Annotated in this window: 102 protein-coding genes and 2 pseudogenes (1 of these 104 cut by a window edge); 44 read left to right on the top strand and 60 right to left on the bottom strand. The window is 70.1% G+C overall.

Features of this window, described 5'->3' with window-relative positions; translation table 11 throughout:
• On the top strand, nucleotides 1-3058 hold the 3' portion of the coding sequence (eccCa, locus tag ACGFNP_RS20075; protein ID WP_393320490.1) for a type VII secretion protein EccCa. 941 nt of this gene lie to the left of the window's left edge; only the last 3058 of its 3999 coding nucleotides appear in the window; the start codon falls outside the window, past its left edge; the stop codon is at nucleotides 3056-3058.
• Here the strand turns inward: eccCa and ACGFNP_RS20070 are convergent.
• From ACGFNP_RS20070 to mycP, 8 genes are all read right to left on the bottom strand, one after another.
• Nucleotides 3055-3486, bottom strand: coding sequence for a hypothetical protein (locus tag ACGFNP_RS20070; protein ID WP_393320488.1), 432 nt, complete (start codon nucleotides 3484-3486; stop codon nucleotides 3055-3057). The genes eccCa and ACGFNP_RS20070 overlap by 4 nt on opposite strands.
• On the bottom strand, nucleotides 3486-4190 hold the full coding sequence (locus ACGFNP_RS20065) for a hypothetical protein (RefSeq protein ID WP_393320486.1): 705 nt from the start codon (nucleotides 4188-4190) through the stop codon (nucleotides 3486-3488). The genes ACGFNP_RS20070 and ACGFNP_RS20065 overlap by 1 nt, the downstream gene beginning before the upstream one ends.
• Before the next feature lie 12 nt (nucleotides 4191-4202).
• Entirely contained in the window at nucleotides 4203-4529 is a 327-nt protein-coding gene (locus ACGFNP_RS20060; protein ID WP_393320484.1) for a hypothetical protein, read from the bottom strand.
• A gap of 2 nt (nucleotides 4530-4531) precedes the next feature.
• Entirely contained in the window at nucleotides 4532-5851 is a 1320-nt protein-coding gene (locus ACGFNP_RS20055; protein ID WP_393320482.1) for a hypothetical protein, read from the bottom strand.
• Between the two features lie 8 nt (nucleotides 5852-5859).
• Nucleotides 5860-6225, bottom strand: a complete 366-nt coding sequence (locus ACGFNP_RS20050; protein WP_358316504.1) for a hypothetical protein — start codon at nucleotides 6223-6225, stop codon at nucleotides 5860-5862.
• An 8-nt stretch (nucleotides 6226-6233) separates the two neighbouring features.
• Nucleotides 6234-6533 carry a WXG100 family type VII secretion target gene (locus ACGFNP_RS20045; protein ID WP_219527046.1) on the bottom strand — a complete coding sequence of 100 codons (300 nt, stop codon included), beginning with the start codon at nucleotides 6531-6533 and terminating at the stop codon, nucleotides 6234-6236.
• Nucleotides 6534-6549: 16 nt separating this feature from the next.
• The gene (locus tag ACGFNP_RS20040; RefSeq protein ID WP_358316507.1) at nucleotides 6550-6873 is read right to left on the bottom strand and encodes a WXG100 family type VII secretion target; all 324 of its coding nucleotides are present in this window, start codon (nucleotides 6871-6873) and stop codon (nucleotides 6550-6552) included.
• 97 nt (nucleotides 6874-6970) lie between these two features.
• Complete coding sequence (mycP, locus tag ACGFNP_RS20035; protein ID WP_393320477.1) at nucleotides 6971-8107, bottom strand: type VII secretion-associated serine protease mycosin; 1137 nt, start codon at nucleotides 8105-8107, stop codon at nucleotides 6971-6973.
• A 128-nt stretch (nucleotides 8108-8235) separates the two neighbouring features.
• On the opposite strand from mycP, the gene ACGFNP_RS20030 reads away from it, so the two are divergent.
• Genes ACGFNP_RS20030 through ACGFNP_RS20020 form a run of 3 tightly spaced genes read left to right on the top strand, consistent with a single transcriptional unit; the run spans nucleotide 8236 to nucleotide 12025 of the window.
• A complete protein-coding gene (locus tag ACGFNP_RS20030; protein ID WP_393320474.1) occupies nucleotides 8236-8859 on the top strand; it encodes a hypothetical protein in 624 nt (207 codons plus the stop codon).
• Complete coding sequence (locus ACGFNP_RS20025; protein WP_393320471.1) at nucleotides 8856-10100, top strand: hypothetical protein; 1245 nt, start codon at nucleotides 8856-8858, stop codon at nucleotides 10098-10100. Before ACGFNP_RS20030 ends, ACGFNP_RS20025 begins: the two co-directional genes overlap by 4 nt.
• A complete protein-coding gene (locus ACGFNP_RS20020) occupies nucleotides 10097-12025 on the top strand; it encodes a serine/threonine protein kinase (protein ID WP_393320468.1) in 1929 nt (642 codons plus the stop codon). Before ACGFNP_RS20025 ends, ACGFNP_RS20020 begins: the two co-directional genes overlap by 4 nt.
• Nucleotides 12026-12104: 79 nt before the next feature.
• Here the strand turns inward: ACGFNP_RS20020 and ACGFNP_RS20015 are convergent, their stop codons facing one another.
• The 3 genes from ACGFNP_RS20015 to ACGFNP_RS20005 all read right to left on the bottom strand — a co-directional run bounded on the left by ACGFNP_RS20015 (nucleotide 12105) and on the right by ACGFNP_RS20005 (nucleotide 14397).
• A complete protein-coding gene (locus tag ACGFNP_RS20015; RefSeq protein WP_393320465.1) occupies nucleotides 12105-13145 on the bottom strand; it encodes a hypothetical protein in 1041 nt (346 codons plus the stop codon).
• Nucleotides 13146-13150: 5 nt separating this feature from the next.
• On the bottom strand, nucleotides 13151-13564 hold the full coding sequence (locus ACGFNP_RS20010; protein WP_393320462.1) for a hypothetical protein: 414 nt from the start codon (nucleotides 13562-13564) through the stop codon (nucleotides 13151-13153).
• Between the two features lie 101 nt (nucleotides 13565-13665).
• Nucleotides 13666-14397, bottom strand: coding sequence for a FadR/GntR family transcriptional regulator (locus ACGFNP_RS20005; RefSeq protein WP_393320459.1), 732 nt, complete (start codon nucleotides 14395-14397; stop codon nucleotides 13666-13668).
• A gap of 87 nt (nucleotides 14398-14484) precedes the next feature.
• Between ACGFNP_RS20005 and ACGFNP_RS20000 the strand changes: the two genes are divergently transcribed.
• Nucleotides 14485-15375 carry a carbon-nitrogen hydrolase family protein gene (locus ACGFNP_RS20000; protein ID WP_393320456.1) on the top strand — a complete coding sequence of 297 codons (891 nt, stop codon included), beginning with the start codon at nucleotides 14485-14487 and terminating at the stop codon, nucleotides 15373-15375.
• Nucleotides 15376-15380: 5 nt separating this feature from the next.
• On the top strand, nucleotides 15381-16736 hold the full coding sequence (locus ACGFNP_RS19995; RefSeq protein ID WP_393320453.1) for an APC family permease: 1356 nt from the start codon (nucleotides 15381-15383) through the stop codon (nucleotides 16734-16736).
• 56 nt (nucleotides 16737-16792) lie between these two features.
• On the opposite strand, the gene ACGFNP_RS19990 is transcribed toward ACGFNP_RS19995, so the two are convergent.
• Together ACGFNP_RS19990 and ACGFNP_RS19985 are read right to left on the bottom strand one after the other, a co-directional pair.
• A complete protein-coding gene (locus ACGFNP_RS19990) occupies nucleotides 16793-17734 on the bottom strand; it encodes a DUF5996 family protein (RefSeq protein ID WP_393320450.1) in 942 nt (313 codons plus the stop codon).
• Nucleotides 17735-18457: 723 nt separating this feature from the next.
• Entirely contained in the window at nucleotides 18458-19075 is a 618-nt protein-coding gene (locus ACGFNP_RS19985) for a GNAT family N-acetyltransferase (RefSeq protein WP_393320447.1), read from the bottom strand.
• A gap of 273 nt (nucleotides 19076-19348) precedes the next feature.
• On the opposite strand from ACGFNP_RS19985, the gene ACGFNP_RS19980 reads away from it, so the two are divergent.
• A complete protein-coding gene (locus ACGFNP_RS19980; RefSeq protein ID WP_358316537.1) occupies nucleotides 19349-20011 on the top strand; it encodes a DUF2306 domain-containing protein in 663 nt (220 codons plus the stop codon).
• Nucleotides 20012-20140: 129 nt separating this feature from the next.
• On the opposite strand, the gene ilvA is transcribed toward ACGFNP_RS19980, so the two are convergent.
• The 3 genes from ilvA to ACGFNP_RS19965 all read right to left on the bottom strand — a co-directional run bounded on the left by ilvA (nucleotide 20141) and on the right by ACGFNP_RS19965 (nucleotide 23101).
• Nucleotides 20141-21394 (bottom strand): threonine ammonia-lyase IlvA, encoded by a 1254-nt coding sequence (gene ilvA, locus ACGFNP_RS19975; RefSeq protein ID WP_393320444.1) that lies wholly within the window; start codon nucleotides 21392-21394, stop codon nucleotides 20141-20143.
• Nucleotides 21395-21684: 290 nt separating this feature from the next.
• Nucleotides 21685-22191, bottom strand: coding sequence for a hypothetical protein (locus tag ACGFNP_RS19970; protein ID WP_358316543.1), 507 nt, complete (start codon nucleotides 22189-22191; stop codon nucleotides 21685-21687).
• A 418-nt stretch (nucleotides 22192-22609) separates the two neighbouring features.
• Nucleotides 22610-23101, bottom strand: a complete 492-nt coding sequence (locus ACGFNP_RS19965; RefSeq protein ID WP_393320441.1) for a hypothetical protein — start codon at nucleotides 23099-23101, stop codon at nucleotides 22610-22612.
• A gap of 106 nt (nucleotides 23102-23207) precedes the next feature.
• On the opposite strand from ACGFNP_RS19965, the gene ACGFNP_RS19960 reads away from it, so the two are divergent.
• Both ACGFNP_RS19960 and ACGFNP_RS19955 read left to right on the top strand, forming a co-directional pair.
• Nucleotides 23208-23456, top strand: coding sequence for a hypothetical protein (locus ACGFNP_RS19960; RefSeq protein ID WP_393320438.1), 249 nt, complete (start codon nucleotides 23208-23210; stop codon nucleotides 23454-23456).
• Between the two features lie 84 nt (nucleotides 23457-23540).
• Complete coding sequence (locus ACGFNP_RS19955; RefSeq protein WP_393320435.1) at nucleotides 23541-23813, top strand: hypothetical protein; 273 nt, start codon at nucleotides 23541-23543, stop codon at nucleotides 23811-23813.
• Here the strand turns inward: ACGFNP_RS19955 and ACGFNP_RS19950 are convergent.
• On the bottom strand, nucleotides 23777-24028 hold the full coding sequence (locus tag ACGFNP_RS19950) for a hypothetical protein (RefSeq protein WP_358316552.1): 252 nt from the start codon (nucleotides 24026-24028) through the stop codon (nucleotides 23777-23779). The genes ACGFNP_RS19955 and ACGFNP_RS19950 overlap by 37 nt on opposite strands.
• A 686-nt stretch (nucleotides 24029-24714) precedes the next feature.
• Here ACGFNP_RS19950 and ACGFNP_RS19945 point away from each other — a divergent pair.
• Nucleotides 24715-25206, top strand: a complete 492-nt coding sequence (locus tag ACGFNP_RS19945; protein WP_393320432.1) for a hypothetical protein — start codon at nucleotides 24715-24717, stop codon at nucleotides 25204-25206.
• A 129-nt stretch (nucleotides 25207-25335) separates the two neighbouring features.
• Here ACGFNP_RS19945 and ACGFNP_RS19940 read toward each other — a convergent pair whose 3' ends face one another.
• The 4 genes from ACGFNP_RS19940 to ACGFNP_RS19925 all read right to left on the bottom strand — a co-directional run bounded on the left by ACGFNP_RS19940 (nucleotide 25336) and on the right by ACGFNP_RS19925 (nucleotide 31671).
• A complete protein-coding gene (locus ACGFNP_RS19940) occupies nucleotides 25336-27858 on the bottom strand; it encodes a transglutaminaseTgpA domain-containing protein (RefSeq protein WP_393320429.1) in 2523 nt (840 codons plus the stop codon).
• The gene (locus ACGFNP_RS19935) at nucleotides 27846-28970 is read right to left on the bottom strand and encodes a DUF58 domain-containing protein (protein ID WP_393320426.1); all 1125 of its coding nucleotides are present in this window, start codon (nucleotides 28968-28970) and stop codon (nucleotides 27846-27848) included. The genes ACGFNP_RS19940 and ACGFNP_RS19935 overlap by 13 nt, the downstream gene beginning before the upstream one ends.
• Nucleotides 28967-31111 carry a hypothetical protein gene (locus tag ACGFNP_RS19930; protein WP_393320423.1) on the bottom strand — a complete coding sequence of 715 codons (2145 nt, stop codon included), beginning with the start codon at nucleotides 31109-31111 and terminating at the stop codon, nucleotides 28967-28969. The genes ACGFNP_RS19935 and ACGFNP_RS19930 overlap by 4 nt, the downstream gene beginning before the upstream one ends.
• Before the next feature lie 137 nt (nucleotides 31112-31248).
• Nucleotides 31249-31671, bottom strand: a complete 423-nt coding sequence (locus ACGFNP_RS19925; protein ID WP_358316567.1) for a YbaB/EbfC family nucleoid-associated protein — start codon at nucleotides 31669-31671, stop codon at nucleotides 31249-31251.
• Nucleotides 31672-31805: 134 nt separating this feature from the next.
• Between ACGFNP_RS19925 and ACGFNP_RS19920 the strand changes: the two genes are divergently transcribed.
• Nucleotides 31806-32087, top strand: a complete 282-nt coding sequence (locus tag ACGFNP_RS19920) for a hypothetical protein (protein ID WP_358316570.1) — start codon at nucleotides 31806-31808, stop codon at nucleotides 32085-32087.
• Nucleotides 32088-33239, top strand: coding sequence for a hypothetical protein (locus tag ACGFNP_RS19915; protein ID WP_393320419.1), 1152 nt, complete (start codon nucleotides 32088-32090; stop codon nucleotides 33237-33239). It abuts the gene before it with no gap.
• Between the two features lie 8 nt (nucleotides 33240-33247).
• Here the strand turns inward: ACGFNP_RS19915 and ACGFNP_RS19910 are convergent, their stop codons facing one another.
• The 4 genes from ACGFNP_RS19910 to ACGFNP_RS19895 are packed head-to-tail and all read right to left on the bottom strand — an operon-like array spanning nucleotide 33248 to nucleotide 36474.
• Nucleotides 33248-34057, bottom strand: a complete 810-nt coding sequence (locus ACGFNP_RS19910) for an alpha/beta fold hydrolase (protein ID WP_393320416.1) — start codon at nucleotides 34055-34057, stop codon at nucleotides 33248-33250.
• Nucleotides 34058-34089: 32 nt separating this feature from the next.
• A complete protein-coding gene (locus ACGFNP_RS19905; protein WP_393320413.1) occupies nucleotides 34090-34887 on the bottom strand; it encodes an aminotransferase class IV in 798 nt (265 codons plus the stop codon).
• Between the two features lie 13 nt (nucleotides 34888-34900).
• On the bottom strand, nucleotides 34901-35344 hold the full coding sequence (locus tag ACGFNP_RS19900) for a MarR family transcriptional regulator (protein ID WP_393320410.1): 444 nt from the start codon (nucleotides 35342-35344) through the stop codon (nucleotides 34901-34903).
• A 26-nt stretch (nucleotides 35345-35370) separates the two neighbouring features.
• Nucleotides 35371-36474, bottom strand: a complete 1104-nt coding sequence (locus tag ACGFNP_RS19895) for an alpha/beta hydrolase family protein (protein ID WP_393320407.1) — start codon at nucleotides 36472-36474, stop codon at nucleotides 35371-35373.
• A 133-nt stretch (nucleotides 36475-36607) separates the two neighbouring features.
• Between ACGFNP_RS19895 and ACGFNP_RS19890 the strand changes: the two genes are divergently transcribed.
• The 8 genes from ACGFNP_RS19890 (at nucleotide 36608) to ACGFNP_RS19855 (ending at nucleotide 43781) form a co-directional block, all read left to right on the top strand.
• Nucleotides 36608-37756, top strand: coding sequence for a histidine kinase (locus ACGFNP_RS19890; protein WP_358316588.1), 1149 nt, complete (start codon nucleotides 36608-36610; stop codon nucleotides 37754-37756).
• Entirely contained in the window at nucleotides 37753-38397 is a 645-nt protein-coding gene (locus ACGFNP_RS19885) for a response regulator transcription factor (protein WP_358316591.1), read from the top strand. The genes ACGFNP_RS19890 and ACGFNP_RS19885 overlap by 4 nt, the downstream gene beginning before the upstream one ends.
• 38 nt (nucleotides 38398-38435) lie before the next feature.
• Nucleotides 38436-38792 carry a nucleotide pyrophosphohydrolase gene (locus ACGFNP_RS19880; RefSeq protein ID WP_358316594.1) on the top strand — a complete coding sequence of 119 codons (357 nt, stop codon included), beginning with the start codon at nucleotides 38436-38438 and terminating at the stop codon, nucleotides 38790-38792.
• 75 nt (nucleotides 38793-38867) lie between these two features.
• Nucleotides 38868-39260: a GntR family transcriptional regulator gene (locus ACGFNP_RS19875; protein WP_219527009.1), complete on the top strand. Its 393-nt coding sequence runs from the start codon at nucleotides 38868-38870 to the stop codon at nucleotides 39258-39260.
• The gene (locus ACGFNP_RS19870) at nucleotides 39257-40144 is read left to right on the top strand and encodes an ABC transporter ATP-binding protein (RefSeq protein ID WP_393320402.1); all 888 of its coding nucleotides are present in this window, start codon (nucleotides 39257-39259) and stop codon (nucleotides 40142-40144) included. Before ACGFNP_RS19875 ends, ACGFNP_RS19870 begins: the two co-directional genes overlap by 4 nt.
• Nucleotides 40144-41196 (top strand): ABC transporter permease, encoded by a 1053-nt coding sequence (locus tag ACGFNP_RS19865; RefSeq protein WP_393320399.1) that lies wholly within the window; start codon nucleotides 40144-40146, stop codon nucleotides 41194-41196. The genes ACGFNP_RS19870 and ACGFNP_RS19865 overlap by 1 nt, the downstream gene beginning before the upstream one ends.
• Nucleotides 41193-42611 (top strand): S41 family peptidase, encoded by a 1419-nt coding sequence (locus ACGFNP_RS19860; protein ID WP_393320396.1) that lies wholly within the window; start codon nucleotides 41193-41195, stop codon nucleotides 42609-42611. The genes ACGFNP_RS19865 and ACGFNP_RS19860 overlap by 4 nt, the downstream gene beginning before the upstream one ends.
• Before the next feature lie 12 nt (nucleotides 42612-42623).
• On the top strand, nucleotides 42624-43781 hold the full coding sequence (locus ACGFNP_RS19855) for an alpha/beta hydrolase family protein (protein WP_393320393.1): 1158 nt from the start codon (nucleotides 42624-42626) through the stop codon (nucleotides 43779-43781).
• On the opposite strand, the gene ACGFNP_RS19850 is transcribed toward ACGFNP_RS19855, so the two are convergent.
• Nucleotides 43772-45280: an MFS transporter gene (locus ACGFNP_RS19850; protein WP_393320390.1), complete on the bottom strand. Its 1509-nt coding sequence runs from the start codon at nucleotides 45278-45280 to the stop codon at nucleotides 43772-43774. The two genes, ACGFNP_RS19855 and ACGFNP_RS19850, sit on opposite strands and share 10 nt — an antisense overlap.
• Before the next feature lie 277 nt (nucleotides 45281-45557).
• On the opposite strand from ACGFNP_RS19850, the gene ACGFNP_RS19845 reads away from it, so the two are divergent.
• Nucleotides 45558-46325 (top strand): BTAD domain-containing putative transcriptional regulator, encoded by a 768-nt coding sequence (locus ACGFNP_RS19845; RefSeq protein ID WP_393321560.1) that lies wholly within the window; start codon nucleotides 45558-45560, stop codon nucleotides 46323-46325.
• Nucleotides 46325-46591 (top strand): annotated as a pseudogene (locus tag ACGFNP_RS19840) (S24/S26 family peptidase); the annotation flags it as partial. The gene ACGFNP_RS19845 and the pseudogene ACGFNP_RS19840, both read left to right, overlap by 1 nt.
• A 50-nt stretch (nucleotides 46592-46641) precedes the next feature.
• Here the strand turns inward: ACGFNP_RS19840 and ACGFNP_RS19835 are convergent.
• The 4 genes from ACGFNP_RS19835 to ACGFNP_RS19820 form a co-directional block, all read right to left on the bottom strand.
• Entirely contained in the window at nucleotides 46642-48558 is a 1917-nt protein-coding gene (locus ACGFNP_RS19835; RefSeq protein ID WP_393320387.1) for an ABC transporter ATP-binding protein, read from the bottom strand.
• Complete coding sequence (locus tag ACGFNP_RS19830; protein ID WP_393320384.1) at nucleotides 48555-49115, bottom strand: TlpA family protein disulfide reductase; 561 nt, start codon at nucleotides 49113-49115, stop codon at nucleotides 48555-48557. The genes ACGFNP_RS19835 and ACGFNP_RS19830 overlap by 4 nt, the downstream gene beginning before the upstream one ends.
• Nucleotides 49116-49131: 16 nt before the next feature.
• Nucleotides 49132-49659, bottom strand: a complete 528-nt coding sequence (locus ACGFNP_RS19825) for a MauE/DoxX family redox-associated membrane protein (protein WP_393320381.1) — start codon at nucleotides 49657-49659, stop codon at nucleotides 49132-49134.
• An 88-nt stretch (nucleotides 49660-49747) separates the two neighbouring features.
• On the bottom strand, nucleotides 49748-49978 hold the full coding sequence (locus ACGFNP_RS19820; RefSeq protein ID WP_358316620.1) for a hypothetical protein: 231 nt from the start codon (nucleotides 49976-49978) through the stop codon (nucleotides 49748-49750).
• A gap of 143 nt (nucleotides 49979-50121) precedes the next feature.
• Between ACGFNP_RS19820 and ACGFNP_RS19815 the strand changes: the two genes are divergently transcribed.
• A complete protein-coding gene (locus ACGFNP_RS19815; protein WP_393320377.1) occupies nucleotides 50122-53418 on the top strand; it encodes a BTAD domain-containing putative transcriptional regulator in 3297 nt (1098 codons plus the stop codon).
• A gap of 322 nt (nucleotides 53419-53740) precedes the next feature.
• Here the strand turns inward: ACGFNP_RS19815 and ACGFNP_RS19810 are convergent, their stop codons facing one another.
• A complete protein-coding gene (locus tag ACGFNP_RS19810) occupies nucleotides 53741-54775 on the bottom strand; it encodes an alpha/beta hydrolase-fold protein (protein ID WP_393320374.1) in 1035 nt (344 codons plus the stop codon).
• A gap of 107 nt (nucleotides 54776-54882) precedes the next feature.
• Between ACGFNP_RS19810 and ACGFNP_RS19805 the strand changes: the two genes are divergently transcribed.
• Nucleotides 54883-55575 carry a helix-turn-helix domain-containing protein gene (locus tag ACGFNP_RS19805; RefSeq protein WP_358316632.1) on the top strand — a complete coding sequence of 231 codons (693 nt, stop codon included), beginning with the start codon at nucleotides 54883-54885 and terminating at the stop codon, nucleotides 55573-55575.
• Between the two features lie 39 nt (nucleotides 55576-55614).
• Here the strand turns inward: ACGFNP_RS19805 and ACGFNP_RS19800 are convergent, their stop codons facing one another.
• From ACGFNP_RS19800 to ACGFNP_RS19780, 5 genes are all read right to left on the bottom strand, one after another.
• A complete protein-coding gene (locus tag ACGFNP_RS19800) occupies nucleotides 55615-56382 on the bottom strand; it encodes a hypothetical protein (RefSeq protein ID WP_393320371.1) in 768 nt (255 codons plus the stop codon).
• 98 nt (nucleotides 56383-56480) lie between these two features.
• Complete coding sequence (locus ACGFNP_RS19795; RefSeq protein WP_358316638.1) at nucleotides 56481-56822, bottom strand: Lsr2 family protein; 342 nt, start codon at nucleotides 56820-56822, stop codon at nucleotides 56481-56483.
• 971 nt (nucleotides 56823-57793) lie between these two features.
• On the bottom strand, nucleotides 57794-61000 hold the full coding sequence (locus ACGFNP_RS19790; protein WP_393321557.1) for a BTAD domain-containing putative transcriptional regulator: 3207 nt from the start codon (nucleotides 60998-61000) through the stop codon (nucleotides 57794-57796).
• 598 nt (nucleotides 61001-61598) lie between these two features.
• Complete coding sequence (locus ACGFNP_RS19785) at nucleotides 61599-62612, bottom strand: LacI family DNA-binding transcriptional regulator (RefSeq protein ID WP_393320368.1); 1014 nt, start codon at nucleotides 62610-62612, stop codon at nucleotides 61599-61601.
• 320 nt (nucleotides 62613-62932) lie between these two features.
• Nucleotides 62933-64411 carry an MFS transporter gene (locus tag ACGFNP_RS19780; protein WP_393320366.1) on the bottom strand — a complete coding sequence of 493 codons (1479 nt, stop codon included), beginning with the start codon at nucleotides 64409-64411 and terminating at the stop codon, nucleotides 62933-62935.
• A 65-nt stretch (nucleotides 64412-64476) separates the two neighbouring features.
• Here ACGFNP_RS19780 and ACGFNP_RS19775 point away from each other — a divergent pair, with 65 nt between their 5' ends.
• Nucleotides 64477-65457 carry a helix-turn-helix transcriptional regulator gene (locus tag ACGFNP_RS19775; protein WP_393320363.1) on the top strand — a complete coding sequence of 327 codons (981 nt, stop codon included), beginning with the start codon at nucleotides 64477-64479 and terminating at the stop codon, nucleotides 65455-65457.
• A gap of 138 nt (nucleotides 65458-65595) precedes the next feature.
• On the opposite strand, the gene ACGFNP_RS19770 is transcribed toward ACGFNP_RS19775, so the two are convergent.
• The 6 genes from ACGFNP_RS19770 to ACGFNP_RS19745 are packed head-to-tail and all read right to left on the bottom strand — an operon-like array spanning nucleotide 65596 to nucleotide 70069.
• Nucleotides 65596-66219, bottom strand: a complete 624-nt coding sequence (locus ACGFNP_RS19770) for an alpha-ketoglutarate-dependent dioxygenase AlkB family protein (RefSeq protein ID WP_393320360.1) — start codon at nucleotides 66217-66219, stop codon at nucleotides 65596-65598.
• A gap of 11 nt (nucleotides 66220-66230) precedes the next feature.
• The gene (locus tag ACGFNP_RS19765) at nucleotides 66231-67052 is read right to left on the bottom strand and encodes an Ada metal-binding domain-containing protein (RefSeq protein ID WP_393320357.1); all 822 of its coding nucleotides are present in this window, start codon (nucleotides 67050-67052) and stop codon (nucleotides 66231-66233) included.
• Nucleotides 67052-67750: a 2OG-Fe(II) oxygenase gene (locus ACGFNP_RS19760; protein WP_393320354.1), complete on the bottom strand. Its 699-nt coding sequence runs from the start codon at nucleotides 67748-67750 to the stop codon at nucleotides 67052-67054. The genes ACGFNP_RS19765 and ACGFNP_RS19760 overlap by 1 nt, the downstream gene beginning before the upstream one ends.
• Before the next feature lie 3 nt (nucleotides 67751-67753).
• The gene (locus ACGFNP_RS19755) at nucleotides 67754-68230 is read right to left on the bottom strand and encodes a methylated-DNA--[protein]-cysteine S-methyltransferase (RefSeq protein ID WP_393320351.1); all 477 of its coding nucleotides are present in this window, start codon (nucleotides 68228-68230) and stop codon (nucleotides 67754-67756) included.
• A gap of 31 nt (nucleotides 68231-68261) precedes the next feature.
• The gene (locus tag ACGFNP_RS19750) at nucleotides 68262-68939 is read right to left on the bottom strand and encodes a response regulator transcription factor (RefSeq protein WP_358316665.1); all 678 of its coding nucleotides are present in this window, start codon (nucleotides 68937-68939) and stop codon (nucleotides 68262-68264) included.
• Nucleotides 68936-70069 carry a sensor histidine kinase gene (locus ACGFNP_RS19745; protein WP_393320348.1) on the bottom strand — a complete coding sequence of 378 codons (1134 nt, stop codon included), beginning with the start codon at nucleotides 70067-70069 and terminating at the stop codon, nucleotides 68936-68938. The genes ACGFNP_RS19750 and ACGFNP_RS19745 overlap by 4 nt, the downstream gene beginning before the upstream one ends.
• A gap of 155 nt (nucleotides 70070-70224) precedes the next feature.
• On the opposite strand from ACGFNP_RS19745, the gene ACGFNP_RS19740 reads away from it, so the two are divergent.
• From ACGFNP_RS19740 to ACGFNP_RS19710, 7 genes are all read left to right on the top strand, one after another.
• Nucleotides 70225-71136 (top strand): ABC transporter ATP-binding protein, encoded by a 912-nt coding sequence (locus ACGFNP_RS19740; protein ID WP_393320345.1) that lies wholly within the window; start codon nucleotides 70225-70227, stop codon nucleotides 71134-71136.
• The gene (locus ACGFNP_RS19735) at nucleotides 71133-71912 is read left to right on the top strand and encodes a hypothetical protein (RefSeq protein WP_393320342.1); all 780 of its coding nucleotides are present in this window, start codon (nucleotides 71133-71135) and stop codon (nucleotides 71910-71912) included. The genes ACGFNP_RS19740 and ACGFNP_RS19735 overlap by 4 nt, the downstream gene beginning before the upstream one ends.
• Nucleotides 71913-71932: 20 nt before the next feature.
• On the top strand, nucleotides 71933-73105 hold the full coding sequence (locus ACGFNP_RS19730; RefSeq protein WP_393320339.1) for an alpha/beta hydrolase family protein: 1173 nt from the start codon (nucleotides 71933-71935) through the stop codon (nucleotides 73103-73105).
• A gap of 22 nt (nucleotides 73106-73127) precedes the next feature.
• On the top strand, nucleotides 73128-73487 hold the full coding sequence (locus ACGFNP_RS19725) for a hypothetical protein (RefSeq protein ID WP_358316679.1): 360 nt from the start codon (nucleotides 73128-73130) through the stop codon (nucleotides 73485-73487).
• A gap of 64 nt (nucleotides 73488-73551) precedes the next feature.
• Complete coding sequence (locus ACGFNP_RS19720; RefSeq protein ID WP_393320335.1) at nucleotides 73552-74430, top strand: thiamine pyrophosphate-dependent dehydrogenase E1 component subunit alpha; 879 nt, start codon at nucleotides 73552-73554, stop codon at nucleotides 74428-74430.
• Nucleotides 74427-75413: an alpha-ketoacid dehydrogenase subunit beta gene (locus ACGFNP_RS19715; protein WP_393320332.1), complete on the top strand. Its 987-nt coding sequence runs from the start codon at nucleotides 74427-74429 to the stop codon at nucleotides 75411-75413. Before ACGFNP_RS19720 ends, ACGFNP_RS19715 begins: the two co-directional genes overlap by 4 nt.
• Entirely contained in the window at nucleotides 75406-76539 is a 1134-nt protein-coding gene (locus ACGFNP_RS19710) for a 2-oxo acid dehydrogenase subunit E2 (protein ID WP_393320329.1), read from the top strand. Before ACGFNP_RS19715 ends, ACGFNP_RS19710 begins: the two co-directional genes overlap by 8 nt.
• Here ACGFNP_RS19710 and ACGFNP_RS19705 read toward each other — a convergent pair.
• The 4 genes and pseudogenes from ACGFNP_RS19705 to ACGFNP_RS19690 form a co-directional block, all read right to left on the bottom strand.
• The gene (locus ACGFNP_RS19705; protein ID WP_393320326.1) at nucleotides 76513-76755 is read right to left on the bottom strand and encodes a hypothetical protein; all 243 of its coding nucleotides are present in this window, start codon (nucleotides 76753-76755) and stop codon (nucleotides 76513-76515) included. The two genes, ACGFNP_RS19710 and ACGFNP_RS19705, sit on opposite strands and share 27 nt — an antisense overlap.
• 180 nt (nucleotides 76756-76935) lie before the next feature.
• Nucleotides 76936-77229 carry a hypothetical protein gene (locus ACGFNP_RS19700; protein ID WP_358316693.1) on the bottom strand — a complete coding sequence of 98 codons (294 nt, stop codon included), beginning with the start codon at nucleotides 77227-77229 and terminating at the stop codon, nucleotides 76936-76938.
• Nucleotides 77214-77558: a cytochrome d ubiquinol oxidase subunit II gene (locus tag ACGFNP_RS19695; RefSeq protein WP_393320323.1), complete on the bottom strand. Its 345-nt coding sequence runs from the start codon at nucleotides 77556-77558 to the stop codon at nucleotides 77214-77216. The genes ACGFNP_RS19700 and ACGFNP_RS19695 overlap by 16 nt, the downstream gene beginning before the upstream one ends.
• Nucleotides 77559-77569: 11 nt before the next feature.
• Nucleotides 77570-77887, bottom strand: a pseudogene (locus ACGFNP_RS19690) (cytochrome ubiquinol oxidase subunit I); the annotation flags it as partial.
• A gap of 194 nt (nucleotides 77888-78081) precedes the next feature.
• Between ACGFNP_RS19690 and ACGFNP_RS19685 the strand changes: the two are divergent.
• The 3 genes from ACGFNP_RS19685 to ACGFNP_RS19675 all read left to right on the top strand — a co-directional run bounded on the left by ACGFNP_RS19685 (nucleotide 78082) and on the right by ACGFNP_RS19675 (nucleotide 80549).
• Nucleotides 78082-78522, top strand: a complete 441-nt coding sequence (locus ACGFNP_RS19685; RefSeq protein ID WP_393320320.1) for a YybH family protein — start codon at nucleotides 78082-78084, stop codon at nucleotides 78520-78522.
• Between the two features lie 61 nt (nucleotides 78523-78583).
• Entirely contained in the window at nucleotides 78584-79147 is a 564-nt protein-coding gene (locus ACGFNP_RS19680; protein ID WP_358316700.1) for a YceI family protein, read from the top strand.
• A gap of 130 nt (nucleotides 79148-79277) precedes the next feature.
• A complete protein-coding gene (locus tag ACGFNP_RS19675) occupies nucleotides 79278-80549 on the top strand; it encodes an NAD(P)/FAD-dependent oxidoreductase (RefSeq protein ID WP_393320317.1) in 1272 nt (423 codons plus the stop codon).
• 39 nt (nucleotides 80550-80588) lie between these two features.
• On the opposite strand, the gene ACGFNP_RS19670 is transcribed toward ACGFNP_RS19675, so the two are convergent.
• The 5 genes from ACGFNP_RS19670 to ACGFNP_RS19650 all read right to left on the bottom strand — a co-directional run bounded on the left by ACGFNP_RS19670 (nucleotide 80589) and on the right by ACGFNP_RS19650 (nucleotide 96002).
• Nucleotides 80589-81485, bottom strand: coding sequence for a LysR substrate-binding domain-containing protein (locus ACGFNP_RS19670; RefSeq protein WP_358316706.1), 897 nt, complete (start codon nucleotides 81483-81485; stop codon nucleotides 80589-80591).
• Between the two features lie 177 nt (nucleotides 81486-81662).
• Complete coding sequence (locus tag ACGFNP_RS19665; protein ID WP_393320314.1) at nucleotides 81663-86999, bottom strand: amino acid adenylation domain-containing protein; 5337 nt, start codon at nucleotides 86997-86999, stop codon at nucleotides 81663-81665.
• Entirely contained in the window at nucleotides 86996-93109 is a 6114-nt protein-coding gene (locus ACGFNP_RS19660; protein WP_393320311.1) for an amino acid adenylation domain-containing protein, read from the bottom strand. The genes ACGFNP_RS19665 and ACGFNP_RS19660 overlap by 4 nt, the downstream gene beginning before the upstream one ends.
• Nucleotides 93106-94590 (bottom strand): condensation domain-containing protein, encoded by a 1485-nt coding sequence (locus ACGFNP_RS19655; protein ID WP_393320308.1) that lies wholly within the window; start codon nucleotides 94588-94590, stop codon nucleotides 93106-93108. The genes ACGFNP_RS19660 and ACGFNP_RS19655 overlap by 4 nt, the downstream gene beginning before the upstream one ends.
• A 2-nt stretch (nucleotides 94591-94592) precedes the next feature.
• Nucleotides 94593-96002 (bottom strand): class I adenylate-forming enzyme family protein, encoded by a 1410-nt coding sequence (locus ACGFNP_RS19650; RefSeq protein ID WP_393320305.1) that lies wholly within the window; start codon nucleotides 96000-96002, stop codon nucleotides 94593-94595.
• A gap of 145 nt (nucleotides 96003-96147) precedes the next feature.
• Here ACGFNP_RS19650 and ACGFNP_RS19645 point away from each other — a divergent pair, with 145 nt between their 5' ends.
• The 3 genes from ACGFNP_RS19645 to ACGFNP_RS19635 are packed head-to-tail and all read left to right on the top strand — an operon-like array spanning nucleotide 96148 to nucleotide 99516.
• A complete protein-coding gene (locus tag ACGFNP_RS19645; protein ID WP_393320302.1) occupies nucleotides 96148-96387 on the top strand; it encodes an acyl carrier protein in 240 nt (79 codons plus the stop codon).
• Nucleotides 96380-97624: a condensation domain-containing protein gene (locus ACGFNP_RS19640; RefSeq protein WP_393320299.1), complete on the top strand. Its 1245-nt coding sequence runs from the start codon at nucleotides 96380-96382 to the stop codon at nucleotides 97622-97624. The genes ACGFNP_RS19645 and ACGFNP_RS19640 overlap by 8 nt, the downstream gene beginning before the upstream one ends.
• On the top strand, nucleotides 97621-99516 hold the full coding sequence (locus ACGFNP_RS19635; RefSeq protein ID WP_393320296.1) for a N,N-dimethylformamidase beta subunit family domain-containing protein: 1896 nt from the start codon (nucleotides 97621-97623) through the stop codon (nucleotides 99514-99516). The genes ACGFNP_RS19640 and ACGFNP_RS19635 overlap by 4 nt, the downstream gene beginning before the upstream one ends.
• Here ACGFNP_RS19635 and ACGFNP_RS19630 read toward each other — a convergent pair.
• The 4 genes from ACGFNP_RS19630 to ACGFNP_RS19615 are packed head-to-tail and all read right to left on the bottom strand — an operon-like array spanning nucleotide 99495 to nucleotide 103726.
• Entirely contained in the window at nucleotides 99495-101123 is a 1629-nt protein-coding gene (locus ACGFNP_RS19630) for a hypothetical protein (protein ID WP_393320293.1), read from the bottom strand. The two genes, ACGFNP_RS19635 and ACGFNP_RS19630, sit on opposite strands and share 22 nt — an antisense overlap.
• On the bottom strand, nucleotides 101108-102049 hold the full coding sequence (locus ACGFNP_RS19625; RefSeq protein WP_393320290.1) for a methionyl-tRNA formyltransferase: 942 nt from the start codon (nucleotides 102047-102049) through the stop codon (nucleotides 101108-101110). Before ACGFNP_RS19625 ends, ACGFNP_RS19630 begins: the two co-directional genes overlap by 16 nt.
• Nucleotides 102046-102711, bottom strand: coding sequence for a PIG-L deacetylase family protein (locus ACGFNP_RS19620; protein ID WP_393320287.1), 666 nt, complete (start codon nucleotides 102709-102711; stop codon nucleotides 102046-102048). Before ACGFNP_RS19620 ends, ACGFNP_RS19625 begins: the two co-directional genes overlap by 4 nt.
• 10 nt (nucleotides 102712-102721) lie before the next feature.
• Complete coding sequence (locus tag ACGFNP_RS19615) at nucleotides 102722-103726, bottom strand: NAD-dependent epimerase/dehydratase family protein (RefSeq protein WP_393320284.1); 1005 nt, start codon at nucleotides 103724-103726, stop codon at nucleotides 102722-102724.
• A gap of 205 nt (nucleotides 103727-103931) precedes the next feature.
• Between ACGFNP_RS19615 and ACGFNP_RS19610 the strand changes: the two genes are divergently transcribed.
• Both ACGFNP_RS19610 and ACGFNP_RS19605 read left to right on the top strand, forming a co-directional pair.
• On the top strand, nucleotides 103932-104741 hold the full coding sequence (locus ACGFNP_RS19610; protein WP_393320281.1) for an alpha/beta hydrolase: 810 nt from the start codon (nucleotides 103932-103934) through the stop codon (nucleotides 104739-104741).
• 162 nt (nucleotides 104742-104903) lie between these two features.
• Nucleotides 104904-106133 carry an RNA-guided endonuclease InsQ/TnpB family protein gene (locus ACGFNP_RS19605; RefSeq protein ID WP_393320278.1) on the top strand — a complete coding sequence of 410 codons (1230 nt, stop codon included), beginning with the start codon at nucleotides 104904-104906 and terminating at the stop codon, nucleotides 106131-106133.
• Here the strand turns inward: ACGFNP_RS19605 and ACGFNP_RS19600 are convergent.
• The 3 genes from ACGFNP_RS19600 to ACGFNP_RS19590 form a co-directional block, all read right to left on the bottom strand.
• Nucleotides 106126-106716, bottom strand: a complete 591-nt coding sequence (locus ACGFNP_RS19600; protein ID WP_393320275.1) for a hypothetical protein — start codon at nucleotides 106714-106716, stop codon at nucleotides 106126-106128. The genes ACGFNP_RS19605 and ACGFNP_RS19600 overlap by 8 nt on opposite strands.
• A 69-nt stretch (nucleotides 106717-106785) precedes the next feature.
• Nucleotides 106786-107154 (bottom strand): hypothetical protein, encoded by a 369-nt coding sequence (locus ACGFNP_RS19595; RefSeq protein WP_358316748.1) that lies wholly within the window; start codon nucleotides 107152-107154, stop codon nucleotides 106786-106788.
• Between the two features lie 8 nt (nucleotides 107155-107162).
• Nucleotides 107163-107885, bottom strand: coding sequence for an SDR family oxidoreductase (locus ACGFNP_RS19590; RefSeq protein ID WP_358316751.1), 723 nt, complete (start codon nucleotides 107883-107885; stop codon nucleotides 107163-107165).
• A 102-nt stretch (nucleotides 107886-107987) separates the two neighbouring features.
• Here ACGFNP_RS19590 and ACGFNP_RS19585 point away from each other — a divergent pair, with 102 nt between their 5' ends.
• Entirely contained in the window at nucleotides 107988-108824 is an 837-nt protein-coding gene (locus ACGFNP_RS19585; protein WP_393320271.1) for a helix-turn-helix domain-containing protein, read from the top strand.
• Between the two features lie 56 nt (nucleotides 108825-108880).
• Here the strand turns inward: ACGFNP_RS19585 and ACGFNP_RS19580 are convergent, their stop codons facing one another.
• The gene (locus ACGFNP_RS19580; protein ID WP_358040335.1) at nucleotides 108881-109027 is read right to left on the bottom strand and encodes a hypothetical protein; all 147 of its coding nucleotides are present in this window, start codon (nucleotides 109025-109027) and stop codon (nucleotides 108881-108883) included.
• A 71-nt stretch (nucleotides 109028-109098) separates the two neighbouring features.
• Nucleotides 109099-110727 carry a CocE/NonD family hydrolase gene (locus ACGFNP_RS19575; protein WP_393320268.1) on the bottom strand — a complete coding sequence of 543 codons (1629 nt, stop codon included), beginning with the start codon at nucleotides 110725-110727 and terminating at the stop codon, nucleotides 109099-109101.
• Between the two features lie 117 nt (nucleotides 110728-110844).
• Between ACGFNP_RS19575 and ACGFNP_RS19570 the strand changes: the two genes are divergently transcribed.
• Genes ACGFNP_RS19570 through ACGFNP_RS19560 form a run of 3 tightly spaced genes read left to right on the top strand, consistent with a single transcriptional unit; the run spans nucleotide 110845 to nucleotide 113190 of the window.
• Nucleotides 110845-111237, top strand: a complete 393-nt coding sequence (locus ACGFNP_RS19570) for a GntR family transcriptional regulator (protein ID WP_358316759.1) — start codon at nucleotides 110845-110847, stop codon at nucleotides 111235-111237.
• Between the two features lie 46 nt (nucleotides 111238-111283).
• Nucleotides 111284-112180, top strand: coding sequence for an ABC transporter ATP-binding protein (locus ACGFNP_RS19565; protein WP_358316762.1), 897 nt, complete (start codon nucleotides 111284-111286; stop codon nucleotides 112178-112180).
• Complete coding sequence (locus ACGFNP_RS19560; protein WP_393320264.1) at nucleotides 112177-113190, top strand: ABC transporter permease; 1014 nt, start codon at nucleotides 112177-112179, stop codon at nucleotides 113188-113190. Before ACGFNP_RS19565 ends, ACGFNP_RS19560 begins: the two co-directional genes overlap by 4 nt.
• Nucleotides 113191-113302: the final 112 nt, after the last annotated feature.

The raw sequence follows: 113302 nt of genomic DNA, 5'->3' as shown, positions 1-113302 counted from the left end.
CGCGCTGCCGTACCACGTGGTGATCCTGGACGGCGGCCGGGTTCCGCCGGGCAGCCAGCTCGGGACCGACGCCATCGAGGGCGTGACCGTGGTCGACCTCAGCGGGTCGGCGGGACAGGCGCCCGCGCAGCTCTCGCTGTACCTCGACGTCACCGCCGACGAGGTGGTCCGGGTCGCCGAGGACGACATGGGCAAGCAGGTCAGGACCGCGCTCGGCCGGCCCGACGTACTCGGCCTGCCCGCGTTCGCCGCGCTGGCCAGGCAGCTCGCGCCGCTGCGGGCAGGTGTCGCGGGCGGGGCGGAGGAGGAGCGCGACGCGCTGTCCACCAACACCACGCTCACCGACCTGCTCCGCATCGGTGACGCCCGCCGGATCTCGGCCGCCGTGACCTGGCAGCCGCGGCCGGTCAGGAACCGGCTGCGGGTGCCGCTCGGCCTGGGCGCCGACGGCCGGCCGGTGGAGCTCGACATCAAGGAGGCGGCGCAGGGTGGCATGGGCCCGCACGGGCTCGTGGTCGGCGCCACCGGCTCCGGCAAGAGCGAGCTGCTGCGCACGCTCGTCCTCGCGCTGGCGATCACCCACTCCTCCGAGGTGCTGAACTTCGTCCTGGTCGACTTCAAGGGCGGCGCGACGTTCCTGGGGCTCGACACGCTCCCGCACGTGTCGGCGGTCATCACCAACCTGGAGGACGAGCTGCCGCTGGTCGACCGCATGCACGACGCCCTGCACGGCGAGATGGTCCGCCGCCAGGAACTGCTGCGCTCGGCCGGCAACTACGGCTCGCTGCGCGACTACGAGCAGGCCCGCGAGCAGGGCGCCGCGCTGGCGCCGATGCCGACGCTGTTCATCGTGCTGGACGAGTTCAGCGAGCTGCTGTCGGCCAAGCCGGAGTTCATCGAGCTGTTCGTGATGATCGGGCGGCTCGGCCGATCGCTCGGCGTGCACCTGCTGCTCGCGTCCCAGCGGCTGGAGTCGGGACGGCTGCGCGGGCTGGACACGCACCTTTCGTACCGAATCGGGCTGCGGACGTTCTCGGCGGCCGAGAGCCGGGCGGTGCTGGGCGTCGCCGACGCCTACTCGCTGCCGCCCGAACCCGGCAACGCCTACCTGATGTTCGAGACGACCGGGATGACCAGGTTCAAGGCGGCCTATGTGTCCGGCCCCTACCAGGCGGCGCAGCGGGAGAACCGGGCGGTCGCCGCGCGCCCCGGCCACCAGGGCAAGATCGTCTGGTACGGCACCGAGCGGGTGCCGCTGCCGCCGCCGCCCGAGGTCGAGCCCGAGCCCGTCGCCGAGGATCGGGAGCAGCAGGACAGCCTGCTCAACATCGTGGTGGACCGCCTGAACGGGCAGGGACCCGCCGCGCACCGGATCTGGCTGCCCCCGCTCAAGGAGCCGGCCTCGCTCGACGGGCTGCTGCCGCCCGTCCTGGCGACCCCGTCGCACGGGCTCACCGCCGCCGGCACCGACCAGGACCGCCCCGGCCGGCTGCACGCCGTCGTGGGCATCGTGGACAGCCCCTTCGACCAGCGGCGCGATCCGTACTGGCTGGATCTGTCGGGCGCGGCGGGCAACGCCGCGATCATCGGGTCGCCGCAGACGGGCAAGAGCACGCTGCTGCGCACGCTGATCGCCTCGCTCGCGGTCACCCACACGCCCAAGGAGGTGCAGTTCTACTGCCTGGACTTCGGCGGCGGCACGCTGTCGGCGCTGGCCGGGCTGCCGCACGTCGGCGGCGTGGCGACCAGGCTGGACGCCAACCGGGTGCGGCGGACGGTGGCGGAGGTGACGGCCCTGCTGGCGCGCAGGGAGCGGCTGTTCGTGGAGCGGGGCATCGACTCGGTCGCCACCTACCGCCGTCTGGTGGCCTCCGGCGCGTACGAGGGCGACGGCTGGGGTGACGTCTTCGTCGTCGTGGACGGCTGGGCCACGATGCGCCAGGAGTTCGAGTCGCTGGAGGCGCCGCTGAGCGAGCTGGTCTCCCGGGGGCTCGGCTTCGGCATCCACGTCGTCGGGACGGCCAACAAGTGGTCGGAGTTCCGGTCCAACGTGCGCGACATGTTCTCCACCCGGCTGGAGCTCAGGCTGGGCGACTCCTTCGAGTCGGAGATCGACAGGAAGGCCGCCGCCAACGTCCCCGAGGGCGCCCCCGGCCGCGGCCTCACCCGCGAGGCGCTGCACTTCCTGGCCGCGCTGCCCCGCGTGGACGGCAAGGCCACGGTGGACGACCTGACCGAAGGGGTCGCCGCGCTGGTGGCGGACGCGGCGAGCGCCTGGCGGCAGCCGCCGGCGCCGCCCGTGCGGCTGCTGCCGGACCTGTTCCCCGTGCACACGCTGCCCGGACCGGACCAGAGCGGGCCGCGCATCCCGATCGGCATCGACGAGGCCGCCCTGGCGCCCGTGTCCCTCGACTTCGACGCCGACGCGCACTTCGTCGTCTTCGGCGACACCGAGAGCGGCAAGACGAACCTGCTGCGCGTCGTCGCCGAGGGCATCGTCGACAGGTTCACGCCGCTGGAGGCGCGGATCGTCATCATCGACTACCGGCGCTCGCTGCTCGACACGGCCGACAACGAGCACCGCATCGGCTACGCCGCCTCCAGCACCGCCGCGGCCACCGTGCTCAAGGGCATCTACGAGGTCATGCAGACCCGGCTGCCGCCGCCCGACCTCACCTCCGAGCAGTTGCGTACCAGGAGCTGGTGGACCGGCCAGGACCTGTACGTGATCGTGGACGACTACGACCTGGTGGCCACGTCCGCCAATCCGCTGGCCGTACTCGGGGACCTGCTGCCGCAGGCCCGCGACATCGGCCTGCACCTGATCCTGGGGCGGGCGATGGGCGGCGCGGGGCGCGGCCTGCTCGACCCGGTCGTACGGCGGCTGAAGGAGATGAACACCCCGGCCGTGCTGCTGTCGGGGCCGCGGGACGAGGGGGCGCTGTTCGGCAACGTGCGGCCGCAGCAGTTGCCGCCCGGGCGGGGGGTCTATGTGGACCGGCGCTCGGGCGCGCGGCTCATCCAGACGGCCTACCTGGCCCCGCCGGAAGCGGGCTAGGCGTCGTCGAGGCGGCGCTGGATGCGGGCGAGCTCGGCCATCGCGTTCTCCATGGCCCTGTCGTACGTCTCCTGCGCGTTCCGCAGGCGCAGCTCGGCCGGGTTGTCCTGCTTGGTGAGGTCGAGCGGGGCCTCGCCCCACTTCTCGGCCATGATCGCGTTCGACTTCTCCTGCAGGTCGGCCAGCGACGTGGCGATCAGGTCCAGGATCGTGGTGGCGAGCTTGTCCGAGCCCCAGCGGAGCGCGCGCGGGTTGATGTCCAGCCCGGTGACGCCCTGCGCGGAGCACTCGACCGTCACCAGCTTCTCCGCGTCCTGGGCGAACCCCTGCACGGCCAGGACCTGCTGGTAGAGCTCCTCGAACCCGTCCAGAGGGCGCTGGGTGCCGGCGATCATGCGGTCGATGGATGCTTCGTCGAAAGCCCGCATCATGCCTCCTTCGTCTGCTGGTTGCCCTGCGGGAGGGCCGATCCGCTGAGGTCACCGGCCACGGCCGAGTTGGCGACCATCCCGCCACCGATGGCGGTCGCCCCGCCGAAGAGCAGCTTCTTGGCGGGCGACACCTTGGCGAACCGGCCGGCGATCTTGCCGACCACGCCCTCCGTACCCCTGAGGAACGTCTGCAGCTTGATGGCGCCCTGCCCAGCCTGCTGATCGGCCCGGCGGCCGAACATCGTCGCCGCCACCTCCGCCGCCGGCCGGAAGTAGGGATTGACCCGCCCGAGCTGGTAGATCGTCCCTGCCAGGAGGATGGCGGCGCCCACGTCGAGCATCAGGTCGCCGGCGAAGTCGAGAACATCGGCGGACGTCCGCATGGAGTCGGCCGTGGACTGCGGCAGACCGGCCTTGTCGGCCACCTCGTTGGCGTGCGTGTCGACCGTCTGGTGGAACAGCTCGGCGCTCGTCTCCGTCCAGCGAACGTCCTTGACGGACTCCTGAACCTGCTGGGGATGCTCGCGTAGCCCCGCCGACAGTTCCTCCCACTGCTGCGCGGCCCGCCGCAGCTCCGGGGTGTCGGCGACGGTGAGCGCGATGATCAGTCCGGCGTACTTCGCGCGGCCGCCGCCCAGGAGCGCCGCACCCAGCTGGGCCATGCCCGCGCCCGCGATCACGGATTCCGGTTGTGTCGGCATGTGTCCTCGCTCTCAGCCGGCCATGACGCCGGAGGCCGCACCGTCGCCCTGAACGGCGGTGTTGGCCGTGTCGAACGCCTTCGACTCCATCTCGGCCAGCTCGTGCCTGGTCGCCGACACGTACTGGTGCGCGGCCAGCTTCACCTGGTCGAGCGCGTCCTCCAGCGAGGAGCCGAAGAAGCCGAACAGGCCGTAGTGGCGGGCGTGCACGTTGAGTCCGGCGACCACGCGGGTCAGGTCGTTGAGGTGCTCCATGGGCTTCTTGCCGAGGTTGCGGCCCACCTCGCGGACGGAGTCGGCGTCCAGCTGCATGCGCTTGAGGTCGTTCTCGGAGGTCATGGTCAGTCCACCACCGGCTGGCCGGGGTCGTACGCGGGACGGAACAGGCCCGAGTCGTCGGGGGGCGGCGCGACCGTCCGGTGCGCGGCGGACGCACCCTCGTATCCGGTCGGGCCGCCGCCCATCGGCATGAACGGCATGCCACCGGTGCCGGCGGCCGCCCCTGTGGGGCCGCCGGACGATGCCGTCCTGGTCGCAGGCCAGGTCCCGTCGACGACCGGCACGACACCGGGCCGTACGGACGGACCCGTCTCGTGAGGCACGCTGCCGAGCGGGGTACGGGCCTGGTCGGAGGTGGGCTTGGTGCCCGGTGGACCCTCGTCCAGGACGGAGCGCGTGGAGTCGGACGACATGTGGTCGGATGGTGTTCGGTCGGACCGCATCGGGTCGGACGGCGTGCGGACGGACTGGCGGGTGCCGGTGCCGGTGGGGGACCGTCTCGGCTCGGCCGTGACCGGCTGGAGCCCGGTCGGCGTGGGGCCGGTCGTCGGCGGGTAGCCGGTGGGCTGGGCCACGGACGGCGTCCCGGCGGTGGACGTGATCAGCCCGGGGACCTGGCCCGGCGTCGTCCCCAAGGTCGGGAGAGCGGCGGTGCCGGGGACCGACGAGGCGAGAGGTACCGCCGGGGTGGACGCGTTAGCGGGCGGCGTCACCGAGATCGGTGACGCCGCCCGGTCCACACTGGCCAGCCGGGCGACCGGGCGCGTGGACTCCTGATCGGGGAACTCGATCCCGTCACCCACCGGCGTGCTGTCCCGCACGACCGGCGCCGGCGTATACGGCGCGCCGGCGGCCAGGTCGGGGTCCCACGGCAGCCGCGCGGGAAGCGTCCCGTGCGCGTCCGCCAATCGGCCGTTCAGCTCCGCGAGGAAGCGCTGGGCGTCGGCGTCTGGATCGTTCCCCAGTTCCCTGGAGATGTACGACCCGGTGTCCACCGTGTAGTACTGCTCCTGAGTGGCCTGCTCGAACTTCTCCTTCGCCGTGGCCAGTTCGCGACCGGCCTGCTGAACGGATGGCGGGATGTCGCCGATCTGGCTCCGCAGCGTGCCGAGATACGACTGCACCCGCGCCATCCGTCCGAGCATGGCCCGCGCCGACTCGCCGCCCCAGTTTCCATCGGCGACGAGACGTGAGGCATAGGTGGTCAATTCCTTGATCGTCTGGTCCAGCAGCGTGCCCGTGGACTGGTAGGCGTCGGCGACGCCGCCGAACTCCTCCGGCCTGGTGCTCATGACCAGCCGCCGGATCGAGTCGCGCCCGCCGTAGCTCTCGGGCGCGCCCGCCGGCAGCGCGCCCTCCTTGATCGGCTTCGGTTCTCCCACGCGCCCCTCTATCCGGAAGATCTGGTACGGCGAGCAGCCTCGCCCGCCCGCTGGTCGCCGTCCCTGGCGGTGTTGGCGGTGGCGACCAGATCGTCGACGACCCTTCTGACCAGTTCGGTGACGAACTCCATCGTGTCCACCGTGGCCATGCGCGCCCGTTGCATGGTCTCGGCGTACCCCCGTGCCACATCCCAGTCGCCCACGGCGTTGAACGACAGGTCGGGCACCGTGTGCCCGGCCGATTCGAGCCGGGGCAGCAGGTCTCTCGACATGGCCCCCGCGATGTCGAGCAGCGCGTCCGGCCGGCACATCGCCTGGTCACCGGCCGCCGCCGGGTCGATGAGCAGCTCTGGGGGTGTTCCGTTCTCCGCCATCGTTCCGCTCAGGTGCCCCAGCGCCGGACGTTGGCCTGCTCGGCGTCGCGCATGATCTCGGTCGCGTCGTGCAGAGCGGGCCCGAAGCGCTGCATGGTGTCACCCATGGACACGACGGCGTCGTTCCATTCGCGCTTGGCCTCCAGGTAGACGCCCTTCGCGGAGCCGTCCCAGGTCTCCAGGATCTTCAGGTCGTTCTCCAGGTCGGTCAGCTCGCCGACGAGGTTGGCGTACGCGCGGCCGAGCTCGGCCGCGATCTCCTCCATCTCGTCGAAATTGGCGAGGATGATGTCGCCGCCACCTGTCATGGAGACCCTCCTAAGGTCAGAGCTTGCCGCCGTTGAGCGCGGCCATGAGGTTCTGGGTGACGGCCTGCGCGGACGTGCTGGCCTCGTCGTACTCGATCCCGGAGCCCTTGAGGTTCTCGGCGATCAGGTGGAGGGCGTCGATGACCTTCTTGAACTGCGGGTTCCACTCGTTGAGCACCTGCGCGTAGACGGTCGCCGACTCGCCCTTCCACGCGCTGCCGAGCTGGTCGGGGATCTGGAGCAGCCTGTTGTGGATCTGCGTGATGTGCTCGTGCGCGATCAGCGCGCGCGCGGCCGCGTCGTGCTGACTGCCCTGCTGATAGGTGGTCGGCTGCGCCACGGTTCACCTCCCGGAATCGAATATGGGGCAACGCGAGCACCATAAGCGGGCGCACCGGATGAACGGCTGTGACTTCAACATTCCTCGAAATGTTGGATCACCCGGCACGCCAGCCCCGGCGCCTCGCCCGGGGCAGCATGATCGCCGCGAACACCACCAGCCCGGTCACCGCCACCGTGCCTCCCGCGATGCCGACGGCCAGCCCGCGCGTGCGCGGGTCGGGGACGGCGGCCTTGGCCACGACGACCGGCGCGGCGCCGCCCGCCTTCTCCTCGGTGCCGGGCAGTACGGCGGTCACCGCGAGCAGCGGGTTGACCATGCCCGCGCCGGTTCCGCTGGCGCCGCCGCCCTCGGCCGTCGCCTCCACGCGGCGCTTGACCTGCCAGAGATCGAGCTCCGGATGCCTGGCTCTGACCAGGGCCACCACCCCCGAGACGTACGGGGCGGCGAAGCTGGTGCCGTCGAGATCGGTCCGGTAGCCGCCGCCCGTCCATGTGCTGGTGATCGCCGATCCGGGCGCGGTGACGGAGACCCTGGTGGTGCCGTTGGAGAACGCCGATTTCGTGCCGTCGGGGGAGGCCGCGCCGACCGCGATGACGCCGGGGTAGTTCGCCGGGTAGGAGGGCGTCACCTCGCCGTCCTCCCGCTTCACGTTGCCCGCCGCCGCGACGATCACCGCGTCCCTGCTCTGCGCGTAGGCGACGGCCGACTTGAGCTCCGGCTGGTCGTGCGCCTCCACGGATACGTTGATGACCTTCGCGCCCAGCTCGGCGGCCCGTCTGATGCCTCGGGCCAGCAGCGATACCGCGCCGTCGTTCGTCGCGGTCTGCTTGATCGACAGGATCCGCGCGCCCGGTGCGACGCCGAGGAACGGTACGCCACGCGAGGTGAGGTCGCGGCCGGCGATGATGCCCGCCACGGCCGTACCGTGGCCCACGCAGTCCCGCTGGTCCGTGCCGGTCAGGTCCTCGGAGACGGTGACCACTCCGGCGAGCTGCGGGTGCCGCGTGTCCACGCCGCTGTCGACGACCGCGACGGTGACGCCCTCGCCCCGGGTCAGCCGCCACACCCGCTGGAAGCGCAGCCGATCCTGTGGCCAGGGCTTGCCGCTGACGTCCTGGACCCCGGCCTCGGGATTACACGGCGGGGCGGCGGTGCCGGCCGTCGCGGCGCCGGCGGGCGTGACGGCGAGCACCAGGGCGAAGGCGGTGGTACCGGCCCAGGAAATGGCCATGTAATGGGATTTTGCCTGCCTTGGGCGGTAAGCCGGATTCCGTTTCAAATTCTTTGAAGTGAAGCCCCGGTACGGTCGGCGCGGGATACAGAAGGGATGGGCGCGGACCGATATCCGGGGAGAGATTCATGCCGACACCTGACGACGGCAGCGAGCGGGATGACACCAGGGATGGCCTCGGCCTCCCGAGAGACCAGCGCATTGGCGTCGAGTCGGGCGAGGACGGGAGGGTCTACGAGACACAGCTGGACCCCATCAACACCGAGGAAGAGTACACCGACTACCTGCAGGATTACGGGACCGGAACATACCCGCCGACCGCCCGGCCACGGGTCTCCGAGACGACGCGCGATGAGTTGCTGACCCGATACCGCGTCGACCCGGGCACCGCGAAGAAGGAGATGTTCATCAAGATCGGCGACTTCGTGGACCCGGAGACCGGCAAACCGCGTCCTGACTCGCCCGTCGAGAAGCTCCGCGCCGACCTGGACCGGCTCAGGGGACTGGGCGGCACACCGAGCCTGGAGGTGCTCGTCACCCGCTCCACACTGACCGAGCGCGACCTGGGCACCTGGCAGGCCGCCACCGACCTGAAGCTGACCACCGACAAGGCGCAGCACAGCCTCAGCGGCGCCGTCACCCAGCTCTGCTCGGTTTACGAGGCCATCCTGGAAACGCTCGACCAGACCGTGAAGGCGGCCATGGACGCCGACCGGGCCGTGGCCGACGGCCTGCGCAGGACGGCGACATGACCGGCAGCTACACCCTTTACCAGCTCAGGGACGGCACCCGTCCCTTGCCTGACGACATCGCCACGACCAAGGGTGACAGCGAGAACAGCCAGGGCATCGTCGACCTCATCCGCAACAACACCAACCCGCGGAAGATCGAGGACGCCGGCCACAACTACGACACCCTGGCCGCGAGCTGCGAGGAAGCGATGAAGAACCTGCAGACAGAGGCGGGGCGCATCGCCGCATCCCTGGGCGGGGAACCTCTGGAGGGCGTCTTCAAGAAGATCGGCGAGCTCCAGAAGGACCTGGCCGCGGTGAACTACAGCGCGCAGACCATCGCCAAGCCCCTCATCTGGTACGGGCGTGATGTGCTGCCCTTCTTCCGCGACAACGTTCCCCAGGTCGGGAGCGCGGGCTGGGACGACGATCTCCGTGACAGCGTGTTCGGCACCGACGGCAACGCGCACGCCCTTGCCCGCCACCATCTGCGGCAGCTCAACAGGTTCATGGGCGTGGTCTACGACCGGATCGCCCCCGAGCTGGAGCAGCGCGCGGCTCCGCCACCCGGTGCGGGTGTCACTCCCGCGCACCTGCCCGGCCTCGACGGCCTGGGCGGCAACGGCCGGCTCGGCGGCGTCTCCGACCCGTACTCGGGCCTCGGCAGCCCGTACTCCAGCCTGCCCGGCATGAACGATCCCAGCCTGTCCGGCGTCGGTGACCAACCAGGGCTGACCGACCCGAACCTTCCTGACCCCAACGGCGCCCAGAACCCGAGCCTTTCCGATCCCAGCGGCGCCCAGAATCCGGACCTGAAGAATCCGGGCGACCTCAAGACCCCCGACCTCAAGACCCCCGACCTCAAGACCCCCGACCTCCAGACACCCCAGACCCCGGACCTCAAGAACCCCGGCGACCTCAAGACCCCGGCCCTGCCCGACACCAAGGCGAACCTGGCCGGCTTTCCGGACACCATGACGCCCGACCTGGCCAACCGGGTGAACACCGGCGTACCCACGACCGGCCCGCTGAGCCCGTCAGGGATCGGCACCGCCACGACGGCGGCACAGGGCGCGGGCGGGCTGACGGGCGGCGGCGCGGGCGTGCGGGCCGGGACCGGCGGCATGGGGATGGGCATGTATCCGCCGGGCATGGGCGGCGCCAACGGCCAGGAGCAGGATCGCGAGCGGACCCGGTTCCCGATGATCGAGGACGAGGCGTTCGAGACCGATGACCTGGGCGGTCCCGCAGTGATCGCATGACGGTGACGGAGAAGGTCCGCGGCTACCGGCTCCAGGAGCGGGCCGGGCAAGACGGGCCGTGGAGCGCGTACCTCGCGACGGCCGACCGCGACGGCGCCTCGGTGCTGCTGCGGACGCTGGCCTGCCGCCGGGTGGACAAGCGCAGGCTCAAGCCCCTGCTGCGCGGCTTCCGCTTCCCCGAGGCGCTCGCCGTCCACCCGAACGTGATCCCCGTACTCGACCTGGGCACCACCGCCGACGGCCGCCCGTACCTGGTGACCCACCTGCCCGGAGGCTGCACACTGGCCGAACGGCCCGGCCGGAGCCTGCCCGCGCCCCCCGCCGAGGCACTGCGCATCGCCCGCGCCGTGGCGAGCGCGCTCGCCGCCACCCATGCGGCGGGCGGCGTCCACGGCGACATACGGCCGGAGAACGTGGTCCTGCCCGAGCACGGCGAGCCCGCCCTGACCGGGTACGGCATGAGCGGGCTGATGTCGCTGGCCGAACTCCCCGACGGTACGTCCGTCTCCGTCCACACCCCGCCCGAACTGCTCGAAGGCCGCTCGGCCAGTCCCGCGTCGGACGTGTACTCGTTCGGGTCGATGCTGTACGAACTGCTGGCCGGGCGGCCCGCGTTCGCCCTGGACGGTCCGGACACCTCGGCCCGGTTCGTCTTCGGCGTCCTGAGCGAGGAACCGCCGCCCCTGGCGCACCGCAACCTGCCACCCGACCTCGTGACCGCCGTCCACCAGGCGATGTCCAAAACCCCCGACACCCGCCCCACGGCCGCCGACCTCGCCGACCGATTCGCCCAGACGGCCCTACCGGCCGCCCCGCAGTCCCTCCTGCCACCACCGCACCCCGAACCGGGTCTGCCACCCTCGCAGCCCGGATCGGGCCTTTCGTATGTTGGACCGCTGCTCGCGCCGGACGTGCCGCCATCGCAGGACGGACCGGGCTTGCCACCCCCGCGGGCCGTGCCTGGCCCGCCGCCTTCGCTGACCGGATCGGGCCCTTCGTATGTCGGACCGCCGCTCGTGGCCGGCCTGTCACATACCGGGCCCGGGTCCTTGCCGGGCGCCGCTCAAAGCGGGGCGAGCGCCCTGCCGGCCGGACCGGGACCTCTACCGGGCGCTTCGCAGGCTGGGTCGTCGATGCCGGTGGCCGCTGAGGCGTCGGTGCCGCGTGCTCTCGTGTGGACCGTCGACCCCGACCGCTCGGCGTCGCTTCCGGCCCCGCCCCGGCCGCTCTACCCGTCCTCCTACCAGTCCCGGCAGGGTACGGCGGAGCCGCAGGCACCGGCGGAGCCACGGCGCAGGAGCAGGAAGGTCCCCCTGTTCATCGCCGGCACCTCCGGCCTGGCCGTACTGATCGGCGCGGCCAGCGTCGCCGCCGCTATGAACGACCGCCCACAGACCCCACCGCGCATCACCCTGGAGCCCCAGTCCGCCACCACCGGAGGCGCCGCCCCCGCCACGACCGGAGGCACCGCCCCCACGACGACCGCCAACCCACCCGACTCGACCGCCCCGACCCCGCCACCCACCGCCCGGCCCTCCATCGCCCGCCCCACCAAGACCCTGGACGCGGCCGCGATGAGTGCGCAGCGCCCCAAGGACCTCACGCTGGTGACCGACAACGGCTCGTCCGTGGTGCTGTCGTGGAAGCAGCAGCGCAAGAGCGACTTCCCCATGGTCATCCAGCAGTCTCCCGGCGAACGCCTGATGTCGATGCGGAGCGGCAGCAACACGTTCACCGTCGGCGGCCTGGAGGCGGCCACGGGCTACTGCTTCAAGGTCGGCACGGTGGTCAGACTCGGCCAGCCGTCGTCCGTCGCCTGGTCACCGTCCCTGTGCATCCGCGGCGCGGTGGAAACCGACCCAGGCGGCCAGGACGAACAGGTCCAACCGCCCATCGTCCTCCCACTGGCCACCCCACCCACCTGAACGATCGGCTTCAGCTATGTCGTAGAGCTGGTCAGGGCCGCCGCGAACGCGAACTCGACGGGCCGGGAACTGCAGCTGATCACGGAGTGACGGTCGCCTCGCCGCCGACTCGCGCACGCGTGAGGAGTCCGCCGAGGGCGGCGGCGAGGACGGGCAGCCCGACGACCACGGCCGCGATCGTCAGCCACGGAGTTTCGAAGGGAACCCGTGGTGGTGACTCCCATGAGTTCGACGCCGTCAAAGGCCAGATCAGCAGCATCCCGATGGGGCACCCGGCGACCGCGCCCAACACCGTTCCGCAGGCCGCGCTCAGCCCCGCACGGCAGGCGCCGAACCACCGGAAAGTCGCGGCCGTTCCATCACCGGCCCGCCTCAGCACCCGACCCGATCGCGAACTCGTGGCCTTGCCGTCTCCGGCGGTCAATGCACCGTACAGGGCGATGAGAAGCGTCGCCACGGCGACGACCTGCCAACTGGTCGAAGCCTGGAACCCCCGCTCGACATAGGTCTGCGCGCCGTCGCCCAGCCGGCTGTCGAGCCGTTCCTGTTCACTCGCCGAGATTCGATGGAGGGAGGGATCGACGATCAGCTCGTCCGGCTCCAGTTGATAGCCGAGGTCCCGGACTACCTTCGCCGGGACGAAGATCGTCTGCATATTGGGGTCGATGGTTCTGGCGCCGATCGCCGGAATGCTCTTGCTCGCCAGCGGGCCGTTGTTCCCGGTCACGTCGTAGCGGATCGTGACCGAGTCGACCTTCACGTCGGCGGTCGTGACCACCACGGCCCTGCCCTCGTCGTACGGCGTCGACTGGTCGCCGGTGATATACCGCAGTAGTGCCTCGTCGCCGATGACTTCGTGCGGGTAGACGGACTCTTCCAGCAGGCCGACGCTCTCGGCGGACGCGCTGAAGTGTCGGTATTCACGCGGACCCTCCCTCTGGGCGATGGGCACTCCGGGTAACTCCTGCTGAATCGCCGCACGTACGGCACCGGCCTGCTCTCCCGAGAAAAACCTCACCACGAGGGTGCCGGGCCGGGCGCTGGAGGAGTAGTCGGCCCTGTCCTGCGCCGTCATGCCGACCGCGATGATCGCCAGCGCGATGCCGAAGCTCGTCGCCATCGCGGTCATCGTGATCGCGGGAGCCGTAGCCGCGCGACGTCCGGCCAGGTCGCGGGCCGCCAGGCGAACGGGCAGCGGTAGCTGTTCCGCGTACCGACCGAGGATTCCAGCAGTCGCGAGGCGAACGGGCCGAAACCGAGAAGGAGCAGACCTCCGCCTATGAGGGTCACCAGCACCAGCCCAATCAAGATGAGGCCGTCGTAGCGCGAATCTTCACGCGCCGACCACGCGCCGAATGCCATCATGCAGACGCCGATGAACGACAGGAACAATCCCCCGATCACATATCGCCGGCGTATGCGCACGTGGCGGTTCTGTGGGGCAGACAGCGCCGCGACTGTCACAGATGCGCAGGCGAACACCGCGGGAATGGCCATGGCCAGGCCGATTCTCAGGAGTATCGAAAGGTCGAAGATCATGGCCGAATAGTAGTGAGCTCCAGCCGACTCCGTACGGGCGAAAAAGTTGAATCAGGGTGACAGAAAAACGTCCCCGGAGCCTGGCGATTAGAGCCGTTCAATTACCCGTCCGATGTCGCCAGCAGGCCGACGAACATCGTCCGATGCAGGACGTCGACATGCGCGTGAGCGATCCTGACGGCCTCGACAGGGTCCTGCCGTTCGAGGGCTGCCACCAGGGCGGCGTGCTCCCGGTTCGACTCGCGCAGGTAGTCGAGCGGGTAGGGCAGGTAGTAGCGGTAGAGCTGGTGCAGGACGGGAGCGTAGTGGTCGGCCGCGGAGTCCACGCCGGTGGATGAGGCCAGCGCCAGGTGGAAGCGTTCGTCGTTGGCGTGGAAATCGGCCCAGCTGGTGGCCTGATCCATTGTCTCGACCAGCGTCTTCAGCTCGGCGAGCCGTTCGGCCGTGACAGCGGTGGCGGCCAGGTGGGCGATGCCGCACTCCAGCATCACCCGGTGGTCGATGAGGCGGTGGACCTCGGCGGTGGCCGCCCGGTAGGCCTCGATCTCGGCCACCTGTCCGACGGTGGGTGCGTCGGCGACCATGGTGCCGCCGGTCCTGCCGCGGCGCCGTACCAGGACACCCTCCTCGCACAGCGCGATGAGCGCGCGGCGCACGGTGATCTCCCCGACGTCCAGAGCACGCGCGACCTCGGCCGTCGGCGGCAGGCGCTCGCCCGGTTTGAGCAGGCGCAGGTCGACGGCCAGCGCGATGCGCGCACGGACGGTGTCGAGCGCGGTGAGCCGGCGAAGCCCCTCCAGGGCCTGGGAGTTGAGCGCGGTCAGGGCCTCCATGGCACTACCGTACGTTGCTTTAAAAGCTCAATATGAGCTATTTTGTCGGCACAGCATGAAAGTGCTGGTCAGAAGGCAGGTTGAACCATGCGACAGCCACTACCCCTCGCGCTCGCGCAGGCCACTCCGGTGCCCGCCGGGGCGCCGGTGTCCCAGTTCGCCGAGCAGGTGGAGGACCTGCTGGCCACCTTCCCCGGCACCCGTCTCGTGGTCTACCCGGAGCTGCACCTGGTCGGCAGCCGGGTACGCCCCGCCGAGCGGGACGCCGAACTGGCCGACGCCGCCGAACCGCTGGACGGACCGCGAGTCGCGGAACTCGCCGCGCTCGCCGGAGACCTGGGTGTCTGGCTGGTGCCCGGCAGCGTCTGCGAGCGCGGCGAGGACGGCGCGCTCTACAACACCGCGCTGGTCCTCTCTCCTGAGGGAAAGCTGGCCGCCTCCTACCGCAAGATCTTTCCGTGGCGGCCGCGCGAGCCGTACCGGCCGGGCGACCGATTCGTCGTGGTCGACCTGCCCGAGCACGGCAGGATCGGCCTGTCCATCTGCTACGACGCGTGGTTCCCCGAGGTGGCCAGACACCTGGCATGGCTGGGCGCCGAGGTGATCGTCAACCCCGTGCTGACCACCACCTCCGACCGAGCCCAGGAGTTGGTGCTCGCCAGGGCGAACGCGATCGTCAACCAGGTCTTCGTGGCCTCCGTCAACGTCGCCGCGCCCACCGGCACGGGACGCAGTCTCGTGGTCGACCCCGAAGGGCGGGTCAGGACGGAGGCCGGCGAGGCAGACACCGTCCTCACCGACGTGCTCGACCTCAGCGAGGTCAGCAGGGTCAGGCGGTACGGCACCGCCGGGCTCAACCGCATGTGGTCGCAGTTCACCGACAGCGACGTCTCACTGGAGCTCCCCCTCTACCAGGGGCGCCTCGACCCTGCCCGATGGACTCCGGACGGCAGCTTCCCACCCCCTGATATGGAGTGATCGACATGGAACCCACTCTGAAGCGCACGCTGGGCCTGCGCTCCGTCGTCCTGTTCGGGCTGGCGTACCTGACGCCGCTGATCGTCCTGGGCATCTTCGGCGTGGTCGCCGAGACCACGAGGGGCGCCTCGCCGTCCGCCTACCTGATCGCGCTGGTCGCCATGCTGTTCACGGCGTTCAGCTACGGCAAGATGGCCGCCGCCTTCCCCGTCGCGGGCTCGGCCTACACCTACGTGCGGCGCACGGTCGACTCGCGGGTGGGTTTCCTGGTCGGCTGGGCGGTCCTGCTCGACTACTTCTTCCTGCCGATGGTCATCTGGCTCATCGGCGGCTCCTACCTGTCGGCGCAGTTCCCCGGCGTGCCCTCATGGCTGTGGATCGTCGCGTTCGTCGTGCTGACCAGCGGGCTCAACCTGGCGGGGATCAAGGTGGCCGACCGGGCCAACTCGGTGCTCATGCTCTTCCAGGTCCTGGTGCTGGCGTTCTTCGTGCTGCTGTCCGTCGGCCACCTGGTCGGCGGCGCCGGCGTCGGCTCGCTGTTCGACCTGACGCCCTTCACCGGCACCGGCGCCACGCTGTCGACGGTCGCCGCGGGCGCCGCCATCGCCGCCTACTCCTTCCTCGGCTTCGACGCCGTCACCACGCTGACCGAGGAGACGATCGAGCCGCGGCGGACCATCCCACGGGCGATCCTGCTCGTCGCGCTGATCGGCGGCGGCATCTTCGTGCTGGTCTCCTACGTGACCCAGCTCGTCCACCCCGGCGGCGCGTTCGCCGACTCCTCCTCGGCGGCCGCGGAGATCGCCGAGACCATCGGGGGCAGCTTCTTCGGCGCGGTCTTCCTGGCGGGTCTGGTGGTCGCGCAGTTCACCTCCGGCCTGGCAGCCCAGGCGAGCACCACCCGCCTGCTGTACGCCATGGGCCGCGACTCGGTGCTCCCCCATCGCATCTTCGGCTACCTCCACCCGCGCTTCCGCACCCCGGTCTTCTCCATCCTGCTCACCGGCCTGGTCGGGCTGATCGCCGTGCGCATGGACGTGGCCACCTCGACCTCGTTCATCAACTTCGGCGCCTTCACCGCCTTCACCTTCGTGAACCTGGCCGTCATCGCCCTCTACCTGCGCGAGCGCCGTGAGGGCCGCAGGCTCGGGCCGGTGGCGTACGTGGTGGCCCCCGCGATCGGGGCCGTCATCGACCTGTGGCTGCTCACCCAGCTGGACGGGCACGCCATCACGCTCGGCTTGGTCTGGCTCGCCGTCGGCGTCGTCTACCTCGCCTACCTGACCCGGCTGTTCCGCGTCCCGCCGCCCGAGATCGACTTCAGCGAGCAGCAGGGCAGCGAGTCCGCCTCCCACGCCTGACCTCTCCCGGCGTCGGACGGGACTTCACACCCGCTGCCCGCCCAGTACGCGGTCCATCACGTTCCAGCGCGCAGCTCCGGATCGGTGACCCCGCCGGGACAGGCGAGCCGGGCGACGTCCCAGCCGGCGCGCCGGGCTCCGGCCTGGTAGGCGCTGTCGTAGAAGGCGAGCACGGCGGCACGCGGATCAGCCTCGGACCGGGCGTCGGCGTGGCGCAGTACGGCCAGATGGCCGCCTCGCTGCTCGATCCACCGCGCGGTCGCCGGCTCCAGGGGTTCGTTGTCCAGCCCTTCGGGCTCGGGAGCGGTGTAGGAGTAGAAGGCCGGGTCCGAGAAGGCGTCGTCGCCGAACCAGAAGCCGGAGCTGATCACCTCCCGCGAGTACGCTTCCCGCGTCACCGGATCAGCCCCGGCCGGCTGGTCGATCACGCGGTCGGAGAAGCGGCTGCAGGCGATGTCGAAGGTGTGCCAGAAGTGGTGCACCGGGCTGATCTTGCCCGAGAAGCCCGCGGCGAACTCCTCCAGCAGGAGGTTCACCTGACTGAGGACCTGCCAGTAGCGGGTGACCTCGGCCGGATCGTAGTGCGCGTGCTCGGTGTCGTCGGCGAACGGCCGGTCGGAGTCAGGCAGATCGAACGGCCGCGGCACGGGGATGTCCACCCGCACGTCCAGGGCCGCCAGCGCCCGCATGGTGTGCTGGTAGAAGGAAGCCACCGACTGGCCAGGGAGCGCGAACGACACCGCCCGGCCGTCCACCGTGGTGATGAGCAGCTGGTGGCCGACGAAGTCGAAGTCGATCGTGAAGATCTGGTTGCCGTCGGCCTGCCCCATCGGACGGGTGGTGATCCCTCGCCCGGTGACATGGAACGGCGCGTTCCACCAGTGGTTGCGCCGGAACGCCGAAGCGAGCCGGATCTTGCCCACTACCTGGCAGAACCGGTGCAGCGTCGCCTTGGTATCCCGCCACTCGGCCGACGGCACGGCGGTGAACAACTCCATGACGCCATCGTTCCCACACATTCGCGGCGCCACCCATGCGATGGCGGGAGCCCGGCAAGCTTCCATTAGCGGGCGACGACGCTGATAGGCGACCGTCCCGTTGATCATCCGTGCGGGGGATCCCTGGCCGAGGTGGCTCGGAGACGCTGGGGACATGGTGAGTGAGCGAACTGAAGTACCTGCCCCGCGTTGGGCCATCCGGGCGGCCTACGCGTCTGCGCTTTCGGCGACAATCGGGTTCATACCGCTGCACGTGGTGTGGGCTCTGGGAGTTCCCCTCTGGGCTGACGAAGGCATGTTCCGGAGCTGGTACGCGCAAGGCGGCAGTCCCTATCTCTTCGTCCTCTGCGCCATGGCGATGCTGGCCGGAAGCCTGGCGCTGAGCCTGGTGCGACCATGGGGCCTGGTCCTACCGCGCCCGTGCCGCAGTGAGCGTCAGCGGATGAGGCGTCGCCAGCAGATGATCGCGGCGGCGAGGGTCATGAACGCCTCGTGGATGTCGTCCCAGATCTCCCAGCGGATGCGCAGGCGGCGGAACCCGAGCAGCAGTGCGGTCGTCTGCTCGATTACCCACCGGTGTACGCCCAGGCCGGAGCCGTGTGGAGTGCCCCGGCGGCGCGCCGATCCACGTCATCATGGACGACCTTTCAGCCAACAAGACCCCGGCACTTTGCTCTCAGGAGGTCGCGGCGGTTGCGACTTCCGGTGAATTGGCGCGATCGCTTAGGGCTGGGCTCCGCCGTACTGGAAGGAAGTCAGGGGTGAGGCCACGCGCCAGCCGAGCCGCTCATAGAGCGCCCGCCCCTGGCTGGTCCCGCCCAGGACGCCGACGCTGACCCCCTGGTCGATGGCCAGATTCTGCAGGGTGCGCATCACCACCGTGCCCAGCCCCCGCCGCTGGTGCGGCTCCTCGGTCAGCACCTTGTCGACGACCACGGTCTCACCCGTGCAACCCATCTGGCCGCGCGCGGCCTGCTCGCCACCGGCGGTCAGGATCCGGACGAAGGTGGCCGCTCCGGAGGTGGCCACCTCGATCTCGTATCCGGCCGGGCAGCGGGGTTCGCTGCGGTCCAGGTCCACGGTCATCATGAAGCCGGGGTCTGTGCGTTCCCAACCTTGGGTGAGGTACGGCGCAGCTTCCTCGGGGGAGACGAAGAGCTTGAGCCAGGCGCCCTGTTCGGTGACGGTGGGCAGCAGCTTCTCCAGCCACTGGAGGTCGGTGACGACGTATCGCCCGATCCCCTCGACCTCGATGCGCCAGCCCCACGGCTCGGCCACCGGCTTTCCAGCCCCCCGTGAGATCGCCCAGCCCTTGGTCCACTCGGATGCAACGTTGATCATGCCTCGGCAGCGTAACGAGTGGCAGAAAACAGAAAAGGTCGGAAGCGAAGGAGAACTACGCCCATGGGAGTAGCCGGGACGCCGCCCCAGGACGGATGTGAGCCGGTCGGCCGCCACCGCATGATGATCGCTGTCGGATCACCAACCGGAAAGGGTCGGCCTCCCCGCATCACCACCCTTCCGGGATCAACTGACGACCTGGAGCAAGTCGTGACCCACAACCGAAGCAGGCCGGCTGGCGCTGCTCCGGCCACAGCTCGCCGAATCTGGCTGATGCTGGTCGTTGCGGCTGTGTTCGGCGCCGTGCTCGTCGGCCCTTATCTCGGGTTCGACGTCGAGGACAGCCGGCTCGACGTGGGCGGAGGGGCGCACTACTACCTGCTCGTCGCGCACGTCCTCACGGCGCTGGTCGCGCTCGTTCTCGGCCCTCTCCAGTTCGTTCCGGCGATCCGGGCACGCAGACGGGTTCACCGGACGATCGGCCGCTGTTATCTCCTTGCGGGGGTGATGCCCTCCGGGTTGACCGCCATACCGGTGGCGCTGCTCTCGGGCCGTCTCATCACTCAGATCGGCCTGGTGATCCCAGCCGCCCTGTGGCTCCTTACCGGCTGGCTGGCCTTCCAGGCTGCCCGTCGCCGTGACTTCGTACGGCATCGGAACTGGATGATGCGCAATTACGCGCTCACCTTCCTCGCCGTCACCTCCCGAGTCCTGGTGCCGCTGTTGCTGCTGGCTCAGGTGCCGTTCAGCGACACGGTGAACGCGGGTTCGATCAGTGCCAACGCTCAGTCCATGATCCCCATCGGGCAGGCTCTCGGGTGGATCGTCAATCTCGTCGTGGTGGAGATCCTGATCAGGAGGCGTGGATCGCGCCAGGCGGCCAGTACTTCTTCCGGCGCGTCGAGGCCCACAGAGTCGACGAGAGCACGAGATTGAGATGCCGGGATGCTGAGGAACTGTGGACGGCACTGCTGGCGGGGCGGAGCTACTGACTGTCGAGCAGCCTTCACGGTCGGCCTCGAACTGCTGACCACCCGCCTGACCGCCAACACGCGTGGCGGGAGGTCAGAGAAGGAAGGTGAACAGCGGCGAGCCAGGTGGGACGCGCTCCACCGTGAGCGGGCTGGCCTTCATGCGGAACAGGAGGCTGTCGAGATCACTGGCCCGTTCGAGTTCGATGCCGACGAGCGCCGGGCCGGTGTCGCGGTTGTTCTTCTTGACGTACTCGAAGGCGATGATGTCCTCGCCCTCACCCAATACCTCGTCCAGGAAGTGCCGCAGGGCGCCGGGGCGCTGCGGGAAGGTCACCAGGAAGTAGTGCCGCAGCCCGATGTGCACGAGAGAGCGCTCCAGCACCTCGCCGTACCGGCTGACGTCGTTGTTGCCGCCCGACACCACGCACACCAGCGGCCCTGCGGAGGAGGAGTACGGCACCAGCTCACGGGCTGCCGCTCCCGCGAGAGCCCCGGCGGGCTCGGCGATGATGCCATCGGTCTGGTAGAGATCCAGCATCTCGGTGCACACCGCACCCTCGTCGACCGCGACGACCTCATCGACCAAGTCCTTGACCAGGGGGAACGTGGCGTTTCCCACTCTCCCGACGGCGGCGCCGTCCACGAAGCTGTCCAACTCGGGCAGGGCGAGGGGCCCGCCGTGGTCGAGGGCGGCGCGCATGCTGGCCGCTCCGGCGGGTTCGGCGCCGACGATGCGGGTGCTGGGTGAGTGCTCGCGGAGCCAGACGGCGATTCCGCTGATCAGCCCGCCTCCACCGACCGGTACGACCACCGTGTGCGGCGCCTCATCGGACTGCGCCATGATCTCCAGGCCGACCGTGCCCTGCCCGGCCATCGTCCTGACGTCGTCGAACGGATGTACGTAGATCGCGCCGGTGTGCTCGCTGTCGGCGTGCGCGGCGGTGCTCGCCTCGTCGTAGGTGCCGCCGACGACCACGACTTCCACCCGGTCGCCGCCGAGCGCCGCGATGCGCTCGCGCTTCTGCCGTGGCGTGGTGGACGGGACGTACACGCGCCCGCTGATCCCGAGACGCGCGCAGGCGAACGCGACTCCCTGCCCGTGGTTGCCCGCGCTCGCGCAGACCACACCGCGCCGCCGCTGCTCCTCCGTGAGCGAGGCGATCAGGTTGAACGCTCCGCGCACCTTGTAGGAGCGACAGACCTGCGCGTCCTCGCGCTTGAGCAGCACCTGACCGCCGAGCAGGTCGGACAGCCGTTGGTTCGGCTCCAGCGCGGTGCGACGCACCACCGGCCGCAACCGTGCGGCCGCCTGGCTGATCATCGCGGTGGTGAGACGGTCGGTCATGCGTACTCCAGGCACAGCGGTTGATCAAGGGATGTTAGCGAGGCATCGTCGCATTGTAGTGACGACGGCAGCCCAACAGAGGATCACTGGGAACGGTGCCCGTCGCCAAGGCGAGCACATAGGTCACAACGATCCCACTATGGCGGACGATTCCCGCAGCGCCCGTCTTCCCCCAGCCGGACGGCGATCGACCAGGGACTCCATGTCCCGCGAACGATCAAACCCCCACTGACCTCAACAAAACCGGCCGACGGCGCAGGAGCGTCAGTCTCGGGAGTCACAGTTCATCATCAGGGGCGCGATAAACGACGCTTCCGGACTGCGAGATCGCGGGCCAGGTGGGCACGGCGCAAGCCGCGTGAGCGCAGGTGGCGGAGATCCTCAGCGGTGTCGTACATGAGCTGGACGTGGAAGTAATTCACATGCTCCAGCACGGCAAACAGCCCGAACCCCAGGCCTGGCCAGCTTCCAGCCCCCGGGTCGACCACCACCACCCAGACGATGAACAGCAATCCAGCCACCAGCACGGCAACGTTACCCCTGCGGGCGACCACGAAGACTCCGGCTCCTGGGAGAGACCTGTTTCGCGTAGCGATCTGGCGGAGCTTGGCTGACCAATACCCGGCCCCCTCCAGCAAGAGAAGCGCGAACAACGCGAAGCCCACGCTGTTTCCCGCTGTCACCGGAAACCCCACCACGCCAAACCAGACCACCGCCTGCAGCGGGACGTTGAGCAACTCCAGCCAACCCAGCGACCGTAACCGCCGCTGAGCCCAGGCGCGGGAACGATGATCCATCTGACGACTATGACAGCCCCGCCCCCGGCCAGGGGAACCAGAGTGCACGGGGGGCGGTCAGAGCGGCAATGCATCAGGCCAGAGGTAAAAGGCAAGATCAGCTTGTTCTTTATCGTCAAAATCGTTGCCCTGAGTGGCAGGTTGGTCGTTTCGCGGACGGCAAGACGGCCTTGAGTGATCATGTGCGGTGTCGAGTCGCCACTGATCACTACAAGGCCGTAAGGGTGAGTCTGCTGAACGATGCCGCATGCCCCGGAATTGCCCAATGCGCCTTTCTACCGGCCCGCGTCCTGGAGTTGTCCTCCCGATCGTGTTGCCAGTCCCGGCCTGCGTTGATCAGACCGCGCTCGCTGCGGCGGCTGGTGCGCGGCGCGTGGCGCCAAGAAAGGGACCCAACTGCACACCGAGCTTTCGAGGCTCATAAATAGCTGAACTCGAATTCCCAGGTGGGCACCCTGGAACCGCCGGACACAGGGGCGCCGTCCGACATCACCTCAACGACCGCATCGACGGTGCCGTGCGAGAACTTCTTCGTCAGCTCCGGAATCTGGCCGAACGGATCGAGTTCCTCGAAGGGCTCACCAAATCGCCAGCCTTCCCGGTGCATCACCGCCAGCGCATCCCGCACGTGCTGGACACCCGCCACTGTTACGACCACGCTGGCGCTCGGTGAGGGAGTCAGGTCAGGGTCCGGTTCGAACTGGCAGTTATCCTCATGATCGATGGCTGTGACCGAGTCCGCGGGGAACAACCGGGTCAGCAACGGGGTCACGTCCCGCTCCAGCACAGGACGCTGTTGCGCCACGCGTATCTTGCACATTGTCAGATCCACCGCCGCGTACCCGTAGGCCAGGGTGAAGCACAGCGCCGCGACCGCCAAGAACGCGACCGCTATTTTGATCATGCTCACCGGTTTCAGCATGCCACCCCCGCCCCGGCGTCGCCATCCAGTCAGGTCGAGTGGTGCGACTGCATGCCCAACTATCCGCCCGGGTCCGGCGCGGGTTTCGGAACCTGTGTCCCGCGCTCGCCCAGCCGGCCAGCGCACCCAAACCCTCTCGGCCCGGCCCAGGACGTCCACCCGGCATCCCCAACCGCCGGCCCGCCACCTGCGACGACGTCGGCAAGAGCGTCAAACGCGGTCGCTGGCCCTGACCGGCCAGATCGAGCAGACCCAGGCGGAGATTGACGCCATGGCCGTGCACCTCGGCGAACTGCACGAAGCGATCGAGCACCTGCGGATCACCCGTAAAACCCTGCTGTGAGAGCTATTCCAAATGTCCCTTCCGGTGGGATGGCATGGCCCGCTCCGTTCTCTAGCCTCCCTGCTGGTCGCGATGATCCGCATCGTGGAGGAACATACCGGCACCGTGATCGCCCTGGTCGTGTCCGCCCCGCTGTTCGGCGCGACGCATCTCGTCAACGTCAACGCCACGCTGTCCGGCCCGGCCGCGCTGACCGGCGGTACGTTCGGCCCCGAGGCCAGCCTGCTCGCGCTGCTGGTCTGCCTGGGGCCCACGACCTTCTGGCTACGGCGGGCCGCCCGCACCGGCCAGATCCGGCACCGCCCGCGCCGGGCCGTGGCTCACGCCGGCTCGGATTCGTCCTCGAAGACGAAGTAGATGCTCAGGACGAACGGTTCCGCTTCACCGGTCTGGTGATCCCACGAGACGTCCACCAGGAATACGTTGTGAGCCCCCACCCACTCCTGGGCCTTGCCGAACGCCTCCGCGGCGGTCCGCGCGGGGAACAGCAACCTGGCCATCGGATGGACTTGCGCGTCGGCATCGGAGTCGTCGAAGTCCGCCGGAACGTCGAGGCGCAAATCGGGCTTCATACCCCGCAGTCTCCCACATTGATCGCAGCGCACGCCGATGAACGGCCCGAACCCCCGGATCGGCGGGCGGCGGCAACCGAGCCCGGACCGTCACGGTGCTCTCGCCGGCAGTCGTGAGCGGTGTCCTGTTGCCGGCGGCGGTCGCCACGTCGGCCGTCCTGTCGGCGAACGCCTGCGCGGCATCTCCGAGCAGGCGCGGGCATGGCTGACGGAGCTCTGTTCGAGGTCCGGCCGGCCGCCCCACTGGGCCGCGCACGCGCTCGTACAGGAACCCGCGCTGGCCGCCTGGGCTGCCGGCGCTCATAACGGTCGCGCGCTGACCTGCGTGCCGTCGGCCTTCTGCGGACGGTGGGTCGCCACACAGGCTCAAGTCGCCGACCAGGACGGCACCGGCGAGGTGATGGTGGTGCTCCAGGCCCCGGCCCCAGCGCGAGGAACTGACCGCAGCCCTCATGGGCTGAGCCATGCACACCGGGACCCGCGCTGTCAATCCCTGACATCAGCAATACCGCGGACCCGCCGCCCAGGGCCACAGTCGGAGCAGACCACGAAGGCACCCACGAACCCCACCACTCCCAGGGATGCCCGGTCGAAACCGAGGGAGAGCCCATTTCCCTCACAACCAAAGGAGAACCTCAATGAACGGCACAAAGCAACTTCTCACAGCGTCGGCGATCGTCGGGCTGATGTTCGCCGGTCTGCCCGCCGTGACCGCGCAAGCGTCCACCACACGGTTCGTCGACGGCTTCGAGGTCGATCCCTCGGTGCGCTGGGAACCGCTGACGAGCGGGGACGGCAGGGCCGACTTCGACATCGCCCAAGGCTTTGCGAGGTCCGGTGCCAACGATGGCTGGCTGTACACCGGCCAGGGGTGGGCAGCCGAACGCATCGCAGTGCCGATCGGTACATGGCCGGACCGGTCGAACTGCAGGGCGGAAATCTACGCACAGCCAGTGGGCGGAGGTGCTCAGGTCGCCCTTGAGATCTGGGACCCCAACGGCTGGCACAAGCTGACCAGCACGGCGCCTTTCCTCCCGGGTTCGGGCTATCAGCCCATCAGGACCAGCGGGATCAACCTGACCCGGATCGACAAGGTCTACGTCCAGGCGATCTTCGGAAAGGACAACGGGGTCAAGCAGTTCGTCCGATTGGACGACATGACCCTGCAGTGCTCCTGACGGATCTCTTCTCTCGACAGACTCGCCGCAGCCGCCTTGATCCCTGAGGAAATCGGCATTCTCGGCAGCAGCAATTGGCCGGGGCGCGCCCCCCGGCCAATTGCCCTCCTGGGTGCTCTACGACGCCGCTCAGCGGAGCAGCGAGCCGGGTGCCAGACGATGGGCCAGTCGGCGCGGTACCGCGACCTTCTTTCTGACCAGCACGTCGACGTCCGCGTAGTGCCGCCACGCCGTGTCCGCCGCCGCCTGATCCACGGGGACGTCGCCGAATCGGGTGAGGTTCGCCAGGTCGGCCAGTCCCGTCAGCGGCTCGTACGCATGGGCGCCCAATGCCGTCACCCCCAGCGTGGCCACCTCCTGAGCCGTCAGGACGCCCGACGAAGCCGGAACCCCGGCGGCGCGCAGCCGTACCACCGTCTGCCGCCACGCGCCCGCCACCCGTGCCCGCGGATCGCCCGCCCGGCGGCGTCGGCGGCGCAGGGGCGGCAGCACGGTCACCGCCAGCAGGTAGCCGCCCAGCAGGCCCCCAAGCACCGCGCCCGCGATCGGCAGCCAGGCAACCCCCGTCTCGTTCCTGTCCCTGAGAGGGGACGGCTTTTGTGTGGGTTTGTGGGGCGTCGGTGTCGGGCCGGGCTTCGTGTTCTCGCTGCTGATCTCCTGTTCGACCTCCTGCCGCTGCTTGGACACGCCCTCGGCGACGTCGCCGCTCTCGCCCGCGTGGCTGCGCGCCGGGGTCGGGTAGAACGGCACCCAGCCGATCCCCTTGAACTCCACCTCCGCCCAGGCGAGCACGTCGCCCGCCAGCACCTGCCGTACGCCGCCGCCCTGCGACTTGCCCGGCCCGAAACCGACGACCACCCGGCTGGGCAGGCCGAGCGAGCGGGCGAGCAGCGCGTACGACGCGGCGAACTGCTCAGTCGTGCCTGTCTTCGCCTCGGTGAGGAAGAACTCGATGCTGCGATAGCTGTGCCCCGGCGGGGAGTTGACGTCGTAGCCGGCGTGCTTGCGCAGGTAGGCGGCCAGTCGTACGGCCTGCTGCATGGGGCTCGTGGCACCGGCCGTGGCCTTGCGCGCGATGGTGGCGAGGCGGGCCCGCTGCGGTGCCGTACGGCCGTCGGGGCCGTTGGGCAGCGCCAGGGCGGCCTGGTCGGCGGCGGGGACCGCCTCGCGCAACTCCGCGGCGGAGTAGCGGCGAATGCCCGATGTCACCCGATACGTGGCGCCCTCGCGGGCGGTGGCGGTTGCTGTGCGCGCCAGCATTCCGGTCGCGGGGTCGGCCATCAGGCCGGTCGTGGGGGCGGCTGTCGGCTCGGTGCCGGTCGCGGAGTTGGTCGTCGGCTCGGTGCTGCTCACGGGGTCGGTTGTGGGTGCGGTGCCTTCTGTGGGTGCGGTGTCGTTTGTGCGGTCGGCTGCCGGGCCGGTGAAGCTCACCTGCTGTGGACGGTCCGCCGCAGGCAACCAGGGCCCGGCCAGCTTCTGCAGCGTGAACTGCTGCTCGACGACGTCGCGGGCGCCCGTGTTGCCGTCGCCGGGAACCCGGCCGCCGGTCGGTAGGTAGCCGGCGCTGGAGGTCCACGTGACGCCGTCGAAGCGGTCCAGTACGGCCAGCCGCCAGTTCGCCTCGGCTGTGGATCTGACGGTGAAGAGCTGGCGGTAGGGGTTCTGGAGCCAGGCGGACACCTGGTCGAGCGGGCTCACCCCTCCGAGCGGGCGCGGCGGTGGCTGGGCCACCAACTGCCGCACGTCGTACGGCTTGGCGGCGAACGGCAGCACGGACCCGGCCGCGACGGCGACCAGCACGAGGCAGGCCAGCAGCGGCACCCCCGCCGCGATCGTCCTGACGGACCGGGCCGCCCGGACCAGTGCCAGCACCAGCGCCAGCCCGACGACGATCGCCGCCGACGGCAGTCGCGAGCCGGGACCGGCCACGCCCAGGACGACGGCGGCGGCCAGCACCGGTACGGCCGGTGCGACCGGCAGCACCACCGCCCTGGTCCGCAGGGCCAACTCGGCCCCGGCCACCGCCGCCGCCCACACCAGGAAGTGCGCCAGCACGATCGTCCTGCCGTCCCCCTCGGCCGGCAGGATGGTCGTGAGCAGCGCCTTCCACGAGTCGCGCACACCGAGCAGCGCGGCCCGCGCACTGGCCGGGCTCGGCAGGAACCCGGCCATGGCCTGCGCCCTGAACAGGGTCGCCGACACCGCCGTCAGCCAGGCCAGCAGGTTCACGGCCAGGGACGCCCACAACGGCAGGACCCTGACCAGCGCGTACGCCACCACGCCCGGCACCGCCGCCGCCACGGCCACCACGGGGATCAACGCGCCCAGGGCGAACACCCCGTCGAACCCCAGCCCGGCCGTACCCGCCAGCAGGACCACGACGACGACCGACACCACCCGCCGCCACTCAGGCACCTGCGGCAGCGGCGCGGGCTCGCCCGCCGCAGTCCGGACCTTCGGTGAACGGGACCGCAGCCCCAATGCGGATCGCACGCCTGACGACTCGGGCCGCCGCCGGCCCGACGCCGACTGCACGTACGGCGCGGGTTGTGTGGGCGGCATGCCCGGCGGGGCCGGTTGTGCGCTTGGCGGGGTGGGGTGCGTGCCGGAATAAGTGGGTGGCATGCCCGGTGGGGTGGTCAGCGCGGCCATGCCGCCGCCAGTTCGGTCAGGTCGCCGATTTCGATGACCGTCACGCCGGGCACCACCAAAGGCCCGTCGTCGGCGGACGGGGCGCCGACCCACACGCAGACCACCTGGTCGAAGCGGCGGCGCACCGACGCGACCCCCGTCAGCGCCGTTCGCGCGCCGGTGACCAGGACCAGCGCCCCGCCGGAGCCCGCGCGGCGCACCGCGTCCGCCGGCGCGTCCGCGTCGGCGGCGCGCTCGACGAGGGCCAGCCGGTCGAGCACGGTCTCGGCCTCCTCGGCGCCGCCCTTGGCGGACAGGAGCTCGCCGGCGCCGGTCAGCAGGCGTACGGGGAAGCGGCGGCGGGTCGCCGACCAGGCGACCGAGGCGGCCGCGTCCACCGCCAGCTCGAACTCGTCGTCACCCCCGTACGCCCCGGCGCGCGTGTCGAGGATCGTGGTCGTGTACGGCAGGCTGACGTCCTCCAGTTCCTTGACCATGAGGGTTCCGGTGCGCGCCGTGGAGCGCCAGTGGATGTGCCGCAGGTCGTCGCCGATCACATAGTCGCGGACCCCGTTGAAGGTGATCGTGCCGCTCGGCGACCGGGAGGCGGAGCCGTCGAGGTGGCGCTGCCGGCCGGAGTTCAGCGGCTCCAGCGGCACCGTACGCGGCCTGACCAGCAGCAGGTCGGCCTGGCCGTACGAGGTCGTGCGCCGGGCCAGGCCGAACGGGTCGGCCCGGTCGAGCCGCAGCGGGCCCACGGACGTCTCGCCGCGTCTGCGGGTGGGCAGCCGGTACGACACGGTGCCGGTCGAGTTCCTGGCCAGCGGCGGTACGTCGACCACGATCGCGGTGTCCCGGCAGGTGTCGTGGGCCTCGAGGCCGTTGCGCCGCCAGCGGCCCCGGTTCGTGACGCGCAGCATGGCGATGGCGGCGTCGCCCCTGGCGACCTTGACGGGCGTGACCTCGCGGCGTACCTCCAGCCGGGGCCGACGCAGCGTCCACAGCAGGCCGGCGCCGACGGCGGCGATCCCGCCGGCCGACAGCGCGCCCGCCTGCTGGTAGCCGAGCGGTGCCGCCACGGCGTACAGCAGCACGGAGGCGGCCAGGGTGCCCCAGCCCGCTCTGGTGATCATTCGCACTCCCAGAGGGGGGCGGCGGGGAATCCCCCCTTCGGGGTGTCCATCAGCACGTCATTGAGCCAGCCGCTGCCTCGGCTGGACTCCACCTTGTTCCAGACGTCGCTGCTCATGCCCGTGTCGGTGTCGGTGTAGCCCGCGCCCTTGGTCTGGCAGATCACGGTCATGGTGATGTATTCGCCCTTAGGGATCCGGCCGGACTCCGCCCCCGCGGAGGGCCCGGACCGGATCAGGGTGTCCCGGTTGTCGTTGTGCGCGTTGCGGAACTGCGCGGACGGCGGCTGCAGCCCGGCCTTGGCCTCGGCGCGCTCCTGGCCTTCGCCCGCGTCGTTCTTGGCGCGCAGTGTCCAGGTGTAGTCCTGGCCGTTCTTCAGCCCGGTCACCTCGGCGCTGGTCCCGTCGAGCGTGCCGGGGTGCTGGCCGGGGCCTTCGAGTACGTAGCTGACGCCGCCCTCCTTGGCGTTGTCGGGGGCCGACCAGGTGAGGTCGGCGCCGTGGTTCTTGCCCTTGGCCTCGAAGCTCGCCGGTCTGCCGGGTGCGACGCAGGGCCGTACCGGGATGGTGGGTTCGGAGACGGACTCGCCGCCGTCGTACTGGGCCGCGACCCGGAAGGTGTACTCCTGGTCGCACCGGCCCCCGGTCACCCGGAACTGGAAGGGGCCGTCGGACCTGACCCGGTCCGGGGTCACGTTCGCGCCGGACGGGGCCCCCTTGAGCGTGTAGCCCGTGGCCTTGCCCTGGCTCGACGGGGTGAAGACGATCTCCATCCAGCCGGGCCCCGAGTTCGCCGTGACCGTGCCCGGCGGGCCGGGGGTCTGCGTCGGTGTTGGGGTCGGGGTGGGAGTCGGCGTCGGGGTCGGGGTCGGGGTGGGCGTGGTGGTGGGAGGCGGGCTGGGGGTCTGCGAGCGCTTGGTCTCGGTGGGCTTCGGCGTACGGGTGACCGTCACCGTGGGCTTCGACGTGGGCTGATTGCTCTGCCTGGTCGGAACGGTCGCCGTCGGCGGCACCACCGTAGGCATGCCGGTGGGTACGGGCAGCGGAGTTGGGGTGTCCTTCTGACCGAGGGCCTCGTCGTACTTGCCGACCCGGTGCGCCCTGCCGTCCTGTTCGATGACCAGCGCCGTCTCGCTGAACTGGTCGTTGACCCAGAGCAGCCCGTCCTTGACGAACACCTCCAGCGGCCCCGCCTTACCCGTGACCACCTTCTCGGGGTCGAACCTCTTGGCCACCGTGTCGTACACGATGAGCCGTCCGGTGCTCTCGTCGGCGATGTAGACGCGGCGGCCGAGGGCCTGCGGCGGCCCGAGCTTGCCGCCCTTCACCGAGACGGTGCTGAGCGCGCCGCTCGCGGTGTCCACGAGCACCAGCGCGCCTTGCTTGGGCGCGAGCATCGGGACGATCGTGGCCTCGGCGACGGCGGGCATCAGCATGCCGCCGCGTCCGGCCTCGGTCACCGTGCTGGGCAGGCTCACCGTGAGCCGGGTGCCTGTCGAGCCGATGACCATCGCCGAGGCGGCAGCGGAGTTGGTGACCAGCGGCACCCCGTCGGCCATGGTCAGCGTGAGCGGGTCGCCGGGTTCGCCCACGGTCACGGCCTTGCCCTGCTGCGCGCCGTTGATCTGGGCGAGCGTGCCTTCTTCCGGGACGGGCACCCAGAGGGTTCCGTTCTTGTCGATGCCGGCCTGGCCGAGCGGGGCCTTGAGCGTGATCGCGGCGCCGATCGTGTCCACGGTCAGCGGGTTCACCTGCTGGACGGTGCCCGCGCGCGGGTCGATCGCGTACGCCTTGCCCGCGCCCATCACGAGCTGCATGCCCCCGGCGCCCAGGCTCTTGCTCTGGGCGACGTCGAGCTGGGTCGGGTCGATGCGGCTGACCTGGCCGGTCGACTCGTCGACGACGAGCACGCTGTTGCCGTCCTGGACCACCTTGAGCTTGTCGCCCTTCGCGGCGGCCAGGTCCACCCGGCCGTCGACCTGGCCGGACAGGCCGTTGGCGTGGACGACCTCACCGTTGAGCGCGCTCGCGAGCCAGGCGCCGATGTCGGCGAGCTTGGGCCGGGCGCTGGACACCCCCGTACCCAGGAAGAATCCGATGCCCGTGAGCACGGCGACGAGCGCGAGCGCGACGAGGCCCGCCACCCGCCGTCGTGCTGCCTTTTGCCACCGAATGGCCACCAAATTCACATCCCGCGACATTCGTGCACATGCATACCAGCGGACACCCTAGAACGGCCGGGTCCGCCGGGGGCATTCTTCAAACAACCTCGAAGTGTCGCTCAGGTCGTGCCCCGGCGCAGTTCGTCGATGGCCTGGAACTGCTCGTCCATCGACGACTCGAAGGACTCCAGGACCTGGCTGAACCGGTCGTCGAGCGCGTCCTGCGACGGCATCGACTCGCCGAGCGTGCCGGCCATGACCTCCCTGACCATCCGGTCGGCCTCGTCCTGCGCCTGCTGGACGGCCCGCAGCAGCTCCCCGGCGAGCCGATGGCTGTCCAGGCGCATCGCGCGGGGGGCTATGACCAGCTCGGTGAGCCGTCCGGTGGCGCCGGCCGCCACCTGGACCTGCCCGTCCGCACCGGTGCCCCGGCCGACGACCGCGTCGATCTCCTTACGGCTCTCTTCGACGCGGAGCAGCATCTCCTCCGCCTGAGCGGTGACCCGTTCGAGGTCTTCGGGGCGGAATTCCGCAGCATCCATGCCAGGGATAATCGCCGACAGTTCACCCAACACGGCGATATTTCGGGAAAAGTCGAAGTGTAAAAGGATTCGTTGATTCGGGTGGTTTGTTGCGGCAAGGTGGCCAGCAGGTTAAAAAGAAGGGACGTTTCCCGATGGGCAAGGGGATCAGGATCGAGCCCGCCGTGCTGATCGCCGGCGGCCAGGCGTGCGACGAGGCCGCGGCTCTCCTGCGACCGGCGGTCGACACGTTCCGCACCTCGGCGGCGCCGACCCCTGACTGCTTCGGCCTGATCGAGCGGGGCTCGGAAGAGCTGGCCGCGTCCTACCAGGCGTTCTACGACGAACTGTGCGGCTTCGCCGACGACCTCACCGCCAAGCTGGGGGAGACCGCCGTCGGCCTGCGCGAGAGCGCCACCCGACTGGGAAGTGGCTGAATGGCAGGACCGTTCGACCCGATCACCGACCTCGTCCGGACCCTGCGGAACGCGATCGCCTCCCTGGGCGGAGAGGAGCAGGAACAACGCCTGCTGCTCATGGCCGACGCCTGCCTGGGATTCCAGACGGCGCTCAAGGAGATCGACCCGAAACTCGGCCCCATCCCCAAGTCGCTCGACGGCTGGGTGGGCGACGACGCCGCCACCTTCCACGACAAATGGGCCCATCACCTGGACCAGCGGTTCAGGACGGCGGCCATCGACCATCTCGGCACCGCGGCCGAGGTGCTGAAACAGTCGGTCGAGGCGACCCGCAAGACCCGGAAGGCGCTCAACGACCTCATCGAGTCCCTGGTGATCTCGATGGCCGCGGGCGCGGCCGTCTCGGTCGCCGCCGCGGCCCTCAGCGGCTACGCCGCGTGGGCGGCCTCCGCCGGGATCGCGGCCCGCGGCGCCACCGTGGCGACGGGCATCTTGAGCAGGTTCTTCTCGCTGCGCAACGCCGCCACCGCGATCATGCGCACGCTTGAGGCCGTCGGGAAGTCGGGGCTGGTACGCGGTCTCAGCATGTACAGCGGCGGCGGCTTCAAGGCGGTCGCGCTGAAGACACTCGGGAAGTATGGGCAGATCTACGGCTGGTCCTTCGGCGGCAACCTGCTGGCCGGCGGCGTGGCCAGAGGCGTCTTCGGCCAGAACCCGCTGGACATCTCCATCCTCTCGCTCGCCCAGACCGCCAACGCCTCGACGATCGCCGGCCTCACCGGCCCCCTCGGCGCCACGAACTACTTCACCGGCCTGGCCGCCAGGCGGCCGTTGCTCAACAACGTGACGATGGGCGCGATCGCGGGCGGCGTGCCCGCCTTCTGGAACGCCAGGATCGAGGGCAAGTCCTGGGGGCAGACGTTCAGTGACGTGGCGCTGTTCTCCGGCATCGCGGGCGGCTTCAACGGGGCCGTGGGGCGGGCGTTCAACCCGGCGGCGGGGCAGCGGGGCGTGCCGTCACCCCAGTGGTTCAGGAACCTGCCGCCGATGGCGCAGAGCTCGCTACTGGGCTTCGCGCCCAGCGTGGGCCTCAGGCTCGCGGTCCCCTTCGCCCCCTCGGCCCCGCCCCTGCGCGTTCCCGACCCACCGGATCTACCCGGCGGGAAGTAGCCGGGGATTCACTGAGCGAGGACCTCGCGGAGCCGGGCCGCGTACGCCCTGGGGTGCGAGGTGTTGCCGTTGTGCCCGCCCGGAAAGTGCACGAGGTCGGTGCCGAGCAGCCGCGCCAGCTCCTCCGCGCACCGGTAGTCGAAGACCGTGTGCGGGGTGGTGCGACCGGCGACGGGCACGATCGGGGCGCCCTTCAACGTGGCCGGGTCCAGCCGGTCGGCGATGGCCGCCGTCCAGTCGTGCTCCACGAAATAGTGGAAGTTGGCGGCCCGCTGCTCGGTCATCGGCTGCGGGGTCAGGTCCGGCTCGACGTCCCGGGCGGCGAGGTCGATGCCGAGCGCCCTGCCGATCTCCTTGAGCAGGGCGGGCAGGCCGTCGCGCCGGTAGATCTCCTGACCGTCGGCGAGCTCCCGCTGGTGGCCGAGGCACTCGTCGGCGGGCAGCAACCACGGAGCGACGGGCTCATGCGCGATCAGCCTGCTCAACCGGCCGCTCGCGACCAGGTGGAGCCCGATGGTGGCGCCGAAGCTCAGGCCCAGCATCGTCACCGGCTCGCCGGTCAAGTGATCGAGTAGGCGGCGGACGTCGTCGACGTGCTGCTCGACGGTCGCGCCCCCGGCCGGGTCGTCCGGGATGCTGCGCGAGAGCCCGCGCCGGTCGTACGTGATCACCGTGTGGTCGGCGACGAGCTGGTCCACGAGGTCCACGCTGCGTCCGGCGTCACCCTCGCCGCTCTGGGAGATCAGCAGGACAGGACCGGTGCCCCGCACTTCGAAGTAGAGGTTCGCGCCGTCCACCCGCAACATGCCTGAGTTCATGACCACCACCATAACGCATCAAATTTGATGCATCAAGAATGATGTATCTCCTCCCAGGGCATTCCCTCGAAGTAGCCGATCAGGCGGCCCACCGCCCTCTCGTCCACCTTCAGCGTCACGTCGTCGACCCGCCCCACGGGCACGACGCCGCGCGAGTTCGTCAGGAACACCGCAGGGAAGTCCCGCAGGTCCTCCACCCGCAGCACCCGGCTCTCGTACGGCACGCCCGCCCGCGTCAGCCCCGCCTCCATGAGCTGCATCGTGATGCCGTGCAGCATGGGCGCGTCCGGCCAGATCACCCGGTTGCCGTCGTAACACCCCAGATTGGTGATCGAACCCTCGGAGATCACCCCGTCGTCCGTGGTGAGCAGCGCCTCGTCGAAGCCCTCGGCCTCCACCCGCCGCCCGAGGTAGCCCTGCGGGAAGCCGCCCGTGTGCTTGATGTGCGGCAGGAAACGCTGGTAGCGGACCGATCTGAGGCTCTGCGGAGTGGTGGCGATCTCGACGGGAGCCGTGGCGGTCACCAGCACGTGCAACTGGGCCACCTCGCACACGTACACCCGCACGGACGCGTCAGGCCCGGCCCCGAGCCCGCTGTCCAGGCCCAGGGCCGATCTGATGGAGTCGACGACGAGCGCGCGGTCGAGCGGACGGCCGAACAACTCCTCGGTGGCCCGGTCGAGCCGGTCGAGGTGGCGGTCGAGGCCGCGTACCCGGCCCTGCCTGACCTGCATCGCGGTGAAGTGCCCGTATCTCGCCGAGACGGCCAGCGTCACTTCCGGCGCCTCGGCGAGCTTGCCGTCGATCACGGTGCGTTCGATGTCGATCAACTCCCTGTTCCGGCTAGCGGTTGAGCGTCCTGGGGATGAGGCGCCGGGCGAGCTCCTCGAGCAGGGCGACGGTCTCGGCGATGTCCTGCCGGTCGTCGGTGTCGAGGGCCGCGGCCACGGCGTCGTCCACAGGCGCGGCACGTACCTCCGAGACCCGGTCCGAAACCTGCGGCGACTCCCTGATCAGAGAGCGCCGCCGGTCCCGGGGATCGGTCATGGTCTCCAGGGCGCCCACGGTCTTCAGCCGGGCGACGGCGGCGGAGACGGCGCTCTGCGGCAGACCGGTACGGGCCGCGACCTCGCCCACGGAGGTGTCGGGATGCTGCCGGATGTCGCTCACCACGATGAGGACCGTCCGGATGCTGGTGGAATGCTCGCCGATGCCCTCGGTGGGCATGGCCTCCTCGCCGATCTTCATCAGCGTCCGCCCGAGCAGGAACAACTCGACCCCGTTCACCTCAGGCACGATACCGCCGAACCGATCTAGGGCCAGAACTTCACTTCGGGCAAGTCCTTCGACGGCTTGTCCAGCAGCGGCTCCCGCTCCTGGCGCAGGTGCCGGTCGAGGAAGGCGCCGACGTACGCCCGGGTGATCGACACCGAGCGCTCACCGTCGAGCGCCGGGGCGGGCAGCCCCACCTGCGGCCTGATCACCGCGTAGTCGGTGAACGAGCCGTGATCCGTGCCCGCGACCGACAGCCAGCGCTTCCAGCCCTGCACCTTCGGCCACCAGCCGGCCCACGACTGGTCACCGGTCGGCGTGTGGTTCTGCTCGGTGCCCATCATGAGGAGCGGCCCGCGTATCGCCGTCGTCGGCTGCTTCGGGTTGTAGCTCCCGTCGAGGTTCACCCCGGCCCGCACCCGCTTGTCCGCCGCCATGAGCTGCGGGGCCGCGTTGCCGCCCGCCGAGAAGCCGACGATGCCGATCCGCGACCTGTCGACCAGCCGTCCCCACCCGGACTTCGCGGTGAGCCGGTCGAGCACGAACGACAGATCCTTCACCCGGCTCTTGGCGACCGCGATCCCCTTCTCCTCGTTGTTCTCTCCCACGCATGCCGCGCAGGTGGTGGTCCGCCCGTCGGGGAACGTGGTGGCCGCCGACTCGTAGGTGTGCTCGACGGCCGCGACCAGGTACCCCTTGCTGGCCAGGTCCTCCGCCAGCGAGGTCATCGTCGCGCGGGGGAAGGAGAAGCCGGGCGACACGAGCACGAGCGGCAGGCCCTGGCGGCGGGTGAGCGGCTTCGCGTCCAGCGTGGCGTACGTCCGGGTCCTGGCCAGCGCGTCGGCCGGGACGTTCGGATAGTCCTTGACGATCAGCGCCGACTCCTGCGGCGTCACGTAGGGGGCCGCCTGTGTGCCCGCCTTGGCGGCCGGATACCACAGGGAGACCATGAGCTGCCGCGACCCGTCCTGCGGCACCCACGGATCGGGACGATCGGCGTCGACCAGATGCAGGGAGGCCAGCCCTACGGGATACTTCCCGGTGGGCGCGGGCAACGCGGTGCCGGTCGCGGCCCGCGCCTGTACGGACGGCGTCGCCAGCAGGGCGCCGGCCACGCCGAGGGCGACGAAGAGGTGTCGTTTCATGTGGGCCAGCCTGGGCCCGGACCCACCGGCCCGGCTTGACCTGGAAGTCGACCCGCACCCCCTCCTTTCGTAGCGGTCCGGATCGACGATCGGCTCGGGTGGCGGCCCGGCGCCGGGCCCTACGCTGAAGAACATGCAGGTGAGCAGACGGATCGAGGGCGGCTTGCCCGTGGTGCTCGGGGTGGGCGTGTTCGTGTCGTCCGCGGTGCCGTTCGACCAGACGGGCGGGATGACGTCCCCGGTGTTCGTCGTGACGGCGGCCGCGGCGGGCGTGGCGGCGTGGTTCGCGCGGCGGGCATGGTGGCCGCTCGCCCTGCTCGGTGCCGTCTTCTACGTGTGGCTGGTGATGTGGCCGCCGCTGATGGTCGCCTCCTATTACGCGGGTACGACGCTGCGCGGCACCCGTGGCGTCACGATCTACCTGGGCGGGACCGCCGTGGCGTTCGCCTCGGCCGTCATCGTCGGCGACCTGATCGGCGGGCGCCGGGAGATGGTCACCGCGACCGGCGCCAACGTGGCGCTGATGGCCATGGCCCTGGTAGGGCTGCCGTTCATGTACGGGCTCTGGACCCGGGCGAAGCGCGACGTGCTGGCCGCCGCCAGAGAGCGGGCCGACCGGCTCGAACGCGAGCAGGTGATGCGGGCCGAGCAGGCCAGGGCCCAGGAGCGGGCGCGCATCGCCAGGGAGATGCACGACGTCGTCGCGCACCGGGTCTCGCTGATGGTGCTGCACGCCGGGGCGCTGGAGGTACGGACCGCCGACGAGCCGACGGCCCGTACGGCGTCCATGATCGGCGGCATCGGCCGGGAGGCGCTGGCCAACCTGCGTGAGCTGCTCGGCGTCCTGCGCTCGAACCAGCAGCCCGCCGAGCTGAGCCCGCAGCCCACGCTGGCCGACCTCGACCGGCTCCTCGACCAGTCGCGCGAGCTGGGCATCTCGGTGCGCAGGCACGACCACGGCGAACCGCGCGCGCTGGGCCTGACGGTCGAACGTACCGCCTACCGCGTGGTGCAGGAGGCGCTCACCAACGTGCACAAACACGCCCGCGACGCGCACACCGACGTCCATGTCCGCTTCCTGAACGGCACTCTCCAGGTCGAGGTGCTGAACCGCGGAACCGCCGATGCGCCGGGCGCGGAGCAGGCCCTGCCCGGAGCGGGCTGGGGGTTGGCGGGGCTGCGTGAGCGGGTCGAGCTCCTCGGCGGGTCGCTCCAGGCGGGCCCCCGGCAGGAGGGCGGTTACGGCGTCACGGCCGCCATCCCCGTACGGGCCACGGCATGATCCGGGTGCTGGTCGTGGACGACGAGGCCCTGGTCAGGTCCGGGCTGCGGATGATCCTGGAGACGGCCGACGACATCGTGGTGGTGGGCGAGGCCAGGGACGGCGAGGAGGCCGTCGGAGCGGCGGCCCGGCTGAGGCCGCACGTGGTGCTCATGGACGTGCGCATGCCCGGCACCGACGGCCTGACCGCCGCCGCCCGCGTGCTGGCCACCCCGGACCCGCCCAAGCTGGTCATGCTGACCACGTTCGACCTGGACGAGTACGTCCACGAGGCGTTGCGGCTCGGCGCGGTCGGCTTCCTGCTCAAGGACACCCCGCCCAGAGACCTGACCGCCGCCGTCCGTACGGTGGCCGCCGGCCAGGCCATGCTCTCCCCGTCGGTCACCAGGCGGCTGATCGACGCGTTCGTCGACAAGGCGCCCTCGCGCTCGGAGTCGGCCCGCAGGCGGCTCGCCTCGCTCACCGGCCGGGAGGAGGACGTGATCAGAGCCCTGGCCCGCGGCCTGTCGAACGCCGAGATCGGCCGCGACCTCCGCCTCTCGGAGGCGACGGTCAAGGCGCACGTCAGCCGGGTGCTGGCCAAGCTCGGCCTGACCAACCGCGTCCAGGCCGCCATCCTCGTCCACGACGCCGATCTCTGACCCGCCCCGATGGGGCCGCCCCGATAAGGTCGTCAGGCGTGACGAACGAGTTGGGACCACTTGCCGAACGGCTGCGGGAGTTCGCGCGGGCGCGCGACTGGGAGCAGTTCCACACGCCGAAGAACCTCGCCATGGCGCTGGCCGGAGAGGCGGGGGAGTTGCTGGCCGAGTTCCAGTGGCTCACCCCCGCCGAATCCGCCGACCTCGACCCCGAGACCCTGGCCAGGGTGCGTTCGGAGCTCGCCGACGTGACGCAATACCTGGTGCGGCTCGCGGACGTGCTCGGCGTCGACCTGGTGGCGGCCGCCTACGCCAAGCTCGACGAGGGCGAGAAGCGCTACGACGCCGACCTCTATCGCGGCTCCGCCAGAAAGGCCCCGCCCCTCGACCTGTAACGCGCCCCGGCTCTTTACCGACTCCATACATACAGGTGTCTAAAGTACTAGAGAACTAGATAAATGGAGTAGCCGGTGATCGAGTTCCATCTGGATACGAAGTCAGGAGTCTCGCCGTACCTGCAGCTCGTCCAGCAGGTACGGCACGCGCTACGGCTCGGCCTGCTGCGCGAAGGCGATCAGCTGCCGACCGTCAAGGAGGCCGTGGCGCAACTGGCGATCAACCCCAACACCGTCCTGAAGGCCTACCGGGAGCTCGAACACGAGGGCCTGGCCGCAGCCAGGCCAGGGGTGGGGACGTTCGTGACGGCGACGCTCACCGACACCTCCCTGGCCGCGCACGGTCCGCTGCGGCTCGAACTACGGCGCTGGCTGGCCAAGGCCCGCCGAGCCGGTCTCGACGACGAGAGCATCGAGGCCCTCTTCATGACCACCTTTCGGACCACCGCTCAGGAGGACATAGCGTGAAGACCGTCCTGGAAGCCCAGGGCCTGGGCAAGAGATACGGCAGGCGCTGGGCGCTGCGCGACTGCACCATCGACATCCCCGCCGGGCACGTCGTCGGGCTGGTGGGTCCCAACGGAGCCGGCAAGACCACGCTGCTGAAGCTGGCCAGCGGCCAGCTGGAGCCCACGACGGGCGGCATCACCGTGCTGGGCGGCCGGCCCGCCGGCGGTCCCGCGCAGTTGGCCAAGGTCGGATTCGTCGCCCAGGACACCCCCGTCTACGCCGGGCTGAGCGTCGCCGACCATCTGCAATTGGGGGCCCGGCTCAATCTCCGTTGGGACGCCGTGCTGGCACGGGAGCGGATCAGACTGCTCGGTCTCGATCCCAACCAGCGGGCGGGAAAGCTGTCCGGCGGCCAGCGCGCCCAGCTCGCCCTCACCCTGGGCCTGGCCAAACGGCCCGAACTGCTGATCCTGGACGAGCCCGTCGCCTCGCTCGACCCGCTGGCCCGCCGCGAGTTCCTGCAGAGCCTGATGGAGGCGGTCGTCGAGCACGAGTTCAGTGTGGTCCTCTCCTCTCACCTGGTCGCCGACCTGGAACGGGTCTGCGACTTCCTGGTCGTGCTCGTCGACTCGCGCGTCGAGGTGGCGGGAGAGGTCGACAAGCTCCTGGCCACCCATCACCGGCTCACCGGCCCGCGCCGCGATCCCGACCGGCTCCCCGATGACCAGCAGGTTGTCTCCGCGCGCCACACCGACCGGCAGAGCACGCTCGTGATCCGTACCGACGCCCCGATTCACGACCCCGCCTGGACGGTCAGCCAGCTCAGCCTGGAAGACCTCGTCCTGGCCTACATGGAGAAGCACACCGCCGACGACCGGCGAATCGCCCTGGAGGTGCGGTGATGATCTGGCTGACCTGGCGCCAGTTCCGTGGTGCGGCCGTGATGATGGCCGGCCTGCTCGTCATCCTCGCCGTCGTCCTGGCCCTGACCGGCCCGAAACTGGCGGCCGACTATTCCACCGGGATCGCCGGCTGTGTCCAGGACGACTCCTGCGGCCGCTTCTACGACCGCTTCTTCGGCGAGTACGACACGCCCTTCATGGCCCTGTCCCTGGTCGTGCTGCTCCTGCCCGCCCTCGCCGGGCTCTTCTGGGGAGCACCGTTGATCACCCGTGAGCTGGAGGCGGGCACGCACCTGCTGGTGTGGAACCAGGGCATCACCCGCGGCCGCTGGCTGGCGGTCAAGCTCGGGCTCACCGGCCTGGTCGCCGCGGCCGCCGCCGGACTGTGCGGCCTCGTGGTGACCTGGTGGTCCGGTCCCCTGGACAAGTCGGCCCCGGGCGACCTGGCCTTGATGGCTCCCCTGGTGTTCGGCGCGCGCGGCATCGCCCCGCTGGGGTACGCGGCCTTCGCCTTCGTCCTGGGCGTGACCGTGGGCATGATGGTGCGCCGCACGGTGCCCGCCATGGCCATCACCCTGGCAGTCTTCGTCGCGATCCAGCTCGCCATGCCGATGCTGGTCCGGCCCCATCTGATGGCCCCGGTCACCTCGACCTTCGAGCTCAGCGAGGTGAACGTGGACGGCCTCGGTATAAACCGGGAGCGAGGCGGATATGTGGAGGTTCGCCTGAATAATTCTGTTCCCGGCGACGCGGGCGCCTGGGTCCTGTCCAGCGGTATCCTCGATCCGTCCGGACGTCCGGTCGCCGGCCCCGAACCCGGAGTCGGGCTCGTCCAGATCTCGACGACGTCGGGACCCTGCTCACCGGCGGGACAGCAGGGCATGGGCGCGTGCCCGGCGGAGATCAACCGGCTCGGCTACCGGCAGCAGGCGACGTACCAGCCCCTTAACCGCTTCTGGCCCTTCCAGTGGATCGAGACCGGGATCTACGCCCTGCTCACCCTCGGCCTCACCTGGTTGTGCTTCTGGTGGATCCGGAAGCGCCTGTCATGACCGTCATCAGGACCGTGGCCGCCGGGCTCGCCCTCCTCTTGGCGGCGGCCTGCACGGCACCGGCGCCACCGCGCGGCGAGGCGAGCACGGCGGGCAGTACGGTCTGCGCGCGGCCACAGCGAGCGCCCGGGGCGGAGACTCCCACCACGATCGACGTGATCGAGCAGGCGTACTTCTGCATCCTCGGCAACTACTACAGCGGCGCCACCCTGGACGCCCGCTCACTGCTGACCGCCGGATTCGTCGCCCTGACCCAGGAGGTCAACCGCGACGGGCGCGATGTACCCGAGGCCGGCATGCCCGCGCTGACCGGCGACCGCAAAGCCGACTGGGCCGCCTTCGAGGGGGTCTATCGGAAGGTCACCGATCAGGTGCCGGACCTGCGTGACAAGCTGGCCGTCGTCACCCTTGAGGCGATGGTGGCCGGCCTCGGCGACAACCACGCCCGCTGGTCGCACGACGCCAAGCGGCCGCCCGACTACTACGACGGTGACGGCTACGGCCTGGGTCTGCAGGCGAACATCAACGGCCCGCAGGTGAACGGCAACCCCGGCGTCGCGGTCCCCCCACTGTTCGTCACCGCCGTGCAGGGCGGCGCGGCGCAGGCCGCCGGACTGCGCGCGGGCGACATCATCGAATCGATCAACGGATCGGCGCCCTTCATCGACGCGAAGGCCACCCCCGCGATCGCCGCCCTCTACCCGCAATATCCGGAAGCGCGTCCGGTCCGGCTGCGGCTTCTGCGGCAGAGCACCGGCCGCCGCTGGAGCGTGACGCTCAAGCCCGGCCTCTTTCAGCGGGATCTGGCCGCCCTGCAAGTGGTGCAGTCGAAGCTGCTGGATGACGGCATCGCCTATGTGCGGTTGCGTGGGTTCGCTCCCGACTCCGCGACCAGGGTGTTCAAGGCGATCTCCAGGCTGCGCACCGGCCGGACGCTCACCGGCGTCGTGCTGGACCTGCGCGGCAACGGCGGCGGCAGCCCCACGGAGGCGATCCGGCTGCTGAGCGCGTTCGGCCACGGCAAGGTCACCGCCTACCAGTGCACCGTGGACGGCAAATGCGAGACTTCGTGGACCGACGACACCGTCGAGCTGCTCGGCCTGCCCCTGATGGTGCTCACCGACCGCAGCTGCGCCTCGGCCTGCGAGCACTTCAGCTCCGCGGTCAAGGACCTGCGCCTGGGCCAGCTGGTCGGCACCAGAACCGCCGGCGTGATCTCCGGGCCGGCGCAGTCGTACCTGCTGCGTAACAACACCGCGCTGGGCTTCCCGGCCAGGCATCACCTGGGGCCCAACCGCGAGGTGATCGACCGGATCGGTGTGCCGCCCGACCACTACGTACCCCTGACCCCGAAGGACGCGGCCGCCGGGCGCGACCCCGCCCTGGCCAAGGCCCTGACCTTGTTGCACAAGTGAACGGACCTCTCCATGAGACTGCTCCTGGCCGTCGCCGCGGGACTGGCCGTCCTCGCCGCGTCCGCCTGCTCCGCACCCGCGCCGCCCCGGGCCGCCGCCAACCCGTCGCCCATCCCGACCGGCCCCGTCACCCTGCCCGCCCCGACCGGCGCCCACCCGGTCGGCACCACCGCCCTGTACCTGAAGGACACCTCCCGCCCCGATCCCTGGAACCTCGACGTGGATGCCAGGGAGCTCAAGGTCACCCTCTGGTATCCGACCGAGCAGCACGACGGGCAGCGGGCGCCGTACATGACGCCCAAGGAATCAGAGCTCACCCTGAAGGGCTTGAGGATCGCGGGCGTGCCGTCCGACACGCTGAGCAAGACACGGACGAACGCCATCAAAGACGCCAAACCCGCAGGAAAGACGCTGCCGCTGGTGGTGCTCTCCCCCGGCTTCACCAAGCCGATGAGCACCCTCACCTCCCTGGCCGAGGACCTGGCCAGCCGAGGGTACGTCGTGGCCGGCATCGACCACACCTACGAGAGCTACGCCACGACCTTCCCCGGCGGTCGGGTCGCGGAGTGCCTCGCGTGCGACAGTGACACGGACCCGGGTTTCGGCACGGGGGTGGCCCAGGGCCGGGCGGCCGACGTCTCCTTCGTGCTCGACCAGTTGCCGAAGAAATGGGATGGTTCTCAGCTGATCGACCGCTCCAGAATCGCGATGGTGGGCCAGTCGATCGGCGGGGCCGCCGCCATGGCGGCCATGGTGAAGGACTCCCGAGTGCGCGCCGGAATCGACATGGACGGCACCACTTACGCCCGGATCCCCAAGAGCGGGTTCACCCGGCCGTTCATGTTCCTGGGTTCGGCGCCGCACGTCTCCGGAGGCTCCGACAATTCGTGGGACCGCGACTGGAAGCTGCTGACCGGGTGGAAGCGCTGGCTCGTGCTGACAGGCGCGGAACACCAGTCCTTCACCGACGGCCCGCTGCTGTCCGGCATCCTCGGCATCAAACCCCTCCCCGACGTCCTGGGCGCGGCGCGCGGCGCCGAGCTCACCCGCACCTACGTGGCGGCCTTCCTCGACCAGCACCTGAAGTCGCAGCGGCAGCCCCTTCTGGACAAGCCGTCTTCGCGCTACCCCGAGGTCAAGTTCTGCCCCGCGACCTGCGCTCAGTCGTGAGGCCCCGTCACTAGTGCCGATGCCTCCCGCGCGGGGCTGTCGTGCCGGCGGAGCACCGCGATCGTGACGGCGGCGAGGACGAGGAAGACGACCGCGCCGACCGCGGCGACCGTGTTCAGCCCGGTGGTGAAGGCGGCCCTGGCGATCTCCAGTACGCCGGGCAGATCCTTCGCGACGGTCACGGCGGCGGTGATGCTCTCGCGGGCACCCTCCACCGGCAGCGTGTCCGGCAACTGGCCGCGGTAGACGGCGGTCCCGAGGCTGCCCAGCACGGCCACGCCCACGGCCACCCCGAACTCGCCCGAGGTCTCGGAGAGCGCCGCCGCCGAACCGGCCCTCTCCACCGGGGTGGCGGCCATGATCACGCTGTTGCCCGCGCCCATCGGCAGCGCGATCCCGCCGGAGGCCAGGATCAGCCCGGCCACGACCAGCCAGGTTCCGCCGACGCTGGGCACCTGGGTGTGCAGGAACTGCCCCGCCGCGCTGACCACGAGCCCGGCCGCCATCACGTACGCCGTCCCGAACCGGTTGGCGACGGCCGGGGCGAGGGTCAGCGCGGCGATCATCACGAGGTTCTGCGGCACCAGCCAGAGCCCGGCGGCCAGGGGCGACAGCCCGGCGACCGTCTGCAGGTACGTCGTGGACATCAGCGTGGTGCCCGACATCACCACGCCACCGAGCGACAGGATCGCCAGCGTGGCGGCGAACGCGCGGTTGCCGAACAGACGCAGGTCGAGCAGCGGGCTGACCAGGCGGCGCTGGCGGCGGACGAACACCACGCCCGCGGCCACACCGAACACGACGGCGGCGAGGGCAGTGGGGTTGACACCGTTCCTGGCGACGTCCTTGAGCCCGTAGATGACCGGCAGGATGGCGGACAGCGACAGCGCGACGCTGGACAGGTCGAGCCGCCCGGCGGACGGGTCGCGATACTCCGGCAGCAGCGTCCGCCCGGTGGCCAGCACCAGCACCATGAACGGCGCGCCGAGCAGGAACGCCGACCCCCATCGGAAGTGCTCCAGCAGCAGGCCGCCCACCAGGGGGCCGAGAGCCATGCCGACCATGAAGCAGCTGAACCAGATCCCGATCGCGGTCCCCATCTGCTTCGGCTCCCGGAACATGTTGCGCAGCAACGCCATCGACGACGGCATCAGCGTGGCCCCCGCGATGCCCAGCAGGGCACGGGTGGCGATGAGCATCTCGGCGCTGACCGAGAAGGCGGCCAGGACCGACGCGACGCCGAAGCAGGCGGCGCCGATCAGCAGGAGCCTGCGGCGGCCGATCCTGTCGCCCAGCGTTCCCATGGTGACCAGGAACCCGGCCAGCATGAACGAGTAGATGTCCAGGATCCACAGCTGCTGCGGCGCGGTCGCGCCCAGGTCGGCGCTCAGGTGCGGCAGCGCCAAATACAGGACGCTCACGTCGAGCGAGAGAAGCAGCGCGACCGAGGCCAGGACGCCCAGCCCGATCCATTCCCGGCGTCCAGCGAGGGTGTTCATGATGGTCCCCTTTCCGTTGCGTCCACCGTGCTGGAGCGGCCTTCAGATCCACTTCTCGTGCGCTTAAGGTGGCTCCCTTGCGCTTTGGGGTGCTGGGGCCGCCGGTCAACATGGAGCGGGTGACCGCGGGCGACCCGGCCGCGGGCCTGCCGCTTCTGATCTCACGTCTCATGCGGCGGCTGTTTGCCAGAGATCTGCCAGAAAGGATCGCCACGATGCCACCGTTGCTCGCGTCGGCAAGACCACCTCGGGAACAAAGGAGGCTTCAGTGCGTTTCATGGTGCTCGGCCCGCTGGAAATCGTCGATCAGAAAGAGCCGATAAGAATAACCGCTTCCATGCAGCGACTAGTGCTCGCCGTCCTTCTGATCAATGCCGGTCGGCCGGTGAGCGTGACGCGAATGATGGAGGAGTTCTGGGGCGATCGGCCGCCGCCGAGCGCGCGCAAGACCGTCCACGGGTACGTCTGGCGCCTGCGTGGCCTGCTCGATCGCTCTCACCACCGGCACATCGAGACCGTGGACCACGGGTACCGCCTGCAGGCGGGTGATGTCGACCTCTCGCAGTTCGAACAACTGATCTGCGCAGGAAGGAAGGCCTCGGCCGCCGGTGACCTGCCGTCGGCGGGGCGGTTGCTGGGTGAGGCACTGGCGCTGTGGCGCGGGCAGGCGTTGACGAACGTACCGGCGACCCCGCAGATCGTCGTTTCGCGCACCAGGCTCGAGGAGTTGCGGCTCAGCGCGTTGGCGGCGCGGTTCGACATAGATTTGGAAATGGGCCGGCATCGGGCGATCACGCCCGAGCTCAGCGTCATGGTGAGCGAATATCCGTTCAATGAGGAATTCCACGCGCAGCTCATGCTCTCGCTTTATCGGAGCCATCGGCAGGCGGAGGCGCTCGAGGTGTTCTACAAACTGCGATCGTATTTGGTGGCGGAGCTCGGCGTGGAACCGAGTCCGTGGCTGCAGCGGCTCCTTCTTCGTATTCTCGACAATGACTGCGAACTGACCGAGGCAAAGCCCATGCGGCCGGAGGTGGTGCTGTGATGTGGGCTGTCTTGTTCGGCGTCGTGATCTCGGCCGGAGTCGCGATCGTCGTGGCACGGGCGGCGCTCGTGGTCGTCACCGTCCGCGGCGGCAGCATGGAGCCGACGCTGCGCGACGGGGACCGAGTGATCGTCGCCCGGTGGCGCCGCCGGCGAATCCAGCGGGACGCCGTCGTGGTGTGCCGGGCGCCCGACGGCCTGGTCCTCCCCGGGATGCCGCCCACCACTGCCGCCAACCCCGCGCTTCTCGTCAAACGTGTCTCCGCTGTCGCCGGTGACCTCCAACCGGATGGGAGAATCGTGCCTGCCGGCCACATTTACCTGCTTGGTGATGCGGGTGCCGACCTGGACTCCAGGGAGTTCGGCCCCGTCCCGATCGTCTCGGTCGTCGGCTCGATGGTCGGGAAGGCTCCCGGTCTCCCGTCCTCGTCTCGATAGCCGGCCGCCTGCATACGGAAGAGCTCGGCGTAGCGGCCGCCGGTGCGAAGCAGGTCAGCGTGCGAGCCCGTCTGCGAGACTCTGCCGTCCTCCACCACGACAATGTGATCTGCCATGCGTACGGCGCTGAGCCGATGCGACACCAGCAAGCGGGTCACGCCGGCGCCGTGTTCGTGCACCACCTGATGGACCTGATGCTCGGCCTCGGGATCCAGCCCCGAGCTCGGCTCGTCGAGGATCAGAAGGTCGCGGTCGCTCCTGAGCAGCATCCGTGCCAGCGCCATCCGCTGCCACTGGCCGCCGGACAGTTGAACTCCCGGGCTGTCGTCCTCTTCCCCCATGCTGAAGTGCACGAGGCTGAGCATGGTGTCGTATCCGCGAGGGAGCCGCTCGACGGCGCCGTCGACTCCTGCCAGCCGGGCCGCATCCCTGATCCGTGCCAGATCGAAGCGCGTCTCCAGGTCGCCTACGCCGATGTTCTCCAGCGCGCTCAGGTCGTACGTCATGTAGTCCTGGAACACCATGCCGATCCGCCGGCGCAGCGACGCCGGGTCGAGCCGGCTCACCTCGACGCCGTCCCACAGGATGCGGCCCTTCGTCGGCTGGTACAGCCCGGCCAGGAGCTTGACGATGGTGCTCTTCCCCGCCCCGTTCACGCCGACGAGAGCCACCGACTGGTGCAGGGGGATGCGGAAGCTCACGCCGTTGAGCACCCAGGGTAGATCGTCGCCGTAGCGGAACCACACGTCGTCGAAGACGATCTCCTTTCGGAGCTCGGGTGCGGCGACCCCACCAGCGGTCGGCCGGTGGTTGTCCGTGGCCATGATGTCGAGGTAATGGCCGATGGACAGCAGGGCCTCCGACCCGACGGACAACTGGTGTACCACTGCCGTGGCGGCGCTGGCCGTTACCGGCAGGGCGGTGAGGATGATCGCGATGTCGCCCGGCGTTGCGCGTGCGGCGGACACATCCGCGACGACGATCCAGACCGCGAGCGCCATGGCCGCCACCGTCGCGGCGTCCAGAATCACCTGTACACGCAGGATCCGCAGGTCGAGCCCGCGCTGGGAAACGTGGATGGCCGCGAGCTCGGCCCGCATGCGCTCCTGGAAGAACCCGCCCAGCCCGAACACGCGCAACTCCTTGGCCGCCCGCGGCTCGTACTGCAAGCGGCTGTAGAAGTATTGGCGCCGCTGCACCGGGCTCAGAGCCGCCAGCAGACCGACGCGGTCCTTCGCCAGCCGCCGCTCGGCCGCCAGCCGCGGAATCGCGGCCGCGGCCAGGAGCAGCGCCGCGGTCCTGCTGACTGCCAGCAGGACGCCTACGAACCCGATCAGCTGGATCGTGCCCTGCAGCAGAGAGCGGGCCGAGCAGACCAACTGGTGCGGAGCGCCCTGACCGGCGCGCAGCGCCAGCTGAATCCGGTCATGGAAATTGGGCCGCTCGAACAGTTCCAGCCCGTGCAGGCTGTTGAGCTTGCCGAACAGCCGGTCCTGCACGATCATCTCAAGCCGTCGCGCGTGCTGGTCCTCGAGGTAGCTGACGGCGGCGTTGCCGACATAGCTCACCAGCAACGCGCCACCCAGTCCCACGGCGAGGAGGATCAGGGTGGTCGGAGGGCCCGTGACGCCAGAGCTCAGTTGGTCGATCAGCAGCTTGCCGCAGAGCGCCGCCCCCACCGGGCTCGCACCGAGCGCGAGCGTCGCGCCGAGCACCACGATCGTCGTCACTGGGGCGGCCCGCCAGGCGAGGCCCGCCGCGGTGGCGAACCGTCTGGGGGCTCCGTCGTCGATCATGAACGGAGCTCTGCGGTTCTCCGCAGTTCCACGGTCGGCAGCGCGTCCGCGGCCCCGGGCGTGGCCATGACCGTCCTGTCCGGTCCGACGAGGAAGAAGCTCGGGTACCGCTTGACGCCGAACGCCGTCTGCATCGACCCGCCGAGCGGTTCCTCGACCACGGTGCCGGGACCTTCCACGGCAGCGATGAGCTGGTCGGCCTCCTCGCGCTCGGCCCGTACGTTCACCACGACGATCATCGACCGCGCGCCGCCCGCCACCGCGTCGTCGGCCTTGGAGCGGATCGTTGGCAGTTGCTCCTCGCAGCTGTGGCAACCGGTGGCCACGAAGGACACGACGGTGACCGAGTCGTGCAGGTCGGCGGCGGAGACGGCGGAACCCTCCGCCGCGACGGCGTGAAAGTCCGCCACGGTTTCGCCGACGCCGAGGCCGCCCTCCAACGGGTTCTCCAACGCTGCGAATCGCGTGGTGTGGTCGCGAAGCCGACGGACGACGCCGAAGGTCAGGAACAGATTGGCCACCAGAATCACGGCCAGAACGGCCTCAGGAAGGGTCACGAGAACCCCTTTCTCATCAGGTCCGGGTCGGATCGGAGAACAGTGCGTGTACGTCGTCGGAGAATGCGGCCAGACACACTCCGAGCGCGGCCGCGATCAGCGTCACCACGACCTCTCCGGGCTGGAGCGCGGTCGCGGGCGCGTACGCCAGGGCCGCCGCGCCCGCGGCCGCGACCGCCCCCAGCGCGACGTTACGCACGACGTGCACCGGTCCCAGCGGGGTCCGCGACGGTCCGAAACAAGGGCACGGGATCCGTCGGCGCTGACGTACGATCACCGCCACGAAAGCGGCGAAGCCCCACATGAGGACGGTGGCTGCGGCAAGTCCGGCCGGTGCCGTACCCGGCGCGATCACGAGGGCCGCCACACCCAGTTCGGCGGCAATGAGGAGCCGGACCAGCCGGCGGCCGACCGGTTGCCGTGCGACCTTCAGCAGCTCGCTGACGGCGGACTCGACGTCCGTCGGCCCGCGCAGCTTCGATACCACGGCCAGCACCAGGACGCCGGCGATCAAGCAGCGGGACAGCAGTGCGAGACAGTGCATGATCCCTCCTGGTCCGCGGGTCACTGACGTGACCGGGCCGATGGACGAGCATCGCGCCGCCGGCCCGGTCCGTCTGGAAGTGAGCGGATCAGCAGTAGTCGTAGATCTCTACTTGGCAGGTGCAGTGAAGACTGCTGTTCATGCAGCAGCTGTACAGGTGGATGCGCGAGGCGGTGGTACCACAGCAGAAGTAGTTGCACCGGTTCGCGACCGACGGGCAGTTGACACAGGCTGCCGCGTTGGCGGTCGCCTTCGGCAGCAGGGCGTTCACCGTGGTGTCGGCGAGTCGTCCGGCGAGCCGCTGGAGTGTTTGGACCATGGTTTCTCCCGAGACAGAGAGCGATCTTCTCCCTGTCCGACTCTGGCACTGCCGGGTGTGCCGCCGGTGTGGTCGCGGTATTGAAGCCCGGGCGCCGACTCGGATCTTGGAAGCACCTTTCTCGCGCGCTTAAGGTGGCCTTTATGCGCTTTGGGGTGCTCGGGCCGCTGGCCGTATGGACCGACCAGGGGGAGCCCGTCACGATCCCCGGGTTGAAGGTCCGCGCGCTGCTCGCCGACCTGCTGGTGGACGAGGGACGGCCGGTGTCGTCCGACAGACTCGTGGACGACCTGTGGGCCGGTGAGCCGCCGGTCAACTCCGCGGGCGCGCTCCAGGTGCGGGTCTCACAGTTGCGGCGCGCGCTGGAGGACGCCGAGCCGGGCGGCAAGAACCTGGTGGTCTCGCGCGCGCCCGGCTACCTGCTGCGAGCCGCTGACGGTACGGTCGACGCCGCGCGGTTCGCCGAGCTGCTGGCCCGGGCCGAGACGGCCGAGAGCCCGCGGACCAGGGCGGAGCTCCTGTCCGACGCGCTCGCGCTGTGGCGCGGCCCGGCGTTCGCCGACTTCGCCGACGAGGAGTACACCAGGTCCGCGATCCTCCGGCTGGAGGAGCAGCGGCTCTCCGCCCTCGAACAGCACGCCGAGGCGCGCCTGGAGCTGGGCGAGCACGGCCTGCTCGTGGGCGAGCTCGGCGACCTGGTGGACCGGCACCCGCTCCGAGAGCGGCTGCGGGCCGTGCACATGCGAGCGCTGTACCGGGCGGGACGGCAGAGCGAGGCGCTCGCGAGCTACGCCGACCTGCGCGAGCGGCTGGCCGACGAGCTCGGCCTCGATCCGGCGCCCGAGCTGGCCGCCCTGCACCAGGCGATCCTCGGACAGGATCCGGCTCTGAGCGGCCCCGCCGCCCGGCCCGCCACGAACCTGCCCGCCTCACTCAGCGACCTGATCGGGCGCGACGGCGCGCTGGCCGAGGTCCGTACGCTCCTGGAGCACAGCAGGCTCGTCACCCTGACCGGCAGCGGCGGCGTCGGCAAGACGCGGCTGGCCCTGGAGACCGCCACCCGGCTCACCGACGCGTACGCCGACGGCGCCTGGCTGGTCGAACTCGCCCCCCTCGACCGGGCAACCCGCTCGCCGGACGCCGACGAACGGGTGGGCGATCGCGCACGGCCGGCCGGCGTCGACGACCGGGCGCCGGATCTCGCTGGGCGAGCGCGGTCGGCCGGCGTCGACGAGCGAGTGCGGTCGGCCGGTGTCGATGGGCGGGTGGTGGCGGAGACCGTCGCGGCGGCGCTCGACATCCGCGAGGACTCCGACGGGAAGCCGCTCGCCGACCGGCTGGCCGGTGCGCTGCGCTCCCGGCAGCTCCTGCTCGTCCTCGACAACTGCGAGCACGTGATCGAGCAGGTCGCCGAGCTGGCCGGCCGGCTGCTGCGGGCCGCACCCGGGCTGCGGGTGTTGGCCACCAGCAGGGAACCGCTGGCGGTGGCCGGCGAGGTGCTGTGGAGCGTGCCGCCGCTGGACGTGCCCGCCGGCACCGACCCCGGCGAGGTGGCGCGGGCCGACGCGGTCCGGCTGTTCGTGACGCGGGCCGCCGCCTCGGCCCCCGGCTTCGCCCTCGACGCGGGCAACGCCGGGGCGGTCGCGCAGCTCTGCCGGCGGCTCGACGGGATCCCGCTGGCCCTGGAGCTGGCGGCGACCCGGGTGCGCGCGCTCGGCGTACAAGGGGTGGTGGCCCGGCTGGACGACCGGTTCCGGCTGCTCGCCTCCGGGCAGCGCGGCGCGCCGCCGCGCCAGCAGACGCTGATGGCGGTGATCGACTGGAGCTGGCAACTGCTGACCGAGCCCGAACGCGCCGTCCTGCGCCGCCTGGCCGTCCACGCCGACGGCTGCACGCTGGAGGCCGCCGAGGAGACCTGCGCGGAGGACGGGCTCGACGTGCTCGACCTGCTCGCGCGGCTGGTCGACCGCTCCCTGGTGGTCGTGGCCGACGGTACGGGGGGCATGCGGTACCGGCTGCTGGAGTCGGTGGCGGAGTATTGCCTGCAGCGGTTGTCGGAGGCGGGCGAGCTGGATCGGGTACGGCAGGCGCACTCGGCCTACTACACGGCGCTGGCCGTACAGGCTGAGCCGTTCCTGTATGGGCACTCCCAGCGGGAGTGGCTGCTGCGGCTGGACGCGGAGGCCGCGAACATGCGGGCGGCGCTCGACACGGCGGCCGGGGCCGGCGACGCGGCCGGTGCGCTGGCGCTGGTGAACGCGCTGGCCTGGTACTGGGTGCTGCGCGGCCGGCTGGCCGAAGGGCGACGGTCGCTGGAGTCGGCGCTGGCCATCGCGGACAGCGCGGCTGTTGAAGGCGGTGCGGTGGCCGCTTGGGCAAGGGCGGGGGCGTGGCGGGCGGGGTTCGCTCTCAAGCTGGGGGAGGACGTCGACTGGCGATCCGCTCTCGATCGGATCGAGGACCCGGGTGGGCGGGCCAGGGCCGAGTGGTTCCTCGGGTGGGCGGTGCCCGACATGCTGACCGGGCAGGAGCTGGTGTCGGGCGCGCTGGCCAGGTTCAGGGCCATGGGCGACCAGTGGGGGATCGCGGCGGCGCTGAGCCGGCGGGCGCGGGACGCCTTCACGCAACGGGACTTCGTGGCACTGGAACGCGACGGCGAGGAGAGCGCGCGGCTGTTCCGGCAGCTCGGCGACCGGTGGGGAGTGCTCCAGGCCACGGAGTGGCTCGGCGGGCTGGCCGAGATGGGGGGCGACGTGGAGCGGGCCAGGCGGCTGTTCGCCGACGGGCTGCGGATGGCGGAGGACCTCGGGCTCTGGCCGGAGGTGGCTGGGCGCACCGCCTGGCTGGGCTGGATGGCGCTCCACGCGGGGGAGTTCGAGCGGGCCGTGGAGCTGTGCGGGCGGGCCCTGCACATCGCCTCCGGGCAGGGCCATCGGGAGATCTCGATCATGTCCGAGATGGGGCTCGCCTACGCCGAGCGCCGTGGCGGCCACCTCGACCTGGCGGAGGAGCACCTGAACCACCTGCTCGAAGGGATCTCCCGGGGCCCCGGCGTCGAGCCGGCCCTGCACCTGCCGGACACGCTCGCCGAGCTCGGCTACCTGATCGAGCTGCGCGGCGACGCCGCGACCGCCAGGAACCTGCACCTGGAGGCCCTGACGGCCGCGCAGCGCATCGGCGACCCGCGCTCGGCGACGTGGGCCGTGGAGGGCTTGGCCTCCGCAGCGGCCGCCGGGGGCGACCACGAGCGGGCGGCCCGGCTGCTGGGGCTGGCGGCGGGAGTCCGCGAGCACAACCAGACGCCCGCCGCTCCGTCGGAGCTGGCCGAGATCGCGCGGGTCACCGGGGCGGCCATGGAGGCGCTGGGTGAGACGGAGTTCGGGGCCGCGTACGAGCGGGGCGGCAGACTGAAGCTCGACGACGCGGCCGACCTGGCCTGACGGCTTCCGCAGCGCTTACCGATGGCTCGCCATAATGATCAAGAGGATGATGACGCCCACGACGGAGAGGAAGATCTCAACCGCGCCCATGCCTTCCCAGGTGTTCTGCCTGTCCCAACTCTTGCGTCTCCTTTCCGAGTCGTCGCTTGACCGCTGGAGCCGCCGGAGATGATCATCCAACCCGCGCTGGCGGCTTCTGTCGAAGTCATCGAAGGGCATTGAAATATCCCCCTGTCCACTAAATGCCACTGTGTGTAATAACAATGGCACTTAACGTCGTCACCTGGGGGTGATACCGCTGTTGTCGACGACCGGCTCGAGGTTAAGGCGAGAGGCGGCGGCTCAGCCAGGCCAGGGCGAGCGGGTAGCGGTATTCGATGGCGCCATGCCCGGCGTCGAACAGCTCGAAATAGATCCGCTCGTCCGGCACCCCCGCCGCCTCCAGCGCCCGCCGGAAGGCCGTGGCGCCGAAGTCCAGGTAGTACTCGTCCTTGGTGCCCGCGTCGACCCAGATCGCCCGCATCGACCGCAACGCCGCGGCGTACTCGGGCCGCGCCGCCATCACCACCGGGTCGCGCGCCAGCCAGCGCTCCCACACCTCGGGTATGACGGCGCCTGTGTCGTCGAACGGCAGGCGTACCGTGCCGTCCTCGTCGGCCGAGTACGCCGCCGCGTAGGCGTAGATCTCCAGCAGGTCGAGGTCGTCTTCCCTGGTCCCGGCGATCCTGCTGCGGAAGTCGGCCAGGAACTTGTCGTACGAACCGCCGTACATGTCACGCAACCGCCGCACGATCGGCGGCAGCATGGCACGGACGCTGACGTCGAACAGCGAGTCGCCGGCATGAGTGGCCAGCCCGCCGAACACGTCCGGCCGCAGCATGGCGGTGACCATCGCCCCGCCGCCCCCGCTGGACTTGCCGGTGACCGCGCGGTGGTCGCGGCCGGCCAGCGTGCGGTAACGGGCGTCCACCCACGGTACGACCTCGTCGCACAGGTAGGAGTGGTAGCGGCCGGTCGCGGGCGAGTCGAGGTACTGGCTGCCGGCCAGCGAGGTCCACGCGTCGACGTACACGATGATCGCGGGCGGCACGTCACCGGCCGCGAACACGCCGTCCGCCAGCTCCGGGTACGTCCGGCGGAACGGGGTCCGGTTGAACCACATGGCGACATGACCGGTGTAGCCCTGCAGCACGTAGATGGACGGGTAGCGCCGGTCGGGGTGGTCGTCGTACCCCGGAGGGACGTACACGTACAGGGGGCGCTCGTGCGGATCCCCGAGGGGGTTGCCGCGCAGCAGTTCGCTGTCGATGACGTTGTGGTCGAGGCGGCCGGCGAGCTCGTCGTACCAGGGCAGCATGGTTTTCTCCCGTTCTCGACCCCATATGGGCTCTTGGGATCAGCCTGCCATCTCCGCCTCGGCGGCGTGCGGCCGTCCGGGGCGTCGGGAGTCGCTAGGCTTCCTCCGTGGACAGCGCAGAACTGAAGAACCGGGTACGCGAGCTGCGAGCCGAAGGCAGGTCTCCGAAGGAGATCGCCCGCACGCTGGGCGTGTCGCCGTCGGTGGTGGCCCCGCTCGTACGCGCGGTGGCGGCCGAGGGCAGCGCGGCGGCGGGGGAGCCCGAGGTGGCCGGCTGCTGGATCAACGTCGGCTGGAGCACCGGCCTCACCGTCGACCCCGCCCGCGGCTGGGTCGACGAGAAGCCGTCGGCCGAAGGACTGGACGGCAGGGTGTCCGTGCTGGTGGCCCGGCGCCACACCTGGGACCGGATGACGGTCTGCGGCTACCTGGCCGACGTCTACTGCACCGGCGTCAAGGACCTGATCGGGCCGGATGTCATCGACGACCGGCAGCTCAGCCGGTTCCGCGAATACTTCTTCAGCGACTACGTGGGCTGGCAGGAGGCGCCGATCGAGCTGGCTCAGCATCTCGTGTTCGGCGCGATCGACTATGCCCGCACGATGGACCTGGAGCCGTTCGTGACCTTCGACTCGGCCTCCCACGTCCTGGGCAAGTGGGAGGGCGAGTCGTCGGCGATCACTTTCGGCCGCGACGGGAAGCCGTACTACGTCCCGGGCCCGAACGACGAATCCGGCAAGATCATCAGGATCTTGGAGAGGAAACTCGGCCCGTCAGGCTTCGACACCTCCGTTGGGTGATCCTTTCCACGACGCTCCGGCTATCCGAGTCGACGCGGTTCACCCGTAAAAGCGATACAGGGCGATCCAGAGAACCGCCACGTGGTCTTCGGAGGCGAATGCGATCACTTCGTCGCGGGACAGGTAGTCCTCAGACCAACGGTCCCAACCGGCATGCGCACCGGCAAAATAGCGACTCCGCTCCGGCGGGAACGCGGTGAGAAAGCGGTCTGCCAGCTCTGTTCGGCCGGCTTGTGTCTCGGCAAGCTGGATTCGCTCCTGCTCGGTCCGCGGGGATTCGCTGTAGTCGCCGTCGTTCATCGTCCAGCGCATCCGGCCGATCAGCCAGGCCCGCAGGAGGTCGGGGGCACCGGTCACCTCCTGCCAAGGCTCTCGACGATGCGGGGCATCGTCGTCTGGCTGATCGTCTTCGTCCCCGAACCTGGCTTGGGGCAAGGCAAGATTCCCGTCGGGGATCAGGGTTATCCGCTCGCCGGTGGACCCCAGGGCCCGCACACCCGAACCGTAGGGTCCGGGCCCGGCCGGCAGGGGCCCGGCGTCTTCGTCGTCGTCTTCCCAATGCTCGCGCTCCGCCAGCGGCGCGAACTCCTCCGGCAGTCGCTTTTCAAGAAGGGTGTCGAGCAGCCGGAAAATCTCGCCCGTCGCCGTAATAAGGTCGCCATGGAGGGATTGGTAGGTCACTGGCGCGGTGCTGTCCGCCACGGCCTCCAGAGCCTCTTCCCGCAGGTCGTCCACGCCGCAAACCCTGACGACGCGCCTTTCCTGATACAGGTGCGCAACCTTGAAGTCGGCCAGCTCCGCCGCCAACGATCCCATCTCTCTCGCTTAATCATCTGAAGGTGCAAGGGCAGGAAGCCACGCTTGAAAGCCCCCTCCATCGTGGAGAGGGCTCTGACCGGCATCGGCTATTGAGCCGCCTTGTACTTCTCCACGATGGTCGCGGCGATGCGGCCTCGCTCGCTCACCGGCAAGCCGTGAGCCTTGGCCCAGTTGCGGATCTCGGAGGACTTCTCACGGTTCATGGCCCGGGAGGTGGAGTCGGCCCCGTGGCCGCCACGCCCGGAGCGCTCGGCCCGGACGGGGCGAGCGACGGTGATGTAGGGTGCGAGCGCCTTTTCCAGATCTTCCCTGTTCTTGCCCGACAGGTCGATCTCGTAGCTGGTGCCATCGATGGCGAAGGTGGTGGTCTTCTCCGCTTCGCTTCCGTCGATGTCGTCAATGAAAGACTCAACGATCTGCTTGGCCATGCCGGCGCTCCAATATGTGTTATGAGGTTTCGGGTACTGTATCGCCTTGCAGGGGCGCGTCAACCACATACCCGAAAGATTGCTATTCCCAGAGAAGGAGGCCCAAACGGGACCGCTCCACATTCACCGGGGCCGCGACGTCTCCCCATCTTGCCAGTGTTCCAGCGGTACTTGCGCCGACAGGCGCCCTTTGAGCCCGGCTCGAACATCTTGTGGCAGGGGAAATATCCAGCTTCGGCTATCGATCTCACAGGGCGAGTGCTGGGTGGCGGAATTCGGTGGCTCTGGATCACTGGGCAAATGTCTTCGGGAGATTGGGAAGACATAATGTGATGTCGTCTATGACGATCCGCGCCACCACCGCCCGGGGCGCTCGCCCAGACGACGGACGACCCGCATGAGGGTCTGCGCGCGCGTTACGGGAACGCCGCCCGCCGAAATTCTCCGGCCGATGACACGACAGGCTCCATGACGGCGTTGCTGAACCGCCTCGCAGGCAGTTCCGCCATGCGGCGTGGAGCGGTCGGCCCGTCCGATGCTCGGTGGAGATGATGACGACGAGTCGGACGTCACGGCAATTTGCCGGCCGGTCGCCTCATCGGGCCCCGAGCTCAGACCTCCCGCGAGAGCAGACCCACCGACGCGGCATGTACTCCCGCCTGGAATCTGCTGACCGAGTCGAGATTGCGCAGCAGCGCCGCGACGTGCCGACGGCAGGCCCCTACCGACATACCGAGCCGACGTGCGACGACCTCGTCAGGGCTGGGGTCAACGGGCCAAGTCGGCGATCAACACGGGTTCCAGGACTGCGGCCATGTTCCAGCTGAGTACCGACTGTACGGGTTATGGTGCGCCGATCCCGCCGGGACGACACCATCCTTCTCCGGTTGGTTCTCCCCGATGAGCCTCCACGTCCGGTGAACTCGTTTTCGAGGGAGAGGTGAAATCAGTTCCAACGAAGGTTCTTTCGGTCATCGCGTTACTTGTCGCAGCAGTGCTGAGATGTCTTGCTGTTCTGGCGCACCGGCCTCAGTCACTATGGCGAGTGCGTGCCGCCATAGTGACTGAGCCTCGATCTCATTTCCCGTTCTCCGATGAATATGGCCTAGAATGATCATCGTTCGGGCCTGGGAGAGTCGCTGACCCGTTTGTCGGCAGATTCGCAGGGCTTCTTCACAGTGATCTCTGCAGGGATTTATGTTGCCTAGCCCAAGATGTGCGGCGGCTGTGGCGCTGTGCGCCTTCCCCAGCGCCAGGGTGAATCCTTTGCCGGCCAGGTGGCGGGCGCGGTCGGCGTGTTCAAGAGCCTCCGCGTGCCGGCCATGGACACGCGCCAGCTCTGATCGTGCAAGCCACAGCTCGACGTGATTCTGCAGGTGACTGACCCGTTCCGCGATGATCGACGCCGCCGTGAGGTGGCCGTCGACTTCTCCGAGATGACCAAGCCGGAGGTTCGCCAGGGCCAAGCAGGTCAGTGCGCGCCCCTCAACCTCAGGGTTCTCGGTGCTCCTGGCCAGGGAGATCGTGTCGGACAGGACCTGGCGTGCGGAGTCATAGCGGCCAGCCTCCAGATGCACCTTTCCGAGGCATTCGAGCGCATTGGTCTCCGCATAAGCGGATCCGATCTCGCGTCCGACAGACCTCGACTTGTTGAGCGTGGCCAGGGCGCTGTCGAGCAGTCCCAGCTCTCGCTGGATCACTCCGAGGTTGGTGAGCATGACGGCTTCGAGCTGGCGCTGGCCATTTTCGCCGGCGGCCGCGAGCACCTGCCGTTGCCGCTCTTCCGCGTCGCGGAGGCGTCCGAGATCGAGATACAGCGCCGCCAGGTTGCCGAGACTGGATGTTTCGGCCACCCGATTGCCGAGATCCCGGTCGATGACCAGGGCCTGCTCGAATCGGTCGATGGCCTGCTCAGATGCCCCGCTCTGTGCTAACACCACACCGCTGGCCCGTAGGACCGCCGATTCACCCGCGCGGAAACCGGCCCGGCGCAGAAAGGGCATGGCCTGATCGTAGGCATCGAGGGCGGCGTCCAGGTCGGCGATCCGCCACCGGGCATAGCCGATGGACAGCAGCATCGCGCCCTGTCCCACGCCGTCCTGATCCGTTCGAGCGGCGTCGAGCCCGAGTTCGGCGATGCGCAGGCACTCGGCGATGGGCCGTCTCCATGTCAGGATGTCCCGCAGGGCATCGGCCAGCCGCCACACCAGAGAGCGAGGGCCGTGCTCCGCCGCTCGGGCGATCAGGACGGCAATGGTGTCCCACTCCCGATCGAGCCAGCTCTGCGCATCGGCCGCACTGCCGAAGGACAGTGGCGTCACGTCTGTCGCTGGTCCCGCAGCCGGTACTGGTTCCACCAGCCGTACGTCGACTACGTGTTCGGCCGCGTTGGTGATCGTCTGCAGGTAGAAATCCATGTACCGGCGGATCGCCGCCTCCCGTTCGCCGGGCAGGTCCTCTGTCTCACTCCGCGCGGCGGCATACGTGACCAGCAGGTCATGACAGGAGTAGCTGTTCGGCCCGGCGCTGACCAAATGAACCCGCGCCAGGTCGTCCAGGAGCTTTGCTATTTCAGATAGGGGATTGCCCGACAGGGCCGCCGCTCCCGCGACGGTGATTCCCGAGTTCGGCACCAGTCCGATCAGCCGAAACAGTCTCCGCCCCGCCGGAGAAAGCGTCTCAACCGATCGGTCGACCGCCCCGCGTACCGCTGTTCGCTGGTCACCGGCGACCTCGAGCTGGCTGAGCAGACCATGATCGCTTAGCTCTTTGACGTACTGGGCGAGCGTTTGGTGGGGACGATCCGCGAGCCGGGCACTCGCGACACGCAGGGCTAGAGGCAGCCGCGCGCAGAGTTCGGCCAGACGAGCGGCAGCATGTGGTTCTCTACGTATTCTGTCCGGCCCCACGAGGTCGGCCAGCAGATCGACGGCTTCGGCTGGATCGAGCACCTCCAGCGTGATCCGTCTGGCCGACTCCAACGCGACAAGCCCACTCAGCCGGTCTCGGCTGGTTGCCAGCAGCAGGCACCCGGGCTCTCCCGGCATAAGGGGACGCAGCTGCTCCGGCGCGGCGACATTGTCCAGCACCACGAGAACTCGCCGTCTCGCAAGGATCGATCGGTACAAACCGATCTGAGCATCCACTTCCACGGGGATGTCCTCGGCGGGTTGGCCAAGCGCTTGCAGCAGGCGCGGTAGAGCCTCGGCTGTGGTCATCGGTGGCGTCTGGTCGAACCCCCGCATGTCGAGGAACAACTGGCCATCGGGAAACCGATCGGCCAGGCGATGTGCCCAGTGGAGGGCGAGCGTGGTCTTGCCCACTCCCGCGGCTCCGACCACCAGAATCGCGTGCCGGCCTCCAGCGGAGAACTCCTCCAGCCGGTCGAGCTCGGCATGCCTTCCGACGAGCCGGCCCACCGCCGGCGGAAGCTGCCGGGGAACGAGACGTCGCACGGCTTTGCGCTCTGGCGAGGCCAGCGATGCGTCGTTCCGGAGAATCGCCAGGTGCAGGTGCTGGAGGTCGGATCCTGGTTCCACGCCCAGCTCGCTCGCGAGCACCGCATGGACTCGGCGGTACGCCTCCAGCGCCTCACCCCGCCTTCCCGATCGATGGAGCGCCAGAATGAGCTGACGCCAGACGCGCTCGTGAAGGGGATGGCTGTCGGCAAGTGCTCGTAGCTCCCCGATCATTTCCGCGTGCAGCCCCAGCTCCAGGCGAATCTCGCTCCATTCGGCTCGTACGGTGTGCGCCAGCTCCTCCAGAGCACCGGTTCGGGACGTCATCGAGGAACTGAGCGCCGCGTCCTCGGCCGGGCGGCCCCGCCACAGCGACAGAGCGGAGCGGTACTCGTCGTTGGCGACAGCGAGGTCGCCGGCGTCCGCGTGGCGGCGCGCCTCACGTACCGTGTTCTCGAAGCTGAGCAGGTCGAGCTGGTCCGGTTCGAGGCGCAGGAGATAGCCCTGGTCTCGGGTGATGAGGTCAGGGATGACGGATCGCCGGAGTTGGGTGACGTAGCTTTGGAGATTCGACACCGCGGACGAGGGCGGGTCGTCCCACACACACTCGATCAAGTGCTCGATGGAGACGGTCACATTGGGGTAGAGCAGAAACACGCTGAGTATGGACCGCTGTTTTGGTGAAAGGTGGACGGGACGGCCTGCGCGGAGAGCTTGCACAGGGCCGAGAATGCCGAACACGGCTACGTCGAGCCTTCCTGCATCACGGAGAGATCGTGGCGACGTTGTGGCGCCTTCTTTAGCCCGCAGAATTCATAGACGGCGGAAGGAGGGTGGCTGTGTCGCGGGGAGGAGCGATGGGAAGTCTCGCGCGTTGCATCGAAACGCGCGCGGCGTCCCACTGGCCGTATTCACGTGGCGGACGAACGAGTTCATCGCTGAGACATCCCGGTTGGCAGTGCCTGGGCGGCGGCAGTTCCCGATCATTCTCGAGAACTTTGTACACCCGCCCTGCGAGCCCGCGCAAGAAGTACCAACCATGGGGCTAGAGCGTCGAGCGCCGGCGGGTCCGCTCGATGACGGCGCTGGTCGCCATGAGCAGGCAGATAGGACGTCGGCGGAAAACCCGCTGGTGGGGGGACATGAACCCACGACCTCTTCGTCCCGAACGAAGCCCGGTGGACCCTCAGACGGCGTCACAACGACCTGAGGTGTCGCGCGCCATCGTGGCCAAAAGGGTCGTTCTGCCCGCTGGCTAGCCGGTGAGTCGAACATTCCGCATCCAGGGAATGAGGTATCCACGCGGGCGTTTCCAGAGTCAGGCGGCGAGGGTCGAACCGCGTACGACAAGTTTGGTGGCGAGTTCGATGTGGTTGAATTCGATTTTCTCGCCCGCGGCCAGGCGCAGCGCTGTGCGCAGGGCGACTGCGCCCATCTCGCGCAGCGGCTGGCGTACGGTGGTCAGCTGCGGCGAGGTCATGGTGGCGATCTCGGTGTCGTCGAAGCCGACGACGCTGAGGTCTTCGGGGATGCGCAGACCGCGGGCCCTGGCGGCCTGAATGGCGCCCATGGCGCTCTCGTCGCCGGCGGCGAAGATGGCTGTCGGGGCGGGGTGCAGGTCGAGCAGGACGGCTCCTTCTTCTATGCCGGAGGGATAGCAGAAGCCCGGAGTGCGGACATATTCGGGGGGTACGGGCACGCCCGCGGCCTCCATGGCGGCGCGGTAGCCATGCATGCGTGCTTGGTTGGTGGTCGAAGTCGCGGGGCCGCCGAGATAGGCGATGCGGCGATGGCCGAGGTCCAGTAAATGCTGGGTGGCGGACAGACCGCCGGCGAAGTTGGTGGCGCCGACGCTGGTCACACCGGTGTCCGGCAGGTTCAGCGGGTCGATGACAACCACCGGGAGATGGGCTTGAGACAGCGCGACGAGCTGGGCCGAAGTCGGCGCGCTCATAAGGGTGATCATCGCCCGACGCCCGGCGGCGACCAGGTCGCGAGCCCAGGAGACGCCCACGCCGGCCATGTCTTTCGTATAGGTGACGATGACCGCGACGCCCAACTCGGCTCCGGCCTCGACCGCGCCCTTGATGACTTCGGTGGAGTAGGCACACAGATCGTCCACGCCCAGCTCGACCGTGGCCGTCAGCTGTGGTTGGTCCCGGCGTGACGAGAGCGGCACGTAGCCCTGTTCCAGCAGGAGGGACTGCACCAGCGAACGAGTGGCCGGTGCGACGTCGGAGCGGCCGTTGAGCACCTTGGACACTGTGGCCACGGACACGCCGGCCGAGGCGGCGACGGTGGCCAGCGTGGTACGCCCGGGATTGCTCGGCATCGATCCCCTCTCTAACGCGCGACACCTACTTTAAGCTGCGACCAGCCGGGACGCCTCTGAATTAGCGATCACTTCCGCCGGCCATTCAGTGGTCGACCGACTTTGGCCACTCACCGAAGTTCCATGGGGACGGCGAGCGAGTGTTCTGGAGAGCCGAGCCAAATATGCTGGCCTTCAGAGCTTCCTGGTTTTCGTGCATGCCGTACACCTCCGGCAGCATTCCCGCGATGGCGACCTCCGCTCCAGTCGTCGACTTTCGGCAGACCTCCTCAAGCCGGGGATGGCTCCAGCGCTGAGACCGGAGCCCCGGCATGGGTTCTCTACTCGGAGTGCTCGACTGCGGCTTTTGGGAGTGCGAGCATCACGAGTGCCGTGATCAGGTAGAGCGCGGCGGAGACGATCAGGACGATGCTGAGCGCGTGACTGTAGTCGGGCAGCACCGGTGCTCCGGTGGCTGAACCGGTGACGGCGGTGAAGAAGATCGTGCCGAGAACGGCGATGCCGACGGCGCCGCCGATCTGGTTGACGGTGGAGAGCACTCCGCCTGCGGCGCCTGCGTTGCGTCCGGGGACGCCTGCGAGGACGACGTTGACGAGAATGGGTGCGGCGAGACCGAGCCCGAGGCCACCGATGAAGAGTGCGAGGGCGAGGAGCCAGTATCCGGGATCGTTGCCGTCCTTGACGATGTACCACAGGACGACCTGAGATGCCGCGATGGTGAGCGAGCCCGTGATCAGGAGCGTTCTGCCCGCTTTGGCGGCGAGAGCGACGCCGAGGCCGGAGGTGATGATCGAGCCGAGCGCGTACGGGAGGATCACCAGGCCGGTCTCCCACGCGGTTCGGCCGGTTCCGTTCTGGAGGTAGACCGAGAAGGTGAGGAAGTACGATCCGATGCCGCCGAAGAAGAGCACCGAAGCGCTCAGGCCGACCGCGAAAGCGCGGATTCTCAGCAGAGCCGGGTCGAAGACAGGTTCGTTTCCGCGTCCGGTGAGGCGGCGCTCGTAGGCGAGGAAGATCGCGAGCACCATGATTCCGGCTACGAGGAGGGCGTAGCCGGCCCAGGTCCATCCCCATGTCTCGGTCTGGATGATCGGCAGCAGCAGGAGAAGAAGGCCCGTGGCCGCGAGGAGCGCGCCTGGGATGTCCAGTCGCGCGGTCGAGGCGGAGCGGGACTCCGGCAGAACCTTCGCGCCGCTGATGAGCGCCAGGATCGCGACGGGCACGTTGATCCAGAAGATCGTGCGCCAGCCCAGGTCGAACAGGTTGGCGTCGACGAGCAGCCCGCCCAGCAGCGGGCCGGCGACCGAGGCGAGGCCCTGGACCGCTCCGTAGGCGCCAAACGCCTTGGCGCGCTCGCCCGGAGCGAATGATGCCCGGATGATCCCGAACACCTGCGGGACCATGATGCCGGCGGTCAGTCCCTGCCCGGCCCGCATGCCGATGAGCATCCCCGGATCGACGGCCAGCGCGCACAGTGCCGAGGTGACCATGAACCCGGCCAGCCCGATCATGAACAGCCGTTTGCGGCCGTACTGGTCGCCGAGCCGTCCGCCGGTGATCAGGCCCGCGCCCAGGGCGAGGGTGTAGGCGGTGATCGTCCACTGGATCTGAGCGTCGCCGGCACCCAGGTCCTGGGCTATCGCCGGGGCCGCGACGGTGACGATCGTCGCGTCGAGAAGGTCCATGAAGGAAGCGAAGAGCACCACCAACAGCGCCGTGGTCGCGTCGGCGCTGGCGATGAGTGTCGGGGAGGCCTCAGCTGTGCGGATGCCCTCTCGGGGGCTCGGTGAATCGGTCATGTCGGCCACCATCGCCGGGATAGTTGCCATCGAGTGACCGCTATCGGTGGGAGAGTCGGACAATCATGGCTGCTACCTCCGCGCGGACGCTCAAGCTGCTGTCGATCTTCGGGATCGGTGCGACCCTGACCGCCGAGGAACTCGCCGCCCGGCTCGGAGCGTCGGTGAGAACCGTGCGTCGCGACATCGATACGCTCCGGGACCTCGGGTACGAGATCGAGGCCGTCCGCGGAGCAGGTGGGGGATATCGGCTCGGTCGCGCGTCCCGTTTGCCGCCGGTCGTCTTCGATGAAGACCAAGCCGTCGCCACGGCCGTCGCGCTCCAGACCGTGCCGACGATCCTCTCCGGCATCCGCGAGAACGCGGCCCGCGCTCTCGCCACGCTGCACCAGGCGATGCCCGCGCGCAGCCGCCTGCACGCCGAAGCGTTCACCGTCTCTTCGGCCCGCAACTACTGGGAGTTCCCCGCGCCACCGATCGACGCCGAGATCGTCCGCGCCGTTGGCAGCGCGATCAACCGGCAGCACCTCGTTCGCGTGGACTACACCGGTGACGGCGAACCCGCCACGCTCACGCTGGAACCGCACCACCTCGTGGTCTGGGCCGCACGCTGGTACTTGGTCGCCTTCGCCCCGGATGCGGACCGATGGCGCGCGATGCGCGTGGACCGCATCAAACCACACATGCCCACGCACACCCCCTTCGACCGACGTGACATCCCGCACGGCGATCCCGTCGCCTTCGTCATGACCGCACACGACCGCGGAGACGCTGCTGCCGAATGGCCATGCCGCGGCTCAGCCATCGTCGCCCTGCCCGCCTCCACCGTCGCCCGGTTCGCCCCCGGCGGATCAACAGTCGGGTACGACACCGCGACCACGTGCCGACTCACACTCGGCGCATGGTCATGGCCAGGACTGGCAGGACTACTCCTCACCTTCGCCGCCGACATCACAGACATCGAACCGGCCGAACTCCGGCAAGCCCTGCACTCCTTGCGCACCCGAATCAGCAAGGGGCTCGGGCCCGACCGACCTCACGGGTGACCTGCACAGCCGGCGTCCGCGTTCCCCATCAGCCGTCTTCTCGGCATTTCCCTACCGTTCTGAATACCGAGGTAGATCGCGCGCACCTCCCTTGCGAGACGACTCGTGAGGGAGACAGGTGTGAAGGGTCCACGTACGTCAGAGGCCGGTCACTCGCATGGTGATGTTGAGGCGGCCCGAGGTCAGACCGGTGGCGGGGTCCGCGGTTCCTGGATAGACCTTGGGGACGCCGTGGTAGGCGAAGCGTGAAGGGCCGCCGAAGACGAACAGGTCGCCGCTGCCGAGTCGCACGTCGGTGTACGGCTTGCCGCGTGTCTCCGTGTTGCCGAAACGGAACAGGCAGTCGTCGCCGATGCTCAGCGACACCACCGGGGCGGCAGAACGTTCGTCCTTGTCCTGGTGCATGCCCATTTTGGCCCGGCCGTCGTAGAAGTTGATCAGCGCTGTGTCGGGGGTGTAGTCGTCGGCGGGCTCGCCGTACGCCGCTGTCAGGGCGCGGCGGCCCAGGGCGACCATCCAGGCGGGGAAGTCGGCGACCTGGAGGCCGTTCACGTCGTTCGCGACGCGTGTGTACTTGTACGGCTGCCAGTGCCAGCCGACGCATACGGTCTGCACCGACATGACGCCGCCTCTGGGCAGCACGGTGTGCCGGATCGGGACCGGGCCCGCCGCCCACTCGCGGCACGCGCGTACCAGGTGCTGTTGCTCGTCGAGCGTCAGCCAGCCGGGGGCGTGGACGGCGCCTGGGGCGATCTCTCGCATCGGGAGCGGGATCATGTCGGGTCCCGGTGGATCAGGTTGCGGGTGATTCGCCAGGTGGTGCCGTCGGTGTCCGCTCCGCGCATGCCCTCCAGTGTTCCAGGGGCGGCCAGGGCGACGGCTTGCGCGGTGGAGGCGAAGCCGAACGTACGTCCGGGGTCCCAGTCGGTGCTCTGGTGGAGTCGTTCGCTCATCCGCGCCCAGCCCAGCGGCGCCCCCGCCACCACCCAGGCGTCCGGCGGACCTGCCGCGAACCGCCTGGCCTGGCGGAGCCACGACGCCGCCTCCTCCGGCCAATCGACGATCGCCAGCACGGTGCCTTGCCACATGTCACCGTCCCAAACGCCGCCTTCCACCAGACCGCTTTCCCGCAGGTTGCCTACTACCAGGCCGCCTTCCCGCGCGCCTTCCCACCGGCCGCCATCCTGCGCGTCTTTCCGCGCGCCGCTCTCCCAGGCGTTCGCGAACGCCTCAGCGGAGGGGCCGGCGTCGCGGCCGTGACCGATCACTACGGTCTCCACGCGCGGCCGGGCCGCGGCCAGCAGGCCGAGCAGTCCGGCCAGCTCGGCCGCCGTATGCCCAGCCACCGCCTGTTCGCTCTTCCAGAGCTGGTACGCCTGTGGCAAACACACCGCGCACGGCCGGTACCCCGCCGCGATGGCCGTCACCTCGTCCGCGAAGAACACCCGCTCCTCCACGTACCCCCCGCGCGAGATCGCCCGCAGCGCCGACGGGCAGTCCAGCCGCCCGTACAGCCGCGCCCGCCGGTGCCCGCCCAGCGTCCCGGGCACCGCGCTGGTGTACGGCCACCCGTCGGCGCCGATCAGCGTGTACATCACGCGGCGTCGTGGAAGACGAGGCCCAGAGTGTGCCGCAGCCCCGAGCGGACCGTGCTCACGCCGTGCCGCACCGGCGACGCCGACCACCCCCGCGACGACTTCACGGGCCGGTCCCGGGTGGTGAAGATCAGTCCCCGGCCCTGCGGCAGCAGGGTCACCGTCCCGCGCGACTGGGCTCGTGGACGCTGCTCCACCAGCAGGAACTCGCCCCCGGTGTAGTCCTCGCCCGGCTGGTCGAGCCCGATGACCACCTGCAGCGGGAACACCAGATCCCCGTACAGGTCGCGGTGCAGGGCGTTCCAGTCGCCCTCCTGGTACCGCAGCAGGATGGGCGTCGGCTTGGTCTGCCCGGCTTCGTGGCACATGTCCAGCCACTCGTCGAAGCTGTCCGGCCAGGGCGCCGGTTGGCCCAGCCGGGCGGCCCAGTCGCGGGCGATCGGCAGCAGGTGCGGGTAGAACGCCGCCCGCAGCTCCGCCACCAGCGGTGGGAAGGGCTCGCGGAAGTAGCGGTACTGCCCGCGGCCGAACCGATAACGCTCCATGTCGATCGTGGAACGGAACCGGCCGGCCTCGCCGTACAGGGCGGCGATCTCCTTGCAGTCGGCCGGTGAGAGGACCGGCGGCGTCAGCGCGCAGCCGTACGCGTTGACCTCCTCGGCCAGGGCCGTCCAGTCGGCCTGCATGATCTCCTCCATCAGTCAGATGAGCTGTGGCTGCAGCGCGCCTTCGAGCGTGAGCAGCGCGTGCTTGCGCTCGACGCCGCCCGCGTACCCGGTCAGCGAGCCGTTCGCGCCGACGACGCGGTGGCAGGGGCGGACGACGAGCAGCGGGTTCGCGCCGAGCGCCGCGCCGACCGCGCGGATGCGGTCGCGTGGCGCGCCGACGCTCGCGGCGAGCTCGCCGTACGTCGTGGTGGTCCCGTACGGTACGGCGGCCACGGCGGCCCAGACCCCCTCCTGGAAGACCGTGCCGGTGGTCGCGAGATTCAGGTCGAAGGCGGTCCGCTCGCCCGCGAAGTACTCGCGGAACTGGCGCTCGGCCTCGGCGAACGCGCCAGGGTCGCGCCGCCACTCGGGCCGCACGGCACCGCCGAACGCCACGCGGGTCAGCGCGGTGCCGTCGCCTACGAGCAGGATCTCGCCCAGTGGGCTGTCGATCGTCGTGTAGATGCTCATACTCTCTACAACACCGTCGCCACCCGGAAAGTCAGCGGTTTTCGGACCTCTGGGCAGGCCAATTCGGAGAGACCAGGCCCGCGTCGTAGGCCACGATGACCAGTTGCACGCGGTCGCGGGCGCCGAGCTTGGTGAGCAGGCTGGCCACGTGTGCCTTGGCGGTGCCCGGGCTGATGTGCAGGTGGGCCGCGATTTCGGCGTTGGACAGGCCGCGGCCGACGAGGGTGAGGATCTCGTGTTCGCGTCCGGTGACGCCGTTGAGTTCGCGGTGCCGGGCAGCCGGGGTGCGGGTGGTGAACTCCTCGATGAGGCGGCGGGTGACACTGGGCGCGAGCAGGGCATCTCCGGCGGCGACCACGCGGATGGCGGTCAGGATGTCGTCCAGCGCCATGTCCTTGACGAGGAACCCGGAGGCGCCCGCGCGCAGCGCGCCATAGACGTTCTCGTCGTCGTCGAACGTGGTCAGGACCAGAACGCGCGTGGGCAGCAGCTCAGCTGTGATCATCTTGGTGGCCGTGATGCCGTCCATTTCCGGCATCCGGATGTCCATCAGCACAACGTCCGGGCGGAGCTGTCTCGCCAGTTGTACAGCCTGCGACCCGGTCCCGGCCTCTTCGACGACCTCCACGTCCGAGGTCCCGTCGATGACCATGCGCAGCCCGGCGCGCACCAGCGGCTGGTCGTCTGCCAGCAGCACACGGATCGTCATGAGATCGGCAGCCTCGCGGCGACCCTGAACCCGCCCTCGGGTCGCGACCCGGCGGTGAAATGCCCGTTCAGCAGCGCCACCCGCTCGCGCATCCCGGCGATGCCATAGCCGCTGCCCTCGCTCGCGCTGTCTCCGCGACCGTCGTCGACGATCTCGACGCTCAGCTCCTCACCCGCATAGCCGATCGACACCCGGCAACGGGCGGCATCCGCGTGCCGTACCACATTGGTCACCGCCTCCTGGACGATGCGGAACGCGGACTGGTCGACGGCGGCGGGCAACGGGCAGCGTTCGCCCTGCCAGCGGACGTCGACCTGGACGCCCGCTGCGATGGCCGTCGACGTGACCCGGTCGAGGTCGGCCAGCCCGGTGGGCGGCGGGTCAGGCCGGCGCAGGACGCCGAGCATCTGCCGTAGTCCCTTCAGGGTTTCCCGGCTGGTGATCTCGATGGCGTCCAGCGCGTCGCGGGCCTGCTCGGGGCGGGTGTCGATGACCCTGCGGCCCGCTCCGGCCTGGATGGCGATGCTGCCGATGCTGTGGGCGACCATGTCGTGCACGTCGCGGGCGATGCGCAGCCGCTCAGCCGTGACCGCGTGGACCCGCACGGCCTCGCCGTACTCGCGCCGCTGCCGGATCGCGGTCCCGGCCAGCCAGGCGAGCAGGACGCTGCCGGCCAGCAGCGCCGTCAGCGCCAGGAACCCGGGGACGAGGGCGTGCGGCCACAGGGCGGCCTGCAACACCCCTTCCAGTACGGCGAGCGTGACAAGAGCCGCGCTGAGCCCGGCGCGGACAGAGCGGGTAGCCGCGATGACGCAGACCAGAACGTCCGCGGCCAGGATGAGCGGCCAGAGCTGCTCGGCCGACATCCCCGGTGCTGTGGCGGCGGCCAGCTCCGCCAGCACGACGGCAAGCACCGGCAGCGGCCGGCGCCTTGCCCATGCCAGGGGCAGCGCCATCGCGACCGCGGCGCCCGCGAGCGGCGGCACCCGCGGGTCCGCGTCGTCGCTGCCGCTCAGCAGCGCGGCGAACTGCAGCAACGCGAAGGCGGCCACCACACACCACGTGAGCAGCTCCCGCGTGAGCGACGGTAGGCGCTCCAGGAGCGGAGGACGGGGCGGATCGGCGAGCACGCCCCCGATCGTAGCCGCGACCCCATCTGACCAGCATCAGCCTGGAGGCTGACCAGCATCGGCCTGGAGGCGTATGCCCGCAGGCCAGTCTCCTGGCGCGGATTCTGGCCTGCGGACAGATGTCGTGCGCCACGGCCTCCGGCAGCGTTGAGCGGGTGATCGAAGTCAACCAGCTGACCAAACGCTACGGCGGCGTGACGGCCGTGAACGGCCTGACGTTCACCGTACGGCCCGGCCACGTCACCGGGTTCCTCGGCCCGAACGGCGCCGGCAAGAGCACCACGATGCGCATGATTCTCGGCCTGAACCGGCCCACCAGCGGAAGCGCGACCATCGACGGGCGTCCGTTCGCGCGGCAGCGTCACGGGCTGCGGCACGTCGGCGCGCTGCTGGACGCGGGTGACGCGCATCCCGGGCGCAGCGCCCTGGCGCACCTGTGGGCGCTGGCCCGGAGCAACGGCCTGCCGCGCCGCCGGGTGGCGGAGGTCCTGCGGGAGGTGGGGCTCGAAGGTGTGGCCCGCCGGCGGGTGGGCGGGTTCTCCCTGGGCATGCGCCAGCGGCTCGGCATCGCCACCGCGCTGCTGGGTGATCCGCCGGTGCTGCTGTTCGACGAGCCGGTCAACGGTCTGGACCCCGAGGGGGTGCGCTGGGTGCGAGGTCTGTTCCGGCGCCTGGCCGAGCAGGGACGTACCGTCCTGGTCTCCAGCCACCTGATGAGCGAGATGGAGAACACCGCCGACCACCTCATCGTGATCGGCCGCGGCGAGCTGATCGCTGACGAGAGCCTCACCGAGTTCGCGGCCCGGGGCGCCGGCGCCCGCGTCACCGTACGCACGCCCGATCCGGACGAACTCGCCGCCGTGCTCACGTTCGACGGCGCTTCCGTACGGCGCGACGGTGACGGGGCGCTCATGGTGACGGGGGTGAGCGCCGGCCGTATCGGTGAGCTCGCCTTCGAGCGCCGGATCATGCTGCACGAGCTCGCCCCGCGCACCGCCTCGCTGGAAGAGGCGTTCATGGAGTCGACCGCCGGCCACGCCGACCACGTCGTGGGCGGCCGCCGATGAGCCTGCTCGGCGCGGAGTGGATCAAGCTGTGGTCACTGCGGTCCATCCGCTGGGTGATCGTGGTCGGTGTGCTGGTGCTGGTCGCGCTCGCCGTCCAGTCGAGCCTCGACACCTACGCCGAGTGGCCGGCCTACGGGGCGCGGGAGAAGGCCATGTTCAACCCGATGACGGAGGCCTTCAGCGGGTTCAGCGCGATCGTGGTCATGATCGGCGCGGGGAGCGTGGGCGCGCTGACGGTCGCCGGAGAGTACGCCGGCGGCCTGATCCGCACCACCTTCACCGCCGTCCCGGCCCGTGGTCGCGTCATGGCGGCCAAGGTGGCCGTCGTGGCGGGGGTCATGCTCGCCGTCGGCGCGGTCGTCGCGCTCACCACGTACGGCGCGAGCCAGGTCGTCCTGTCGGGCCTCGGCACCGGGGGCTCGATCGGCGATCCGGGCGTCGTGCGCGTCCTGGTGGCGAACGCCCTGCTCGCGCCCGTGTCGGCGCTGGTCGGCATGGGCATCGGCGCGCTGCTGCGGCACACCGCCGCCACCGTCGTCGCCGTGTGCGGCGTGCTGGTCATCTTGCCCACCCTCTTCAAGCCGACCGTGCACCAGTGGGCCAACGACCTGTACGCCATGTTCCCCTTCTACGCCTGGCGGACTTGCCTGTCCCTCATCCATCCCCGCGACGAAGCCGCCCTGCCCACGATCACCGGGTCGTGGATCGCCTTCGCGCTCTGGCCGCTCGTCGCGGCGGCCGTGACCCTCATCGTCGTGCGCCGGCGCGACGTGTAACGCCTGAAAGAGGAAACCCTGTGAAGCAGCACTACCTCCGTGCCCGCCTGCCGTTCCTGGCGCTCGCCCTGCCGCTCCTGGTGACGTCCTGCGCGACCACAAGCGCCGCCAGCACGTCGAGCCCCACGACGACCGCCGCCGTCAAGCTGGAACTGCCTCGCCCCACCGGCCCGTACCCGGTCGGCCGCGACATTCTGCACCTGGTGGACAAGAGCCGCACGGACCCCTGGGTGCCCAAGGACGGCCCCCGGCAGCTGATGGTGTCGATGTATTACCCGGCCCGATCCGCGACCGGTGCGAGCGCCCCGTACATGACCGTCGAGGAGGCCCGGTCGCTGCTGGAGCGCAAGGCTCCGGGCGCCACCCTCGCGGCCGAGGCCATCGCCGCCACCCGCACCTACGCCCACACCGGCGCCGATCCGAAGAAGGGCCGATATCCGCTGGTGGTGCTCTCACCCGGCCTCGGCCTGCACCGGGCCAGCCTCACCTCCCTGGCCGAGGACCTGGGCAGTCGCGGGTACGTCGTCGCGCTGGTCGACCACGCCTACGAGTCGTCCGGCACGGCCTTCCCCGACGGCAGTGTCCGCACCTGCGCGCCCCTCTGCGACCAGCCCAAACCGCCGGAAGGCGGGCAGGCGACCATCACCAAGAGCCGGACCAAGGACATCTCCTTCGTCATCGACCAGCTGACCGACCGGCACCCGGCCTGGAAGCAGGCCCGCATGATCGCCACCAAGCAGATCGGCATGGCCGGACACTCCCTCGGCGGCGATGCCGCCGCCGCGACCATGGGGGTCGACAAGCGGGTACAGGCCGGTGTGAACCTGGACGGCACCTTCCATCCCGCCATCCCCGCCGGCAATCTCGGTAAGCGCCCCTTCCTCCTGATGGGCAGTCAGGCCGACCATGTCCCCGGCAAGGACGACACCTGGGACGGCAGCTGGCCGAACATCAGCGGCTGGAAGCGCTGGCTCACCGTCGCTGGCACCGGCCACAGCAGCTTCACCGACCTGTCCATCCTGGAGAAGGCGGCGGGCATGTCCACCCCCGGCGGCCTCTCCCCACAGCGCTCCCTGCAGATCACCCGCGCCTATGTCGGCGCCTTCTTCGACCAGCACCTGAAGCACAAGAAGGAACCGCTGCTCGACGGCCCGACCTCGGCCAACCCCGAAGTCGCCTTCCACAACCCCTGACAGGGAACGGTACGTTACGGGCATGTCTTCCACGCCCCGCCCGGACGACCGCGTCTCGTCCGCCTTCCGGTTCGCCACTGAGCTGGTCGCCTGGGTCGCGACTCCGTGGGCTCTGGCCGCCCATTCCGTGCTGTTGGCCGTGCTGTCGGTGGTGGTGCTGATCGGGTTGCCGACGCTGTTCTCGACCCCGGGCGACAAGCGGAACGTGATCGTCGCGGTGCCGGGGTGGGTGACGATCGCGCTGGTGCTCCTACAGGTCGTGGCCGCCGTGGTGGCGGCGTGGGTCGCCTGGCAGGTGCTCGTCGCCGTGCTGGTGTCCGTGCTGGCCGTGGTCACCGTGGTGCTGGAGCTGCCGCGCTGGCGGTGGCTGGCCTCCCGATGAAGTAGACGTGATATGTCGGTGTTGTATAGCCTTTCTGGAGGTTCTCCCGGGACTCAAGGGGCCTATGAACAGGCTGGCTGACGAGGACTTGGCGCTGCTGTTGCTGATCCGGTCCTTCGAACGGAAGCTGCTCGCGCTCTTCGAGCGGGGCGAGCTCAGCGGCACCACCCACACCTGCCTCGGGCAGGAGTACGTCCCCGTGTCCCTGCGGCCGCTGCTGCGGGACGGTGACTGGGTGTTCAGCAACCATCGCGGTCACGGTCACTACCTGGCCAGGTTCGAGGACCCCGAAGGGCTGCTCGCCGAGATCATGGGCCGGAAGGGCGCCGTGTGCGACGGGGTGGGGGGCAGCCAGCACCTGCGCCGCGACCGCTACCTGTCGACCGGGGTGCAGGGGCAGAGCCTGCCGGTGGCCACCGGGGTCGCTCTGCACCTGAAGCGGCACGAGCCCGGCGGGCTCGCCTGCGTGTACATCGGTGACGGCACGTGGGGCGAGGGGGCGGTGTACGAGGCGTTGAACCTGGCACAGCTCTGGCGCCTGCCGCTGCTCGTCGTTGTGGAGCACAACGGCATCGCCCAGTCCACGCCGACGGAGCTCCAGATGGCGGGCACCATCGCGGGGCGGGCGGCCGCCTTCGGGATCGGGCACACGCGGGTGTCGAGCTTGGACGTCTCCGAAATAAGACGACAACTCGCGCCTTTGGTGGAGACCGTCAGGGGCGGTGCGCCGTTGGTGGTGGAATTCGCCACGCACCGCCTCGGCCCGCACAGCAAGGGCGACGACACCCGCCCACCGGACGTCTTACGCACCGACTGGTACGCCTCCTACCAGGCCGAACACCCCGACCAGTCGGCCCGCCTCGAAGCGGCGGCCCGCTCCCGCATGGACGAGCTCGCCGAAGAGGTGGCCGCCCGGCCCCTGGCCACCTGGACCACCGCGTGACGGCAAGGGTCGGCGAAGACCTCAACCAGGCCCTGCATGGCCTGCTCGGCGACGACCCCAGCGTGTACGTGCTCGGCGAGGACCTCCTCGACCCCTACGGCGGCGCCTTCAAGATCACCCGCGGCCTGTCCACCCGCTTTCCCGACCGGGTCCTGACCACGCCGCTCAGCGAGGGCACGATCGTCGGCGCCGCCTCCGGCCTCGCGCTGGCGGGGGAGAAGGCCATCGTCGAGATCATGTTCGGCGACTTCGCCGCCCTCGCCTTCGACCAGCTCGTGAACTTCGCCAGCAAATCCGTCTCCATGTACGGCCGGCGCGTCCCGATGCCACTGATCATCCGCTGCCCCTCGGGCGGCAACCGCGGCTACGGCCCCACCCACAGCCAGAACCTCCAGAAGCACTTCATCGGCGTGCCCGGCCTCTCGCTGTTCGAGATGTCGCCGTTCCACGACAACCGTGCCGTCCTCGACCGCATGCTCGCGCTGGCGGAGCCGTGCCTGCTCTTCGAGGACAAGGTCCTCTACACCCGCCGGATGTACGACGTGGACGAGCTGTTCACCTGGGACCTCGTCGAGGACGTGGCCGTGGTGCGGTTCGACGGCGACCTCGACTACGCGGTGATCGCCCCCGGCGGCGTGGCGCACCGGGCCATCGCCGCCATGCGCACGCTGCTGCTCTCCCACGACCTCGCCGGGGCCGTGCTCGTCCCGTCGCGCCTGTACCCCTTCGACCCTGCCGCGCTGCTGCCGCTGCTCGGCCAGGTGGGGCTGGTCTGCGTGGCGGAGGACGGCAGCGCGGGCGGCACCTGGGGCAGCCACCTCGTCGCCGACCTGCACACCCGGCTGTGGGGCTCGCTCCGGCGGCCGATCCGCCTGATCAGCTCGGCCGACAGCGTGATCCCCACGGCCGCGCACCTGGAGCGTGCCGTGGTGCTGCAGGACAGCACGATCAGCAGGGCCGTACTGGAGGCGCTCGATGGGTGAGATCCGGGTCCCGAAACTGAACAACAACGACTCGGAGTACACACTGCTGGAGTGGCTGGCGGCGGACGGCGCGCAGGTGGGGCGCGACGACCCGCTGGCGACGCTGGAGACGTCCAAAGCGGTGGAGGAGCTGGTCAGCGAGCAGGACGGGGTGCTCACCCACCTGGTACGGGCCGGCGCGTCATGCGCCCCCGGCCAGCTGATCGCCCGGATCGGCCCGGCTCCGGCCGGTCGGCCGGAGCGGGTGCCGACCTCTCTCGATTCGGCGGGCACTCCGCCGCCGTCGGAGCCGGTCGCCGTCGCCGATGGCGGGCCGATCATCACGGCGCCGGCGCGTGCGCTGCTGGACGAACTCGGCCTCGATCCCGCGCTGGTGGCCGGGCTGGACGTCAAGGTGGTACGCCGGACCGACGTGGAACGGCTCGCGGCGGCCACCGGCGGCAGCGAGCCCTCCGAGAAGGGCGGCGCACATCACGACGGCGGACAGACCCGCCCGCTGTCCAACCACCAGCGCGCGGTCGGCAGGACTGTGACCCTGTCGCACCAGTCCATCCCCGCCGGCTACACCGCGATAAAGGTCGACGTAACCCCCGCCCTGACGACCGCCCGAGCCCTGACCAGACGCCTCCGCAAGCTGGTCGGCCTCCCCGACCTGCTCATCGCCGCCGTCGCCCGGCTGCACGCCGACTTCCCGATGTTCTTCGCCGAGCTCATCGACGACAGAACCGCCCGCATCCCCGACCAACCACGCATAGGCTTGACGATCGACATGGGAACCGGCCTCTACGTGCCGGTGATCCGCGACCGCCTGACCGTACCGGACATCGCCGAACGCCTGGCCGAATTCCGCGGGCTCGCCCAGCACGGCGGTTTCACCGAGGCGCACCTCACGGGCGGGAACATCGTCGTCACCCTTCACCACGACGCCGACATCATCATGGCCATCCCGATCGTCTTCCCCGGTCAGGCCTGCGCCATCGCCCTCACCTCACCGCAGCCGGAAGGTGAGCGGACGGTGGCGGCGATCGGCCTGGCCTACGATCACCGGCTGGTCAACGGCAGGGACGTCGTCCTGTTCCTCCAGGCGCTGAAGGAGACCCTAGAGACCTCGCCCGAGGACCTGTAGCCCGACCAGGTCGTCCGGGGTCGCGTCGGCGCTCTGGCCGAGCAGGCTCGGTAGCCGTGACCGCAGTGCCGCCGCCGCGAGCATCGCGCTCGACCCTGAGCATCGCATGGCCGGGCCACTGAAGTACGGGCAGGCCACTGCGTCGTTGGTGGTGGGCGAGGGGTCGGCCGCCTCCCGGCAGAACACTCTGGCGGCGGCGTTGAAGGAGTGGGGCATGCTGCGTCGTACGCTGTGAACGTCACGGTGCGTTCGGTCCTGGCAGTGCCGGGGATGAGGTCGGCCGTGCGCGGCTGATGCAGGTCGACCACGGAACCTCCAAAGATCGACACATCTGCGGTACTACCGGTTGGGCGGAGCCGACGACATAACCGTGGCGGCGCGGCCGTCCAGGTGCTGTCAGAGAAGCAGCCGGGGTCTCAACCCGGCCGCCACGATGGGTCGTAGCAGGGCATGTTTGATTCCGCCGCCGGCTTTGGTGGCCAGCACGTACGGATACTGTCCTGCCCCCACCAGCAGCACCAGCGCGACCGTTGCACAGCAGGTGGCGGCGAAGGCGCGAATGCGGCGCCCCCGCGACAGCGACCACCAGGCGGTCACCAGCGCCGTCACCAGCAGCCCGGTCAGGAGCGCCGAGGTGAGCGGGTTGGTCATCGAAGCGCCCACGCCCAGCAGCGTCAACACCAGCGCCAAGACGGCGGCGGCACCTCACCGGCCCCGATGTGGAAGCTGCCGTCGGAGAGGCGCGGCACCCCATGCAGCAACAACCCCACCACCAGTCCCCAGCACACGGCCGGCAACGCGCCGCCCGCCACGATGAGCGCCTGCCACCACCGGCGGCCGCGGCGGGTGCGGCGGCGCAGCTGGACCGCGGTGTTGCCTACCACCAGCCCGACCAAGATCGCCACCACCAGCGGGTACAGCCCGGACAGCAGGCTGCCCTCCAGGTGCGGGAAGGCGCCGAACAGGACGCCGGTGAAGGCCACCAGCCACACCTCGTTGCCCAGGAAGAACGGTGCCATCGCACCTAGAGCCGCATGAAGCCGTTGGCGACGAGGATCCAGTAGCCGGAGGCGTAGGCGGTCAGAGCAACCAGCCAGATCAGCGTGACGTGCACGCCGCGGAGCAGCCGCCCCCATCCGAAGATCCACATGCCGAGGAAGGTGGATTCGGCGAAGAAGGCGATGAGGGTTTCCAGTGCCAGCGGGGCGCCGAACACGTTGCCGGCGAACTTGCTCAGCCCGCTCCAGCTGAGCCCGAACTGGAACTCCATGACGATGCCGGTGGCGATGCCGACGGCGTAGTTGATGAGGTAGAGCTGGCCCCAGAAGCGCGTCATGCGCTCACGTACGGCGGCTTTGGCGGGATTGGAGTCGGGCAGCTCGCCGCCCCGCATTGAGCTCAAAAGGGCGTTCGACACAGCTCCATGCCGCCGAGAGCATAACGCCATAGCAATATTAATCTTAGACAAGATAACTCCTGAGCCATAGCGTCGGAGCTGTGAGAAGCCAAGATTCCACTGCAAAGGGAAGGGTTGGGGTAGCGATGCCTACGCAACGCGAGGTAGATGAAGCCAAGATCCGCCAGCTGGTCGACAAGATCGTCGAAGGGCTCCAAGGCAAGGATCTCGAGGGTCTGAAGCGGCTTTACGCAACGGACATCGTGTCCTTCGACGTCGAGCCGCCGCTCCAGCATGTGGGGATCGAGGCGAAGCTCAAGAACTGGGCGCCCGTGTTCACGTTCTTCGAGAGTGTGACATATAAGGTTCGCGACCTGACGCTCACCGTGGGCGATGATGTGGCGTTCGGGCACGCGTTCGCTCGTCTCAGCGGCACGCTGAAGGACGGGACGGCGACGAGCGGTATGTGGGTCAGGGTCACGTACTGCCTCCAGAAGATCGACGGCACATGGTTGATCGTGCACGACCAGGTCTCGGTGCCGCTCGACATCTCCAGCGGCAAAGGCGTTGTCGACCTCGAGCCCTGATCCCGCCACGCCACCCCCGCCTGCGCCGCGTCGCCGCGGCACCCCATCCATGGAGGAAGCCATGACCCCCGTCCCCGCGACCGTCGAGATCCCGGGCTATCTGGCCGGCACCTGGAAAGCCGACCCGGTGCACTCCGAGATCGCCTTCACTGTCCGTCATCTCATGATCAGCAAGACCCGTGGCCGGTTCACCACCTACGACGTCACGATCGTCACGAGCGAGGACCTGCTGGGCTCGTCGGTGACCGCGACGATCGACCTCGCGTCCATCGACACCGGCAACGACATACGTGACAACCACCTTCGTACCGCCGACTACCTCGAGATCGACAAGTACCCGACGATGAGCTACCGCTCGACCGGCATCCGCCAGACCCGCGACGGTTGGGCCATCGACGGTGAGCTGACGTTGCACGGCGTCACACGGCAGCTACCGCTGGCCGTCGAGGTGAACGGGTTCGGCCCGGACCAGTGGGGTGCACAGCGGGCCGGCTTCTCCGCGACCGCGGAGATCAACCGGCGCGACTTCGGCATTGACATCAGTACCCCGATGGAGGCCGGTGGCGTCGTAGTCGGCGACAAGGTGTCGATCAGCCTCGAGATCCAGGCCGTTCTCCAGAAGTGACTCGACCGGACGGGCAGCCCGCAAGGCCCCCATCCACCGATCGGGTGGTGTCCCGATTCCGCGGTTCGACCGAGCGGGATCGGGACACCGCCGCTCTGGTCCAGGGCCTCGTCGAGCTAGGAGGATTGCCATGAGCGCCGATGCCGGCATCGTCATCATCGGAGCGAGCCTGGCCGGCGCGAAGGCCGCCCAGGCCCTGCGCCTCGACCACGGCTACGACGGTCCGATCACCCTCATCGGCGACGAACCCCATCTGGCGTACCAGCGCCCTGCCCTGTCCAAGGGCTACCTCCTGGGCATCACCGGGCCCGGCGACCTCGACGTCCTGAAGCCGCAGTTCTACGCCGACCAGGACGTCACGCTGGCACTCGGCGCGCCCGCCACCGCCCTCGACCTGGACGCCCGGCGGGTATGGCTGGCCGACGGCACCGAGTTCCCCTTCGCTCGGGTGCTGATCGCCACCGGCGCCCGCCCGCGCCGCCTCCAGGTGCCGGGCGCCGATCTCGACGGCGTCTGCTACCTGCGCAACCGCGACGACAGCGAACACCTGGCCGCGGCCCTGCGTGCGGCCGGCCATGTCGTCGTCATCGGCGCCGGCTGGCTCGGCTCCGAACTCGCGGCCGCCAGTCGTACTTTCGGCAACCACACCACCGTCATCGACCCCCTGCCCACCCCGCTCTACTACGTGCTGGGCGACCAGATCGGTGGCCTCATCGCCCGCCGCCACCGCGACCACGGTGTGAACCTGCTCCTCGGCGACGGCGTCGAGGCCATCCTCGGCACGCGCTCGGTCGAAGCCGTCCAGACCATCACCGGACGGACGATCCCCGCCGACCTCGTCATCGTCGGCGTCGGCGCCGCCCCCAACACCGAACTCGCCCAGGCAGCGGGACTGCACGTCGACGGTGGCATCATCACCGATGAGCACCTGCGCACCTCGCACCCGGCCGCCGTGGCCGCCGGCGACGTCGCCCGCCACCAGCACCCGCGCTACCTGAACCCGGTACGGATCGAACACTGGGACAACGCCGCGATCCACGGCACCGCCGCCGCGGCCACCCTGCTCGGCGAACCCACCACCATCGACCACGTCCCCTACCTCTTCTCCACCCAGTACGGCTCCACCCTCGAATACGTCGGACTCCCCACCACCTGGGACCGCATCATCACCCGCGGCGGGCACGCCACTTACGGATTCACCGCGTTCTGGCTCGACCGCCGCATCCCCGTGGCCGCCCTGACCATCGACCAGTGGGGCGCCGCCGATCACCTGCGCACCCTCATCGCCACCGGGCACCCCGCCGACCCGCAACAACTCGCCGACCCCGACACGCCCTTGCCGAACCTTCTGCCGAACGCGCCGAGTCCCCACCGGAATCTCCAACCTCAGCAACGCCGGTGAGGAGGACACCCGACAATGTGACGATCATGAAGCGCGTCATCAGCGCTTCTCCTGTGGTTCGCCGGTGATCCAGTTCCAGTTGGCGATCGTGGTGCGCATCAGGCGGGCGGCGGTGGACAGGTGGCTGCCGGCGCCCCAGTACAGGGTGACCGCGCGTCGGCAGTCAGGGCTGCCGACAGGGACCCAGGCGGCGGGGACCCGCGTGGAGCCGGTCCGGGCGAAGGCGGGGACGAGACCGATGCCAAGCCCCGCGCTGATCAGGGCCGCGATGGCACTGGGCTCGTCGACCTCGCAGACGATCTTCGGGGTATGGTCTCGTGCGGCGAAAAGCCGGTCCAGGAGCCGGCGTTGCCAGTGCCCTTTGCGGGCGCTGACGAAGGGCTGGCCGGTGAGCTCGTCGATGCTCACCGACGTACGGCTCGCCAGCGGATGGTCGAGCGGCATGGCTACACCGACTGCCTCATCGAGCAGTTGGACCGCCTCCAGGCCCTCAGCGGGGATCGGCTGGGAGGCGACGCACAGGTCAACGTCCTGGGCCCGCAGGTGACGGCCCATGTCCTCGGCCGCCATCCAGCGGAGTTCGACCTCGATGGTCGGGTGAGCTCGTTTGAAGGCCGCCAGCGGCCCGGTGAGCGTGAGGAAGGTCTCAGACGCAAGTCGTACGGTGCCCACACCCTCGCTGACGGCCTCGGCGACGGCTCGCCGCCCCGCATCCAGCTCACCCAGGGAGCGTTCGACGTAATCGCGGAAGAGCTTGCCCGCGTCATTCAGCCGCAGCCGGCCGCTCCGGTCGAACAGCGGTGTGCGCAGCTCGCTCTCCAGCCGGGCGATGGTACGGCTCAGCGACGGCTGGGCGACGCGAAGCTCCTCGGCCGCGCCGCTGAGGTGTTCCAGCCGCGCCACCACCAGGAACTGCCTGAGCGAGTTCAACTCCATCGCGCCTCCAGATATATAGCACTCCGGTGATATTAACCATAATCAAGATAGCCTGTAAGCCATGGTTTCTGGATCTGTTCGCACATCGAGTGGGGAGGATCCCTCATGGGACAACGGTTTTTCCCCGGTGAAGAGCACAAGCGGTGCTGGTGGACCTGTTCGGTTGAGCCCTTGACCCTAGAGACTTCGCCCGAGAGCCTGTAGCCCGACCAGGTCGTCCGGAGTCGCGTCGGCGCTCCCGTCGAGCAGTCCCGGCAGCCGCGAGCGCAGCGCCACCGCGGCGAGCACCGCCATCGCCACGGCGAACAGCACGTACATCAGCCCCACCCCACGTCCGGCGCCGGTCCCGATGAGGGCTCCGACGGTCGGGGCGAGCGGGCCGTCGGGGGCGAGCAGTGGGTCGAAGACCGCCGCGCCGTACGGCGCCACGAGGCCGAAGCCGAGCGGCAGTGTGGACCAGGCGATCAGCGTGTTCAGCGCGAACACCCGCCCGTGGAACCGCTGCGGCACCTTGACCTGCACGATCGTGGCGTAGATGCCGTTCAGCAGCGTCACCCAGAGCGACATCCCGAACGCCCCGATCCCGATCGTCACCAGATCCGCCCGGAGCCCCGTCACCAGGCAGAACCCCGCCAGCGCCAGCGTGCACCACAGCACCGCCCGCATCCGCCCCCGGCCCGGTCCGCCCCAGGCCGTCATGGTCAGACCGCCGAGGAAGACCCCCAGCCCGGACACGAAGGAGATCCGGCCCACGTCGTCCAGCGTGCCGAAGGAGAGCACCAGCGGCGAGATCAGCAGGAACAGGGGCGACAGGAAGACGTTCAGCACCGCGAAGTAGAGGAGCATCTGCCGGAACCCCAGGTTCCCCCAGGAGTAGCGGAACCCGGCCGCCATCTCCGTCAGGACCGGCTCCTTGCGGCGCCAGGCCATCGCGGCGGGGAAGCGCACGAGCGACGTCACCCCGATCGCGAACACGTAGCTGGCCACGTCGAGCGCCAGTATCCCCTCCAGCCCGATCACCGCCATCAGCCCGACGGCCGCGAGGGGCACGAGCAACTGCGTCATGCCACCGGCCATCTGCACGATGCCGTTGGCGTGCCCGAGATACCGCTTGGGGACGAGCTGCGGCACGGCCGAGGTGTACGCCAGCCGCTGGAACGTGAGCGCCACGGACAGCAGCGCGAGGAGGGGGTAGATCTGCCAGGTCCGCAGGTTCCCGGTCCAGAGCAGCGCCCCGAAGACGAGTTGGGTGCCGACGGCGGCGGCGTCACCGCCGAGCATGACGGCCCGCCGGTTCCCCCGGTCGACGATCGCACCCGCCAGCGGCGCCACCACCATCCCCGGGACCAGCCCGACCACGGACAGCAGGGCGAACTGCGCCAGCGAGCCCGTGGCCAGATAGATCCAGAGGGGAATGGCGAACCCGGTCAGCGCCGACCCCAGGATGGACACCAACTGACCACTGGCGACGGCCATGAACCGCTTCATACTCGGCTGCGGCCCGGTCGCGACAGCCCGTTCCCGGTCCCGCGACACCTCCCGCACCCGCCAGCTTTCACCGCTAGGAGGATCCTCAAGGGCGACGTGGGTACGGGTGACGATCTCGGCGAGCTCAGCAGCCCGATATTTCAGGAAAAAGTGTCCGGCCTCGTCCAGCTCCACCACGGCGGCCGTGGGCGCGAGGAAGTGCCACTCGCGATACCGCTCCTCGAAGAACTCGGTCGCCGGATCGTGCTCGCCCGCCACGCTGATGATCGGCGCCCGCAGCCGCTCCACCGAGCCCTCGAACAGCCCGGTGAAATACTCCTCCGCGGCCTCGCTGTCGCGCCGCATGTTCCTGATGATGTGCCGGGCCTGCCCCGGCTCCAGGTCGCCCATGTCCAGGCCCATGGACGTCAGCCAGTTGACATAGCTCCGGTCGCTGCGCAGGAACTCGCGCCTGGCCAGCTTGGACAGCAGCGCCATCGGCCCGTTACCCGGGCGGGCGAAGGGGAAGATCGCCCCGATGTACACCGCTTCGAGCTCGCGCCCCTCCGCCTCCAGCCGCCGCGCGATCTCGACGATCAGGGCGGACCCCACGCCGCAGTGCCCGTACAGCGCCACGGGCCCGCGTACCTTCTCCTGGATCTCGCTCACGCACCGGGCTGCCACCTCGTCCAGCGGCAGCCGCTCCTCGTCCAGCCCGACGTCATGCCCGGGGATGGCCAGCGACCACAGGGCGTACGCGCCGGGCAGGGCGTCGGCGAGCGGCTGATAGACCACCGCCGCACCGCCGCCGTACGGGACGCAGACGTACGTGAGCTCAGGGGGAGAGGTCCGGCGCGGCGTCAGTTCGTGCAGCAGCCCGCGCGACGCGGTGGTGGTGCCGTCGACGAGCGCGGCCAGTTCGCGGATGGTCGGGTGCTTGAACAGGTCCACCACGGCGATGGGCGCCGCACCGGGCGGGAGCACTCGGCGCAGTCTGGCCACCACCTTGATCCCCAGCAGGGAGTGGCCGCCGACGTCGAAGAAATCATCATCGACCCCGAGGGCCGCGCCGGAGTCGAGCACTTCGGCCCAGACCGCCGCGACCAGGCGCTCCGCCTCCGTGGTCGGCGGGGTGTGCGCACCCCCGCCCTCCGCAGGTGACGTCGGGGCGGGAAGGCGGCGCCGGTCCACCTTGCCGTTGGCGGTCAGGGGCAGGTGGGGGAGGGGGACGAAACGAGTGGGGATCATGTACGCCGGCAGCGTCTCGGCGAGATGGCCGCGCAGGCGTACCGGATCCACCTGGCCCACCACGTACGCCACCAGCTGGGCCTGGGTGCCCGAGCCATAGGTGGTGACCACGCACTCGGACACGTCCGGGTGGCGGGAGAGGTGGGTTTCGATCTCGCCCAGTTCGATGCGGTAACCGCGGATCTTCACCTGCGCGTCGGCGCGGCCGAGGAACTCGATCGTGCCGTCCGGGCTGTAGCGGCCCAGATCCCCCGTCCGGTAGAGGCGCTCGCCGGAGCGGGGGTGGACGATGAAGGCGGCGGCCGTTCGTTCCGGGTCGCGCCAGTAGCCGGTGGCCACGCCCACGCCGCCGATGTACAGGTCGCCGGGCACGCCGATGGGCACGTCGCACAGGCCGCGGTCCAGGATGTGGAATGACTGGTTGGCCAGCGGACGGCCGTACGGGATCGACGACCAGCCCGGCTCGATCTCGCCGATCGGGTGGAAGATGGACCAGATCGAGCCTTCGGTGGCGCCGCCCAGGCTGATGATCTCGGCCTCGGGGGCCAGGGCGCGGATCCGGTCGGGGAGGGTCAGCGGGATCCAGTCGCCGGACATCAGCACCAGGCGCAGCGAGCTGAGGTCGGTGCCCTCGTGCTCGGCGTGGTCGACCAGGAGCTCCATGAGGGCGGGGACGGAGTTCCAGACGGTGACGCGGTGCTCGGTGACCAGGCGGGCCCAGGCGGCGGGGTCCTTGTCGGCCGACGGCTCGCCCATGACGAGGGTGGCGCCGGTGGCCAGGGCGCCGTAGACGTCGTACACGGAGAGGTCGAAGCTGAGGGCCGACAGGGCGAGGATGCGGTCGTCCGGGCCGACGTGGAAGCGGTGGTTGAGGTCGCGGATGGTGTTCAGGGCGGCTTGGTGCTCGATCATCACGCCCTTGGGGGTGCCGGTCGAGCCCGAGGTGAAGATCACGTACGCGAGGTCGTGGGGTGCCGCCGGGCACTCAGAGGTGGCGGCCATGGGAGCGTCCGACGGAGTCACCGGGACGCGGGTCACGTCGGCGGGCCAGGTCAGGTCCAGCCACGGCTGGGTCACCGCGACCCGGCACTCACCGCGGGCGATCAGCTCGAAGCGCCGCTGCTCCGGTAGGTCCGCGTCGATCGGCAGGTAGGCCGCTCCGGCCTTGTTGACGGCCAGCACCGCGACGACCTGCTCCCACCCCCGCTCCATCACGACCGCGACCAGCTCGCCGCGCCCCACGCCCGCCGACGTCAGCTCGGCGGCCAGCAGCGCGGCCCGCCGCTCCAGCTCCGCGTACGTGATCGCGCCGCCGGGGTGGGCCACCGCGACGGCATCGGGCGCGTACGGCACCCGCTCTTCGAACGGACGGTGCAACAGGCCGGGTTCGCCGAGATCGAGCCCGGTGTCGTTCCACCGCTCCCGTTCCTCGCGTTCGGGACCGGTGAGCAGTTCGATCGTGGAGAAGGGGGCGGACGGATCAGCCGCGATCCCCTCAAGCAGGGTGCTGAGATGCCCGGCCATGCGCGTGATCCGCTCAGCGGTGAACAACGCGACGTTGTACACGAACAGGAAGGAACCATCGCCTCCGGTGTACAGCTCCAGATCGAACCGGGTGGCCCACACCCCCGGCGAGAATCCCTCGACGGTCAGCTCACCGGAAGCCTCGTCGCCACCTCCGTAGTTCTGCATCGCGAACAGGACCTGGAACAGCGGCGACCGCGACACCTCCCGCGGCACGTTCAGCTCCGACACCAGCCGCTCGAACGGGAGCTCCTGATGCTCGTAGGCGTCCATGCCCAGGTCTCGCACCCGGCGGAGCAACTCCAGGAACGACGGATCGCCCGACAGATCCACCCGCATCGCGAGCATGTTGATGAAGCACCCGACCAGCCCGTCCAGCTCCGGCAGCGACCGCCCGGCCACGGGCGAACCGACCGCCACGTCCTCCTGCCCGGCGTACCGGCCGAGCAGCGCCGCGAAGGCCGCCAGCAGCACCATGTACGGGGTGGCGCCGTGCTCCCGCCCGAGCCGGTCCAGTCGCGCGACCAGGTCGGAGTCGATCGCGAAAGGGTGGGCCGCACCGAGGTAGGTCAGCTCCGGCGGCCGGGGGAAGTCCGTCGGCAGCTCAAGCGGCGGCAGGCCGGCCAGCCTTTCCCGCCAGTAGGCGACGTCGTCCGCGCCGCCGGGTCGCGCGCGCTGCCAGGCGGCGAAGTCGCCGTAGGTGACGGGCAGTTCGGGCAGGGGATCCCGGTCGTAGCAGGTCAGGATCTCGCGGAGCAGGACGTTCGCGGACCGGCCGTCGGCCGCGATGTGGTGGACGGCGATGGCGAGCACGTGGTCATCGGCTGCCAGCCGTACCAGCAGAGCCCTGATCACCGGGCCGGTCACCAGGTCGAACGGCTCGGCGAGGAAGCCGTCGACCAGAACCCGCGCCTCGGCGTCGTCGTCGGCGGAGGAGATGGTGAGCGGGACCGTGCTGTCGGCCGAGACCGTCACCGTGGGCTGCCCGTCGTCGCCGACCGGGAACCGGGTCCGCAACGGCTGGTGCCGTGCGGCGATCCGGTTCAGCGCGTCGCCCAACAAAGAGGCGAAGAGCGGGCCGCGCAGCCGCCGGACGAACGGGATCGTGTGCGCGGGGTTCCCCGGCGCGTACTGCTCCATGAACCACAGCCGCTCCTGCGCATAGGACAGCGGCGGCGCCTGACCGTCCGGCAGCGCCGGAATCGTCGGCACGCTCCTGCGCCGCCGCAACCGCTGGGTCAGCAGCGCCCGCTGGGCCTCGGTCAGCTCGGTCACGGCGTGCCCTCCGGGTCCAGCATGCTCAACACCTGTTCGTCGGACAGCCCGGCCACCTCCGCCACCAGCGCCTCCTCGACGGCGCGCGCCAGTTCGGCGACGGTACGGCGGGCGAACAGCGTACGGATCGGCAGATCCACCCCCGCGATCGCCCGCAGCCGGGCCGCCACCCTGATGGCGAGCAGCGAGTGCCCGCCGAGCGCGAAGAAGTCGTCGAACGCGCCGACCTTGTCCGCGCCGAGCACCTCGGCCCAGACGTCGGCGACCAGCTCCTCCGCGTCCGAACGCGGCGGCGTGGCGTCCGTCCCGGTGGCGCGGCCAGGCTCCGGCAGCGCGCCACGGTCGAGCTTGCCGTTCGCGGTCAGCGGCAGCGCGTCGAGCACCACCCAATGAGCGGGGACCAGGTACGGCGGGAGCCGCCCGGCCACGTGTTCGGCCAGCTCGGCCGCCTCGCCCACGACATAGGCGACCAGCTCGCCGTCCCTGGCGACCACCGCGGCCTGCCGCACATCCGGATGCGTGCGCAGGCAGTGCTCGACCTCGCCCGGCTCGATGCGGAAGCCCCGCACCTTGACCTGCTCGTCGAGGCGCCCGAGGAACTCCAGCAGCCCGTCGGGGCGCAGCCGCACCCGGTCGCCGGTACGGAAGTAGCGGCCGCCGTCAGGGAGCCGCGCTTGGTCGCTGGTGCGGGAGTACCGGTCGCCGTCCGGGAGCCGGACGAAGCGCTGGGCCGTCAGCTCCGGCAGGCCGAGGTAACCACGGGCGACGCCGGGGCCGCCGATGTACAGCTCGCCGGGGGCGCCGGGCGGCGTGGGCGCGCCGTGGGGGTCGAGGACGCGGACCGTGGTGGCGTGGATGGGGCGGCCGATGGGCGGGTGCGGGTCCGGTTCGCCCGTCAGGTCGGCGGCGGTGGCGACGATCGTGGTCTCTGTGGGGCCGTACGTGTTGACCAGGCGTACCCGATCCCCGAAACGTCGCCGCCAGCGGGTCAGGGAGGTGGCGTGGACCTGTTCGCCGCCGATGACGACCAGACGGAGGGCCGGCGGCCAGGCGATCTCGTCGATCAGGTCCACGAGGTGGTGGAAGTAGGCCGTCGGGAGGTCGAGCACGGTGATGTCGGGACGTCCGGCGAGCAGGTCGGGCAGGGTGGCGCCGCCGTCGGGCACCAGCACGACCGTGGCGCCGGTGGTCAGGGCGGGGTAGAGCTCCTCGGCGTGGGTGTCGAAGCTGAGGGAGGCGAGCTGGACGACCCGGTCGCCGGGCCGCAGGCCGTACTCGTGGCGCATCCACCGGACCCGGGCGGCCAGGCCGGCGTGCTCGACCGCCACCCCCTTGGGGGCGCCGGTGGAGCCGGAGGTGTAGATGACATAGGCGAGGCCGGGGTCTCCGGTGCGCGGGCTGTCCGTGGTGGTCAGGTCGTCCGAGAGGATCAGGCGGGCGCCGCTCGTGGTGATCATGTGCTGGAGGCGGGCGGCGGGGTAGGCGGGGTCGAGCGGCAGGTACGCGGCTCCGGTGCGCCAGATCGCCAGCATCGCCACCACCGCGTCGATCGACCGGCCGAGGTGGAGGCCGACGATGTCGCCGGGGCCCGCGCCGCGCCCGGCCAGCTCGGCGGCCAGCCGGGACACCCGCTCGGCCAGCTCGCCGTAGGTCACGCTCTCGGACCCGCAGACGACGGCCGTCTCCTCGGGATGGGCGGCGACGGCCTCCGCGATCATCTCCGGCACACCGATGGCCGACGCGTCGACATCCGGGGTGCTCGACTCGGTGTTCTCGTCGCCGCTCGCCGAAGCGATCAGTGCGGCGTCGGCGGTGGTGAGCATCGGCAGGGCCGACAGGCGGGCGTGCCGGTTGTCCGGGTCGGCGATCCCGCGCAACAGCACCGCGAACCGTTCCGCCAGCCCCGCCACCGTCCCCGCGTCGAACAGCCCCGCGTCGTACCCGAACGCCATCCGCAGCCGCCCCGGCGCCCGCCAAGCCTCCACCACCAGGTCGAACTTGGCCTGCCGATAACCGTCGTCAAAGTACGACATTTCCAGATCGTCGGCGAGCCGATCCTGCTCCCCGCCGGCCGTCTGGCTGTTCAACGTGAGCATCGTCTGGAACATCGGCTTCCTACTGATGTCCCGCTCGATATCCAGGTCCGCCAGCAGCCGCTCGAACGGCACGTCCTGATGCGCCATCGCGTCCAGCACGGTCCGCCGCGTCCTGGCCAGCAGCTCCTCCAGCGTCGGGTCCCCGGACAGGTCGCCGCGCAGCACCAGCGTGGTGCTGAGATACCCGACGATCGGCTCCAGCTCCACCCGGCCCCGCCCGGCGGTGGGCGAGCCGACCAGGATGTCCGTCTGTCCGGTGTGCCGCGCCAGCAGCACCTGATACGCCGTCAGCAGCACCATGAACAACGTGCTGCGCTGCCTCCGCGCCGTCGCGTCCAGCGCCCTGGCCAGCTCGTCGGGGATGTCCAGCAGATGGAAGTCACCCCGCGCGGGCCCCGGCGTGTGCGGCCGGTCGGTGTGCAGCGCCAGCGTGGGCGGATCGGCCAGCCGTTCCCGCCAGTACTCCAGCGCCGCGCTCCCGTCCTGCTCCCGCTGCCAACGCGCGACATCCCCATGCTGTACGACCAGCGGCGCCAAGCCCTCTGACCCGGCGTACAACGCGGCGAGGTCGTTCAGGAGGACGGTGATCGACCAGCCGTCGGCGATGATGTGGTGGAGCACCACGCACAGCACATGGTCGTCCCCGCCCAGACGGATCAGCGTGATCCGCAGTGGCGGCGCCGTACCAAGATCAAGTGGGGCATTGGTGCGGGCGGCCACCAGCGCGCGGGCCTCCGCCTCGTCCCGCGCGTCGAGCCGCTCGACGGCGGCGGGCGCGGCGCGCTCGACGACGGCGACCGGCCGCCCGTCCACCTCGGGAAAGCGCGTGCGCAGCGACTCGTGCCTGGCGAGCAGCGCGGTCAGCGCCCGTCCCAGCGCCTCCGGGTCGAGGGGGCCGCGGAGCCTGCGCACGATGTACATGTTGTACGAGGCATCGCCGGGATCCAGCCGGTGGAGGAACCACAGCCGTTCCTGAGCGGCCGAAAGCGGAGGCAGCGAGCCGGGCGGTCGCGGTGCGAGCGGGCGGCCCGGTTCGTCGGGCAGGTCCTCCAGCGTCGCCGCGAACCCGGCCACCGTCGGCTGCCCGAACAGCGTCCGCAACGGCACCGTCGTCCCCGCCGCCTCCAGCCGGGCGATCACCTGCGTGGCCAGCAGCGAGTGCCCGCCCAAGGCGAAGAAGTCGTCGTCCGCGCCGAGGTCACCGATCCGGAGGACGTCGCCGAAGATCCTGGCCACCTGCCGCTCCCGGACGGTACGCGGCTTGCCACCCCGTCCCGCCACGGGCCCCGCCGGCTCGGGCAGCGCCAGCCGGTCGACCTTGCCGTTGGCCGTCATCGGCAACGCGTCAAGCGTCACCACGACCCCGGGCACCATGTAGGCGGGCAACCACCCGGCCGCGTGCTCAAGCAGGTCGGACGAGTCGGCCGCGCGGTCCATCGGCCCAGCGGTTCGGTTGGTCACCACATAGGCGACCAGTTCCTCTCTGTGGACGACGACAGCCGCCTGCCGGACGTCTGGATGCGACTCCAGCACGGTCTCGATCTCGCCCAGCTCGATCCGGTGCCCGCGCAGCTTCACCTGGCCGTCGCCCCGGCCGAGGAACTCCAGGGTGCCGTCGCGCAGCCATCTGACCCGGTCGCCGGTCCGGTAGAGGCCGTTCGCGAAGCGCTCGGCGGTCAGGTCCGGCCTGCCCAGGTAGCCGAGCGCGAGCCCGGCCCCGCCGATCGCCAGCTCACCGGGCACCCCGATCGGCACCGGCGCGCCGGAGCCGTCGAGCACGTGGACGTGGGTGTTGGCGATCGGCCGCCCGATGCTCACCCGGCCGGGCTCGGCGGGGACCTCCCAGGCGGTGGACCAGATCGTGGTCTCCGTCGGCCCGTACATGTTGAACAGCCGCGCCACCCGCCGCCGCAGCCGCCTGGCCAGCGCGAGCGGCAGTGCCTCGCCACCCGCCAGCGCCACCAGCCCGGAGGCGTCGAGCCCGGCGGAGAGCAGCATGTTCCAGCCCGACGGGGTGGCCTGCACGTGCGTGACGCCCGCTGTGGAGATCAGTCCGGCCAGCGCGGCACCGTCACGCACGGTCTCGTCATCGGCCAGCACCAGCCGCCCACCGGTCACCAGCGGCAGGTACAGCTCCAGCCCCGCGATGTCGAAGGAGAGCGAGGTACTGCCCAGCCAGACGTCCGCCGGCCGGGCGCCGAGCAGCCGCTCCATCCCGGCCAGCAGGTTGACCAGCGCCGAGTGCGGCACGGCCACCCCCTTCGGGCGACCGGTCGAGCCGGAGGTGTAGAGCACGTAGGCGGCCGACCCGCAGTCGGGCCCAGGGCCGACGGACTCAGGGGCGACAACAGAGGGGTCGTCCAGTGTGAACCGGGCTCCCGAATCCGCCAGCACGTACGCCACCCGGTCAGCCGGAAGCGCCAGGTCGATCGGCAGATAGGCGGCACCCGCCAGCATCACGCCGAGCAGGATCCCGGGCAGCTCCACCGACCGCCGCCGGCGGACGGCCACCACGGATCCGGGCCCAGCCCCCCGTGCCCGCAGCTCACCCGCGACCCGCACCGCCTGCGCGGCGAGGGCCGCGTACGTGAGGTGGTTCTCGCCGCACGAGACGGCGACCGCGTCCGGCCGCAGCCCGGCCTGCCGCATGACCAGGTCCACGACGGTCCCGGCAGGCACTTCGAGGGCGGTGCTGTTCCAGGTCCGGTCGAGCAGCTCGCGTTCGGCGGCGGGCAGCAGCTCCAGCTCCGACAGCCGAGCCCCGGGGGCGGCGAGGATCGAGGCGAGCAACGTCTGGAAGCGGGCCACGAGCCGCGTCACCGTCTCCCGGTCGAACAGCTCGGTGCTGTAGAAGAGCGCACCGTGCCACCCCCCGCCCGACGGCCAGAGATCCATCCGCAGGTCCACCATGGCCGGCGGCGCCCCGTGGGCGAACGGCAGGCTCTCCATCCCGGCGAACGACTCCGCCTCCGCGTACCCCACTGCGGAGTTGTGCAGCGCCAGCATCGCCTGGAACAGCGGCGTCCGCGACAGATCGCGCTCGATGTCGAGCGCGGACAGCACCCGCTCGATCGGCACCTCGCGATGTGCCATCGCCTCCAGCACGGTACGGCGGGTACGGCGCAGCAGCTCGGCGAACGGCGGATCCCCGGACAGATCCCCCCGCAGCACCAGCGTGGAGGCGAACAGCCCGACCATCGGCTCCAGCTCCGGCCGGTCGCGACCGGCGGTGGGCGAGCCGACCACGATGTCGTCCTGCCCGGCATGCCTGGCCAGCAGCACCTGGTACGCGGCCAGCAGCACCATGAACACCGTCGAGCGCTCGGCCCTGGCCAGCCGGGACAACGCCCCGGCGATCTCGGGCGACAGGTCGAACCCCACCTCGTCACCCGCGCTGCTCCGCTGGGCGGGACGCGGCCGGTCCGTGGGCAGTTCCAGCGGCCGCGCCCCGGCGAGCCTGCCCGTCCAGTACTCGACGTCGGCGTCGGAGACCCGCTGCTCGTCGGCGTAGTCGGCGTAGCGGACGGGCAACTCGGGCAGCGAGAGCGGTACGCCCTCCGTGCGGGCGAGGTAGAAGGCGGCCAGGTCGTCCATCAACACGTTCAGGGACCAGCCGTCGCCGATGATGTGGTGCAGCACCACGCACAGTACGTGATCGTCGTCCGCCAACCGGACCAGCGTGATCCGCAGGGGCGGCGCGGCGGCGAGGTCGAACGGCGTGTTGGCCCGCTCTTCGAGCAGCCGCATGACCTCGTCGAGCACCGGTCGCTCAAAGGTCACGAGCTCCACCGGCACCGCCCCCGGTGGGTCGATCACCGCGACCGGCAGGCCGTCCTGGTCGGGGAATCTCGTGCGCAACGACTCATGCCGCCCCACCACATCCCCGAACGCCCCCGTCAGCGCCTCGACGTCGAGCGCCCCCCGCAACCGCCGCACCACCGCCACCCGATAGGCCGCGTCCAGCGGATCGAGCCGCTGCAGGAACCAGAGCCGCTCCTGGCCCAGAGAGATCATGACCGCAGCCCGCCGATGGCCGCCGCCACCCCGGTGATCGTCGGATCGTCGAGGAACACGTCGAACGGCACCTCCACCCCGAGCCGTTTCCTGATCCGCGCACTGATCTGGGTGATGGTCAGCGAATGCCCGCCGAGGTCGTAGAGGTCCTCGTCCGGCGCGATGTGGTCCATCCGCAGGACCTCCATCCAGATCAGCCGCACCTGCTCGACCAGCTCCGCCTCGGCCTCGCCGGCCACCGGGACGGCATCCGGCACGGCCAGGGGAGCGGCCGCGGTGGTGACCTGGGCGGCGACCGGGAGCGGCAGGTCGGCGACCCGTACGTCCGGGTCCTCGGCGACCGCCCGCAGTACCTTCCTGAGGTGCTCCCCGGCCAGCTCGACGTCCTGCCGGGCGATGACCTCCGGGCTGTAGTGCAGCGTCAGCCGCAGCCCGTCGTCGCCGTCCACCGCCTGGAGGTGGAGGACGTTCCTGACCATGTGGTTGGACATCTTCCACTCCACCGACAGCTCCAGCCCGGGAAAGACCTGTTCGGGCGCGCGTCGCCGGAAGCTGATGGACACCGGGGCCAGCGCCACCCGGGGCTTGATCCCGCCCACCGCCCTGGCCAGGGGCACCTCGCGGAAGGCGTTCAGCTCGCGTAACTCGCTCCTGAGGCCCAGGGCCAGTTCGCGGAAGGAGCCCCCGGACCTGGACGAGAACACGGGCAGCTCGGTGGCGAACAGGCCGATGTGGTCCCGGGTCTCAGCGGTCCTGGTCGACATGGCCACCGCCACGGACGGGTCGGCGTTGCCGTACCGGTGAAGCAGCGCGTGCACCGCGGCGAGGAAGACCTCGAATCTCGTCACACCGGATAAATCCGGCATGTCGTGGGTCAGGTCGAGCAGCACGGTCTCGCCTCGCTCGGCCAGCCGTGGCGTCCTGGCCACCCCGTTGATCACCACCTGTGGCACCTCGTGCCAGCGGGCCCGCCAGTACGCCTCCGCCTCCGGCGACGGCTTCTCCGCCGCCCCGTACGGCATGGGCAGCGGCGGAGCGGACGCCCCGGAGTAGGCGGCGGCGAGATCCCGTACGAGCAGGTCCTTCGACATGCCGTCGAAGACGAGGTGATGCCCCACGAACAGCAGCAGGTGCCGCGACGCCGAGACCTCCGCCAGCGTGAACCGGGCCAGCGGCCCGGCGGACAGCGAGAAGGGCCGCGCGATCTCCCGCTCGATCAGCGCCGCCGGGTCCGGCTCCAGGACGAACGCGACCGGCGGCCCGGCCTCGGCGGGCACCAGGTGCAGCGAGCCGTCGCGCTCCTCGAAGGCGCGGCTCAGCACCGGGTGCCGCGCGAGCACCGCCCGGCACGCCGCCAGCATCGCCTCCCGGTCCAGCGGCCCGTCGAACCACATGGCGAACGGCATGTGGTAGGCCGTGCCGGTGCCGTGCATCACCTCGGTGATCCACATCCCGTGCTGTGCCTGCGATGCCAGGACCATGCTCACTCCTCTGCCATACCGCGCAGTTCTCGCTTGATCACTTTTCCGGCGGCGTTCCTGGGCAGCGCGTCCACGCACAGCAGCCGGGTGGGCAGTTCGTGCTGGGCGAGCCGCTCGGCCAGGAAGGCCCGTACGCCGGCCAGCGTCACCGGCTCGCGGGACACGACCGCCGCCGCGACCGCCATGCCCATGACCGGGTGCGGCACCCCGAACACCGACGCCTCGGACACGGCCGGATGCTCGTGCAGCGCGGCCTCGACCTGGATCGTCGAGACCTTGAAGGCGCCCGACTTGATCACGTCGCTCTCCCGGTCGACGAGGTACAGGTAGCCGTCGTCGTCGAGGTAGCCGAGGTCGCCCATGCGTACCCAGCCGTCCTGGAAGGTGTCGTGCCGCTGCTCGCCGTAGTAGGCGCGGGAGTGCGCGGCGGCGCGCAGCCATACCTCACCGGTCTCGCCCGGCGCGGCCGGGTCGCCGTCGGCGTCCGCGATCTTCAGGCTGCCGGCCGCGTGCCCGAGCGCGCCCGGCCGGTCGGGGTCGTAGATCATGATGGTCTGGGCGGGGGCCGCCTCGGTCGAGGTGTAGTAGTTCGCGACCGTCGCGTTCGGGAACGCCTCGGTCAGCTCGGCCGCGACCTTCGGCGGCAGCGCGGCGGCGGCCGAGCCGAGCAGCAGCACGCTCGACAGGTCGTGGCGGTCCTGGACCCGGGCGCCGAGCAGTTCGATGGCCATCGCGGGCACCACGAACACGGTCCCGGCCGCGTACGACTCCACGAGCGCCGCGAAGCGGGCCGGCGTGAACAGCGGCGGCGTGACCACGGTGGGCGCGGCGGTCAGCGCGTGGAGCAGCATGACCTGGCCGGCGTTCGTGCCGATGGGGAAGGCGTGCACGAGATGCCGGGAGTGAGCGAACGGGCGGCGTTTGGGGTGGACGGGCGGGGAAGTGAGGTTCGCGTGGCTCGCCGCCACGCCCTTGGGCTGCCCGGTGGTGCCGGAGGTGTAGAGGATCTGGGCGAGATCGAGCGGATCGACCTCGACGGGGACGGGTGCGGACGGGCCGCTGAGTTCTTCGCCGCTTCGGATGGTCGTGGTCGCGCCGCAGTGCCCGATCAGGTGGGCGAGCTCCGGGGCGGCCAGGCGGTCCGACAGCGGCACCGCGACGGCGCCCGCCTTCAGCACCGCCATCCAGTTCACCGCGTAGTCGAGCCAGTCACGGCCGCCGAACACCAGCGCTACCCGGTCACCTCGCCGTACGCCCTGGTCGAGCAGGTCGTGGGCGACGGCGTTGGAGCGCTCGTCCCACTCGCCGAGTGTCAGGCCGCCCGTTCCGGCGACGATGAGGGCCTCGTGGTCGGGGTCGGTGGCGGCTCGTGAGCTCAGCAGAGCAGGAACAGTCTGAGCCGACTGAACCACCCCCCAAAATTATTATCGGGCTGCCGCAAGACGCTAGAAAAAATGCACAAATGCGTCAACCCCTTACCGGCAGACGCTTGCCGCCGTCTGGCCCCGCGTGACACACTCGCCCCGGATTTCCCTGAAAACGGGAGGGCTTTGCCAGGTGCAGACGGACGGGGAACTACGCGGACGGCTCGCCGACATGGTCGCCAAGGCCACCGACGGCGCGGTCGAGGCCGAAGAGGTGCTGGCCGGAGAGGCCAGGCTGGCCGATCTCGGCGTCACCTCACTCGGCTATCTCAGGCTGATCGACGCGGTGGAGGCGGAGTTCGGCGTCGAGCTGGACCTGGCCTCGGCCGACAGCCTGGACGAGCTGGTGGACTACTTACGGCTCCATGCTTGAGTCGCCGCTCACCTGGGGGCAGCAGGACATCTGGCGGGCCGTCGTGGCGGCGCGGCCACAGGAGCACTATCTCAACATCGGCCGGATCTTCGCCGCGCCGAAGCGGCCCGTCACCGTCGAGCGCGCCATCAAGGCCCTGGACGAGCTCGTCGCCAGGCACGAGGCGCTGCGCACCCGGCTCAGCGGCCCCCGCGACTGCCCCCGGCAGCGGATCTCACCCATCGCCCGGCCGTACGTCGAGGTGACGGACGAATCCGCTCAGGTGGTGTGCGACCGGCTGTCGGCCGAGCCGTTCGACTACTGGGAGGAGTGGCCGCTGCGGGTGGCGTTCCTCGTGACTGGCGACTATGTCCGGCATGTCGTGCTGGTGGTCTGTCACCTGGCCGCCGACGGGCACGCGGCCGAGCTCCTGGTGAAGGACTTCCGGCTGCTCCTGCTGCGCGACTCGCTGCCACCGGTGGAGAGCGCCACGCCGCGCGAGCTCGCCGAGTGGCAGCGCTCGGCCGAGGGCAAGCGTACGTCCGACGATGCCCTGGCCTTCTGGCTGTCCGAATACCGGCGCATGGATCCCGTGGCTTTGTCGGACGTCCCGCGGCGCCCGAGGTTCTGGGAGGCCACGATGACCTCCGCGGCCATCGCCGCGGCGGCGCAGGCCGTGGCCGCGCGCGAGCGGGTGAGTTCCTCGACGGTGCTGCTCACGGCCGCGGTCAAGCTCGCCGGGCGGCTCACGGGCCAGCGGTTCTGCGGCATGCGGGTGATCGTCAACAACCGGTTCGCGGCCGAGCGCCGCGACGTGGTCTCGACGATCTCGCAGGAGGGGCTCGTGCTGCTCGACCTCGGTACGCCGGACTTCGGGGAGCTGGTCCGGCAGGGCTGGCAGGTGGCCGTGCGGGCGTACCGGCAGGCCCAGTTCGATCCGTACGCGATGGAGGAGGCGGTGTCGGCCGTGGGGCCGGGGATCAGGTCGTTCGGCTGCTTCAATGACCAGCGGCTGGTGCAGCGCGACGGGGTGACAGGTCTGGACGAACGGGCCGTACGCTCCTCAATGGGCCGGACCGAACTGGTCTGGACGGACACCATGGACCGCAACATCTGCGACTTCCGGCTGCACGTCGGCGGCGAGCCGGGGCGGATGGAGGTGTCGCTGTACGCCGACACCGGGCTGCTCGCGCCGCCGGGGATCGAGCGCTTCCTGTTCGACATGGAGTCGATGCTGGTCGAGGCGGCGTTCGCGTGAGCCTGTACGCGGCGGCCACGTCGTGCGCGCAGGGGGAGACGCTCCGGTTCCACCTGCGCGCGGGCGGGGGCGCGATCCTGGTCGAGGACGTGCCGACGGGGCGGGTCGTGTTCCGGGACACGGCCGAGGGCGACACCTGGACGCTCAAGGTGGGCACGGACTGGCCCAGCTCGCTCTATCGCGCCGTCCTAGACGATTCGTCCGCATATTTCGTCGTACGTGGTCGGGTTCCTGCTTCGCCGGTGATGGTGGCGATTCCCTTTCCCACCTGGGAGGCGTACAACCGGCCCGGCGTGCCCGGTGAGGGGCTCTACCAGTCCGAGCAGCCCGATCGCGCGGTCAAGGTCAGCTTCGACCGGCCGGGCGCCGGGCCGCAGGTCGAGGAGTGGGAGCTCGGGCTGCTGCGCTGGCTCGGGCCGTCGGGGTACGCCGTCGACTACTGCTCGGGGCTGGACCTGCACGACGGTCTCGACCTGCTGAGCCGTTACCGGCTGCTGGTGATCAACGGGCACGACGAGTACTGGTCGTGGGAGATGCGGGACGCGGTGGAGGCGTTCGCGCGGGCCGGTGGAAATATCGCCATATTCTCCGGAAACACCTGCTGGTGGCAGGTCCGCTTCGAGGACGACCTCCGGACGATGGTCTGCTACCGCGACGCCGTCGCCGACCCCCTCTCGCGCACCGACCCCGGCCGCACCACGGTCGAGTGGCCCAGCGACCCCGTCAACCGCCCCGAGAACACCCTCACCGGCCTGACCTTCCGCAACGGCGCCGGCTGCTGGGTCGACTCGCGCGTGATGTCCCAGGAGTCCTACACGGCGCGCTTCACCGACCACTGGGTCTACGCGGGCACCGGCCTGCGAGACGGCGACACGTTCGGCAGGGGCGCGCTCGGCTACGAGACGGACGCCGCCGACCTGGAGTGGCTGGACGGCGTCCCCCGGGCCACGGGCCGCGACGGCACCCCGCCGTCGTTCGTCGTCCTCGCCACGGCGGACCTGTCGCACTGGCGCAGGTACGGCAGGGGTGGCGCGGCCACCATGGGGGTGCACCGGCTGGGCGCCGGGACGATCTTCAACGCGGGCACCATCAACTGGGGCAACACCCTGGCCACCGACCCGATCCTGTCCCACATCACCCGCAACGTCCTGAACCACCTCTCCCGCCCCCCGGGCCCACCCCTGTGGGAGGACATCGGCCCAGTCGGCCCCGCGCACCCGGCCTCGGCCACCCCGCTGCTCCCAGCCCCGGAATCCCGGCCCGCGACGGCCGGGCCTCCCATGGCCCCTCCTGTGGAAGTCCAGTCGCAGCCGGTCGCGCTCGTCGTGTGTGAGAACCGGCTGTTCGCGGCCGGGGCCGGCGGGGTGCTGAGCGCGCGTGACCTGTCCGGCCAGAACCTGCCCTGGCGCCCGATCGACACCACCGACGCCCTGGCGCTCGCCGCCCCCCGCGAGGCCCACGGCGGCCCACCGGCGGGCCTGTACGGCCTGGCCCCCGACGGCGCCATCCGCTACCGCGACCCCGTCCTCACCTCCGCCCCGTGGGCGGACGTCAGCCGAGCCCCGGAGCACGCCACGGGCCTGGCCGCCGCCGACGAGGCCCTGTTCGCCGTCACCTCGGACGACGAACTCTGGCACCTCCCCATCCGCCGCCTCACGGACGCCACCTGGACCCGAATGGGCACCGGGGGAAGAGCCACGAGCCTGACGGCGATGAACGGCCGCCTGTACGCCATCGCGGCCGACCGCGTGCTGACGAGACCGGTCGACCGCCACAACACCGACTGGACCGACCTCGGCCCAGCCCCGGTCCTTTCAGCGCTGGCCGCCGCCTCAGGACGGCTCGTCATCGCGGCCCCCGACGGACGGCTCTACTGGCGGTCGCTCTCGTAGGCCAGCCACTGCGCACACGTGTGCAGTCCGTAGTCGAGCTCCACCTCCGGCCGCCACCCCAGCTCACCGAAGGCCCGCTCGACGCTCACCACCGCTCCCGCCGCCGCCACACCCGAGGCGCCCTCGATCGGCACGGGCCGGACCGCCTTGGCCACCGCCTTCGCCAACTCCCACCCGCTCACCGGCTCCGGGCCGGCGATGTCGAACACCCCGGCCCCACGGGCCAGAGCGGCGATGACGGCAGCGGCGACATCCCGTACATGCACCAGTCGCAGGACCCCGTCACCGGCCCGCAGCGGCCGGTTCAGCGACGACCGCAGCACTGAGTCCGCCACGATCCCGCCCTGCGGCATCCCCGGCCCGTACGGCTCGCCGAGACGCAACACCACCGCGTCCTCGACCTCCATCCCGCGCGAGCCGACCAAGACCTTCCGCCCGCCGAAGCCCGAGAAGGCCGCGCGCGCCAGCCGTACCTCCTCATCAGGATCGCCGTCCAGCGCGCAGACGTGCACCACCGCGTCGGGATCATCGGCACCCAGGTACCCCCGGTCGGCGAGCGCCCACGTGACCTGCTCGCGCAGCCACGTGTCAGCCCCGGTCACGGCCACCGTCGGCCGTTCCACAGCCTGCGGAGACGCCGCGCGCCCCGCCGCGAGCCCGGCCCGCGAAACGCCGAGCAGTTCGTCCGACAGCCGGGCCAGCTCGCGCGACCCGAGCTCATGACAGAGCCCCCCGGGCCCCATGGTCTCCAGCGCCCGATCCACCACCCGAGGATCCCCGGAGCCTTCCCCCACCACGCCCATCGTGAAGGCCGTCAGCCAGAGCTGCCACCAAGGGCCCTCGTACCGCGCGCGCAGAGCATCGACGTCGAAGCCGCGCCCGTCCAGGTAGTCCTCGCACCGGATGTCCCGCCACCCCGAAGCGCCGGGCACCGCGCACTGCGCCACCCCTCGCTTGAAGAACGGGATCGCGGCCAAGGACCCGAGCAGCCGATCCTCACGGGAGAGCGGATCGTCGGCGAAGAAGCAGGGCGAGCGCCGCAGGCCCTGGAAGTCGTTCTCCACCAGGCTCGCCAGGTCCTCGTGCTCGGCCAGGCTGGGCACCGCGACGTACACCGGCACGCCGGCCTGCCGGAGATAGCGGCCCATCAGCACGTCGTCCGGCCACGTGTCGCCCCGATCGCGGGCCCACTCCACGTACCCCTCGGCGACCCGGCGGGGGAGCAGCAGCGCCGCGACGGGCGTGTACTCCCCGGCCCCGCGCACCCAGCGTGCCCCGGCGAGCGCGCCCAGCCGTACGGCGGCGCCGTTGCGCGAGTTCCAGAACGCGAACAGCGCCAGCGCCGCGTCCGGCATGGCCTGGGCGGCCATCGTCGCCCGCTCGAAGAACGTGCCGGACAGCACCATGTCGTCGTGCAGCAGTACGTGGTGCGTGGCGCCTTCGGGGATGCTCGACCAGGCCAGCAGTGACGTCCGGAACGCCGACGGCCGCCCGCTCGGATCCGGGTCGGTGACCACGTCCAGGACACCGCCCGCCAGCCTGATGGCCGCCTCCCTGCGCTTGGGATGCGCCATCACCGCCCCGGTGAGCGTTACGTCCCCAGGCATGTGCCGGCCGCGAGTTCGCCCGCCTCCAGGAGGGCCAGCGTGTCACGCCGTCCGGTCCCCTCCCACTGCGCCTCGCGGACGACGAGCAGCCCGGAGCCGCACGCCACCAGGACTCCGGCGCTGCCGGTCGACCAGACCGGCGCCAGCAGGGTGCCCGGCGGCTCCCGGTGGTCGCCCCACTCGATGAGGTCGGCGCTGTGCACGAACAGCTTGCGTCCGCCGACGAAGGTGAAGGCTCCCGGGTACGGCGCGGCCAGCGCGCGTACCCAGTCGTAGACCTCGCTCGCGGACTTGGTCCAGTCGATCAGGCCGTCCTCCGGCCGCCGCCGTTCCCACACGGAGCCGCCCGGCGGCTGCGGGCGGGCCACCACCTGGCCGGCGAGCAGCAGTGGGACGTACTTGGCGAGCAGTTCGATGTTGATCTCGGTCACCTTGCGGTAGACCTCGGTGACGTCGTCGCGACGGCTCACCGCGAACTCGCGCTGGGCGATCAGCTCGCCCTCGTCGGCGCCTTCGTTCAGGAAGAACACGCTGACCGCGCTCGACCGGATGCCCTTGATGATCGTCCAGGGCAGCGGCGCCCGTCCCCGGCCCTCGGGCAGCCGGGTGGGGTGCAGCCCGACGGAGCCGAGCGGGCACGCCGACAGCAGCGGTTCGCGGACCAGCTGCGACCAGCCGGCCACCACGAACAGGTCGATGCCCAGGCTGGTGACCAGCTCGTGCGCCCGGCCGTCGTTGATGTCGGCGGTCTCCAGCAGCGGGATGTCGTACTTCTCCGCCGCCTCCCGCAGCGGCGCGTAGCCCGAGCGGTGCTGTAACTCGGGCGGATAGCCGATGAGCAGCGCCGGGGGAGTGCCCTGAGCAGCCAGCACGTCCACGGCCGGGGCCGCGAATTCCATGCCGGTGCAGAAGGCGAACTTCTTCACAGGACCTCCCTAAGTACGCCGAACGCTTCGGCGTGAGTGACTCCGATCTCCGCCCCGCGCAGCGTCGCCAGTGCCGTCACCGACTCCTCGCTCCTGATGTGCGGCGAGGGCCGGTGCTGGCTCTGGTAGCCGCGCAGCGCCTCCAGCTTGCGTGCCATATGGGAGCTGATGTCGCAGAACGCCGTGGAACGTGGCATCGGCTCGGCTGCCCACTGAATCTTCGACATCTCGTACAGCAGCACGGTCGGCACCAGCCACTTGCCGAACTGCTGGGCGATGGGCCGGGCCGCCGCGAACCCGGCGCCGAACACCGCCAGGTGATCCTGGTCGTAGTCGGCGAAGCTCGGCAGCAGCAGCAGGTCGGGCCGCCGCTCGTTCAGCGCCCGCTCGAACAGGTCGACCAGCTCCCGGCGCGGCAGCGTGTCCAGCCGCTCGGTCAGGTCCAGGTCGCCGTACGCGATGTCGTACGTGAAGCCCAGCGTGGACCGGACGGCCTCGATCTCGTCCAGCCGCTGCCGATAGCTGGTGGCACCGTCGAGGCCGTAGTGCCGCATCCCGTCGACCGCCAGATACAGGACGTGGACCTCGGCCCCCGCCTCGACCTGGGCGGCGATCAGGCCGCCGCAGCCGAGTACCTCGTCGTCGGCGTGGGGAGAGATCACCAGCACACGGTCAAAGCGGCGCATTCACTGCCCTCCGATCCTCGCGGGCGCGGTAGTACTCGGCGGTGCTCAGGATCAGCTCGTCGAGCGCGATCCGCGGCTGCCAGCCGAGCCCCGTCGCCGCCCGCAGCGCCGGGATCTTGTGGAACGACTCGGCCTCGGCGTAGTGCGGCCCGTGGACGCTCCTGCCGTCGACGCTGACGATGGGCGACGGGCTGCCGAGCAGGTCCTTCACCCGGTGGGCCAGCTCCATGATGGTGATCGCGTTCGCCGGGTTGCCGACGTTGATGATGATGTCGTCGCTGTCCAGCGCCGCGTCCATGTAGCCGATGAGAAACCTGGTCAGGTCGCTCGCCGCGATGAACGCCCTGACCTGCTCGCCGCCCGCGAACACGGTGATCGGCTTCTCGGCCAGCGCCTGCTGGACGAACGTCGGCATGACGAACCCGCCCGCCCGCGACTGCCGCGCCCCCGCCACGTTGAACGGGCGGATGACGACCCCGCGCAGCCCGTGCTGACGGCTGTTGGAGACCATCGCCTCGGCCAGCGTCTTGGCGATCGCGTACTCGATGCGGGTGTTGTACTGCGTCGGTACGAGGATGTCGTCCTTCTCGTCGAGCACGCCGCTGCGGCCGTACACCTCGGCCGAGCTGAACAGGCACAGCGGCGCACCGGCGCCGATGCAGGCGTCGATGACCGGCGCGGTGCTGCCGATGATGTCGTGCCCGAGCCGGCCGGCTCTGGACAGGATGCTCGCGGGGCCGACGTACGAGGCGGCGTGGATGACGCGGTCGGCACCGGTGAAGTCGCCGCCTGCCGCCAGGTAGTCCTCCACCCGCTGCCGGACGACCGTGCAGCGGGGGTCGGCGTCGTAGTCCTCGCCGTCGATGACCGCGCCCGCGTTGGAGTCGATGATCATTACTCGGTGGCCCGCGGCAAGATACGCGTCCACCAGATGTGAGCCGATGAATCCGAGACCGCCCGTGACGATGACTTCGCCACTTGGAGCTCCCACGGGCCTGCCTTTCCCCACGAAGCCGTGATTTCGAGGAAAAACGGTCACACGGGGCCTGTGCCGCCCCGGTGGCACCTAGCGTGGGATTAAAACAGTTTTCGCCACACTTGTCACGCATGGCAGTAATTTTTCATCCCTTGTCCGGATGCTGGACCGCTGGGCCGGGCGGGGCGTACGCTCGCCGCATTCCGACGCACGGAGTGACATGGCCAGTTCGAGGGAACGCACGTTCACCGGCACGCGCGCCACGATCGTGGTGCGGGAATGGCCGCACGATGAGCCGCGCTACATCGCCGTCCTGGTCCACGGGTACGGCGAGCACATCGGCCGTTATGAGTACGTGGCCGACACCCTGGTACGGCACGGCGCCGCGGTCTACGGACTCGACCACGTCGGCCACGGCAAGTCGGCGGGCGACCGGGCACTCGTCGTCGACTTCGAGGACGTGGTGTCCGACGTGCATACCGTGGAGGAACAGGCCAGGGCCGACCATCCGCGCGTACCGGTGGTGCTGATCGGCCACTCGATGGGCGGCATGATCGCGGCCCGCTACGCCCAGCGCTACGGCGACGGGCTGGCCGCGCTCGTCCTGTCGGGCCCGGTGATCGGCGAATGGGAGGTGATCCCCGTCCTGCTGTCCCTCGAAGAGCTCCCCGACATCCCCATCGACCCGGCCACCCTCTCGCGTGACCCGGCCGTCGGCGTCGCCTACGCCGAGGATCCGCTGGTCTGGCACGGACCGTTCAAGCGACCCACGCTGGAGGCGTTCGCCACGACGATCGCCTCGATCGCGAAGGGCGGAACACTCGGCAGCCTGCCCACGCTCTGGATCCACGGCGCCGACGACCAGCTCGTTCCGCTGACCTCCAGCCGTACCGGCATCGAGACGATCCGCGGCGACGATCTGACCGAACGGATCTATCCGGATGCCCGGCACGAGGTGTTCAACGAGACGAACCGGGACGAAGTCCTGACAGACGTCACCACCTTCATCGACCGCGTCCTCGGCCACTGACTTATTTCACCGGCGACGGGCTCATCTGAATGGTGGCGCGGAGACCCGGTCCTTCAGGGCCGGGAGGAAGCACCACCTCTCCTTTCGAAAACAGTATGGAAAGACTCGGCCACGTTCGGTAATGTGTGCGGTGGGTGAGGATGCTGTGACAGGAGGTGCGTGATGGCGATCCGCCGCTCCGCCACCAAACGGCACGGCCTGCCCACGGTCGTGCAACTGCGGCTCACGCCGACACCGGCCCAGGCCGACGCGCTGGCGGCAGCGGTGCTTTTGTGTAATCAGGCGGCCACCGTCGTGTCCCGCCTGGCCTGGCAGCACCGCGTCTTCACCGTGCTGGAGCTGCACCGGCTGGCCTACTACGAGGTGCGGGCGCAGGTGGCCGGGCTGGGCGCGCAGGCGGCTGTGCGGGCGATCGCCCGGGTCGCCGGCGCGTATGCCAACCGGCGCGCCACCAAGAAACGTGCCCACATCTTCCGCCCGCATGGCGCCGTCCCCTACGACGCCCGGCTGATGAGCTTCAACCGTGACGCCCGCACCGTGTCGCTGTGGACCCCCACCGGCCGCGTCACCATCCCCTACACCGGCCGACCAGACGACCTCAAAGCCATCGACACGCTGCCGGTGGGGGAGGCCGATCTGGTCTGTCGGCGCGGGGTGTGGCTGCTGCAGGTCGCCCTCACCCGGCCCAAGCCGGCGGTGCGCGAGCCCGTCCACGGCTTCGTGGGGGTGGACCAAGGGGTGGCGAACCTGGCGGTCACCTCCGACCGGGTGGTGCTGCCCGGCCCGGCGCTGTCCGGGCCGATCGGCGGCAACGGCCACGTGCGTACGCTGCGGGAGCGGCGGCACCGGCAACGCCGACGGCTGCAGAAGAAGGGCACGTCGGCGGCGCGGCGGGTGCTGCGCCGCCTGTCCGGGCGTGAACACCGGATGATGACCGACCTCAACCACCAGATCTCGAAGTTCGTGGTGCGTGAAGCCGAACGCACCGGCCGTGGGATCGCCCTGGAGGATCTTCGGGGTATCCGCGGCCGGGTTAGGGCTCACCGGCTCCAGCGGCGCACCCTGCACAGTTGGGCGTTCGCCCAGCAGATCACGTTCACCCGCTACAAGGCCGCCCGCGCCGGGGTCGCCTTCGTGCTGGTCGACCCCGCGTACACCTCGCAGGCCTGTCCGGACTGCGGGAACGTCAGCAGGGCGAACCGGCCGGCACGGGGCCGGTTCGTCTGCACCCGGTGTGGCCTCGCTGGGCACGCCGACCACATCGCAGCCCGCAACATCGCCACACGCGGCGTTACGGGCTGGGCTGCCATCAACCAGCCACACGCTACCGGCCTCCCCTCAGCCAGACGGGACCGCGAGAGCAAACCACCAGCTTCAGCCGGTGCTAGTTGATCGGAAGCCACAGGTGGCCGGATCCGCGGGTCCGCGTCAGGTCCACCCGGTAGCACCCGGCCTTGGGGAACACGAACCCCGTGCCCCACTCCTCACCCGGCCGGTGCCACGTCGAGCCGCCATGCTGCTCGGGCCCGAACGTGGGCTTGGCCCGCGTGCCGTCAGGCAGTGCGGCCGTGACCTTCAGCGACCCAGCACCGGTCATCCGCCACACGATCTTGACCTCCTTGCCCCGCTTGAACGGAACCGGAGCGAACAGCAACCCCCACACCTCGGCATCCCGCGAGACCCCCCGCACCTCGGGAAACCCGCCGCCCTGGGTGATCATCGACGTCCCATGACACGCCACCTTGGTGGTGGCGGGCGTCGGCGTCTCCACCGCCATCGTCTGCGACACGGCCGGCGTTTCCGACAGAGCCGGCGCCTGCGACCCGGCTGATTTGCCTGTCCCGGCCGGTGTCCGCGACCCCGCCTCGCCGGTGGCGGCGGGCGCTGTGGCCGCCGATCTCGGCTGCGCCACTTGGCCGCTGGTGGTGCAGCCGACAGCCACTATGAGCACCGCTCCGATTGCCATTCGCCTCATCGAACCTCCCCTGCTCTCACGTGACGTACGCCGCCGAGCGGCGAGAGGTTCCCAGGCCTGGACGGAGGGTTATATCCAACGGCGAATGGCGTCGACCGTCGTCTCAGGTGTGGTGTTGAAGCAGAACCGGATTCCGGGTGTCGTCGTCACCAGTACGTTGATCAGCCGTTCGAACAGGAGGGTGTGCTCGGGTGCCATGCGCAGACCACCTCCGATCATGGCCAGGCCGACGGGGCCCTTGGACAACCGTTCACGGATGGTCTTCTCTGCTTCGTCCGGGTCGGTACCGATCAGGCACGACACCGCGTCGAAGCCCGCCGCTCGCAGGGCCGCATTGCCCTGCTCGATCCGTGTGGTGAGTGTCACCTCATCGAGGCCCGGATGCTTGGTGTAGTCGATCGAGCTCGGATGCAGCCCGATGGTCAGAATCGTGGTCATCTTCGCTCCTACCAGGGGACGGGACCGTTGGCGTCGAAGAAGCCTCCGGTCGGCCCGTCAGCGTCCAAGGTGGCCAACTTGATGATCGCAGTGGCCCCCTCGGCGACGGTATGGATACCCGTGTGATGGTTCATGTCGGTGGCGGGGTTGCCCGGATCCGCAGAGTTGACCTTGAACCCGGGCAGCGCTCGGGCGTATTGGGACACGATCATGTTGAGCGCCGCCTTCGATGAGGCATAGTCGAGGCTCAGGAAGCCGGACTCGGGGCGGGCGGGGTCGCCGGCGTGTGTCAGTGAGGCGAGAGCGCTGGACACCATGACGATGCGGGGCTGTTCCGACCTCCGAAGCAACGGCAGGAACGCGTGGGTAACCCGCACCTGTCCGAACACGTTGACCTCGAACAGCTCCCGTAGCGTGTCGGCGTCCATGTCGGCCGGATCCAGCAACGGACCACCGACGCCGGCGTTGTTGACCAGCACATCCAGGTGATCCACGCGCTCGGCGACGGCCTTCACGGCCGCCGCCACGGATTCGTCCGAGGTCACGTCGAGCTCGACGAACTCGACGTCGAGCCCCTCACCCGTCAGCGTGTCCGCGGCGTGCCTGCCCCGTTCCCGGTCCCGAGCGGCCAGGAGGACCAGCCATTGTCTTTCGGCCAGGCGGCGTACGGTCTCCCGGCCCAGCCCTTTGTTCGCTCCGGTGACCAGTGCCACCGTCTTCACGTCTGTCATGGAGTCGATCATCAGTGCCCGCGTCTTGGCTCGCCAGGACCGCTGAGGCATGGGACCTGCGGTACCACCCGGCCGACGCCCTCGCTGCGGCATCATCGAGGAGTGAACCGCCCTGAACTCGCCGAAGTACTCCGTACAGCCCGGGCCCGGGTACGACCGCAGGACGTCGGGCTGCCGATGGGGATGCGCCGCCAGGTGCCGGGTCTGCGCCGGGAGGAAGTGGCCATGCTCGCGGGTCTGAGCGTCGATTACGTGGTCCGGCTCGAGCAGGGGCGCGGGCCACGGCCCTCGAGCCAGGTCATCGCCGCGTTGGCCCAGGCCCTGCGGCTCGACGACGATGACCGTGACCTGATATTCCGGCTCGCCGACCACGAGCCGCCTCAGGCCGGACGCATCGCGATGGTCGTACGCCCGAGCGTGTTCCGGCTGCTGGACCGCATGGCGGATCTGCCCGTGCTGGTGCTGTCGGCCAAGGGCGACGTGCTGGCCTGGAATCCCCTCGCGGCGGCACTTCAAGGCGACATGTCCGCATGGCCGCGGCGGCAACGCAACCTCATCTGGCAGCGCTTTCTCGGTAGCAGCCGCTGCCAGGTCGCCGCGGGCCCGGACGAGGACGACGCGGCTGCCCGCGCCTCGGTCGGCACCCTACGTGCCGCCCATGCCCGCTACCCCAACGACCCCGACCTGGCCCAACTGATCAGGGAACTCCGCCGTGGCAGCCCGCGATTCGACGAGCTCTGGCGGGAGGGCCGATCCTCCCCATGGCGTACCGCGTCCAAGAGCATCGGCCATCCCAGCCTGGGAACGATCACGCTCGACTGCGACACCCTCCTGCTCCCGGACAGCAGCCAGACCATGCTCGTCTACTCGGCCGAGCCGGGATCCCCCGAGGCCACGGCACTCGACCTGCTCCGGGTGACCGGGCTGCAGCATTTCTGAGTCGTCACGGACGCGCGCCCGTGAAATACCGTCGGCGCCCTGGTTCCCGAAGGGCATTATGATCGTAAAAAGAAATACCAGATCACGCCCAGAGCAATCAGCCAGATAATCGCGCCGATGCCGCAGACCACCAGGCAGCCTGCGATTACTGTGCGTTTTCTACCTCGATCGCCCCATTCGTGACGACCGCGATCCGGATCCATCTTCCGAGGCTACGACGTCCCTCCCGCCGCCGCTAATTGACCATGTTCACGATAAGTGGCATTTGTTCCTTTTATCTATTTCCTAGGAGCGGAAGGATCAATGCCGACGGATATTCCGGGCCATGGAAGATTTCGAACGAGGTGCGCCGCGTCCGCACGGCCCCGGCCGCCGGCTCGCCGGTCCCGTGGTTACGCGCGAACCTCGGGAACGCGCCCCCCGCCATCTGGACCCGCAGCCGGTGCCCCCTGCGGAAGCGGTACCCGGTCGGGTGCAGCTCGACCTCGGCCCGGGTCACGCCCTGCGAGCCTGGGGGCAGGCGAACGATGCCGTCGGTGACGTTCCGGGAGACGCCTGAGGGGTCGACGTCGCAGAGCCGTACGAACAGGTCGGCATGCCCCGTGTCAGTCCGGACGTGCACGACGGCCGAGACCGGTCCGACCAGGTCGAGATCCCGGGTGAGCGGCGGGGCGGTGTGGACGAGCACGTCGGAACGGCGCTCCACCTCCCGGTTGTCGCGCTGGCCGAGCTCCTTGGCCGACAGCATCGGGCCGCCCGGCGATCGGGTGGGGCGCGCGGGATCGTAGACGAACGTGCCCGAATCGTTCTTGCCCGGCGCCTCCCAGCCGAGCCCCCGGCCGTCGCGCAGGTACAGCGGCGTCGGAATGGACTCCGCGGGCGGCCACCGGTCGAAGTCCATCCAGCGGTTGGCCTTCTGCAGGTAGAGGCGTACCGGTGCCTGATGCAGTTGGGCGGTGTCGCCGAGCAGGTGCGCGGACAGCCACGACACCTGGTCGATCATCATGGCGCGTATCGCGCCCAGGTCGTGCCCCCACGGGCCGATCGTGATCCGGCTGCGCCGCCCCGCCGCCCGCAGCGCGGCGAAGTCACGTAGCTGCGCGGGCAGGAACAGGTCCCACCAGCCGGTCACCATGCTGGTCGGCGTGGTCATCTCGGCCGCGGCCGCGCTGTGGTCGGTGGCCGCCCAGAAGTCGTCGCCCGGCTCCGCGTGGGTCGCCACCTCGCGCAGGAACGGTTCCGGCCTGCCGATCGCCGCCACGTCGGACGTGCCGATGGGGACGTGCGCCATGGCCCGCCGTACGCGTCGCTCCTTGCGGGGGTCGGGCAGCAGCCCGCCCAGCAGCGCCTCCTCCTGGGTGCCGATCAGCGACGACCAGGTCAGCAGGTTGTGCAGGCCCAGAACGCCGCCCGGATAGAACGTGCTGACGAACTCGCTGGCCGTGACCCCCAGCCCCATCGCCTCCAGCGGCGGATCGAGGTAGGGCCCGACCGCCCACTGCGTGTACCCGAGATAGCTGCTCCCCGCCATGGCCAGCCGTCCGTCACACCACGGCCGCGCCCGCAGCCACGCCGCCGTGGCCAGGCCGTCGTCCTTCTCCTGATGAAAGGGGTGGAAGCGGCCGCCGGAGCCGAAGACGCCCCGGGTGTTCTGGACGACGACCTGCATCCCGCGCCTGGCCAGCGCGCCCGCGAACGCCGTCGAGTCGATCCGGTGCTTGCCGTACGGCGTGCGCATCAACACCACGGGCAGTGGCCCGGCGCCAAGCGGCCGATAGCGATCGGCGAGCAGCACCACGCCGTCGGGCATCGTGACCCGCAGATCACGCGCGACCGCGACCTCACCGGCCACCGCCTCCGGCAACCCGAGGAACCTGTCGAACAGCCTGCCGAGCACGCTCATGCGGAATCCTCTCGCTCGCCGCCCAGCGTAGAGCTCCAAGGCCGAGCCACGCGGAGTTTGACGAGCCGCCTTCTCCAAGGTCTAAAGTGCTATATGAATAGCTAAATGGAGGAAGGCGTGATCGAGTTCCATCTGGACGGCCGGTCCGGCGTCTCGCCGTACTTGCAGGTGGTCCAGCAGGTACGGCAGGCGCTGAGGCTGGGTCTGCTGCGAGAGGGTGACCAGCTTCCGACGGTCAAGGACGTGGTGGCGCGGTTGGCGATCAACCCCAACACCGTGCTCAAGGCATACCGCGAACTCGAACACGACGGGCTCGTAGCCGCCCGCCCGGGTGTCGGCACGTTCGTGACCCGGACGCTGGCCGACGCCTCGCTGGCCGCGCACGGCCCGCTGCGGCAGGACCTGCGGCGCTGGCTGGCCAAGGCCCGTCTGGCCGGGCTTGACGACGAGAGCATCGAGGCCCTGTTCATGACCACCTTTCGGACCGCCGCTCAGGAGGACATAGCGTGACCGAGCGCAGCGAGGGCATCGATATGGGGGCTCTGGAGGAGACCTCATGACCGCGGTCCTGCGGGCCCGAGCACTGGGCAAGAAGTACCGACGACGCTGGGCGCTGACCGACTGCACTCTGGAGATCCCGGCCGGGCACGTGACCGGCCTGGTCGGCCCCAACGGCGCCGGGAAGTCGACGCTGCTGAACCTCGCCGCCGGGATGCTGACGCCGACGGCGGGCACCATCGAGGTGTGCGGCGGCCGCCCCGGCAGCGGTCCGGCGCAACTGGCGAAGGTCGGCTTCGTCGCCCAGGACACCCCCACCTATGCCGGGCTGACCGTCTCCGACCACCTGCGCCTCGGAGCCCAGCTCAACCCGGGCTGGGACGACGCCCTCGCACGCCGGCGGATCGAGCGGCTCGGCCTGGACCCGAACCAGCGGGCCGGGAAGCTGTCGGGCGGTCAGCGCGCCCAGCTCGCCCTGACCCTGGGCCTCGCCAAACGGCCCGAGTTACTGATCCTCGACGAGCCGGTGGCCGCCCTCGACCCGCTCGCCCGGCGGGAGGTCCTGCAGGACCTCATGGAGGCCGTCGCCGAACACGGACTCAGCGTCGTGCTCTCCTCCCACCTGGTCGCCGACCTGGAACGCGTCTGTGACCACCTCATCGTGCTGGTCGCCTCCCAGGTCGCGATCACCGGCGAGATCGACGAACTCCTGGCCACCCACCACCGGCTGGTCGGACCCCGCCGCGACCTCGCCACCCTCCCCGCGGACCAGCACGTCATCTACGCCAGCCACACCGACCGGCAGACCACGCTCATCATCCACACCGAGGCGCCGATCCTCGACCCCGCCTGGACCGTCAGCACGATCGGTTTGGAAGACCTCGTCCTGGCCTACATGGGCCGGACCGCCGGCGTCGGCTCCGGCCGCCGCCGCGCCCTGGAGGTACTTCGATGATCTGGCTGACCTGGCGGCAGTTCCGCGCACAGGCCATGGCGGTGTACGGACTCCTCGCCGCTCTCGCCATCCTCCTCGTGATCATCGGCCCGCCACTGGCCGGCTCCGGCGTCGCGCGGCTCACCTCGGCCGAGGACCAGGTGTACGACCTCGGCATCATGCTGGTGTACGGGCTGCCCGCCATCATCGGCATCTTCTGGGGCGCCCCGCTGGTCACCCGGGAACTGGAGACCGGCACCTACCGCCTGGTGTGGAACCAGACCGTCACCCGCACCCGCTGGCTGGCCACCAAACTCGTCATCACCGGCCTGGCCGCCGCGATCGCGACCGGGCTGCTCAGGCTCGCGGTCACCTGGTGGGCCGGTTCCATCGACGCCGGCAGCCAGCCTTCCACCGCCTTCGGCGTGATCGGGGACGAGTCCTTCGCTCCGCGCGTTTCGCCGCTGGTGTTCGGCGCACGCGGGATCGTGCCCGTCGGCTATGCCGTCTTCGCCTTCGTCCTTGGTGTCGCCGCCGGGATTCTGCTGCGCCGCACCGTGCTCGCCATGGCCGTCACCCTCGCCGTGTTCGTCGCCGTCCAGGTCGCCGTGCTTTTCGCGGTGCGCCCGTACGTGATCCCCGCGGTGCGGGACACCGTCCCGATCACTGCGGCGAACGTCGCGAAGCTGGGCGTGACCGGCTCCGGCGGGCTGGCGGACCTGGCCGTGGCCGGACCGCGGGGCGCCTGGGTCCTGGCCACCGAGACCGTCGACGCCGCCGGGCAGGTAGTCACGGCGCCGCCCTGGGCGGCCACCTGCATGGCCCCGCCGCGGCAGATGTCCGACGCCCATCCTGTGGCCGGCCAGGAGTGCTTCGCGAAGCTCACCGCCCTCGGCTACCGGCAACTCGTGACCTACCAGCCCGCCGGCCGCTTCTGGGCCTTGCAAGGGATCGAGACGGCGATCTTCCTCGCCCTCTCCGCCTTGTTGACCTGGCTCTGCGTCCGATGGACCCGCACCCGCCTACCCTGACCGACCTCCCGCCCGGCCCCTCCGGCGAGGAGCGGCCTTAGCCGCCCGCCATTCCGCCACGTCCGGCGACCGACCTCCTACCCCGGCCAGTCCGGAGAGGAGCGGCCTCAGC

Source organism: Nonomuraea sp. NPDC049269, assembly GCF_043197155.1.
GTDB lineage: Bacteria > Actinomycetota > Actinomycetes > Streptosporangiales > Streptosporangiaceae > Nonomuraea.
The sequence above is the reverse complement of the archived record's forward strand: the minus strand, read 5'-3'. Positions and strand labels throughout refer to the sequence as shown.

Bases quoted from the DNA above. Each gene is read 5' to 3' on its own strand.
- ACGFNP_RS19670 (WP_358316706.1), bottom strand. From the start codon at position 81,485: ATGGAGTTGAACTCGCTCAGGCAGTTCCTGGTGGTGGCGCGGCTGGAA.
- ACGFNP_RS20000 (WP_393320456.1), top strand. From the start codon at position 14,485: ATGCGACAGCCACTACCCCTCGCGCTCGCGCAGGCCACTCCGGTGCCC.
- ACGFNP_RS19590 (WP_358316751.1), bottom strand. From the start codon at position 107,885: ATGACAGACGTGAAGACGGTGGCACTGGTCACCGGAGCGAACAAAGGG.
- ACGFNP_RS19985 (WP_393320447.1), bottom strand. From the start codon at position 19,075: ATGATCAACGTTGCATCCGAGTGGACCAAGGGCTGGGCGATCTCACGG.
- ACGFNP_RS19560 (WP_393320264.1), top strand. From the start codon at position 112,177: ATGATCTGGCTGACCTGGCGGCAGTTCCGCGCACAGGCCATGGCGGTG.
- ACGFNP_RS20045 (WP_219527046.1), bottom strand. From the start codon at position 6,533: ATGACAGGTGGCGGCGACATCATCCTCGCCAATTTCGACGAGATGGAG.
- ACGFNP_RS19765 (WP_393320357.1), bottom strand. From the start codon at position 67,052: ATGTACACGCTGATCGGCGCCGACGGGTGGCCGTACACCAGCGCGGTG.
- ACGFNP_RS19640 (WP_393320299.1), top strand. From the start codon at position 96,380: ATGCTTGAGTCGCCGCTCACCTGGGGGCAGCAGGACATCTGGCGGGCC.
- ACGFNP_RS19825 (WP_393320381.1), bottom strand. From the start codon at position 49,659: ATGCACTGTCTCGCACTGCTGTCCCGCTGCTTGATCGCCGGCGTCCTG.
- ACGFNP_RS19925 (WP_358316567.1), bottom strand. From the start codon at position 31,671: ATGGATGCTGCGGAATTCCGCCCCGAAGACCTCGAACGGGTCACCGCT.
- mycP (WP_393320477.1), bottom strand. From the start codon at position 8,107: ATGGCCATTTCCTGGGCCGGTACCACCGCCTTCGCCCTGGTGCTCGCC.
- ACGFNP_RS20070 (WP_393320488.1), bottom strand. From the start codon at position 3,486: ATGCGGGCTTTCGACGAAGCATCCATCGACCGCATGATCGCCGGCACC.
- ACGFNP_RS19780 (WP_393320366.1), bottom strand. From the start codon at position 64,411: ATGACCGATTCACCGAGCCCCCGAGAGGGCATCCGCACAGCTGAGGCC.
- ACGFNP_RS19760 (WP_393320354.1), bottom strand. From the start codon at position 67,750: ATGGAGGAGATCATGCAGGCCGACTGGACGGCCCTGGCCGAGGAGGTC.
- ACGFNP_RS19595 (WP_358316748.1), bottom strand. From the start codon at position 107,154: ATGACCACGATTCTGACCATCGGGCTGCATCCGAGCTCGATCGACTAC.
- ACGFNP_RS19980 (WP_358316537.1), top strand. From the start codon at position 19,349: ATGCTGGTCGTTGCGGCTGTGTTCGGCGCCGTGCTCGTCGGCCCTTAT.
- ACGFNP_RS19750 (WP_358316665.1), bottom strand. From the start codon at position 68,939: ATGACGATCCGTGTGCTGCTGGCAGACGACCAGCCGCTGGTGCGCGCC.
- ACGFNP_RS19890 (WP_358316588.1), top strand. From the start codon at position 36,608: ATGCAGGTGAGCAGACGGATCGAGGGCGGCTTGCCCGTGGTGCTCGGG.
- ACGFNP_RS20005 (WP_393320459.1), bottom strand. From the start codon at position 14,397: ATGGAGGCCCTGACCGCGCTCAACTCCCAGGCCCTGGAGGGGCTTCGC.
- ACGFNP_RS19950 (WP_358316552.1), bottom strand. From the start codon at position 24,028: ATGAAGCCCGATTTGCGCCTCGACGTTCCGGCGGACTTCGACGACTCC.
- ACGFNP_RS19995 (WP_393320453.1), top strand. From the start codon at position 15,381: ATGGAACCCACTCTGAAGCGCACGCTGGGCCTGCGCTCCGTCGTCCTG.
- ACGFNP_RS19990 (WP_393320450.1), bottom strand. From the start codon at position 17,734: ATGGAGTTGTTCACCGCCGTGCCGTCGGCCGAGTGGCGGGATACCAAG.
- ACGFNP_RS19795 (WP_358316638.1), bottom strand. From the start codon at position 56,822: ATGGCCAAGCAGATCGTTGAGTCTTTCATTGACGACATCGACGGAAGC.
- ACGFNP_RS20050 (WP_358316504.1), bottom strand. From the start codon at position 6,225: ATGGCGGAGAACGGAACACCCCCAGAGCTGCTCATCGACCCGGCGGCG.
- ACGFNP_RS19605 (WP_393320278.1), top strand. From the start codon at position 104,904: ATGGCGATCCGCCGCTCCGCCACCAAACGGCACGGCCTGCCCACGGTC.
- ACGFNP_RS19850 (WP_393320390.1), bottom strand. From the start codon at position 45,280: ATGAACACCCTCGCTGGACGCCGGGAATGGATCGGGCTGGGCGTCCTG.
- ACGFNP_RS20065 (WP_393320486.1), bottom strand. From the start codon at position 4,190: ATGCCGACACAACCGGAATCCGTGATCGCGGGCGCGGGCATGGCCCAG.
- ACGFNP_RS20060 (WP_393320484.1), bottom strand. From the start codon at position 4,529: ATGACCTCCGAGAACGACCTCAAGCGCATGCAGCTGGACGCCGACTCC.
- ACGFNP_RS19685 (WP_393320320.1), top strand. From the start codon at position 78,082: ATGCCTACGCAACGCGAGGTAGATGAAGCCAAGATCCGCCAGCTGGTC.
- ACGFNP_RS19920 (WP_358316570.1), top strand. From the start codon at position 31,806: ATGGGCAAGGGGATCAGGATCGAGCCCGCCGTGCTGATCGCCGGCGGC.
- ACGFNP_RS19580 (WP_358040335.1), bottom strand. From the start codon at position 109,027: ATGGATCCGGATCGCGGTCGTCACGAATGGGGCGATCGAGGTAGAAAA.
- ACGFNP_RS19820 (WP_358316620.1), bottom strand. From the start codon at position 49,978: ATGGTCCAAACACTCCAGCGGCTCGCCGGACGACTCGCCGACACCACG.
- ACGFNP_RS20010 (WP_393320462.1), bottom strand. From the start codon at position 13,564: ATGATCTTCGACCTTTCGATACTCCTGAGAATCGGCCTGGCCATGGCC.
- ACGFNP_RS19970 (WP_358316543.1), bottom strand. From the start codon at position 22,191: ATGGATCATCGTTCCCGCGCCTGGGCTCAGCGGCGGTTACGGTCGCTG.
- ACGFNP_RS19945 (WP_393320432.1), top strand. From the start codon at position 24,715: ATGTTCGCCGGTCTGCCCGCCGTGACCGCGCAAGCGTCCACCACACGG.
- ACGFNP_RS19770 (WP_393320360.1), bottom strand. From the start codon at position 66,219: ATGCGAGAGATCGCCCCAGGCGCCGTCCACGCCCCCGGCTGGCTGACG.
- ACGFNP_RS19710 (WP_393320329.1), top strand. From the start codon at position 75,406: ATGGGTGAGATCCGGGTCCCGAAACTGAACAACAACGACTCGGAGTAC.
- ACGFNP_RS19680 (WP_358316700.1), top strand. From the start codon at position 78,584: ATGACCCCCGTCCCCGCGACCGTCGAGATCCCGGGCTATCTGGCCGGC.
- ACGFNP_RS19660 (WP_393320311.1), bottom strand. From the start codon at position 93,109: ATGATCTCTCTGGGCCAGGAGCGGCTCTGGTTCCTGCAGCGGCTCGAT.
- ACGFNP_RS19915 (WP_393320419.1), top strand. From the start codon at position 32,088: ATGGCAGGACCGTTCGACCCGATCACCGACCTCGTCCGGACCCTGCGG.
- ACGFNP_RS19720 (WP_393320335.1), top strand. From the start codon at position 73,552: ATGAACAGGCTGGCTGACGAGGACTTGGCGCTGCTGTTGCTGATCCGG.
- ACGFNP_RS19910 (WP_393320416.1), bottom strand. From the start codon at position 34,057: ATGAACTCAGGCATGTTGCGGGTGGACGGCGCGAACCTCTACTTCGAA.
- ACGFNP_RS20015 (WP_393320465.1), bottom strand. From the start codon at position 13,145: ATGGCGACGAGCTTCGGCATCGCGCTGGCGATCATCGCGGTCGGCATG.
- ACGFNP_RS19735 (WP_393320342.1), top strand. From the start codon at position 71,133: ATGAGCCTGCTCGGCGCGGAGTGGATCAAGCTGTGGTCACTGCGGTCC.
- ACGFNP_RS19630 (WP_393320293.1), bottom strand. From the start codon at position 101,123: ATGCCTGGGGACGTAACGCTCACCGGGGCGGTGATGGCGCATCCCAAG.
- ACGFNP_RS19725 (WP_358316679.1), top strand. From the start codon at position 73,128: ATGTCTTCCACGCCCCGCCCGGACGACCGCGTCTCGTCCGCCTTCCGG.
- ACGFNP_RS20020 (WP_393320468.1), top strand. From the start codon at position 10,097: ATGACGGTGACGGAGAAGGTCCGCGGCTACCGGCTCCAGGAGCGGGCC.
- ACGFNP_RS19935 (WP_393320426.1), bottom strand. From the start codon at position 28,970: ATGATCACCAGAGCGGGCTGGGGCACCCTGGCCGCCTCCGTGCTGCTG.
- ACGFNP_RS19895 (WP_393320407.1), bottom strand. From the start codon at position 36,474: ATGAAACGACACCTCTTCGTCGCCCTCGGCGTGGCCGGCGCCCTGCTG.
- ACGFNP_RS19885 (WP_358316591.1), top strand. From the start codon at position 37,753: ATGATCCGGGTGCTGGTCGTGGACGACGAGGCCCTGGTCAGGTCCGGG.
- ACGFNP_RS19815 (WP_393320377.1), top strand. From the start codon at position 50,122: ATGCGCTTTGGGGTGCTCGGGCCGCTGGCCGTATGGACCGACCAGGGG.
- ACGFNP_RS20030 (WP_393320474.1), top strand. From the start codon at position 8,236: ATGCCGACACCTGACGACGGCAGCGAGCGGGATGACACCAGGGATGGC.
- ACGFNP_RS19940 (WP_393320429.1), bottom strand. From the start codon at position 27,858: ATGGCCGCGCTGACCACCCCACCGGGCATGCCACCCACTTATTCCGGC.
- ilvA (WP_393320444.1), bottom strand. From the start codon at position 21,394: ATGACCGACCGTCTCACCACCGCGATGATCAGCCAGGCGGCCGCACGG.
- ACGFNP_RS19610 (WP_393320281.1), top strand. From the start codon at position 103,932: ATGGCCAGTTCGAGGGAACGCACGTTCACCGGCACGCGCGCCACGATC.
- ACGFNP_RS19575 (WP_393320268.1), bottom strand. From the start codon at position 110,727: ATGAGCGTGCTCGGCAGGCTGTTCGACAGGTTCCTCGGGTTGCCGGAG.
- ACGFNP_RS19675 (WP_393320317.1), top strand. From the start codon at position 79,278: ATGAGCGCCGATGCCGGCATCGTCATCATCGGAGCGAGCCTGGCCGGC.
- ACGFNP_RS19865 (WP_393320399.1), top strand. From the start codon at position 40,144: ATGATCTGGCTGACCTGGCGCCAGTTCCGTGGTGCGGCCGTGATGATG.
- ACGFNP_RS19855 (WP_393320393.1), top strand. From the start codon at position 42,624: ATGAGACTGCTCCTGGCCGTCGCCGCGGGACTGGCCGTCCTCGCCGCG.
- ACGFNP_RS19695 (WP_393320323.1), bottom strand. From the start codon at position 77,558: ATGGCACCGTTCTTCCTGGGCAACGAGGTGTGGCTGGTGGCCTTCACC.
- ACGFNP_RS19860 (WP_393320396.1), top strand. From the start codon at position 41,193: ATGACCGTCATCAGGACCGTGGCCGCCGGGCTCGCCCTCCTCTTGGCG.
- ACGFNP_RS19785 (WP_393320368.1), bottom strand. From the start codon at position 62,612: ATGCCGAGCAATCCCGGGCGTACCACGCTGGCCACCGTCGCCGCCTCG.
- ACGFNP_RS20025 (WP_393320471.1), top strand. From the start codon at position 8,856: ATGACCGGCAGCTACACCCTTTACCAGCTCAGGGACGGCACCCGTCCC.
- ACGFNP_RS19810 (WP_393320374.1), bottom strand. From the start codon at position 54,775: ATGCTGCCCTGGTACGACGAGCTCGCCGGCCGCCTCGACCACAACGTC.
- ACGFNP_RS19655 (WP_393320308.1), bottom strand. From the start codon at position 94,590: ATGGTCCTGGCATCGCAGGCACAGCACGGGATGTGGATCACCGAGGTG.
- ACGFNP_RS19705 (WP_393320326.1), bottom strand. From the start codon at position 76,755: ATGCCCCACTCCTTCAACGCCGCCGCCAGAGTGTTCTGCCGGGAGGCG.
- ACGFNP_RS19775 (WP_393320363.1), top strand. From the start codon at position 64,477: ATGGCTGCTACCTCCGCGCGGACGCTCAAGCTGCTGTCGATCTTCGGG.
- ACGFNP_RS19835 (WP_393320387.1), bottom strand. From the start codon at position 48,558: ATGATCGACGACGGAGCCCCCAGACGGTTCGCCACCGCGGCGGGCCTC.
- ACGFNP_RS19565 (WP_358316762.1), top strand. From the start codon at position 111,284: ATGACCGCGGTCCTGCGGGCCCGAGCACTGGGCAAGAAGTACCGACGA.
- ACGFNP_RS19600 (WP_393320275.1), bottom strand. From the start codon at position 106,716: ATGAGGCGAATGGCAATCGGAGCGGTGCTCATAGTGGCTGTCGGCTGC.
- ACGFNP_RS19755 (WP_393320351.1), bottom strand. From the start codon at position 68,230: ATGAGCATCTACACGACGATCGACAGCCCACTGGGCGAGATCCTGCTC.
- ACGFNP_RS19845 (WP_393321560.1), top strand. From the start codon at position 45,558: ATGGTGCTCGGCCCGCTGGAAATCGTCGATCAGAAAGAGCCGATAAGA.